Origin of the sequence: Undibacterium sp. TJN19, assembly GCF_049339485.1 — a bacterium.
GTDB lineage: Bacteria > Pseudomonadota > Gammaproteobacteria > Burkholderiales > Burkholderiaceae_D > Undibacterium.
In genome coordinates this window covers 1-115,343 of sequence record NZ_JBMPPL010000008.1, presented here as the reverse complement: position 1 = coordinate 115,343, position 115,343 = coordinate 1, and the positions used below count along the sequence as shown (strand labels likewise).

At 50.2% G+C, this 115,343-nt stretch carries 92 protein-coding genes, 1 tRNA gene and 2 riboswitches (1 of these 95 running past the window's edge); of the genes, 37 read left to right on the top strand and 56 right to left on the bottom strand.

What is annotated here, in order from left to right:
• On the top strand, positions 1–114 hold the 3' portion of the coding sequence (locus ACO0LH_RS20285; RefSeq protein WP_422942958.1) for a hypothetical protein. 87 nt of this gene lie to the left of the window's left edge; 114 of the gene's 201 nt are visible here — the last part of the coding sequence; the start codon falls outside the window, past its left edge; it ends in the stop codon at positions 112–114.
• A gap of 68 nt (positions 115–182) precedes the next feature.
• Here the strand turns inward: ACO0LH_RS20285 and ACO0LH_RS20280 are convergent, their stop codons facing one another.
• From ACO0LH_RS20280 to ACO0LH_RS20255, 6 genes are all read right to left on the bottom strand, one after another.
• Positions 183–935 carry a hypothetical protein gene (locus tag ACO0LH_RS20280; RefSeq protein ID WP_422942957.1) on the bottom strand — a complete coding sequence of 251 codons (753 nt, stop codon included), beginning with the start codon at positions 933–935 and terminating at the stop codon, positions 183–185.
• A 17-nt stretch (positions 936–952) separates the two neighbouring features.
• Positions 953–1,780 (bottom strand): MipA/OmpV family protein, encoded by an 828-nt coding sequence (locus ACO0LH_RS20275; RefSeq protein ID WP_422942956.1) that lies wholly within the window; start codon positions 1,778–1,780, stop codon positions 953–955.
• 140 nt (positions 1,781–1,920) lie between these two features.
• Complete coding sequence (locus ACO0LH_RS20270; RefSeq protein WP_422942955.1) at positions 1,921–3,048, bottom strand: glycosyltransferase family 4 protein; 1,128 nt, start codon at positions 3,046–3,048, stop codon at positions 1,921–1,923.
• An 81-nt stretch (positions 3,049–3,129) separates the two neighbouring features.
• Complete coding sequence (gene gmd / locus ACO0LH_RS20265) at positions 3,130–4,167, bottom strand: GDP-mannose 4,6-dehydratase (RefSeq protein WP_422942954.1); 1,038 nt, start codon at positions 4,165–4,167, stop codon at positions 3,130–3,132.
• A 139-nt stretch (positions 4,168–4,306) separates the two neighbouring features.
• Entirely contained in the window at positions 4,307–5,638 is a 1,332-nt protein-coding gene (locus tag ACO0LH_RS20260) for an ATP-binding protein (RefSeq protein ID WP_422942953.1), read from the bottom strand.
• Positions 5,639–5,641: 3 nt separating this feature from the next.
• Positions 5,642–6,331 carry a response regulator gene (locus tag ACO0LH_RS20255; protein ID WP_422942952.1) on the bottom strand — a complete coding sequence of 230 codons (690 nt, stop codon included), beginning with the start codon at positions 6,329–6,331 and terminating at the stop codon, positions 5,642–5,644.
• Positions 6,332–6,539: 208 nt separating this feature from the next.
• Between ACO0LH_RS20255 and ACO0LH_RS20250 the strand changes: the two genes are divergently transcribed.
• Both ACO0LH_RS20250 and ACO0LH_RS20245 read left to right on the top strand, forming a co-directional pair.
• Positions 6,540–7,262, top strand: coding sequence for a hypothetical protein (locus ACO0LH_RS20250; protein WP_422942951.1), 723 nt, complete (start codon positions 6,540–6,542; stop codon positions 7,260–7,262).
• A gap of 163 nt (positions 7,263–7,425) precedes the next feature.
• Positions 7,426–8,220 (top strand): GNAT family N-acetyltransferase, encoded by a 795-nt coding sequence (locus ACO0LH_RS20245; protein ID WP_422942950.1) that lies wholly within the window; start codon positions 7,426–7,428, stop codon positions 8,218–8,220.
• 30 nt (positions 8,221–8,250) lie between these two features.
• Here the strand turns inward: ACO0LH_RS20245 and ACO0LH_RS20240 are convergent, their stop codons facing one another.
• From ACO0LH_RS20240 to ACO0LH_RS20195, 10 genes are all read right to left on the bottom strand, one after another.
• A complete protein-coding gene (locus ACO0LH_RS20240) occupies positions 8,251–9,192 on the bottom strand; it encodes an exopolyphosphatase (protein ID WP_422942949.1) in 942 nt (313 codons plus the stop codon).
• 266 nt (positions 9,193–9,458) lie between these two features.
• Complete coding sequence (locus ACO0LH_RS20235; protein ID WP_422942948.1) at positions 9,459–9,878, bottom strand: type IV pilin protein; 420 nt, start codon at positions 9,876–9,878, stop codon at positions 9,459–9,461.
• Positions 9,879–9,889: 11 nt separating this feature from the next.
• Complete coding sequence (locus ACO0LH_RS20230) at positions 9,890–10,228, bottom strand: DUF5666 domain-containing protein (protein ID WP_422942947.1); 339 nt, start codon at positions 10,226–10,228, stop codon at positions 9,890–9,892.
• A gap of 13 nt (positions 10,229–10,241) precedes the next feature.
• Positions 10,242–13,607 carry a pilus assembly protein gene (locus ACO0LH_RS20225; protein WP_422942946.1) on the bottom strand — a complete coding sequence of 1,122 codons (3,366 nt, stop codon included), beginning with the start codon at positions 13,605–13,607 and terminating at the stop codon, positions 10,242–10,244.
• A 10-nt stretch (positions 13,608–13,617) separates the two neighbouring features.
• Positions 13,618–14,190, bottom strand: coding sequence for a pilus assembly PilX family protein (locus tag ACO0LH_RS20220; RefSeq protein ID WP_422942945.1), 573 nt, complete (start codon positions 14,188–14,190; stop codon positions 13,618–13,620).
• Positions 14,190–15,263 (bottom strand): PilW family protein, encoded by a 1,074-nt coding sequence (locus ACO0LH_RS20215; RefSeq protein ID WP_422942944.1) that lies wholly within the window; start codon positions 15,261–15,263, stop codon positions 14,190–14,192. Before ACO0LH_RS20215 ends, ACO0LH_RS20220 begins: the two co-directional genes overlap by 1 nt.
• The gene (gene pilV, locus ACO0LH_RS20210) at positions 15,260–15,775 is read right to left on the bottom strand and encodes a type IV pilus modification protein PilV (protein WP_422942943.1); all 516 of its coding nucleotides are present in this window, start codon (positions 15,773–15,775) and stop codon (positions 15,260–15,262) included. Before pilV ends, ACO0LH_RS20215 begins: the two co-directional genes overlap by 4 nt.
• 9 nt (positions 15,776–15,784) lie before the next feature.
• Positions 15,785–16,342 (bottom strand): GspH/FimT family pseudopilin, encoded by a 558-nt coding sequence (locus ACO0LH_RS20205; protein WP_422942942.1) that lies wholly within the window; start codon positions 16,340–16,342, stop codon positions 15,785–15,787.
• Positions 16,343–16,599: 257 nt separating this feature from the next.
• Positions 16,600–17,280, bottom strand: coding sequence for a Fe2+-dependent dioxygenase (locus tag ACO0LH_RS20200; RefSeq protein ID WP_422942941.1), 681 nt, complete (start codon positions 17,278–17,280; stop codon positions 16,600–16,602).
• 80 nt (positions 17,281–17,360) lie between these two features.
• Complete coding sequence (locus ACO0LH_RS20195) at positions 17,361–19,631, bottom strand: catecholate siderophore receptor Fiu (protein WP_422942940.1); 2,271 nt, start codon at positions 19,629–19,631, stop codon at positions 17,361–17,363.
• A gap of 505 nt (positions 19,632–20,136) precedes the next feature.
• Between ACO0LH_RS20195 and gnd the strand changes: the two genes are divergently transcribed.
• The 5 genes from gnd to pgm are packed head-to-tail and all read left to right on the top strand — an operon-like array spanning position 20,137 to position 27,015.
• Complete coding sequence (gnd, locus tag ACO0LH_RS20190) at positions 20,137–21,189, top strand: phosphogluconate dehydrogenase (NAD(+)-dependent, decarboxylating) (RefSeq protein ID WP_422942939.1); 1,053 nt, start codon at positions 20,137–20,139, stop codon at positions 21,187–21,189.
• Entirely contained in the window at positions 21,186–21,959 is a 774-nt protein-coding gene (locus ACO0LH_RS20185) for an HAD family hydrolase (RefSeq protein WP_422942938.1), read from the top strand. The genes gnd and ACO0LH_RS20185 overlap by 4 nt, the downstream gene beginning before the upstream one ends.
• Positions 21,960–21,992: 33 nt before the next feature.
• A complete protein-coding gene (gene tal, locus ACO0LH_RS20180; protein WP_422942937.1) occupies positions 21,993–23,135 on the top strand; it encodes a transaldolase in 1,143 nt (380 codons plus the stop codon).
• Entirely contained in the window at positions 23,132–25,339 is a 2,208-nt protein-coding gene (locus tag ACO0LH_RS20175) for a transketolase family protein (RefSeq protein WP_422942936.1), read from the top strand. The genes tal and ACO0LH_RS20175 overlap by 4 nt, the downstream gene beginning before the upstream one ends.
• A gap of 5 nt (positions 25,340–25,344) precedes the next feature.
• Entirely contained in the window at positions 25,345–27,015 is a 1,671-nt protein-coding gene (gene pgm, locus ACO0LH_RS20170; protein ID WP_422942935.1) for a phosphoglucomutase (alpha-D-glucose-1,6-bisphosphate-dependent), read from the top strand.
• Positions 27,016–27,075: 60 nt separating this feature from the next.
• Here the strand turns inward: pgm and ACO0LH_RS20165 are convergent, their stop codons facing one another.
• The 7 genes from ACO0LH_RS20165 to ACO0LH_RS20135 form a co-directional block, all read right to left on the bottom strand.
• Entirely contained in the window at positions 27,076–28,812 is a 1,737-nt protein-coding gene (locus ACO0LH_RS20165; RefSeq protein ID WP_422942934.1) for a patatin-like phospholipase family protein, read from the bottom strand.
• Between the two features lie 236 nt (positions 28,813–29,048).
• A tRNA-Ser gene (locus ACO0LH_RS20160) sits at positions 29,049–29,140 on the bottom strand.
• A 91-nt stretch (positions 29,141–29,231) separates the two neighbouring features.
• Positions 29,232–30,482, bottom strand: coding sequence for an aspartate kinase (locus ACO0LH_RS20155; RefSeq protein WP_422942933.1), 1,251 nt, complete (start codon positions 30,480–30,482; stop codon positions 29,232–29,234).
• Between the two features lie 437 nt (positions 30,483–30,919).
• Positions 30,920–31,486: a DUF1415 domain-containing protein gene (locus ACO0LH_RS20150; protein ID WP_422942932.1), complete on the bottom strand. Its 567-nt coding sequence runs from the start codon at positions 31,484–31,486 to the stop codon at positions 30,920–30,922.
• 106 nt (positions 31,487–31,592) lie between these two features.
• On the bottom strand, positions 31,593–32,282 hold the full coding sequence (gene aqpZ / locus ACO0LH_RS20145; RefSeq protein WP_422942931.1) for an aquaporin Z: 690 nt from the start codon (positions 32,280–32,282) through the stop codon (positions 31,593–31,595).
• Between the two features lie 323 nt (positions 32,283–32,605).
• Complete coding sequence (gene aceB, locus ACO0LH_RS20140) at positions 32,606–34,192, bottom strand: malate synthase A (RefSeq protein ID WP_422942930.1); 1,587 nt, start codon at positions 34,190–34,192, stop codon at positions 32,606–32,608.
• Between the two features lie 33 nt (positions 34,193–34,225).
• Complete coding sequence (locus tag ACO0LH_RS20135) at positions 34,226–34,906, bottom strand: haloacid dehalogenase type II (protein ID WP_422942929.1); 681 nt, start codon at positions 34,904–34,906, stop codon at positions 34,226–34,228.
• Between the two features lie 166 nt (positions 34,907–35,072).
• Between ACO0LH_RS20135 and ACO0LH_RS20130 the strand changes: the two genes are divergently transcribed.
• Positions 35,073–35,978, top strand: coding sequence for a LysR family transcriptional regulator (locus tag ACO0LH_RS20130; protein WP_422942928.1), 906 nt, complete (start codon positions 35,073–35,075; stop codon positions 35,976–35,978).
• A gap of 35 nt (positions 35,979–36,013) precedes the next feature.
• On the opposite strand, the gene ACO0LH_RS20125 is transcribed toward ACO0LH_RS20130, so the two are convergent.
• Entirely contained in the window at positions 36,014–37,582 is a 1,569-nt protein-coding gene (locus ACO0LH_RS20125) for a hypothetical protein (protein ID WP_422942927.1), read from the bottom strand.
• 347 nt (positions 37,583–37,929) lie between these two features.
• Here ACO0LH_RS20125 and ACO0LH_RS20120 point away from each other — a divergent pair, with 347 nt between their 5' ends.
• The gene (locus ACO0LH_RS20120) at positions 37,930–40,335 is read left to right on the top strand and encodes a hypothetical protein (protein WP_422942926.1); all 2,406 of its coding nucleotides are present in this window, start codon (positions 37,930–37,932) and stop codon (positions 40,333–40,335) included.
• Positions 40,336–40,388: 53 nt separating this feature from the next.
• Here the strand turns inward: ACO0LH_RS20120 and ACO0LH_RS20115 are convergent, their stop codons facing one another.
• From ACO0LH_RS20115 to ACO0LH_RS20100, 4 genes are all read right to left on the bottom strand, one after another.
• Complete coding sequence (locus ACO0LH_RS20115; RefSeq protein ID WP_422942925.1) at positions 40,389–42,107, bottom strand: methyl-accepting chemotaxis protein; 1,719 nt, start codon at positions 42,105–42,107, stop codon at positions 40,389–40,391.
• Positions 42,108–42,364: 257 nt separating this feature from the next.
• Positions 42,365–42,568, bottom strand: coding sequence for a cold-shock protein (locus ACO0LH_RS20110; protein ID WP_007878889.1), 204 nt, complete (start codon positions 42,566–42,568; stop codon positions 42,365–42,367).
• Positions 42,569–42,793: 225 nt separating this feature from the next.
• Positions 42,794–43,579 (bottom strand): enoyl-CoA hydratase/isomerase family protein, encoded by a 786-nt coding sequence (locus tag ACO0LH_RS20105; protein ID WP_422942924.1) that lies wholly within the window; start codon positions 43,577–43,579, stop codon positions 42,794–42,796.
• Between the two features lie 91 nt (positions 43,580–43,670).
• On the bottom strand, positions 43,671–44,150 hold the full coding sequence (locus ACO0LH_RS20100; RefSeq protein WP_422942923.1) for a thioesterase family protein: 480 nt from the start codon (positions 44,148–44,150) through the stop codon (positions 43,671–43,673).
• A gap of 152 nt (positions 44,151–44,302) precedes the next feature.
• On the opposite strand from ACO0LH_RS20100, the gene ACO0LH_RS20095 reads away from it, so the two are divergent.
• The 4 genes from ACO0LH_RS20095 (at position 44,303) to ACO0LH_RS20080 (ending at position 49,161) form a co-directional block, all read left to right on the top strand.
• On the top strand, positions 44,303–45,505 hold the full coding sequence (locus ACO0LH_RS20095) for an acetyl-CoA C-acetyltransferase (RefSeq protein ID WP_422942922.1): 1,203 nt from the start codon (positions 44,303–44,305) through the stop codon (positions 45,503–45,505).
• Between the two features lie 20 nt (positions 45,506–45,525).
• Complete coding sequence (locus ACO0LH_RS20090) at positions 45,526–47,676, top strand: 3-hydroxyacyl-CoA dehydrogenase NAD-binding domain-containing protein (protein ID WP_422942921.1); 2,151 nt, start codon at positions 45,526–45,528, stop codon at positions 47,674–47,676.
• A 61-nt stretch (positions 47,677–47,737) separates the two neighbouring features.
• Positions 47,738–48,169 carry a hypothetical protein gene (locus tag ACO0LH_RS20085; RefSeq protein WP_422942920.1) on the top strand — a complete coding sequence of 144 codons (432 nt, stop codon included), beginning with the start codon at positions 47,738–47,740 and terminating at the stop codon, positions 48,167–48,169.
• On the top strand, positions 48,166–49,161 hold the full coding sequence (locus tag ACO0LH_RS20080) for a CapA family protein (RefSeq protein ID WP_422942919.1): 996 nt from the start codon (positions 48,166–48,168) through the stop codon (positions 49,159–49,161). Before ACO0LH_RS20085 ends, ACO0LH_RS20080 begins: the two co-directional genes overlap by 4 nt.
• Before the next feature lie 14 nt (positions 49,162–49,175).
• Here the strand turns inward: ACO0LH_RS20080 and ACO0LH_RS20075 are convergent, their stop codons facing one another.
• The gene (locus ACO0LH_RS20075; RefSeq protein ID WP_422942918.1) at positions 49,176–49,487 is read right to left on the bottom strand and encodes a 2Fe-2S iron-sulfur cluster-binding protein; all 312 of its coding nucleotides are present in this window, start codon (positions 49,485–49,487) and stop codon (positions 49,176–49,178) included.
• 107 nt (positions 49,488–49,594) lie between these two features.
• Here ACO0LH_RS20075 and ACO0LH_RS20070 point away from each other — a divergent pair, with 107 nt between their 5' ends.
• Positions 49,595–49,933, top strand: coding sequence for a hypothetical protein (locus ACO0LH_RS20070; protein WP_422942917.1), 339 nt, complete (start codon positions 49,595–49,597; stop codon positions 49,931–49,933).
• A gap of 92 nt (positions 49,934–50,025) precedes the next feature.
• Here ACO0LH_RS20070 and ACO0LH_RS20065 read toward each other — a convergent pair whose 3' ends face one another.
• The 4 genes from ACO0LH_RS20065 to ACO0LH_RS20050 form a co-directional block, all read right to left on the bottom strand.
• A complete protein-coding gene (locus ACO0LH_RS20065; RefSeq protein ID WP_422942916.1) occupies positions 50,026–50,322 on the bottom strand; it encodes an SCP2 sterol-binding domain-containing protein in 297 nt (98 codons plus the stop codon).
• Positions 50,323–50,402: 80 nt separating this feature from the next.
• Positions 50,403–51,056: a class I SAM-dependent methyltransferase gene (locus ACO0LH_RS20060; RefSeq protein ID WP_422942915.1), complete on the bottom strand. Its 654-nt coding sequence runs from the start codon at positions 51,054–51,056 to the stop codon at positions 50,403–50,405.
• Complete coding sequence (locus tag ACO0LH_RS20055) at positions 51,049–51,852, bottom strand: HAD family hydrolase (protein WP_422942914.1); 804 nt, start codon at positions 51,850–51,852, stop codon at positions 51,049–51,051. The genes ACO0LH_RS20060 and ACO0LH_RS20055 overlap by 8 nt, the downstream gene beginning before the upstream one ends.
• On the bottom strand, positions 51,849–52,790 hold the full coding sequence (locus ACO0LH_RS20050) for a CysB family HTH-type transcriptional regulator (protein ID WP_422942913.1): 942 nt from the start codon (positions 52,788–52,790) through the stop codon (positions 51,849–51,851). The genes ACO0LH_RS20055 and ACO0LH_RS20050 overlap by 4 nt, the downstream gene beginning before the upstream one ends.
• A 123-nt stretch (positions 52,791–52,913) precedes the next feature.
• Between ACO0LH_RS20050 and ACO0LH_RS20045 the strand changes: the two genes are divergently transcribed.
• Positions 52,914–55,175 (top strand): patatin-like phospholipase family protein, encoded by a 2,262-nt coding sequence (locus ACO0LH_RS20045; protein ID WP_422942912.1) that lies wholly within the window; start codon positions 52,914–52,916, stop codon positions 55,173–55,175.
• A 47-nt stretch (positions 55,176–55,222) separates the two neighbouring features.
• Here ACO0LH_RS20045 and ACO0LH_RS20040 read toward each other — a convergent pair whose 3' ends face one another.
• Positions 55,223–56,392, bottom strand: a complete 1,170-nt coding sequence (locus tag ACO0LH_RS20040; protein WP_422942911.1) for an ABC transporter substrate-binding protein — start codon at positions 56,390–56,392, stop codon at positions 55,223–55,225.
• Between the two features lie 50 nt (positions 56,393–56,442).
• Positions 56,443–57,429, bottom strand: coding sequence for a fumarylacetoacetate hydrolase family protein (locus ACO0LH_RS20035; protein ID WP_422942910.1), 987 nt, complete (start codon positions 57,427–57,429; stop codon positions 56,443–56,445).
• Between the two features lie 178 nt (positions 57,430–57,607).
• Between ACO0LH_RS20035 and ACO0LH_RS20030 the strand changes: the two genes are divergently transcribed.
• Positions 57,608–59,368, top strand: a complete 1,761-nt coding sequence (locus tag ACO0LH_RS20030; RefSeq protein ID WP_422942909.1) for a methyl-accepting chemotaxis protein — start codon at positions 57,608–57,610, stop codon at positions 59,366–59,368.
• Between the two features lie 73 nt (positions 59,369–59,441).
• On the opposite strand, the gene ACO0LH_RS20025 is transcribed toward ACO0LH_RS20030, so the two are convergent.
• On the bottom strand, positions 59,442–60,500 hold the full coding sequence (locus ACO0LH_RS20025) for a hypothetical protein (RefSeq protein WP_422942908.1): 1,059 nt from the start codon (positions 60,498–60,500) through the stop codon (positions 59,442–59,444).
• Positions 60,501–60,869: 369 nt separating this feature from the next.
• Here ACO0LH_RS20025 and ACO0LH_RS20020 point away from each other — a divergent pair, with 369 nt between their 5' ends.
• Complete coding sequence (locus ACO0LH_RS20020; protein WP_422942907.1) at positions 60,870–62,714, top strand: DUF885 domain-containing protein; 1,845 nt, start codon at positions 60,870–60,872, stop codon at positions 62,712–62,714.
• 200 nt (positions 62,715–62,914) lie between these two features.
• On the top strand, positions 62,915–63,799 hold the full coding sequence (locus tag ACO0LH_RS20015) for an HDOD domain-containing protein (protein ID WP_422942906.1): 885 nt from the start codon (positions 62,915–62,917) through the stop codon (positions 63,797–63,799).
• 76 nt (positions 63,800–63,875) lie between these two features.
• Here the strand turns inward: ACO0LH_RS20015 and ACO0LH_RS20010 are convergent, their stop codons facing one another.
• The 7 genes from ACO0LH_RS20010 to prpB form a co-directional block, all read right to left on the bottom strand.
• Complete coding sequence (locus ACO0LH_RS20010; protein WP_422942905.1) at positions 63,876–65,765, bottom strand: propionate--CoA ligase; 1,890 nt, start codon at positions 65,763–65,765, stop codon at positions 63,876–63,878.
• A gap of 52 nt (positions 65,766–65,817) precedes the next feature.
• Positions 65,818–66,543: a hypothetical protein gene (locus ACO0LH_RS20005; protein ID WP_422942904.1), complete on the bottom strand. Its 726-nt coding sequence runs from the start codon at positions 66,541–66,543 to the stop codon at positions 65,818–65,820.
• Positions 66,544–66,816: 273 nt separating this feature from the next.
• A complete protein-coding gene (gene prpF / locus ACO0LH_RS20000) occupies positions 66,817–68,007 on the bottom strand; it encodes a 2-methylaconitate cis-trans isomerase PrpF (RefSeq protein WP_422942903.1) in 1,191 nt (396 codons plus the stop codon).
• An 80-nt stretch (positions 68,008–68,087) separates the two neighbouring features.
• Positions 68,088–70,682 (bottom strand): Fe/S-dependent 2-methylisocitrate dehydratase AcnD, encoded by a 2,595-nt coding sequence (acnD, locus tag ACO0LH_RS19995; protein ID WP_422942902.1) that lies wholly within the window; start codon positions 70,680–70,682, stop codon positions 68,088–68,090.
• Positions 70,683–70,734: 52 nt separating this feature from the next.
• Positions 70,735–71,208 carry a GNAT family N-acetyltransferase gene (locus tag ACO0LH_RS19990; protein WP_422942901.1) on the bottom strand — a complete coding sequence of 158 codons (474 nt, stop codon included), beginning with the start codon at positions 71,206–71,208 and terminating at the stop codon, positions 70,735–70,737.
• Between the two features lie 34 nt (positions 71,209–71,242).
• Positions 71,243–72,391 carry a bifunctional 2-methylcitrate synthase/citrate synthase gene (gene prpC / locus ACO0LH_RS19985; protein ID WP_422942900.1) on the bottom strand — a complete coding sequence of 383 codons (1,149 nt, stop codon included), beginning with the start codon at positions 72,389–72,391 and terminating at the stop codon, positions 71,243–71,245.
• A gap of 84 nt (positions 72,392–72,475) precedes the next feature.
• Positions 72,476–73,366 carry a methylisocitrate lyase gene (prpB, locus tag ACO0LH_RS19980; RefSeq protein ID WP_422942899.1) on the bottom strand — a complete coding sequence of 297 codons (891 nt, stop codon included), beginning with the start codon at positions 73,364–73,366 and terminating at the stop codon, positions 72,476–72,478.
• Between the two features lie 205 nt (positions 73,367–73,571).
• Here prpB and prpR point away from each other — a divergent pair, with 205 nt between their 5' ends.
• The 9 genes from prpR (at position 73,572) to ACO0LH_RS19935 (ending at position 81,524) form a co-directional block, all read left to right on the top strand.
• Complete coding sequence (gene prpR, locus ACO0LH_RS19975; protein WP_422942898.1) at positions 73,572–75,164, top strand: propionate catabolism operon regulatory protein PrpR; 1,593 nt, start codon at positions 73,572–73,574, stop codon at positions 75,162–75,164.
• Between the two features lie 109 nt (positions 75,165–75,273).
• Positions 75,274–75,639, top strand: coding sequence for a response regulator transcription factor (locus tag ACO0LH_RS19970; protein ID WP_422942897.1), 366 nt, complete (start codon positions 75,274–75,276; stop codon positions 75,637–75,639).
• The gene (locus tag ACO0LH_RS19965; RefSeq protein ID WP_422942896.1) at positions 75,636–76,247 is read left to right on the top strand and encodes a chemotaxis protein CheC; all 612 of its coding nucleotides are present in this window, start codon (positions 75,636–75,638) and stop codon (positions 76,245–76,247) included. The genes ACO0LH_RS19970 and ACO0LH_RS19965 overlap by 4 nt, the downstream gene beginning before the upstream one ends.
• Positions 76,247–77,251, top strand: coding sequence for a GGDEF domain-containing protein (locus ACO0LH_RS19960; RefSeq protein ID WP_422942895.1), 1,005 nt, complete (start codon positions 76,247–76,249; stop codon positions 77,249–77,251). Before ACO0LH_RS19965 ends, ACO0LH_RS19960 begins: the two co-directional genes overlap by 1 nt.
• A gap of 71 nt (positions 77,252–77,322) precedes the next feature.
• Positions 77,323–78,204 carry a putative selenate ABC transporter substrate-binding protein gene (locus ACO0LH_RS19955; RefSeq protein WP_422942894.1) on the top strand — a complete coding sequence of 294 codons (882 nt, stop codon included), beginning with the start codon at positions 77,323–77,325 and terminating at the stop codon, positions 78,202–78,204.
• Positions 78,204–79,097 (top strand): phosphonate ABC transporter ATP-binding protein, encoded by an 894-nt coding sequence (locus ACO0LH_RS19950; protein WP_422942893.1) that lies wholly within the window; start codon positions 78,204–78,206, stop codon positions 79,095–79,097. Before ACO0LH_RS19955 ends, ACO0LH_RS19950 begins: the two co-directional genes overlap by 1 nt.
• 5 nt (positions 79,098–79,102) lie before the next feature.
• The gene (locus ACO0LH_RS19945) at positions 79,103–79,942 is read left to right on the top strand and encodes a PhnE/PtxC family ABC transporter permease (protein WP_422942891.1); all 840 of its coding nucleotides are present in this window, start codon (positions 79,103–79,105) and stop codon (positions 79,940–79,942) included.
• Positions 79,939–80,742, top strand: coding sequence for a phosphonate ABC transporter, permease protein PhnE (gene phnE, locus ACO0LH_RS19940; RefSeq protein ID WP_422942890.1), 804 nt, complete (start codon positions 79,939–79,941; stop codon positions 80,740–80,742). The genes ACO0LH_RS19945 and phnE overlap by 4 nt, the downstream gene beginning before the upstream one ends.
• A 47-nt stretch (positions 80,743–80,789) precedes the next feature.
• Positions 80,790–81,524, top strand: a complete 735-nt coding sequence (locus tag ACO0LH_RS19935) for an AAA family ATPase (protein ID WP_422942889.1) — start codon at positions 80,790–80,792, stop codon at positions 81,522–81,524.
• Positions 81,525–81,531: 7 nt separating this feature from the next.
• Here the strand turns inward: ACO0LH_RS19935 and ACO0LH_RS19930 are convergent, their stop codons facing one another.
• Both ACO0LH_RS19930 and ACO0LH_RS19925 read right to left on the bottom strand, forming a co-directional pair.
• Positions 81,532–82,923: a YfcC family protein gene (locus tag ACO0LH_RS19930; protein WP_422942888.1), complete on the bottom strand. Its 1,392-nt coding sequence runs from the start codon at positions 82,921–82,923 to the stop codon at positions 81,532–81,534.
• A 10-nt stretch (positions 82,924–82,933) separates the two neighbouring features.
• Complete coding sequence (locus ACO0LH_RS19925) at positions 82,934–84,052, bottom strand: succinylglutamate desuccinylase/aspartoacylase family protein (protein WP_422942887.1); 1,119 nt, start codon at positions 84,050–84,052, stop codon at positions 82,934–82,936.
• A 330-nt stretch (positions 84,053–84,382) separates the two neighbouring features.
• Between ACO0LH_RS19925 and ACO0LH_RS19920 the strand changes: the two genes are divergently transcribed.
• The 4 genes from ACO0LH_RS19920 to ACO0LH_RS19905 all read left to right on the top strand — a co-directional run bounded on the left by ACO0LH_RS19920 (position 84,383) and on the right by ACO0LH_RS19905 (position 91,477).
• Positions 84,383–85,336, top strand: a complete 954-nt coding sequence (locus tag ACO0LH_RS19920; RefSeq protein ID WP_422942886.1) for a MurR/RpiR family transcriptional regulator — start codon at positions 84,383–84,385, stop codon at positions 85,334–85,336.
• Between the two features lie 93 nt (positions 85,337–85,429).
• Positions 85,430–88,156, top strand: a complete 2,727-nt coding sequence (locus ACO0LH_RS19915; protein ID WP_422942885.1) for a TonB-dependent receptor — start codon at positions 85,430–85,432, stop codon at positions 88,154–88,156.
• 254 nt (positions 88,157–88,410) lie between these two features.
• A complete protein-coding gene (locus ACO0LH_RS19910; RefSeq protein ID WP_422942884.1) occupies positions 88,411–89,574 on the top strand; it encodes a cyanophycinase in 1,164 nt (387 codons plus the stop codon).
• Positions 89,575–89,908: 334 nt separating this feature from the next.
• Positions 89,909–91,477: a methyl-accepting chemotaxis protein gene (locus ACO0LH_RS19905; RefSeq protein WP_422942883.1), complete on the top strand. Its 1,569-nt coding sequence runs from the start codon at positions 89,909–89,911 to the stop codon at positions 91,475–91,477.
• A 57-nt stretch (positions 91,478–91,534) separates the two neighbouring features.
• Here the strand turns inward: ACO0LH_RS19905 and ACO0LH_RS19900 are convergent, their stop codons facing one another.
• Positions 91,535–93,133, bottom strand: a complete 1,599-nt coding sequence (locus ACO0LH_RS19900) for a hypothetical protein (RefSeq protein WP_422942882.1) — start codon at positions 93,131–93,133, stop codon at positions 91,535–91,537.
• A gap of 189 nt (positions 93,134–93,322) precedes the next feature.
• Entirely contained in the window at positions 93,323–93,658 is a 336-nt protein-coding gene (locus tag ACO0LH_RS19895) for an energy transducer TonB (protein WP_422942881.1), read from the bottom strand.
• Between the two features lie 345 nt (positions 93,659–94,003).
• Here ACO0LH_RS19895 and ACO0LH_RS19890 point away from each other — a divergent pair, with 345 nt between their 5' ends.
• Positions 94,004–94,456, top strand: a complete 453-nt coding sequence (locus tag ACO0LH_RS19890; protein WP_422942880.1) for a cache domain-containing protein — start codon at positions 94,004–94,006, stop codon at positions 94,454–94,456.
• A gap of 346 nt (positions 94,457–94,802) precedes the next feature.
• Positions 94,803–96,902 carry a putative bifunctional diguanylate cyclase/phosphodiesterase gene (locus tag ACO0LH_RS19885; protein WP_422942879.1) on the top strand — a complete coding sequence of 700 codons (2,100 nt, stop codon included), beginning with the start codon at positions 94,803–94,805 and terminating at the stop codon, positions 96,900–96,902.
• Positions 96,903–96,961: 59 nt separating this feature from the next.
• Here ACO0LH_RS19885 and gcvP read toward each other — a convergent pair whose 3' ends face one another.
• From gcvP to ACO0LH_RS19860, 5 genes are all read right to left on the bottom strand, one after another.
• Complete coding sequence (gcvP, locus tag ACO0LH_RS19880) at positions 96,962–99,850, bottom strand: aminomethyl-transferring glycine dehydrogenase (protein WP_422942878.1); 2,889 nt, start codon at positions 99,848–99,850, stop codon at positions 96,962–96,964.
• 116 nt (positions 99,851–99,966) lie between these two features.
• Positions 99,967–100,344, bottom strand: a complete 378-nt coding sequence (gene gcvH, locus ACO0LH_RS19875; protein WP_422942877.1) for a glycine cleavage system protein GcvH — start codon at positions 100,342–100,344, stop codon at positions 99,967–99,969.
• Between the two features lie 100 nt (positions 100,345–100,444).
• Positions 100,445–101,575 (bottom strand): glycine cleavage system aminomethyltransferase GcvT, encoded by a 1,131-nt coding sequence (gene gcvT, locus ACO0LH_RS19870; protein WP_422943108.1) that lies wholly within the window; start codon positions 101,573–101,575, stop codon positions 100,445–100,447.
• A gap of 80 nt (positions 101,576–101,655) precedes the next feature.
• Positions 101,656–101,794: riboswitch (glycine riboswitch) on the bottom strand.
• A gap of 11 nt (positions 101,795–101,805) precedes the next feature.
• Positions 101,806–101,894, bottom strand: a riboswitch (glycine riboswitch).
• A gap of 148 nt (positions 101,895–102,042) precedes the next feature.
• A complete protein-coding gene (locus tag ACO0LH_RS19865; RefSeq protein WP_422942876.1) occupies positions 102,043–104,439 on the bottom strand; it encodes a penicillin acylase family protein in 2,397 nt (798 codons plus the stop codon).
• Positions 104,440–104,545: 106 nt separating this feature from the next.
• Entirely contained in the window at positions 104,546–105,964 is a 1,419-nt protein-coding gene (locus ACO0LH_RS19860; RefSeq protein ID WP_422942875.1) for a DUF2799 domain-containing protein, read from the bottom strand.
• Positions 105,965–106,169: 205 nt separating this feature from the next.
• Here ACO0LH_RS19860 and ACO0LH_RS19855 point away from each other — a divergent pair, with 205 nt between their 5' ends.
• Complete coding sequence (locus ACO0LH_RS19855; RefSeq protein WP_422942874.1) at positions 106,170–107,981, top strand: ABC transporter transmembrane domain-containing protein; 1,812 nt, start codon at positions 106,170–106,172, stop codon at positions 107,979–107,981.
• A gap of 119 nt (positions 107,982–108,100) precedes the next feature.
• Here the strand turns inward: ACO0LH_RS19855 and ACO0LH_RS19850 are convergent, their stop codons facing one another.
• Positions 108,101–108,667: a TetR/AcrR family transcriptional regulator gene (locus ACO0LH_RS19850; protein ID WP_422942873.1), complete on the bottom strand. Its 567-nt coding sequence runs from the start codon at positions 108,665–108,667 to the stop codon at positions 108,101–108,103.
• A gap of 110 nt (positions 108,668–108,777) precedes the next feature.
• Between ACO0LH_RS19850 and ACO0LH_RS19845 the strand changes: the two genes are divergently transcribed.
• Positions 108,778–109,998 (top strand): MFS transporter, encoded by a 1,221-nt coding sequence (locus tag ACO0LH_RS19845; RefSeq protein WP_422942872.1) that lies wholly within the window; start codon positions 108,778–108,780, stop codon positions 109,996–109,998.
• A 61-nt stretch (positions 109,999–110,059) separates the two neighbouring features.
• Here ACO0LH_RS19845 and ACO0LH_RS19840 read toward each other — a convergent pair whose 3' ends face one another.
• Entirely contained in the window at positions 110,060–111,736 is a 1,677-nt protein-coding gene (locus ACO0LH_RS19840; protein ID WP_422942871.1) for an amidohydrolase, read from the bottom strand.
• A 358-nt stretch (positions 111,737–112,094) separates the two neighbouring features.
• Here ACO0LH_RS19840 and ACO0LH_RS19835 point away from each other — a divergent pair, with 358 nt between their 5' ends.
• Entirely contained in the window at positions 112,095–113,642 is a 1,548-nt protein-coding gene (locus ACO0LH_RS19835; protein WP_422942870.1) for a transglycosylase SLT domain-containing protein, read from the top strand.
• Positions 113,643–113,795: 153 nt separating this feature from the next.
• Here ACO0LH_RS19835 and ACO0LH_RS19830 read toward each other — a convergent pair whose 3' ends face one another.
• Positions 113,796–115,043 (bottom strand): hypothetical protein, encoded by a 1,248-nt coding sequence (locus ACO0LH_RS19830; RefSeq protein WP_422942869.1) that lies wholly within the window; start codon positions 115,041–115,043, stop codon positions 113,796–113,798.
• 171 nt (positions 115,044–115,214) lie between these two features.
• Positions 115,215–115,343, bottom strand: a 129-nt coding sequence (locus ACO0LH_RS19825; protein ID WP_422940545.1) for an ExbD/TolR family protein, incomplete at its 5' end; no start/stop codon positions are given.

Sequence of the window (115,343 nt, the reverse complement as noted above, 5' to 3'; positions counted from 1 at the left end):
GGCTATGGCTATGGCTACGGTTATGGCTCTTCAGTGGTGGTAAGCCCTCCTCCTGTCGTCATTGGTGGCGGAGCTTACTGGGGCGGTGGTGGCGGACACTGGCGTCGTTGGTAATACAGATACTTTATAAATACCGTTTTGATTATTATTTGCCTGCGTGTTTTATCAGATCCGTAAAACACTTATTCAAATAGGGGAGCGATAGCAATTGGCGGGTTTTGCGTCAGTACCTGGCCTTTTTCTGTCGCTTCATCAAAGCGGATAGTCATTGTTTTATAGGCTTTCCCAGTTTCACTGGAAAAAGCACTACCCTCTTGTGCTGTCAATGCACTTAAGTGCATACCGGCATTTCTGAATTTGATTCCTGTATCAAGGATATTTCTGGGATAAGAAAACTTCACTCCCACACACTTCTTGTTCGTCACCGTGGCATCACTGATTGTCTTCAAATAAGCCAAGGCTTGCTCGCATGCGCTACGTAAATCTGCCGTTTCATAGACACCATCAGCCCGGGGAATGATCGATAACCTTGCCTGAAAACTCAGTTGTTCTGCGAAACGATTAACAGTCAATTCTGCGTTTTCATCATAGGCAGACTTCAGCAAGGGAAAATGCGTTCTGCCCAAGGTATCCAATGGCAAATTCAGTCGCATACTTTTACTGACCAGTGTCAGTTGCAAATCGTCTGGCAGGGCTGCACCACTGCGGCTACTGACCTGAAAATGATTTTGAATCAGGTTCTTGGGCTTGCCATATTTTTCAAACTGTATCATCAGCTTGTAAGCGTTGCGATAACTGATCCATTCCGTATCCAATTTTTTACCTGACTCCTGCACAGGGAGTTTCTGGGTCGATTCTGCGCCTGTTACCTGCGCATACGCGACCCCCGATGCAAACAGCATCGTGGCAATCAATGAGGAATACTTAATGAGCATGCTTTTTTCTAAACGGATTAAAATCGATACGCGAAACCTGAATAGACAGTCACATAATTTCGCTTGCCCAGCCACAGGCTATTTTTGTCACTGTCAAACTGGTGCGCTGCTGTCACGTGTGACGTCAACATCCAGCTCGAACTGAATTCCCAATTCCAGTTCACGCCGACATAGGCATTTCTTACGTCTGCATTTGTTGCTGCCAGATTTTCCTTGATTCTGGGAGCATCAAAACCGGGCATCATTCCATTACTGCTACCACTGACTGCGCCAGATGTAATGAACATATCCGGGTCAAAGCGGGCACCTGACTGATCGTAATAACGCTTGCTCCAGACCAGGCCTGTCGAAAATGCCAGACCATGATGATTTGCCAGTTTATGGTAACTGCGCGCTTCCACATTCAGGTAACCGGTCTTTCTACCGGCTCCGGTACCGAGCAATAATTTGGAACTCAGGCGCAGGTTTTGAACAGGGAAATAATTTAAAAATCCCCCCACCTGAAAACTGGCATCCACATCACCATAGCCAGCCAGCTTGCGGGCGGCAGATGCATTGCAGCCACGCTGATATTCAAGCAAGGGACCAAACTCAATATCACTCCCCTTGTTCAGATGCCAGCCCAAACTGGTATTGCGCAAGAAGACCCCATTACTCCATTGAATTTGCACATTTGGCATCAGGCGTGTTTTTTGTTCACCCCCATATTCACAACTGGGTTCGGAAATAAGGCCGGCACCAACATACATATCAGTACTACCATCCGGCAGCATGCTGGCAGCAGGCGTCTGGGCAAACGCCATATTTGCGGTAGTAAAAAGAAGTGCGAGAGAAATGGATTTCATGCTGAATAAATATGATCGTTTGATTACCCAGCCTATTGTAAACACAGTAATGAAAATCTGGTCTTTATTGGCGTCAGGGATGCTGAAAAATCGCATCATAGACAGTTCACCTGATTTCCACAATGCCTGGATATGAAGATCTACGGTGTCTTCGCATTTCCCGAAATAACATCCACATACAGGCGTACATAATTGGTCGCCATCATTTCAGCCGTAAACAAGGTTTGATAACGTTGTTGTGCAAACTTGCCCATTCGCGCTGCCAGTTTTGGCTTATGCCACAATTCCATCATCGCCGCCCGCAAGGCAAATGCATTATCTGGCGGCACGACAAGACCGGTTTCATCTGCAATATTGATATACGTCGTACCAGTACCAATTTCACTTGAAATCATGGGTTTGGCAAACATCGCGCCTTCCAGCAGTGAAATACCGAAAGCCTCAGAACGCAAGTGCGAGGGAAATACCAGGCTATAACTAAGACTTAACAAGGCTATCTTGTCTTCTTCCGGCAAGGCTCCCAGGAAATGCACGTTGGTCAAATTCAAATCCCTGGCTTGCTGCTTCAGGGCGTCTTCTTCAGGGCCGTTACCAACGATGACGACAGGTATCTCTGTATCGGCAACCGCTTCCAGCAAAATATGCAAGCCCTTGTAATAACGCAGCATGCCAACAAACAGGAAGAAACGGCCAGCAAAGCGTTGCCGCCACTTTTCTACTATTGTGGGTGAAGCTTCCGGATAAATATCCTTGTCCAGACCATACGTGATAACTTCCGTTTTCTCGCGATAGCGATGCAGGATAGGACTGCTGGATAAATAATTGGGGGAAGTCGCCACGATCCTGTCGACATCATTCAAAAACCAGTGCCTTAAAGGCTGATACACTTTTTCCAGAAATTTCTGCCGCACTATATCTGAATGATAGGTCACGATACTGGGTTTCCTTATTCTGCCGATTAGATGCATCAGGTCCATGAAAGGCCAGGGGAAATGATAGTGAATGATGTCTGCACTATTCGCCAGTTCGGTAAAACGCGAGAGTGCCTGCCACGAAAATCCGGTTGAAGCGATTTCAAAATTTTGTCTTACCCTGTGAACCTGATGCCCTTCCATTTCCAGTTCCAGATTGTCACGACTGCGTGTCAGTGTCAGCACTTCATTATTGACACCCAAACGTGTCGTGCCTACGGCCAACTGTCGGATTACCTGTTCCACTCCGCCAAAGGTATCGGGATGATAAGTACGGTAAAAATGCAAGACCTTCATAGGACATCCCGGTTAATTTTTGACTTATCCATACAGCCTTGAACAAAGGCGATGATTGCCGTTGTAGCTGTGCCATTGCATTCAATAAGAGGTGCGTAAAGTATTCCTGCGCAAATCTGCTTCCACCATCATCTGACATAATTCTTCCAGACCGGTTTTTGCTTCCCAACCCAATACTGTTTTCGCTTTTGCTGGATCGCCTATCAATAATTCGACTTCGGCCGGGCGATAAAATTTAGAATTCACTTTCACCAGGGTTTTGCCGGTCTTTGCGCATATACCGATTTCATCTTCCCCCTGGCCACGCCAATGCAATTGCACGTCGACAGCCCAAAACGCCATTTGCACGAAATCACGCACGGTTTCCATACGATTGGTGGCCAGAATAAAACTGTCTGGCGTATCTGCCTGCAACATGCGCCACATGCCCTCGACATATTCTCTCGCATAGCCCCAGTCTCGCTTGGCATCCATATTGCCAAGTTCAAGATAGTCGAGTTGCCCGAGGCGTATTTTTGCGACGCCATCGGTAATCTTGCGGGTGACAAATTCACACCCACGCAAAGGGGATTCATGGTTAAACAAAATCCCGCTGCTGGCAAAGATGTCATACGATTCCCGATAATTGATCGTCATCCAATGCGCATATAATTTGGCGACGCCATAGGGGCTACGTGGATAAAACGGCGTGCTTTCCACTTGCGGAATGGCTTGCACCTTGCCAAACATTTCTGAAGTTGACGCCTGATAAAAGCGTATCTTCTTGTTCACGATGCGTATGGCTTCCAGCAGATTCAAGGCGCCCACACCAGTAATTGCTGTTGTCGTGGCAGGCTGCTCAAACGAAACGCCAACAAAACTTTGCGCGGCCAGGTTATAGACTTCTGTCACACCCGTGTTTTGCAAGATACGAATACTGGCGCTCAGGTCAGTTAAATCATATTCAAGCAAATGCAAATTGGGATGGCTGGCTATACCCAGTTCTTCTATGCGCCAGCAATTGACTGAACTGGTACGGCGATAAGTGCCAAACACGGTATAGCCCTTTTTCAATAACAACTCGGCCAGATAAGCGCCGTCTTGCCCGGTAATGCCTGTAATTAAAGCTCTGCTACTCATCCATCTCTCTCTTATTTCACTTGTACGGTCCCAAAAAAGCGAACTGCGATGGATAAGGATGATAGGCAAGGCATGTCGACAAGTCTTCCTCGACTTGTCTGGCAAATGTCATGAATTTGTAAGGGATGGGAGAAAGTACTCAGGCAGAGGCCAGGGCGATACCGGCAGGCAAGCGAATGATGAATCTGGCACCACCTGACGGCGCCTCTTGCACGCTGATCTGGCCCCCGTGCACCTGTACCGCCTTTTGAGCAATCGCCAGACCCAGGCCAAAACCGCCCGTTGCACGGTCACGACTGCGGTCAAGCCTGTAGAAGGCTGCAAAAATATGCTCACGCTCTTCTACAGGGATACCCGGGCCATCATCATCAACCAGGATTTCCACATCTCCGTTTGTGCTCTTTCTGGCCGACAAGTCAATTTGCTGGCTGGTATATTTGGCTGCGTTTCTTAATAAATTACTGATCGCCCGCGTCAGCAGGCGCGGGTCACCACGCATACGACCAAGCTCATCAGAAAAATCCTGGCTCACCTGAAATCCGGACAACATATGCACAAGTCCATCCAGGCTGCTCTGAACACAGCTGGCAATAGAAAATTCCGTGAAATGAGATGATTGTTGCTGATCCAGTTTGCTGAGGCTCAACAATTCGTTGACCAGGGAATTGAGTTCTGCCAGATCCGCTTCCATAGATGTCAGCCTGGCTTCCAGTTGCGGATTTTGAGCAGCACCACGCAATAGTTCCAGCCCAAATTCCAGCCTGGCTATGGGTGTACGCAATTCATGCGAGACTGAATGCAGCAGATTTTTCTGCGCTTCCAGCAAGCTCTCTATGCGAGTGGCCATCTGGTTCATGCGTTGCGCTAATGGGTAAATACTCTCGCTTTTGCGGGTTTGCGCCCTAACCTGCAAATGCCCTTCCCCAAATTCATCAGCAACTTTCTCCAGCGCCTGCAAACCACGCCAATGCGAACTCGACCAGATGGCAATCGGTATCAACAGGCAGATGGCAACGATGATGTAGCGTAGCACTTCTGTCTTTAAAACAGGTGCTACATCAATAGGCAGGTCGAGAGCATGAATCACTTCATCTGCGCTACCGATATAGCGTTCGCCTTTCAAATCGACCCGGCGATAAAAAGATCTGCTATCGACATCAATGACAACCTCGCCACGCATGAGTCTGGCTTTTTTATCTGCGGCCAGTGTAGTCAGTGCTGTGCTTAAGGGGATCAATTCCAGCCTGGCATGAGTGATTTCCCTGATCTTGTTCAGCCGCGGCAGCCATTCATCAGTACCAGCCTGGTCGACATACTGGCTCAACAGAAAAATCTGACCTGATGCCTGCTGCTGCGCAACTTCTTCCAGCGGATTGCCAAAGAAAAAGGTAATGGCCGCATAAATGGCAACGGTGGCGACCGTCACAGCCAGCATCACCAGGGCAAAGAATCGTAAAAACAGGCGATTCATTTTTTAATCCCAGGCAGACGGGCTAAACAGATACCCTTCTCCCCAGACAGTTTTAATCTTGTCGGCATGCGGGTCATCAAATTTGCGCCGCAAGCGGGAAATTTTATTGTCTATGCTACGATCCAGCCCATCAAATTCTATGCCACGCATTTCTATCAAAATATCATTGCGCGACAATACCTTGCCGGCAGCCTGGGCCAGCACCAGCAATAATTTATATTCCGCACTGTTCAGAAGCACAGTCTCGTTGCGCCAGAATACCGTGCGGTCGCTGCGGCACAAGCGGAAAGCGCCAAAAACCAGGTCATCATTTTCATCAACAGCAGGCACTTCTTTTACACGTCTCACCAGGGCACGCAAGCGCGCAAGCAATACTCTGGGCTGCACCGGTTTATTGACATAATCGTCGGCCCCTTGCTCCAGGCCGGACACTTCATCATATGCGTCTTCACGGGCGGTCAAAATCAGAATTGGTACGGCATTGATGGCCCGTATCTGGCGGCATACCACCATGCCGTCAAGGCCTGGCAACATCAGATCAAGTACCACGATATCTGGCAAAGTTTGCTGGAAATGTGCCAACGCGATATCGCCACGACTGACAATATCAACGGTAAATTCATATTCGCCAAGATACTCGGCCACCAGACTGGCGAGCTTGGCATCATCTTCAACCAGCATTACACGAAACATATCCTCTCCTTTGACCGCATTGTAGTTGAGGCAGTCAAGAAATTGCGAAAAATGCCAGGCAAAACGAAGAGCACTTACAATTTTTAGACAATTTCAATGGCGTCACTAATACAAATTTAAGACAAATATCTGACACTTTGAGACTGACTTGCAGCGATGAGATCGTTATTCTCTCTCGCAGTTCATGTTTTCAATAAAAGGTTATGCAATGAAATTCAGTATTCGTGCGGTCTCCGCCCTTACTACCGCTATTCTGCTCAGTGCCTGTGGTGGTGGCAGCAGCAATTATGTGCCAGCGCCACTGCCTGTACAACTAAGTATAGATTTCAACACAGAACCTGTTGGCTGGATATCAGGTACATCGGATTTTTCCACCTCAACCAAACCCGTGGATATGCTGACTGAATATCGTGTCCTGCCCTTACCGTTTTCTGGCAAGGCTTTATATACGTTTGGGACCAACAAGAGCGACGACCTGTTCATCTATATCAAAAAGAAATACACCGGCTTTGCGCCCAATACACAGTACGCGCTGCGCTTCCAAACCACCATAGTAAGCAATGTCGCGAGTGGCTGTTTTGGTGTAGGTGGCTCGCCTGGTGACAGCGTCTGGGTATTTGCCGGTGCGTCTGCGACTGAACCTCTGACGGTGCAAAAGGGAGAAGAGTTCACCATGAACATCGATCGCGGCGGGCAATCTGGCTCTGGTAAATTTGCTCAGGTGCTGGGTACGATAGGTAATGCCAGCACAGATTGCGGGCAGGCGCCGTATATGGAAAAGAAATTGACCAACCAGGCAGATTTGAATGTGACGACGGATGCCAACGGTAGCTTGTGGCTCTTGTTTGGCATGGATTCTGGCTTCGAGGCGGCAAGCCATATATATTACAAAAATATAGTCGTCAATGCAGAACCGGTCGCCGGCAAATAAATAGCGCATACATGCCCTGATCCAGCAGGAACAGTCCAGGCTTATTACTGCCTGACTATGCCTTATCGCTAGATTCTTAAATGAAGCGTGTCATGTAACTGTACGTCGGCTCGCGAGCCAAGTAAAATCATTGTTTCCAAGGATTACTGAAAATGATTTACCGATGTCAGCACAATTGCCCCCTGTATCGAACACCACAGATCTACATTCTGAAACTGAGCTGAAACTGGCTGGCGAATTGAGCACCCAGCCGGAAACGCTGCGCCAGTTATCCAGATCGGCGTCAGGCAAGGTACGTGCTGCCGTGGCAATGCATGCTCATACGCCGGATGACATTTTACAAACCCTGATGAATGACCAGAACCCAGAAGTCATTTTCAATTTGAGAAAACGAGGCTGTAAATTAAAACCCGTTTATCTGAAACCGCAGGAAATTATTGGCAACAAACTGCGCCTGCGCAATGCGGGTATTAATGATGCACGATTTATTATCAGTCTGCGCACCGACGCAACGAAGGCGAGATTTCTTTCTGCAACTTCACCTGATGTGGAACAGCAAGTACGCTGGCTGGAAAAATATGCACTTGATACAAATCAAATTTATTTCATCATACAAAATGCAGAACGGGAAAATATAGGCACTGTGCGCTTGTATGACCAGCAAGCGAACTCATTTTGCTGGGGTTCGTGGATCATACAAGCAGGTGCAGCCAATAGCAGTTCTATAGAATCGGCATTGCTGGTCTATCACTTTGCGTTGGCACTGGGGTTTGAACAGGCACATTTTGATGTGCGCAAGGGTAATGAATCTGTCTGGAAATTTCATGAGCGCTTTGGTGCACAAAAAATCCGTGAGACAGCAGAAGATTTTCATTACACCCTCAATGCTGACGCCATCCGTAAATCGCTGGAAAAATACGCGAAATTCTTACCCGATGGCATACAGGTCCTGTTCTGAACAAACACCCGCAGGCCATCGTGGGCGCTGTCAGCCATCCTGATTAATTCTGGCGATCAGCGTCGCCAGCACTTGCTCGGCTCTGTCATTTTCTACCTGGCAGGTACCTGCATTTTCATGTCCACCACCACCGAATTCAAGCATCAATGGTCCAATGTTCGTATTCGAAGTGCGGTTCAAAATCGACTTACCGGTGGCAAATACCGTGTTTTGATTCTTTAAACCCCACAAGACATGGATGGAAATATTCGTTTCCGGAAACAAGGCATAAATCAAAAACCGATTTCCTGCGAAAATCGTCTCTTCATGTCGCAGATCCAATACCACCAGATTTTGGTGCACGCTTGCGCACCGCCGTATTTGCTCCTTACACTTTTCTTCATGCTCAAAATACAGATCAACACGTTCCTTGACGTCTGGGTTCTGCATGATTTCAGCAATGCTTTGTGTCTTGCACAAAGCGATCAATTCCATCATCAGATTGTAATTCGAGATTCTGAAATCCCGGAACCTCCCCAGGCCAGTACGGGCATCCATCAGAAAATTCAATAAATCCCAGCGTTCAGGATGCAAAACCTCCTGGCGATTGAACTGCGCTGAATCCCCTTTATCGACGGCGGCCATCATCTCATTCCAGGATGCGGGGAAAGCTTTCAAACCACCGTAGTAGTTATACACCACGCGCGCGGCAGAAGGTGCGTCAGGCTCGATAACATGCTTGCCAGCATCCACGTCCGTATTGCGCAAGGCTTCTGACAGATGATGATCAAACGCCATATGTATGCCTGCGACATAAGGCAAATTGGTGCTGATATCATTTTCACTCACCACAATCTTGCCGTCCTGCATGTCTTTAGGGTGAACGAAAAGGATGTCTTCGATCATATCCAGATGCTGAAGCAGCACTGCACATACCAGTCCGTCAAAGTCACTGCGTGTTATGAGGCGAAATTTTTTGGAATTTGCAGACATGAATACTCCCCCAGTAGTGGTTTATTCGAGATGTGGAGCCAGGACAGATGCCAAACCCTTGCTCATACGGTAAATGTAATCATTTTTACAAACGCCGTCTATGTCCAATTTGAAAAATGAAAACTGAATCATTGGCGTGAATCATATACCTCAACCGGGTTTTAGTTCAGCCACAAAAAAAATGCCGCAAAAAGCGGCATTTTTACAAACCATATCAGACAGTGAAATTCTGCCAACTTACAGCAAAAAATAAACAAGCCTCACGATTACTTCCATACATTTTCATCTGCTGAGAATGAACTGTCATTGTTCTTATCCCAGCGTTTTGCACCTGTAGAGTCAATTTCCAACATGCCATTTCCAACCTGGTTTCCTGTGGGCGTTGCACGCAACGTGAACGTCTGAGCAGTAGCAGCCTGTATGGCAATAGTATAGTAAGCAGTACCAGTTCTGGGCGAATTCGCAAATGGCAAAGTCGGATTGCTACCGCCTGGCGTATAGGTTAATGCAGGTGTATGAATGCCCTCCATAAACCTAGCCAGCTCCATCAGGTCAGCTTGTGCAGTAGAACGTCGGCTCGCTTTGACATTACTTTGATAACTGGTCAAAGCAACACCAGAAACTATGCCAATAACGACAACAGCAACCATTATCTCAACCAGAGTGAAACCTGCATTTTTTTTCATAAATAAGCCTCTTATTTTCCACTTGGCTGCTGCATTACCCAAATGCTCTTAGCAGTAAGTATTTGTCCCGGTTTTTTCTCTGCGTCAATTTTGACGCGCGTACCCTTTTGTATATTGGAGGCCGGAACAGTTTTATTACCGGATTGAATCACCGTTGTTGGCGTGATCGCATAAGTTGTCTGATCTACCGTAATTGTCTTCCTAGATGTATCAACACTCTGCACATAAGAAGAAGATACGTTGCCAGTATTTTGCTTTAGCAGATCAATGTCCGCTTGTGTCGTGCTTGCAAAGGCCGATGCAACGCAGATAGTAGCCAAACCACCTATTATTAAAGATTGTCGTTTCATACCAGCCTCCTGATTATTGCTGAATTTGACGCCACATGACGCGTTTTTGGGTGATTGCCGCTTTTTCAGTTTGATTACCAATACTGCCGTCAGACTGGCTAGTTAGTTTTTTCTCTTTCGCCGAAACAACGCCGCCGCCGCCGCCGCTGGTATTACCGCCGGTATTGCCGGTATTACCATATGATACACCCTGCTTGTTGATCACCCTTGGAGTCGACGGTATTGAAGCGGTTTGAACACCAGCGGTAGCCATATCAGAGGATGAAAACTCTGTTGTCGATGTTGTCGGGAATATAGGGTCAGAAATCATATTCCCGGTGACAGAATCCAATTCCATAATCCAGCCGCTCCCACCAGCCGCGCAAGGATCTGTACTTGGGATCAGGGTAGAAAATACGATATTACTATCATTCAACAACGGGTCGGTCACTTGACGTTCACCACTGGTTGGTAAGTCAGTATACCAACCCTTTTTGGCACCCGTCGTGTACATCGTCGCCGCAATCGCATTCGAAGTGCTGGTGCGGAAAGTACCAGAAACAGTGGTTGATGTACTAGTGCTAATAGTTTGACCTTGCAAGACGCTACGTCCACTGACCGTCGCACCATTGTCCCAGATACCATAAAAACTTTGCTGTGAAGTATCTGTCAAGTCGGGGACGCCCAGATATTGACCCGTACCGAAATACACCATATACCCAGATACTGGATTTCTACCTACAGTAATTTTCCCAGTTATCGGCTGCAATTTATTGGTCGAATCTTTTGCAATAAACAGCGGCAAAGGTGCAAGAACTGTACCAAACGACGGCCCCCAAGCTGCTGGCAAAGTGCTGGTCACATCAAATTTCCAGACGTTCCCTTGCAAATCGCCTGCGTAAATATAATCTACAACAGAATCACCATTAACGTCCACAGGTGTAACACTGCCTATGCCGTTTGGTGTCGAAGCTGAACCTGTATTGGTATACAGTTTTTTGATCAAGGCACCAGTCTGGATATCAACAATATAGATGGCAGCATTACCAGTTGCGCTGGCTTTGCCGTCAGCAATCGTATTATTATAGCCATTACCAAATATGGCTGCCCATTTGCCATTGGCCATCTTGACTATCATAGGTTGTGTATAGCTATAGCCGAGATCATATTCGATGCCGTCATCGGCATCATTAAACTCCCACAAGACAGTGCTTGCAGCATTGGCTTCGCTAAAATTAGAGGGGTCAGTGACATCGAGTGCAAAAATACCTTGACCACCACCGCGTAGGCTTCCAACCAACACAGAGTGCCATGCACCGCCGTAGAATACATCTCCGACATTCGGAGAACCATCTACAAAAAATCGGTGCGCATAGCTAGGATCAGTCAATTTTGATAGATTGGAATAGACCTGCGTTGGTACGTATGCAATCTTTTCAGAGCCATCTAGAGCACTGAAGCCATGAAGCATACCATCATTAGCGCCTACATAAACCATGGGCGTGCGTCCCGCCTTGTTTTGCGCAAATGTGACATATTTAGCTGATTCCAGACTATTGGGATAAGTAAAAGGTGGCTTCCCCACGTAGACAGAGTTCGAGTCAACAATATCACCCAATACGCTACGAGTACGGGCTCGGAATAATGGGCTGGCGCCCTCGTTTGTTCTGTCTCCGCGAATATACTGCAAGCGCAATTGTCCTTGCGCATCGGCTGTACCAGATGCGTTTTTATTTAACGCTGTAACCTGACTTAAATTGATCTCTGTCGAAGTTGGCGCAGCCGGGTTAGAAGGCCAGCGAAATGCAACACCACGCCCTGTAGCATTGGTGGTAGTCAAATTATTAGTAAGAATGATACGCCCGGAATTCCAGTTTTGTCCGTTTAAGACCTGTCCAGCATCCCAACTCAACGCTCCTATCCCACCTGTTGAAGTGACTGGATAAGACAACAATTGACCTGACCAGTCTATGCTACTGAATTTACCCTGGAAAAGTGCAGAGCCACTATTGATTTGCGTAGAATTCAAAGACACAGCAGATGCCGAGCCAACCTGCGCAGTGATATTGTTGGCAATCGCCTGGATCGCATTTGAGAATGCAGTAGGATCCGACGCCAAAAAAGCGCTGCCAGTACCGCCAGCCCCAGCCATAGAATTTAGTCCAGACACGGCAGTAGGATTTTGTACCGTATCACCCAAGCCAACCACATAAGTTTTTATGTCAGGATTAGCGATAGTTGGCGGTGGCGTTGTATTACGCAATGCCGCAATCGCTGCCACGGTATCATTCAAAGGTTTGTTTGCCGCCCGATCAGCAGCAGTATACTGTGCGCCAGTGTTAGTCGCTGTCGCCATCCCATCGGTCACCAGCATTACAAAGTTTTTCTGGCATGCATATTGTACCGGCGACGAGCCACCAGTAAAGTAAGTCTTTACAGACTGCAAAGTGCCTGGCAACGGTGTAAAGGTGGAATTATTCTTGATTTCAGAACTACCGGTGTTACTTGTTTCGGTAGCCAGATAAGACATCAGGTTATTGTAATGTGCGGTGCTATCAGCAATAACTGCTTCGTTTAATTTACCCTTGCCAGAGTTTGTACCACCATAACCCCAAGCGCGGGGAATATAAACCTGGCGAGTGATAGGAGGGTTTGAAGGCACATAGCCGGCATCAGTTTCACTAAATGTTTGCGCGCCTGCACCTAATGGGTTACCTGTAAAATCGCCAAGATTCCAGGAAGTCGTCACATTATGTTTGCCGCGAAAATAATAACTCTTACCCGCGCCATTATTAATTCCCCAGATCACCGAACAATAATTCAGCCCACCCACATTTACAACATTACATTCATTCGAACCAGCATTCGGTGATGAGGTATAGAGTACGTCATTGATTGAAGCATCGTCGCCGGACGAATCATAAGTGATGTAACTGGCTCCGGCAAACGGCTGGGGATTGGTGATACAGGGTTTTCCGCCCGAAGTTTTGAGTGGCGACCCAGAACAGCCATCGGTAAATGTCATACCTGCATCACTACCAAGAAAGTAGGCATAAGTCACATAAAAGTTACTGCTGGTGACGTCGAAAGACATCAAACCCCATTTAAAGGCAGTGCGATAATTGGTGATGGTATCGCGCATGACCGAACGCGCTATGTTCGACCTGGTCGTTGCGTCATCACCGGCAATCAGCTTACCTGCCATGGTGCCGTCCATCGACTCAGAATTATCCAGTACTACCAGCACATTGGGCAACACGGCATTCGTGACAAACAAAGGTGTCTGCGATAACACTATCGGCGACGCGCCCACTACAGGTGAATTCAGCAGTGCCATAACGCCGGCCAGAATTGCCGGTGAACGTAATTTTACTAATAGGTTGTTACTTGGCTTATTCATGATTGCTCCATCATTTCAGATAAACGGACTGCAAAAGAACTTGTGCAGATGGGGTGGATCCCCAGGCCTTTACCGTAATCCGATAAGTAGCTTGCTTGGGACCAGGTAGCCCCCCCACATCTAGGGCACCATTGTCTATATTTTGCGCAGTTAATTCGATAATGTATCTCGGTTGCTGGCTGACATCACCTGCGGTCTGAGAATAAGGCAGCGTCCGGCTTGCGTTGTTCCAGACGTCCATGGTCGCATCACTCCAAACCGGTGTCGAAGTTGCAGAAGGCAGACACAAGCCGCCCGTACAATCAGCTGCAAAATTCGATGTAGGTGTCAAGTAGGTATCGACATAAAGCTCGGCATCACGCAATGCAGATTCTGCCGTTTGAAACGCCACGTCTTGATCGCGGTAATTACCTGCGCCTTTTTCTTGTAAAATATTCATTTGCATAGCACTGATACCTATCATTGCTAGCAAGCCCACCAGCACGAGTACGACTGCCAGTGAAATACCTCTTTGATTTGCCAGGCTATTAGCACGCGCATAAGACACATTGTCTCTAGTTTTAAAAAGTTTAATTTGATGCATCACAAAACTCTATTTCGCAAGTTAATAGTTGTGGTAAAAGAGTTGCGCAACCTCTTGTCGGTTGCCGTCACCGACGCTGAATTGAAAATGTAAGTCTGGTTAATAGTACTGACATTGTCACTGGGTGAGCGCACAAGAACATTAATCCTGACGCTAACTACCTTGGTCATATCTATGCCGGTATCATTTGCGGCCAGATAATAATTGGGAGAATAATCGCGTTTGGTATTGTCCACTCCAACAGTAGGATCCATACCATATACAATTTTAAGTCTTTCCACATTCTGTACCAACTCTTCAGGTGCGTTCGTACCAACTATGCGCCATAACGACGGACCGGTATTGAACTGACTAGGAGCGACATAAAACGTCGTGGTAACTAATTTGTAGACATCCGCTCCACTTGGATAATTTTTAAACAGGGCAGTATCCACATTGCCCGGCGTACCACTAGTAGTATGTGCCAAAGTACCTGAGGCATCGGGGGTACCAGACACCTGGAAAATGGTTGTCGAGCTACAATCTGAAATCGCCAGCACATCACCAGCGGCAAAACCATTTTGAGTATTAACCGTAACAGCATCTGTTACTGTTGTCATAAATGGTGCTACCACTGTAGCAGGATCGCCCGTAGCACCACGCACAGTAATAATATCGCTGGTTTTATCTGCATTGCTTGGAATAGGCAGATCTGTAGGGATTGTAGGCGACCAATCTGAAGTTATTCCTGTGTAACCTACCAATTGCGCACTCAGCGGGTCAGTCCCAAAAGTGTACGCATAGGACGCTGCTGGATTAACCTTGTTCACGAAAGACTTAGATTTCACCACCGTCCAATCTGACCGGCAACCAAAATCGCTAGTCGTCCGCACGGTTCTACCCAGAATTCCAAGGGCTGTACGTCCCGCCTCCTGAATACTTGTCTGTTCTTGCTGAACAGAAAAACCCTTAGAACTAAAAGCAAAAATTGACGCTGCCACCATGGAAATAACCAACCCCAAAGTCAAAGCTATCATTAATTCAATGATAGTCAACCCTTGTTGGTAATGTTTGGAAAAAAAGTTATTTTTCATGGCTGAAAATTAATCACAAAGAATTGAGTTGCAGTGCCGTTACCATGGGTATCATCCCATTGAAGTTTTACGCTGTAGGATGAACCAGTGTTGGAACAAGCAGTGGCATAGGTCTTAGATTGTGGATTAGCGGTATTGTCTAGACAAACCATGCCAACACCACCGGGTAGCAATTGAGAATTGGCAGTATTCCATTCAAACATATCATGTTTTGCCATATCTTCTGCAGTGCAAGGTGTAGCGGCAGTAGTACAACCAGGATCAGAAGGAATGCCAGAGGTAGCAGCATATGTAGGAAGCGCGCCACGATTTGAACGCATGCGATCCACCATGTCAGAAACTTGTGCTATCGCAATGGATCTGAGTTTAGAGCTGGCATTGAGGCGCATACCCGCAATTTGCAAACCAGCATTTGCCAACGCAGCCATCGACAGTATCAAGATCGCGACTAGAACTTCCAGCATGGACACACCGGCCATTTGTTTAAGCGACGCCATTTTATTTTTTTTCATACCAAGACCTTAAGGGCACGCGGCAGTGCGGTTAGCATTGATAAGGCCACTCAAAAGTACGGAATAAGCCGTCCCCGAATTACCACCCAAGCTGCTATCACAAATCTTTACTACGCCTGCTATTCCAACCTCGCCAAGCGAATTAAATTGAATAATCCCGCCAGTCTTGAAATTTGTCACACTAATTACGGTCGTCCCTGTGACAGGTCCCCTAACTTGTAAGACCTGATCCTTGCCAGATGTCACTATACCGTCTCCATTATCATCGTAAAAAATAATGCGCCCCGAATTCCACGAACCACCAGTACAAGTGGCGCCATCTGAACTTGCGCATACACTGACTCTGCGGGTTTTATTTTCAGTACTACTTTTTTTGGCCATACCTTTTGCATAAGCCAAGTCAGAGGAAAATGAGGTAGCTTCTGAGGTAACCCTTGCGCGTTGCATGGAGCGCTGGAAGCTAGGATAAGCGATGGCAGTCAATATGGACATAATGACCAAAGTAACCATTAGCTCTACCAAAGAGAACCCGGCAAGCTTACTTACACGTTTTGCGCGATTATTCATGAAATTACTTATTTGCCAAATGTGAACGATATGGAGATTCTAGCCATTAATCTGACTATAAGACAGAAAATATAAATTGGCGAAGGGAAACTGTTGATCGGCCGTTTTTGCCCGATGAACGGCTTGTAAATAAGCTTATGTCACCACAATTGATACGGTTGGAAATTATCTTTTTATTATTGCAACATTTTAATATTATCTAAAATGCAATCAAATTATCCGGTCACCCATCAAAACCACCGGCAAGCATCTGCGCATCAAGTCTCTGCCCACATGCGTAAAAGGTTATGGTACTGCCCTGTCAGCCCAAGCACTTCCTGGCTGTCGCCTAACTGGCTGCGCAGGCTGGTAATGGTTTGATCCATTTCAAACAGCATGGTGCGGCGTGCATCGTCACGTATCATGCTTTGCGTCCAAAAAAAGGAACAGACACGCTCGCCGCGGGTGACTGGCAAGACCTGATGCAAGCTGCTGGACGGATACAAAATCAAGTCTCCGGCAGGCAATTTGACCTCATGCGTACCGTAGGTATCAACCACTTCCAACTCGCCACCGTCATATTCATCAGGCTCACAGAGAAAAAGCGTCGACGACACGTCAGTGCGCAGACTATAGGTGGCATCTGACACCGGCCGCACAGAGCCATCCACATGCAAGCCGTAGTGCTCGCCACCCGCATAAGAATTAAACAGTGGTGGCACGATACGCAAAGGCAGGACAGCGGCAAAGAACAAGGGGCTGCGCTTCAGGGCTGCCAGCACAATACTTCCCAATTCCTGCGACAGGGGCGAATGCTCAGGCAATTGCCGGTTGCGTTTAACTCTTGCGCCCTGCTCGCCTACGGTTTGTTTTCCATCTATCCAGTCACTAGCATCAAGTCTGCGACGCATTTCAATAACTTGTTCACGACTAAGTACGCCAGGTATATGTAACATCATGATTTGCTTACTCCAACAAAAAGCCCCTCTGAAACAGAGGGGCTGATTAAACCATTCGTCTGAATGACTAAAATATTACATCAGAACTTGATGTTCGCCGTCAGACTGGCCGCTCTTGGTGCGCCCGGTGTGTAACGATATCCACTCTTGTTGATGGCAGCAACATAGGTTTTATCGGCCAGGTTGCTGATATTCAATTGCAAATCAATATTTTTATTCACTGCATAACTGGCCATCGCATCGAATACCCAATAGGCTTCTGTCGAAGCGGGTGTGCCGATCGCGCTATCTGTACCACGCAACAGTGCATCGACAAAACGTGCACCACCACCCAGTTTCACGCCCATTGGCAATTGATAAGATGTCCAGGCAGTAAAGGTCTGTTTAGGCGCATAAGCCAGGTTATTCAAACCGTTGGCAGTCACCAGTGGACCGGCCTCTACGCTGGTATCCATTCTGGCATAACCGGCACTGACCAGCCAGTTACGGTTAATCGCACCTGTCAGACCTAGCTCTACGCCTTGGACACGCTTTTTACCAGTCTGGTAATACAACAGATCAGTCAGGTTTTGCACCACATCGTTGGAAACTTCAGTGCGATAAATCGCAGCTGTGAAAGACAGTTTTTGTTCCAGCAAATCCCACTTGGCACCAATTTCAGTATTTTTGGTTTCTTGCGGATCAAATTTCGGATTCGCCGCACTGTTTACTGCGGTGCTCAACGCAAAGTTGGAACCGCCCGGTGGTTGCTTGGATGTGGAATAAGAAGCATAAACACTGCTGTCTTTGGTAGGTTTATACAAAGCACCCAATTTGAAATTGACCAGATTGCCATTCAAATTCAGATTGGTTGGTACCAGCGTGCCGACCGGCAGCGTTGGATTGCTGGTCGCCGTTGACAGGCTCGCAGCAGAATAATCTGTCGTGTAACGGTCAACACGGACACCGGCATTGGCTTGCCATTCCGGGCTGAATTTGATGGTATCAAATACGTAGGCGCTGGCCGTCGTTGTTGAACCACGGGTAAAGACAGCATTCCGTACCGGGTTCAAGCCTGTGATGGTGTCACGTGGATTTGGATTGTAGAAATTCGCCGCGGGTAATATGCCCAGGCCATCATTACCCCAGGTGTTTTGTTTTTCAGATGTGAATTCCAGACCACCCAATAAGGTATGCTTCAAACCAGAAAAATCGAGATCCGCAATCAGATTGGTCTGATTGGTCAATATCTCATTTACCTGATCCTTCAGTGTACGCGTACCACGTGCCAACGTCCAGGTAGACAAATCAGTCGTCGATGGTGTCAGCAAATTAGCCGCAGAACCCATGAAGGAAGTCAGCAAATAATGCTCGCTGGTCTTGCCATAACGTGCCGTATTGACCAGTTTTACAGTATTGCTGAAATCATGCTCCAGTTTTGCCGTAAACATATCCGCAGTGACTTTATCAAAGTCAGTGGCAGAGCCGTAAAAATTCTTTGGATCGACCTTGGGTGCGGTTGCCAAAAATGGACGCTTCGGGTCAGGGCTGCTATAGCCTGGCAAGCCCAGGGTTGGCACACCACCATCAGGCACATTATCCTGACTGACATGCAGGAAATTCAGGTAAAAACGTGTCGGGCCCTTCAGGCCAAATGCAAAAGTTGGCGCGACACCCCAGCGCTTGTTGTTGACTTCATTACGGCTGATACTGCCACTATCCTGATCCATCACATTCAGACGGAAGGCAGAGCCCTGCTCTGCACTGATGACTTTATTGAAATCAGCAGTCACACGCTTTTGTTTGCCACTGCCAAAGGTCGCAGAACCAAAGGTCGCATCATCCATGCCTGGCTGTTTGCTGATCAGATTAACGGAACCTGTTGGTGCACCACGGCCGCCATCTGTACCTGCAGGGCCTTTCAAAACATCAATCTGCTCGATGTTGAACAGGTCTCGCGAGATAGAGCCCAGGTCGCGTACGCCATCCACATAAATGCTGCTGGATGCGTCAAAACCACGCATGTAAATAGCGTCGCCCGTATTGGTGCTGCCATTTTCACCCAAGAAAAATGCGCCCACGCCTGGCGTATTGCGCAAGGCATCACTCAAAGTCAGCGCACCTTGCTGATCAATCAGCTCGCGTTTGATGACAGTAATGGTTTGCGTTGTATCAACCAGAGGCTGAGTATATTTCGGTGAAGCAGCCTTGTCAGCCTTGAATTCATTTTCAGTCTTTGCAGTGACTTTGACTTCTGGCAAGCTGGGCTCTGCGGCCTGGGCAGCCATTGGCAGCAAGATTGCGGCAGCAGCGGCGGTTGCGGTCAGATTAAAGCAAGCATGCATATGCTTGCGACTCTTGATATGGGCCATGATATTTCCGGAGAAAAATAAAAGAAAAAATACCGCTGGCTCTTCAGGGGAGTGAATGGCTGGGATTTAAAGTAAAAATTTGATGGCGAATTGTAACAAACGTAAAGATATCTGTAAACAAGAATCATTCTTATTATCATTATTCCAAACGATGCTATCTCATTACAGAAAATAGACAGCATGCTTTTACCCAAGGATAAGCAAAGGTCAAGGCAGCACGTTCAGGAATGAAATGAATAAGATACGCCTGGACATGATCTATCCATTCAGCAAAGAATGGCGCATTTGACTCCCGCGTTTCCTTATATCAGCTTCGGTGTCGGCTGGTACACCATCGCTTCAGCACTATCTGCCTCTTCAAACTCCCCGGTGTTCTTAGCCTTTCAGAGGCATTTACAAGCACGACGCACACATCGCCGAGTCGCAGTTCGTGCGCCAACGAACAGATAGTATTTTATTATCAGCGCAATCTGCGCATCAACGAGTACTGAAAAAAGGAATCGCGATGCAAATCGGCATGATAGGTTTGGGCCGGATGGGATCCGGCCTGGTTCGTCGCCTGTTAAGAAACGGTCACGATTGTGTAATACACGACACGCAAGATCTGGCGATGGCAAATTTAAAGGCCGAAGGTGCCAATACCGCCAAGTCGCTGCAAGACATGGTGTTGCAAATGTCGCTACCGCGGGCAATCTGGCTGATGTTGCCAGCAGGCAGGGTTGACGAGGTTCTGGCGACCCTGGTTCCCCTGCTTACTATGGGTGACATTATTATTGATGGGGGCAATTCCTACTATCGTGACGATATACGGCGCAGCGCAGAGTTACATGCGAAGGGCCTGCATTATCTGGACGTAGGAACCAGTGGCGGAGTCGCCGGTCTGGAACGCGGTTATTGTCTGATGATAGGTGGCAAAGCCAATATTGTCGAACATATGCGTCCGATATTTTCTGCCCTTGCGCCCGGTGTCGCGACGGCTGCGCGCACGCCTGATCGCGTACTGCAGATGCTTGCCGTCAGTGACGCAGAACAGGGCTTCTTGCATTGCGGTGACCATGGCGCAGGTCATTTCGTCAAAATGATACATAACGGCATCGAATACGGAATGATGGCGGCATATTCAGAAGGCTTGAATATTTTACGTCACGCCAACATCGGCAAGCTTGAAGTTAAGCCTGAACACGATGCCGAAACCACGCCCTTGCGCAATCCAGAGTTCTATCAATACGACATGAATTTACCTGATATAGCTGAAGTCTGGCGGCGTGGCAGCGTGATTAATTCCTGGCTGCTTGACCTGACCGCGTCAGCTCTGCTGAAAGATCCTGATTTGAACGCTTATGGTGGACAAGTTTCGGATTCGGGCGAAGGTAGATGGACCTTGCTTGCTGGCATAGAAGAAGCCGTGCCGATGAACGTGTTAAGTGCCGCCCTGTTTGAACGCTTTGCTTCGCGTGGTCGCGGTGATTTTTCAAATCGCCTGTTGTCTGCGATGCGAAGTGAATTCGGTGGGCATCTTGAAAAACCGAGTGCGTCTGCACCAGAGTCGAAAAAATGACGCCTGCCGAAAACGAGCATGCACTTCCAGAAATGCCGGTAAGAAAAGACCTGGTATTTTTAATTGACGTTGACAATACCTTGCTCAACAACGATCAAATTTTAACCGATTTCGGTCAGCACCTAGCTAAGGAATTTGGTTCTGCCAGGGCCGCCCGGTATTGGGAAATCTTCGAACAATTACGCGTTGATCTGGGTTACGCCGACTACCTCGGCGCATTGCAACTCTATCGCAATGATCCTGCATTTTTAACCGACAGTCAGCCCGGCAATACGCATGGCGCGAGCAACCAGGCTTTACTCAAAATGTCGAGTTTTCTGGTTGATTATCTTTTCGCACAACGTTTATACCCCTCTGCACTGGAATTGATAGCGCAGCTTGATACGATAGGCAGCACGGTCATTGTCTCTGACGGAGATGTTGTCTTTCAACCTCGAAAAATCTTGCGTTCAGGCCTATGGGATGCCGTGGGCGGTAAGGTGCTGATCTATATCCATAAAGAGAAAATGCTGGATGCCATATTGCAGCAATACCCAGGACAGCACTATGTCATGATCGACGATAAATTGCGCGTGCTGACGGCAATGAAAAAGATCATGCAAAATCGACTGACAACAGTGTTCGTCCGCCAGGGGCACTTTGCATTGGATAAAGACACGCTGGCCATGTATCCGCCAGCAGACATCAGCGTTGATTGCCTGGCAGATCTGATGGATTACAAATACAACGCGTTCGTCAGTTTTGACAGCCCGACAACCGTCACTTCATGACCTTTCAGTGCTTAAGAAGCCAATTGGAAAAATATGAATTCTCATACCAGCACATTGCATGATCTGGGTCAGCGTCTGTGGCTCGATAATATCAATCGTCAACTACTCACCAGCGGTACCTTGCAACGCTACATCCAGGAATACGCCATCACTGGCCTGACTTCAAACCCGACCATTTTCGAGCATGCAATCAGCGCTGGCGGCATCTATGACGATGCTATCGGGCGACTGGCTGCGGCCGGTTTATCTGGGGAAGAACTGTTCTTTGCGCTGGCGCTTGAAGACCTGACACAGGCTGCTGATTTGTTCAGACCTGTCCATGATGCCAGCAATGGCGTTGATGGCTGGGTTTCACTTGAAGTGTCGCCACTGCTGGCACACGACGCCGTCAATACAGTCAGGGCAGCGACGCATTTGCATACACAGGCAAAATTGCCAAACCTGTTTATAAAAATCCCGGGGACCGCCGCAGGTATTGAAGCGATTGAAGAAGCAATATTCAATGGCATTCCAGTCAATGTGACCTTACTGTTTTCAGCGGCACAGTATCTGGCGGCAGCCAACGCGTATTTGCGCGGCATGGAGAGACGCCAACTGGCCGGCCTGCACTTGCACGTTCCTTCAGTCGCATCGGTCTTTGTCAGCCGCTGGGATGTGGCCGTGAAGGAGGAAATTTCACCGCAATACCAAAACCGTCTTGGCATAGCAATTGCCATGCAATGCTATCAGGCACATTGCGAACTTCTACAGTCACAGCGCTGGCATCAACTTGCCGTAGCAGGTGTACCACCGCAACGACTGCTGTGGGCCAGCACCGGCACCAAAGACGCTAGCGCCCCAGACACCATGTACATTGAAGCACTGACGGCCGCAAATACCATTAACACGATCCCAGAGAAAACCCTGTTAGCCTTTGCCGATCATGGCAAGGCCGGAACAGCCCTGCCCGCCGATGGCGGTTATGCCATCTCAGTGCTGGAGGAATTCCGGCGCGAAGGCGTCGATCTTGAAACCCTGGCAGCACGCTTGCAAACTGAAGGTGTGGTGGCTTTTTCAGATTCCTGGCATGCATTGATGTCGGTCATTCTTGAAAAGAGCAGGCAACTTGAGAAAAAAAATGATGTGGCACCCATTACGCCGGGATCGGCATCAAAAGCAGGGAAACATCCGTCATGAATACAGGCGCCACTCACCAGGCCACCAAGATCAGTGGCACAACGCATCCGGGCTTGCTGGATGAACTCTGCATCAACACCTTGCGTACGCTTTCCATCGACATGGTGGAAAAGGCGAATTCGGGTCACCCCGGAACGCCTATGGGTGCAGCACCAACCGCTTATTGCATCTGGCAGCGCTACCTGCGATTTGATGCAGATGACCCTGCATGGCCCAATCGCGACCGTTTTGTACTGTCCGCCGGCCATGCCTCAGCCCTGCTCTACAGCATGCTGTATTTATGTGGTGTAAAGTCAAATGCAAATAATATCAATGCAAATAATATCAATGAAAATAATACCAATGAAAATAATGCGCATGACAATCTTGCCGTCAGCATGGCAGATCTGCAAAGCTTTCGTCAGGCTGGCAGCCGCTGCACAGGGCATCCGGAACACGGCTGGACTGCGGGGGTAGAAGCTACCACAGGGCCACTTGGTCAAGGTTTGGCGAACAGTGTTGGCATGGCAATTGCGCAACGCTGGCTGGCCGCCACCTACAACAGACCTGGCTATGCCCTGTTTGACTACAATGCTTACGCCTTGTGTGGTGATGGCGACATGATGGAAGGTATCAGTGCTGAAGCGGCCTCCCTGGCAGGCCATTTGGAATTGGCCAATCTTTGCTGGATTTACGACAGCAATCACGTCAGCATTGAAGGTACGACTGCAATCACCTTTACAGAAGATGTCGTAGCAAGATTTCGCGCCTATGGCTGGCAAGTCATCAGCGTAGCTGATGCGAATAACCTGGATCAACAGACCAGTGCCTTACAGCGTTTTGTTGACACCCAGGACAGGCCAACGCTGATCGTCGTGCAAAGTCATATAGGCTATGGTGCACCCCACAAGCAAGACAGCCGGGAGGCACATGGCGAACCACTTGGCATTGACGAAGCAAGACTGGCCAAACAGTTTTATCACATGGACCCGGATGCGCAATTTGCCGTACCTGACGGCGTGCAGGCACATTTCAGTGCGCAATTTGGTCAACGTGGCAAAGACGCCCATACCTCGTGGAATAGCTTGTTTGCCGACTATTGCCAGCAGCATCCACAACTCGCAAAACAAATTGATTGCATGCAGGCCGGTGAATTGCCAGACGGCTGGGATCTTGCCTTACCTGACTTTGCACCAGACGAAAAAGGGCTCTCCACGCGAGAAGCCTCGGGCAAAGTCTTGAATGCCATCGCCGCACACATGCCGTGGTTACTTGGCGGCGCAGCCGATCTGGCACCATCCACCAAGACAAATTTGAATTTTGACGCGGCAGGTGATTTTGAAGCCGTTGTCGCCATTGACAATGCCTACTTCAGCGCTGAACTGGGGAATGAATCTGCCAGTTATGCAGGACGAAATTTTCATTTCGGCATACGTGAACATGCCATGTGTGCTATCGCCAACGGCATGGCACTATCCAAGTTACGGCCTTTTGCAGCCAGTTTCTTTGTATTTACCGACTATGCTCGTGCGGCGATCCGCTTGTCTGCAATGATGGGCATGCCGGTCATTTATCTTTGGACGCATGACTCGATTAGCATGGGCGAAGACGGTCCTACTCACCAGCCTGTAGAGCAGCTCGCGTCATTTCGTGCCATGCCCGGCATGGTTTTACTTCGCCCGGCGGACGCGAATGAAGTGCTGGAAGCCTGGCGGGTGATCATGAAAATCAGTGATCGACCTTCCAGCCTGGTCTTGTCGCGGCAGGCATTGCCTACGATAGACCGACAAAAATACGCCAGCGCCAGTGGAGTCGCAAAGGGTGCCTATATACTCGCCGATGCGGTCGATGAAGGACCAGAAGTATTACTGCTGGGAACGGGAAGCGAAGTAGCACTCTGTATTGCCGCTTACGAGCAACTGAGCGCAGAAGGCATTCGCGCCCGCGTCGTCAGTATGCCATCCTGGGATCTATTTGAAAGCCAGAGCGAAGCTTATCGTGATCACGTATTGCCACCAGGCGTGCTGGCCCGGGTATCGGTTGAAGCAGCATCGGCATTTGGCTGGGAACGTTATACCGGCCAGCACGGCACGATGATATCCATGCAGTCGTTTGGCCTTTCCGCCCCGGGCAAAGTAGTCGAAACACATTTTGGTTTCGATGTCTCCCATGTCGTCGCGGCAGCCAGGGCGCAGGCATTACGTCATCGTTCATCTATCGGGTAAAAACCATGACAACATCTATTCATCCACTGGCAGGCAAACTGGCACCATTGTCTTCACTGATCAACGTTTCAAAATTGGTCACAGCTTATTTCACTTTAAAACCGGATCCATCCGTTCTGGAACAAAGAGTCAAGTTTGGAACATCCGGGCATCGTGGATCAGCTTACGACAGTGCATTCAATGAAGCCCATGTGCTGGCAATCACACAGGCAATTTGTGATTTTCGCAGCTTAAATGACATTAATGGCCCACTTTTTCTGGGTATGGATACGCATGCCTTATCCGAACCGGCATGCGCCAGCGCCATGGAAGTACTGGCGGCCAATCGCGTTGAGGTCATGCTGGCGAGCAATGATGAATACACACCTACCCCGGCCATCTCCCTTGCGATATTGAGTTACAACAAACGGCGCAATCATCTCACAGGCCTGGCAGACGGCATCGTTCTTACTCCGTCCCACAATCCACCGCGTGACGGCGGGTTTAAATACAATCCAACTAATGGTGGTCCGGCCAATCAGCAAATTACCGAATGGATAGAAAACGCAGCAAATCAATATCTGGAGAATGATCTGGCAGGTGTACGCCGCATCACCAGCAGCAAAGCCATGCAGGCAAAGACCACGCATCGTTACAACTTCATGGATTTTTATGTCGATGAAATTGGCAGTGTCGTCAATATGAATGCCATTCGTGACGGACAGATACGCATCGGCGTGGACCCGCTTGGCGGTGCTGGCGTCCATTATTGGTCAGCCATCGCAGATCGCTATCAGTTAGACCTGACAGTGGTCAATAACGTGATTGACCCCAGCTTTGCTTTTATGCCGCTAGACTGGGATGGTCAGATCCGCATGGACCCGTCTTCAAAATATGCCATGCAGGGCCTGATCAGCATGCAAGACAAATTCGATATTGCCTTCGCCTGCGACACCGACCATGACAGGCACGGCATTGTCAGCAGGTCGGCGGGCTTGCTGCCACCCAATCATTACCTCTCAGTTGCCATTGATTATCTATTTACACACAGGCCACAGTGGGCTGGTTCTGCTGGAATTGGCAAAACCGTCGTCAGCACACAATTGATAGACAGGCTGGCAAAAAAACTGGAACGAGGCCTGTACGAAGTGCCAGTAGGTTTTAAATGGTTCGTTGATGGCTTGCAGAGTGGTGCCCTTGGTTTTTGTGGAGAAGAAAGCGCAGGGGCGAGTTTTCTGCGCATAGATGGTTCGGTGTGGACGACAGAAAAAGATGGTATTTCCACCGCCCTGCTGGCAGCAGAAATGACAGCAAAAACAGGCTACGACCCTGGTGTTTTGTACCGCAAACTCGCAAACGAATTAGGCGAACCCTTTTTTGAACGCGTAGATGCCCCTGCAACAAGGCAGCAAAAACGAAAACTCGCGGCTTTATCTGAAAAACAGATCAGCGTAGGCGATCTTGGTGGTGACAAGATAGAACAAATGCTGAGTTACGCGCCTGGCAATGACGCTGCTATTGGCGGGATCAAGGTCGTGACTGCCAATGCCTGGTTTGCTGCCCGCCCATCCGGTACGGAAGACACTTACAAAATATATGCAGAGAGTTTTATTGGCGAAGCCCATCTTCAACAGGTGCTTCATGAAGCGCAGGTCATTGTCGATACAGCGATTTCCTCCGCTGAGGGAGAAAACTAAATCGTGGAAGCTTTGGCCCTTATTGCATGAATATCCCTCTCGGGTCAAAGCGATGCTTTCCTATTTACTACAATTTATCCATGATGCCAGAGGGTATGACGAATTTGGTTCATGCACAAAATAAAGGGGAACCTGAGCGATACCGGCATCCGCCGTTCCAGTGCCAGAATCCAGCAGACCGGCAAGATTCTGCGACAAGCGCTCACGGTGATGCTCTTTCAACCAGGTCGCCAGCCTGGCTGTCGAATCAAAATCTGTCGTCGTCAGCATGCGGGCCGCCTCGAAAAGAGAATTTTGTATAGGCACCTCATCGCAACGTCCCGGACCATTTAAAGCAAGTTTGTAATTTGTTTGTATCGAATTGACGAATCTGTCGAGCTTGATAAGCTGGTTGTCACGATGCGTATCATCACGATATTCATCGCTGCCGGCTTTCTGAAAAACTGCCTTGCGCTTGCGCGAACTACCCTTCTTCGTCAAATCAAGCAGGCGATCCAATCCAATATGCCACACCGCGCAGTTTGCGTTATTGATAGCCTTGCCAGTTGAGGATGTTGCTTCACCACCGGCCAGACCAGGGTTGTCACCAGCAGAATCTCCGACCCCGGAAATGGCGTAATTCTTTAAGGGGATATTGACATTGGGATTAAACCTGTCAGGCCGGTCTGACGCCAGCGACACACCAAAAAGATCGAGCTGCGCTTCCCTGCGCTGTTCGAGAAGTGAGTCGAATGCCTGATATAAAGAAGGACTGATGACATAGTCAATCATGCTGCTTCTGGTATCAGCCAATGACCCGCCCTGATCTCCTCTGTCGTTGACATGCGCATCGACCAAAATCAGTAAACAGGACGAATTCTGGGTGCCCGCCAGGGTTTCTGAATAAGCACGCACCAGGGCATCTACGCCGAGATTATCAGATGAACCTGCATCATACAAATGCAGAAATTTCGGATTTGGAAGGCTATAGCTGTCCGTGTCTGCATTGAAGTTTTTTAGTGCCAGCGGCACAAACAAACCAGGATAAGCAGCAGACGCAGCCACTGCATCTGCAACGCGAAGTTGATTCAAGTCGGAGCCAATTTCCCTGAATGCGGCATCGGTAAAAGTAAAACCCTGCAAACTCGCCTCAGATGAATTGAGCCCTTTTGTTGTCAGTGTAGCGGCGCCCAGAAAACGGTGCGCATGCGAACTGTTAATATACAAAGAAGGTCTTCCTGGCCTGCCCGGCCCCAGATCGCCAAACACGGCGCCCTTGAAAATACCCGCATCAAAAACATCTGCCAGAGTCCTTGTCGCATTTTTACCAGATGTCAGGGTTGGTACAAAATTCAGGGGATTGGCTGAGCGATACACCCACGACGTTAAATAGTCTTTGCGTAGTTGGGTAGAAAGCAGATTGAAATCGGCGTCACTTTCCAGCGGCTTCAAACTGATCGCAGCAGCTGCCAGAGAGCCACCTGACACGGAAGAAAGTGCAGTGACTTCATCAAACAGGCCGAGCTTGCGCAACTGCGCAATCACACCCAAACCAAAATTGGCAGCACGTGAGCCGCCGCCAGAAATGGCGACACCGACAAACATGGGATGGGCACACGCATCGTTTTCAAGCGCGGCATTACAACCTAAGCTGGAAGGATAACTGGCACGCGGAACATCGGCAATCGCCGCAGTCGCCTTGGTATTTATATGCGGATTTCTTTCATCCAGTTGCAAAGAAGCACATCCCGACAACAATACCGTCACCCAGATCGAAGAAGCAATGATGGCGGTTTTAATTGGGGAAATATTCAACAATACAGACTCCATGTTTCACAAGAAATGCCAGCGCCCCGCGCGGCACCAGACTGATTGATAGCAAAAAACTCATCAACGATCTTAATAGACTACTAATCTTTGAAGAGGTTCACTCGTCTGTGCTCTTCACAAGAATCAGGCAAAGATGTTATGGAAGAGAAAGGGGCATTGTAAGCGTAGATGTCGGACAGGAAAAGAAAAAGCCCTTGGAAAACCAAGGGCTTTTTCAGTATTGCTGGCGGAGATGGTGAGATTCGAACTCACGATTCAGGTTACCCCAAATGCTTCCTTAGCAGGGAAGTGCCTTCGGCCACTCGGCCACATCTCCACACTCACAACCGCTAAAAACTCAGCTGTAATTGAGACCGTGATAATAGCTGCTTGTGTGACTTTGGTCAACAGGCAAGTCAGAAAAAATTTTATGCGTTTTCCAGACCAAAGGCTTTATGCAGGGCGCGCACTGCCAGTTCCATGTATTTTTCATCGATCAAGACCGAGATTTTGATTTCGGAAGTAGAAATCATCTGGATATTGATGCTTTCTTCTGACAGGGTACGGAACATCTGGGAAGCGATACCAACATGGCTACGCATGCCCACACCCACGACAGACACTTTGGACACCTTGGAGTCACCAACGATGCTGCCCGCACCGATATGCGCCTTGACGCTGCCTTCCAGCACTTCCATGGCTTTGGTATATTCGCCACGTGGTACGGTGAAAGTAAAATCGGTCTTGCCTTCGACGGACTGGTTCTGGATGATCATATCGACTTCGATATTGGCATCGGCAACCGGGCCCAGGATCTGATAGGCGATGCCTGGTCTGTCTGGCACACCTAAAACGGTGATCTTTGCTTCATCACGGTTAAACGCGATGCCGGTGATGGTAGCTTGTTCCATGTGTGTATCTTCCTCAAACGAAATCAGGGTGCCGGAATTCGCTTCTTCTTCCAGCGGTATTAATGGGTCAGTCAGTGATGACAAGACGCGGGTCGGCATGCGGTAGTTACCAGCAAATTCGACAGAGCGGATTTGCAGCACTTTGGAACCCAGCGAAGCCATTTCCAGCATTTCTTCAAAGGTGACGGTATTGAGACGGCGCGCATCAGACACGACACGTGGGTCGGTCGTGTAAACGCCATCAACGTCCGTATAAATCAGGCATTCCTGTGCCTTCAACGCTGCCGCAACAGCCACTGCAGAGGTATCAGAACCACCACGACCCAGGGTCGTGATATTACCCAGTTCATCAACACCCTGAAAGCCTGTAATGATGACGATCTTGCCTGCATCGAGGTCAGCCTTGACCTTGGTTTCATCAATCGAAGCGATCCTGGCCTTGGTGTGGGCAGAATCAGTCTTGATGGCAACTTGCCAGCCTGCGTAAGACACAGCCTGCTTGCCTATCGCCTGCAAGGCAATGGCCAGCAAACCGACCGAGACCTGTTCGCCGGTAGAGGCAATCATGTCAAGTTCGCGTGGGTCAGGCTGGGCTGAAATTTCTTTTGCCAGGCCGATGATACGATTGGTTTCGCCTGACATTGCAGAAGGCACCACGACTATCTGGTGACCGGCATCATGCCATTTGGCGACGCGCTTGGCGACGTTCTTGATACGTTCTGTCGAACCCATCGAAGTACCGCCGTATTTGTGGACGATTAAAGCCATAGATATAGAAAACTAAAGGGTGAAAAATTCGTGAAATCAACCTCTTACTGTACATGCTGCTCTGCAAAATAACAAGGCACTGCAATACAGAAATCCTGAACAAACGCTGGTTGCGCGCGCCATGAAAATAAATTTTCTTCAGAAATATGTGTATTAGAACAAGGGATTTGATATGAAATATGCGAATGACTAGCTGGCTGGTGCAGCCAGATTCGTATAAATCATTTTGAAATGCAGAATTTTACGGGGAGTATGACGTACGCTATTGAAAAACAAGCTATGAAATCACGAGCTTTAAAATCACATACTCCCCGCCAGTATTAAAAATCAGAAATCCTTCGTGCAGATAATTTACCAGCTAATCGACAAAGCAATTACAAATTACTTATTTGCATATCAATATAAGAATTCAATTGGTTTGCCAGATTCGTTTGCAATTATTTCTTAACGTAAGTGGAAAACAAACGCCGCCAGCCTTCGTGACCCAGTTCACGCATGGTTTCCATGTTTTTTTCGTAGATCTGCTCCGCTTCAGGAAAGGCCAGCACTGCCTTGTCTATGCCTTCTTCACGCAAAATATGCAGGGTCGGATAAGGCGAGCGATTGGTATAGTTTTCAATATCGTCCGCCTCTGTGCCGGCAAACTGATAGTCAGGGTGGAAACTGGCGATCTGCAATTGACCGTCCAGTTCCAGTTCTTCGAGCATGCCATCAGCGACATCGAGGAAATCATTGAAATCCAGAAAATCATTCAATGCCATGGGGTGTATCAGCAGCGTGGTCTCTATTTTTTCCGGATTGGCTTCTGCCAATAATTCCAGTTCACGTTCCAGGTCTTCGAGCAAAGCTTCTGGCGTACGCGCCTGGCTGACCACATAGCGAATTTGCTGCTTGACCTGGACTGCCTTGGCGAATGGGCAGAGGTTCAAACCAATAACGGTTTTTTCAAGCCATTGTTCAGTGGCGGCAATAAGGTCGGCAGAATTAATGAGATTGCTGGGCATGATGTTTGTCGTTAAACAGAAGGTCCAAGGATATCATGCCCACTTTCGCCTTGCCTGCCAGTGGGGAAATTATCCCGGCACCGGCAGGGTCTTCTGCGTGACAAACTTATTTTGCTTCGCCAGCAATGGCTTTATAGCTGACCGCGCCCAGAACCGCACCAACGATGGGGGCAACCCAGAATAACCATAACTGCTGTATAGCCCAGCCACCAACATACAGGGCCACGCCGGTACTACGGGCAGGATTGACCGAAGTATTGGTCACCGGGATACTGATCAGGTGAATCAGCGTCAAGCCCAGGCCGATGGCGATAGGTGCAAAACCCTGCGGTGCGCGGCTATCCGTTGCGCCCAGGATGATCACCAGGAACATCATGGTCATGACCACTTCAGTCACCAGTGCAGCCACCATCGAATAACCACCGGGCGAATGCTCGGCAAAACCATTCGAAGCAAAACCGGCAGACACGTCAAAACCCGCCTTGCCACTGGCGATCAGGTACAGGACACCGCCCGCAACGATACCCCCCAATACTTGCGCAACAATATAGGGCAGTAGCTTGTTAGCGGGAAAACGTCCCCCTGCCCATAGACCTATCGACACAGCTGGATTCAGATGGCAACCAGAGATATGGCCAATTGCATATGCCATCGTCAGTACCGTCAGGCCAAACGCCAGCGACACGCCATGCAAACCTATGCCTACACCAGGAAAAGCCGCTGCCAGCACAGCACTGCCGCACCCACCCAGCACCAGCCAGAATGTTCCTAAAAATTCAGCACCGTATTGTTTCATTTGTTCGCTCACTTTTCTATTGAAAGAGATTATTCATATTTGCCTGTCTATCTGTACCCCTACCAGTTTTACGGTATGCAGAACAAGGCACAGCAAGCGCCAATATAGCAAATTTATCTTGCCTTATTGTTAAAATTTGTGATGCAAACGCAGATAAAAACATGACTGGTCGAATAGTTAACCATGTTTTTCAAAGTTTTCACATTTGTGCCTGTCGATGAGTAGAAACAAAGCCCTTGAAGAAACACATCGGAAAACAAAAAACGACCTGCATGAGGTCGTTTTCTTGTCAGTGCCGCACAAACGGCATATCTGGCTTTACATCAAATTTCTTCGTACAAAGGCAAAGTCAGGAATTCAGCAAAATCTTCAGAAGTCGACATCTCTTCAAAGATTTGCGCTGCGCGGTCATAAGTGGCACCATTGCCTGCGATTTCTTTTACCTTCACCAGTTCTTCCGGGATCATCGCACGGACCATGTCGGCAGTGACCTTGCGGCCATCTTCCAGATTACCCTTGGCAGAGCGTATCCATTGCCAGACTTGTGAACGGCTGATTTCTGCTGTTGCCGCATCTTCCATGAGGTTATGGATAGGCACGCAGCCATTACCCGCCAGCCATGCGCCGAGGTAATGGATGCCGACGTTGATGTTGTAACGCAGGCCCGCTTCAGTGATCGGTGTCTCAGGCTGGAAGTTAAGCAAGTCTTTGGCGCTGACTTCGATATCTGGGCGTTGTTTGGAGATCTGGTTAGGTGCGTCGCCCAATACTTTCTTGAACTCTGTCATCGCCAGCTCGACCAGACCTGGATGCGCTACCCAGCCGCCATCGTAACCATCAGTTGCGTCGCGGGCTTTGTCAGTGCGCACACCACCCATGGCGATATCGTTTTTCTCTGGATCGTTCTTGATAGGGATCAGCGCTGCCATGCCGCCGATAGCTGGTGCATTGCGCTTGTGGCAGGTTTTCAGCAACAGCAGCGCATACGAACGCATGAACGGTGCTGTCATCGTGACCTTGGCACGGTCTGCCAGGCAGAAGTCTTTGTCGTTCTTGAATTTCTTGATACAAGAGAAAATGTAATCCCAGCGACCAGCGTTCAGGCCGGAGCTGTGTTCGCGCAGCTCATACAAAATCTCATCCATCTCGAAGGCAGCAACGATGGTTTCGATCAGCACTGTGGCCTTGATGGTGCCTTGTGCCAGGCCAATTTCATGTTGTGCCATGACGAAGATATCGTTCCACAGGCGCGCTTCCAGGTGCGATTCCATCTTAGGCAAATAGAAGTAAGGGCCAGCGCCACGTGCCAGTTGTTCTTTGGCGTTATGGAACAGAAACAGGGCAAAATCAAAAATGCCGCCAGAGATGCGCTTGCCATCGACCAGCACATGCTTTTCATCAAGGTGCCAGCCACGAGGGCGTACGACCAGAGTGGCGATCTTGTCGTTCAGTTTGTAGGATTTGCCATTTTGTTCCAGGCTGATGGTGCGGCGCACGGCGTCGCGCATATTGATCTGGCCAGTGATCTGGTTATCCCAGTTTGGTGTATTGGAATCTTCAAAGTCTGTCATGTAGCTGTCAGCGCCAGAGTTAAAGGCGTTAATGACCATCTTGCGCTCTACCGGGCCGGTGATTTCTACACGGCGGCATTCCAGTGCTTTGGGGATAGGCGCGATCTTCCAGTCGCCTTCGCGGATATGCAGGGTTTCTGGCAAGAAGTCTGGTGTTTCACCGGCATCCAGGCGTTTCGCACGTTCTACACGGGCAGCCAACAATTCCTGACGGCGCGGCTCAAACGCGCGACTCAGCTTGGCAACCAGAGTCAGGGCTTCTGGTGTCAAAATTTCGGCAAAGCCTGGCTTGATTTCGCCGCTGATTTGCATGCCTTCAGGTAAAGTCAGTTGTGTCATTGTGGTCTCCAGAAAAAATGAATTAAAACGAAATCAGTTGCGGTGTTTTGCTATAAAGGGAATCAGGTCTTGCAGCGTGCGCCCCTCGCCATGCGGCGTAACGCCCAGTTGTTCCAGCGGCGCATTTTGCCGGTTAACCCAGAAGGTGGTGTAACCAAACCAGGTCGCACAACAGGCATCCCAGCAATTGCTGGATACAAACAGAATATTTTTTGCAGGCACTCCAAATACATCGGGTGCCATTTGATAGGCTTCAGGTGCAGTCTTGAATTTTTTGACGACTTCGACAGACAGCAAATGGCTGAATATGCTCTGCATGCCTGCGGCATCGACAGCAGACTGTAGCATGTGCAGGTTACCGTTCGATAAAATCGACATCTTCATGTCTTGTGCCTGCAAGGCTTGCAGGACAGGCAGGTTTTCAGGAAAAGCTTTCAGCCGCGCATACTGGCCCATCAGGGTATTTTGCGCATCAAGATTCAACTCCAGCCCCAGTTTTTGGCAACTGAAGAGCAAGGCGTCCTGTGTCACTTCCCAGAATGGCTTGTACATGCTGCACATGGTACGCAGACGCGTGTATTCAATCTGCTTGTCGCGCCAGAGTTCAGACAGTGCCCCGCCCTTGCCCGGAAACAGCTTGTCCGCCTGTTCGCTGATGGAATACACATCGAACAAGGTACCGTAGGCGTCAAAGGCAATGGCGGAGATGGTCATGGTTTTCTTTAATGCCCAACAAAACGCAGGCGAGAGTGAATGTAGAAAATTGAATGCTAATCATCATGAAAGCAGTATATTCAATATAAAATACTATAATCGTCGAATTTCATCACTACATCTTTTCATTTTAGTTGCAAATGAAGAGACAAGAAGCCAAGCTCTTATGGATCAGTTCAAACAAATCTCTACTTTTGCAGAAGTGGCAACACGCGGCAGCCTGTCGGCAGCAGCCAGGGCTGAAGGTGTGGCTCCCGCCATGATAGGCCGCCGCCTGGATGCGCTGGAAGAACGACTGGGCGTCAAGCTCTTGCAACGCACCACCCGCAAACTGGCGCTGACCAATGAGGGTGAAGCTTTTCTGGAGGATTGTCAGCGCATACTAGCCGACCTGGACGCGGCAGAAGGCGCGGTATCAGAACGCAGCGCCCGTGCCAGCGGTACGCTGACGATTTCAGCCCCGGCGGGTTTTGGGCGCCAGCATGTGGCCCCATTGATGCCCTCTTTTTTAAGTGAACACCGCGATGTAAAACTGACGTTAAGCCTGAACGATCGTGTTGTCGATCTGATCGGTGAAGGCATAGACGTGGCTATACGCATCGCCGCGTTGACCGATTCCAATCTGATCGGCGTCAAACTGGCCGACAACAAGCGTGTCGTGGTGGCTTCACCTGCCTATATCAAACGCTTTGGCACACCGCAAACCCTGGATGAACTCAGCCGGCATAATTGTCTGGCATTCAGCGCCGACGGCAGCCAGCGTGGCTGGACTTTTCGCCAGAGCGGTAAAAATGTGACACTGAAGGTAGAAGGCAATATGGTCTGTAATGATGGCGAAGTCTTGCATGACTGGGCCTTGTCAGGCAAAGGCCTGGCCTGGCGCTCAATGTGGGAAGTGGGCGCTGAAATCGACACAGGCAAACTGGTCACCGTACTCGATGAATTCAATGCGCCGGGCAATGACATCTATGCGATTTTTGCGCAAAGGCGTCACCTGCCGCTCCGCATACGCGCCTTCATCGATTTTCTGAGGCATGCCTACAGCCAGCCCAATTACTGGAAAAAATCCTGACCCTGGGCTGATCTGCTCTGGTCCGCTCTGATCTGTTATTTGCCGACGGCAAACACCACGGCATTATTGATTGCATACACCTGGCCGTCTGGTCCGATCGCTGTTGGCGTATACGATTCCCCCAGACCGCTGGTGAGGCGTATTTTTTCACTCAGGGTATTGCTTGTCAGGTCCCAGCGGTATAAGTTGCCATCTTCGCTGTTGACCAATATCGATTTTGTGAACGGGTCGACGGCTGCCGTATTAATGCACCATTCATAGACCCCACCCGGATAGTTAGGGTCAGGCGTTGCACCAAGTACGGTCAATACTTCCGTCATCACCTGTTGGTCAGAAATACTGTCTTGCTGACTGGTATTGGGGTCAAGAACTGCCACCTTGTTTTTTGCGTCACCAGAACCGGAACGGGCATAGTTATTGTATTTGACCATGATCAGGTAAGACGAACTGCCCTTATAACTGCTGACCATGCTGGCGGGCACAATGGATGCCGTGTCATCCCAGCCAAATGAGCCTGGTATCTTGCTTTTCGACAGATCCGCATTGAAGTGCAGCATCCAGCCACGCTGGTTGTGCGCGCTGGCGGTCGCTTCCAGTACCCCGATATAGACATCGCCATCAGGGCCGACTGTTGGTGAAGCAGTACTGTCATCAGAAACAAATGCAGCGGTCTTTTCTTTTGGGTCGTTTAACAAGACCTTGCTCTGGATTGCCAGAGTTGTACTGTCCAGTGCCAGCAAATAACCAGGCTGGCGCACACTGGTGCCAGCATTGCCGTTCACGACGACGTATACAGTTTTCTGATCCGCAGAAATGGCAGGCGCACTATTGGTAGCTGCCTTGGTGATACTAACGTCACCAACCAGATTCTTCACGCTGACCCAGCTACCCTTGCCGTCCGCAGTAATGCGCGCAATACCGCTGGTGAGACCCGCCGGGTTGCCTGCGTCTGCGGTAAATCCAAAATAGATATTGTTTTGCGCATCGCTGGTAATCGGCGTATTGATAAACACCGAGGCATCCAGTGCCGCTTTTGATGCGGTGTAAACAGCGTCGCCATAAAACGCCGTAGTCTGTGTTGTCGCACTGGCAGAATCGGCATCGTCGCGGAAGTAAACTTTACCGCCAGCACCAGGTGCATATATGCGGTTGGCAGATGTCAGTGCCAGGTTATAACTGGGTGTCCAGCGATGCGCTGGCATGACATAGTCACTGCTTACCTGCCAGAGCTGGCTACCGGTGCTGCCCGAACGCCCTTCAAACCGGTAAGTGTCATTTGCCGCCGACTTGACTGGCAGGATCACGGTATTTTTTGCCGTTATCACAGGAGAGCCATAGTGGTAAAGCAGATAACCACCTGCCGAATATTGCGGCGCCACATCGACAGCGGTTCTCCAGACGATGCGGTTAAGGGCCTGGGTCGCAATACCTGACATGGCATCGTGTTGCGCATTGCGCCCAAAGCCCGACCAGGCCGGACCATTCACCTGCGTTTCTTTGGGCGGAATGACATCACCAGTTCCACTTGCAATGCCATTACTGCTCCCACCGCCACCGCAAGAAACCAGAATCACACCTGCCAATATTGCCATGAATGATTTCATGGCGATTGCCTGTCTGCTTGTCTGTCTGCTTATGTGCCTGGTTTGCTGCCTGTTTCTTTGCTTACTCATAGCTGCTTGCATTGTCAGTCCCGCTTCCAATTAACACGTAGTCAGGTTTCAAAACTTGCGGTATAAACCTGGGCTGGGGTACACCCCGTCTGCAATTTTGTCAGGGTAAAACAAAACTCATGATGTCCGAATTTGCCATGTGTCAGAATGACTGAATTTTGCAAAGATTTCAAGAGCGATCTCATGGTCAGGCTACAATCCCACTATCTGCCTCAGTCGACTACTCAAACACCTCAATGATGAAAGATATTGTCCGCTACTGTTTTCTTGCAATATGCATGGCCCTTACCGCCTGCGGACAAAAAAATAATCAGGCGCAGGAAAGCCCGGAAAATAAGACAGCCGCGACAATGGCAATTTTAGCCTTTGAAGCTGAAAAACCGGTTATCTCTGCGGGCGAAGTCAATCAGTTGAAATGGAAAGTACAAGGAATCGCCAAGCTGAGCCTGGGCGCGGTGCATGAGGCAAAAACCATCGATGTCAGCAACACGCAGGGTATGGTGGTTCAACCTGGCATAAGCACTGCCTATACACTGACGGCGACTGATCAGCAGGGCAAAATCAGCACGGCCACGTTGACCGTATATGTGCATCAGGCGCTTGCAGCAATGCACTCCTACCCTGTGCTGTTTGTCACTCAGGTTCCCCTGCACACAGATCAGGCTGCGCGCTTGTCGGCTTTTGCCAACCATATGACAGGTATTGCCCAAGTGCCGCGTGGTGGTGATCTGATGCTGCGCTACCCGGATGGCAGCCTGCGCAACCTGACCAAAGAAGCGGGATTAGGTGCAAGCGGTTTTCAGGGCGCCACTGCCATTGCCGTGCGCGAACCAGCCTCACACTGGAGCGGCAAGAAAGCGGTCTTCAGCATGTTGACCGGCGCACCTCAATCGCCTGGGCAAATGGCCAGGGCGTTCTGGCAAATCTATGAGGTCACAGGCTTAGCCAGAAATGAAAAAGTGCGCATTAGCAAAGTTTCTCATCAAGATAAAAATTACAACAATGTCTCTCCGGTTTATGGCAGCGACGAACACATCATTTTCACGTCTGACCGACCACACAATGGTCAGGCACATCTCTATCCGCAACTGGATGAATATGAAGCTACACCAACCATCAGCGGTTTATGGAGCCTGGACCCTGCCAGCGGACAACTGAAAATACTGAGCCATACACCCAGCGGCGCATTCACCCCCATCATCGACAGCTATGGCAGGGTGATCTTCACACGCTGGGATCATCTGCAACAAGACCAATTGGCTGACCGTGACCGCGATGCATTGAAAAATGGCCTGGCTCTGCCCTTCAATTCATACAATTATGAAAATGAGACAGCAACATCAGCCAAACTGGGCGGGCGCAAAGAACTGTTTCCAGAATCAAGAACGGGTGAAAAAAGTGTGTATGGGAACGTCAGCGCCTTTCGCAGTAATTTTTTTACGGCATGGCAAATCAATCAGGATGGTAGTGGCGAAGAAACCCTGAATCATGTTGGGCAGCATGAACTGGCATTCGGGTTTATGACGCCCAGCTTCAGTGACGATGTACATTTGAAAAATCATACTGTCGATACACTGCATGCAAATCAATTTGCCCTCAGACACGAAGCTGGTTTATTTCATATGCGCGAAGACCCGCGCAGCCGCGGCACTTACTATGCTACTGATGCGCGTGAATCCGGTTCCTTCACAAGCAACCATCTGGTGAAATTTTACGCACCGCCTGGCTTCAATCCCGAAAAAATCAGCTTGCAAGCTGTGACCGCTACGGCGGCCAACGACAGCTTGGCCGGTGGGCGCTATCGCAATCCCCTGCCTTTGTCTGATGGCAGGTTGATCGCCAGCCATACCTCGACATGGCTGCCACCGCCTGAAGGCGAGACACTGGAAAATTTACGTTTGCGATTTTTGAATAAGGATGCGCAAACAGGTATGTATGTCGCGGGTGAACATTTAAGCAAAGGCATCTATAAATCCCTCAGTTGGTGGGAGGGCCTGAAGCGCATCAATTATCACGGAGCGCTATGGGAGATGGACGCGGTTGAATTGCGGCCACAACAAAAACCAGGGGTGGCAACATCGTCATTGGAAACACCAGAGCGTGCAGTATTGGCGGAAGCAGGCATCAATGAAACAGACTTGCGCACATGGCTGCAGAAAAATAATCTGGCATTGATTGTGACGCGCGATCAAACCAGCCGTGACAGAGCCGATATGCAGCAACCCTATAATTTGCAAGTGCCTGGGGGCGTCAAAACCATTTCAACTATTCACCCCGACGCCAGAGTCTACCCAGTCTCGTTTTTCCAGATTTTTGAAGCCGATTTGCTGCGCGCCTATCCTGGCCGGCCCGGCCGACGGGTGCTGGCAATGCCGGGGGATCTGGATAAGTCACATAATTCCATTCAGAAAAACGCGCCTGCTGGCAGCGTTACCATTGCCAGCGATGGCTCAACCGCGGCATTTGTACCGGCTGGCCGTGCACTGACCTGGCAGACCACGGATCAGGCCGGCAATGCGGTTGTGCGTGAACGCAACTGGATTACCTTTCAGCGTGGTGAAATGCGGGTATGCGCATCCTGCCATGGCGTCAATACCGTGAATCAGGCAGGTTTTTCAGCGCCGCAAAACAAACCACAGGCACTGCGGGAATTGCTGGAAAAATGGAAGTCTTTAACCAAATAAGAAGTCGCAGATAAATTTATCTGCGTTCAAAGATTGCTTAATCAATTGGCAAATTAAAATTCTTCCCAATCATCTTGCGCAGCAGGAGCGGTTTGCTTTTTCGTGCCGGCCATATCGGTCGAAGACTTCGCAGACAAGGATTTCATGGGAGCGCGTTGTGCCGCGGGTCTTTGTTTCGCTACGACTTTGACAGGTGAAGTGAGCGCTGTCTTTGCTGGTGCATGGTCATTCGCATCGAGTTTAAAAATACTGACCGCCTGATTCAAATTACCGGCCTGGTCACGCATGCTGGCTGCTGCGGCGGCGGCCTGTTCCACCAGAGCCGCATTTTGCTGTGTGGCTTCATCCATCTTGCTGATTGCCTGGCTGACCTGATTGATACCATCCCTTTGTTCTGCGCTGGCTGAGGTAATTTCTGCCATGATGTCGGCAACACTCTTGATGGAAACGACAATTTCATCCATGGTTTTGCCGGCGTCATCAACCAGGCGCGAACCAATTTCCACCTTATCCACCGAACTGCTGATCAATTCCTTGATCTCTTTGGCGGCATTGGCAGAACGCTGTGCCAGGTTACGCACTTCAGTCGCCACGACGGCAAACCCACGTCCCTGTTCACCTGCACGTGCTGCTTCCACTGCCGCATTCAGTGCCAGGATATTGGTCTGAAACGCAATACCATCAATCACGCCGATGATATCGACAATTTTCTTCGAGCTTTCTTTAATGGAAGACATTGTATGCACCACATCACCAACCACCTGCCCGCCTTTGCTGGCCACGTCAGAGGCATTGGATGCCAGGGTATTTGCCTGACGCGCATTATCGGCATTTTGCTGTACGGTGGAAGTCAGTTCTTCCATGGACGAAGCGGTTTCTTCAAGACTGGCCGCTTGCTGTTCTGTACGACCAGACAAATCCATATTGCCATTGGCAATTTCTTCCGAAGAAATGGCAATCGATGAGCTTGATTGCCGCACCATGGTGACGGTTTGCATCAGGCTCTGACGCATGTTTTCCAGTCCGCTGACCAGTTGCCCCATTTCATCATTGGATGCGGGTTTGAGCTGATTGGTCAAATCGCCATTGCCGATGGCTTCAAATTGTGAGATCGCCTGTTTCAGGGGATGAGAAATGGCAGTCAGCAAATAATAGGCAGAAATGAACACGGCGATCAATCCGCCAAGCACTCCCAGCGCATCCACCCAGATAAAGGTTTTGAATTCATTTTCACTGACGCGCAGTTCATCGGCAGCACCAGTGAATTGATATTCACTTAATATAGCCATTTTGTCTGAATAAGCGCTAAAGGCAGGCGGAACCAGTTTCATGTTCACATTGTCTGCCTCATCTTTATTGCCAGCCTTGATGGCATTCAACATAGGCATATGCGCTTCTTTGATGTATTTGTCGCGCAAGGCAGCAACTTCATCTGAAATTTTCTTTTCTGCTTCGTCTTGCGGCAAGACAAGATATTTTTTCCAATAGTCGTCTGATTTGGCGAGAAATTCTTCAGCCCGTTTGATGGTGTCGGCATTATCAGCGGCATCTGGGTGGGCAATTGCCCTGTCAATTGCTGTTCGGGAGCGCAGGATGAATACCCTTGACTGCCCCAAGGCTTCAACCGAAGGTAATTGATTGGAAAAAATATCCTTGATCACGGCATTACTGTTTCTGACGCCGTAGACTCCCATAGCACCACCAATCACCAGCATCACGGCCATGAAAGCCATTGTACCTATCAGTCTTAACCGGATTGTCAGATTGAACATCGTTTCTTCCCCTTTTGCGTTTCGTACCGTCCGAAACAAGATACAAAAATTTCGATTGAGAGTATTGATGCAGGACAACTTTATTGCCGAAGAGCGTAGATTAGTATAAGTACATTTACAAGTTTTTAGCTAGCATTTTATATCCTGCTTGTAACTAGCTTGTGTCTGGCTTGTATTGAATTTGTAAACGGGCAAAAAAAATCCCCGATAACTCGGGGATTTTTTACAGCAGAACCAAACTGACAATCAAAGCAATATTAGATTGCTTGAATGTTGGAAGCTTGCTTGCCTTTAGGGCCTGTAGTTACTTCAAAAGAAACGCGTTGGTTTTCTTTCAAAGATTTGAAGCCGTTAGATTGGATAGCGGAGAAATGAGCAAACAGATCTTCACCGCCTTCATCTGGAGTGATGAAGCCGAAACCTTTTGAATCATTGAACCATTTAACAATACCTGTTGCCATTACAATTTCCTATTTCAGTTAATGTGGGCATATGCCCGATAAATCGTTTCAACCAAGTAAGAAATGACAGACTGATACTGCACTACCACTTTGAATCTCAACGACTGAACGATTATACGCAGAATTTCGCAAAAAAGTAAAATAAAACACTTTTACCAGAACTTATCTGTGTTTTTCTTGGCGGCAATAGGACAAATCTGCTGAATTTCCCTGAAATGCCTGCCTTCAGTTCAGCTTGCAACCAAAATGGGCTGCCCGCTTGCCCAGGAAGGCGGATACCCCTTCAGCAAAATCAGGCGTCATCGTCACTGACGCAAATGCATTAATTTCATCATTGACCTGTTGTTCAAGTGATGTTGCTTCTGACTGGTAAATCAGGCGCTTCATCCTCGCATAGGTTTCACGCGGGCCACGCAAGAGGCGCATGGCCAGTTTTTCAGTCACATCGAATAACTGCTCAGGCGGAACAACCAGATTGATCAGTCCAAAGGCCAGCGCCTGGTCTGCATCGAAATTCTCTGAAAACAATAACCATTCCAGGGCTTTTCGGTTACCAACCAGGCGCGGCAGAAACCAGGTGTTACCGACATCGGGGCTGGCGCCGATTTTTGCATAGGCCATGTTAAAGCGCGTACCTTTTGCTGCCACTACAAGATCAGCTGCATTCATGGTGCCCATGCTGCCTCCAGCCACAGCACCGTGAACTGACGCGACCACGATTGCCGGCAGATTGTGCAGGCGCAAGATCGCCTGATTCAGCTCGGCACCGATTTCACGTATGGCTTCAGGGGATGTCGGATCACCAGGGCGAAAGCTGGCAATATCCCCACCGGCACCAAACACCTTGCCTTGAGCACGTATGACGACAACACGTACCGAGGCATCGTCAGCAATCTGCGCAGTCAGGCGGTTCAGGGTACGTATTTCTTCAACACCCATCACATTCATATTGTCAGGATTGTCAAATACGATAGTTGCCAGTCCGTTGGCATTATCCAGACGTATGCTCATATCAGGCTCCTTTTTGGCAAAACGTTAAATAACGTCGCAGGGCGTCACATATGTCATCCTAGTAGAAATCCAAAGAAAGGCAAAAAAAGCTTCAAGCTCTTCCATGCAGCATGAATGCCGCTGCACCTGTGGCTATACGGTCGCCCTTTTCATTGCGTAAATCCATCAGTACATTGGCGACACGCTTGCCCAGACGAGTCACTTCAGCAGTGGCGACAAAACGCTTGCCACGACCTGGTTGCAAATAGTCAATACGCAAATCGATGGTGCTCATCTTGCCAAATTCCCTGATCTGGGCAGCGACATCATCTTGCGGACTTTGCTCGGCCATCTTCAGCAAAATGGCAACCCCAGCCACGCTGTCTAGCAGTGAGGCAATCACGCCGCCATGCAGCATGCCCTGAGCAAAATTGCCGAGCAAAGAATCACGCATATCTATAGACAGTTGCGGGGCATCCGCATCAAAACACGTCACCTTCATACCCAACAGATTACAAAACGGGATTTTTTCCTCAATGACAATTTTGAGTACATGCTGAAATTCGGGATTACCAATCATTTGTTTTGTCATCGTCGACCTGTGTTTTTTAGGATCTTTATTTACTGTGAATTTGCTGCGCTTTAAATTTTTTAAATATCAAATAATTTAATCAAGCAATTGCTTTAATAATTGTAACATCTTACACTTGGGCATCAATAAAGCCATCGCCCAGGAGAAGAAAAATGAACGAAGCCTATCTTTTTGATGCCCCGCGCACGCCGCGTGGCAAAGGAAAAAAAGAGGGATCTCTGCACAGTGTCAAACCGATTTCATTATTGTCAGGACTGATGCAAGACATGCAGCAGCGCCTGTCACTGGACACATCCCTGATCGATGATGTCGTGCTGGGCTGTGTGACACCAGTCGGGGATCAGGGTGCCGATATCGCCAAGACTGCGGCACTGGCAGCAGGCTGGGACTGGAAAGTGGCAGGCGTGCAGTTGAACCGCTTTTGCGCATCAGGCCTGGAAGCGGTCAACCTGGCAGCACAAAAAGTACGTTCCGGCTGGGAAGACCTGGTCGTGGCTGGCGGCGTCGAATCCATGTCGCGTGTACCGATGGGGTCGGACGGTGGTGCCTGGGCAGCAGACCCGCAAACCAGTATGCAGACCGATTTTTTACCGCAAGGCATAGGGGCTGACCTGATTGCTACGCTCGAAGGTTTCAGCCGCAACGATGTCGATGCCTTCGCCCTGCGCTCGCAACAAAAAGCTGCTGCTGCGCGGGTGGCGGGACGCTACAAGTCATTACGCCCGGTACGTGACCAGAATGGCCTGATCATCCTGGCAGAAGATGAATTCATCAAACCGCAGTCAAGCATGGAAACTCTGGGGACATTGAAGGCATCATTTGAGACACCTGGCAAGATGGGTTTTGATCGTGTCGCCATCCGCAAATACCCACAGCTAGAACGGATACAGCATGTACACACTGCCGGTAATTCTTCTGGCATTGTCGACGGTGCAGCACTGGCACTGATAGGCAGTGCAGACATGGGCAAACGCCTGGGTTTGACGCCACGCGCCCGTATAGTCGCCTCAGCAGTCACGGGCACTGACCCCACCATCATGCTGACCGGCCCAGGACCGGCGAGCCTGAAGGCTCTCGCGAAAGCGGGATTAAGCATTGATGACATCGACCTGTTCGAAGTCAATGAAGCCTTTGCTGCTGTCGTCATGAAATTCATGAAAGACCTGCACGTACCGGAAGAAAAGGTCAACGTGAATGGCGGCTCAATTGCACTTGGTCACCCGCTGGGAGCCACTGGCTGCATGCTGCTTGGCAGTCTTATCGATGAGCTGGAAGTACGCCAGTTAAAGCGCGGCCTGATCACCCTGTGCGTGGGTGGCGGCATGGGCATTGCCACCATCATAGAACGTGTATGAAATCCGGAGAAACAGGCAACATGATCAGTTATCACAAAGACTCAGACAATATCGTTACCCTGTGCATGGATATGCCGGGCTTGACCGTCAATACCATGAACGCCGGCTTTCGCGCTGCCCTGGTACAGGCAGTCGAACAACTGGAACAGGAAAAATCACAGGTCAGCGGCGTGATCATCAGCTCGGCCAAAGACAGTTTTTTTGCGGGTGGCGATTTGTGCGAACTGATCAATATAGGGCCAGAAGACGCGCAAGCCTGCTTTGAGATGGTGGAACAAAACAAGGCTGTGCTGCGCAGGCTGGAAACATTTGGTAAGCCCGTCGTGGCGGCCATCAATGGCAGCGCACTGGGTGGCGGCCTGGAACTGGCACTGGCCTGCCATTACCGCATCGCCACAGACCAGGGTAAATCGAGGCTGGGATTTCCTGAAGTCGGCCTGGGTTTGTTACCCGGTGCTGGCGGCGTCGTGCGCACCGTACGCCTGCTGGGCTTGCAGGCAGCCATGCCCTACCTGCTGGAAGGCAAGCAAATATCCCCTTCTGCTGCATTGAAGGCGGGCCTGATACATGCGCTGGCAAATGATACTGACGATATGCTGGCGCAGGCAAGAAAATGGATATTAGCCCATCCCGAGGCAAAACAGCCCTGGGACAGCGATGGCTATAAATTGCCCGGCGGTGCAGCCCACTCGCCAGCGCTGATGCAGATGATCATGCTGGCCCCCGCCATGCTGCGCGATAAAACCCGTGGCAACTACCCTGCCCCTGAGGCGATACTGGCGGCCATGGTAGAGGGAGCACAAGTCGACTTCGACAATGCCCTGAAAATCGAGGGCCGCTATTTCACACAACTGGCAAGCAGTCAGATCGCCAAAAACATGATAGGTAGCTTGTTCTTCCAGATGCAGGAAATCAATGCTGGAAAAAGTCGCCCACCCGGCATAGAAAAATCGACTGTCAGTAAACTGGGCGTCATCGGTGCAGGCATGATGGGTGCAGGTATTGCCGCAGTCAGCGCAACCCGTGGCATACATACGGTTTTAAAAGACGTGACCGCAGACAAGGCCATGCAAGGTAAGAATGCGGTTGCAAGCCGCTGGCAAGAGAAAGTCCGCCAGGGGCGCATGACGGCAGAAAAAGCCACCGCGCAATTAAACCTGATTGAGCCTGCGGCACAAGCCAGTGACCTGGCAGGCTGCGAGCTGATTATCGAAGCAGTCTATGAAAGTCGTGAGCTGAAAGCCAGTGTCAGCAAAGAAGCAGAAGCTTTTCTGGGTGAAACCGGCATCATGGCATCGAATACCTCTACCCTACCCATTTCAGGCCTCGCCAATGCGGTGACGCATCCCACGCGCTTCATCGGCCTGCATTTCTTTTCACCAGTAGAAAAAATGCAGCTGGTTGAAATTATCAAAGGCAAGCTGACGAGTGCAGACACCCTGGCACGCGCTTATGACTTTGTATTGCAAATCGGCAAATTGCCCATCGTCGTCAATGATGCACGCGGCTTTTTCACCAGCCGGGTATTTGCCAGCTTTGTCAATGAAGGTCTGGCCATGCTGGCCGAGGGTCTGCCTGCTGCGCTCATAGAGAATGCTGCCCTTTCTGTCGGCATGCCGGTTGGCCCGCTAGCGGTACAGGATGAAGTGTCCCTGACACTGACACGCCATGTAACACAACAGACCAGGGCCGATCTCGAAGCCGCAGGCATACCGTGGGAAGCGCCTTTGTCTGCGCCTGTCATCGATGCCATGCTGGACCAGCACCAGCGCGCAGGTAAAGCGGCTGGTGCCGGGTTTTATGAATATCCACAAGCTACATCTATCAACGCGGGCAAAAAATATCTGTGGCCGGAACTGGACAAACTGTTTGGCAAACCTGGAGTTAAGGCACCGTATGAAGACTTGCGTGACCGCTTCCTGTACATACAATCGATAGAAACCCTGCGCTGTCTTGATGAAGGTGTGCTGGAATCTGCGCGTGATGCCAACATCGGTTCCATCTTTGGCATAGGCTTTCCCGCATGGACCGGTGGTGCGGTGCAGTTTGTCAACCATGTAGGCAGCCGCCTGTTTGTATTGCGGGCGCGTGAATTGCAGGAACGTTATGGCGAACGTTTCTCTGTGCCCTCCAATTTTCTGCAATTTGCGGAGGCCAGTCGAAAATATTAACCACACAACAACTAAAAATGCTGCAATAATCGGCGTCCGATCAAACGATTGCAGCATTTTTATGCAAACAGCTAACAAGACGCAAATTTTGCACATTTTTCGTTGTCTGCTATGCGGCCTGGCGCTTGCCTGTACCAGCTTTTCATCTGTTGCCTCCCCGTTGCTGCGTTGTCACGTCACTTATGCCGGTAGTACGCAAATCATCGACACCTATGTAACACAAGACCCTTACAGTATCGTCGCGGTCAATATTGGCGAACGTTTCAGGTTCAAGGCGGTGATGACAGGAACAGCCCAAGCCATTGAAACCATCAAGCTGTATACATACTTTCAAACCCGGCGTAGTGATATTCCCATTCATCAGGCGACTTACCTGCCACCGTTCAGGCTCAGCGAAACAGAGAGCCTGCTAACCCCAAAAAACTCTTTGTATGCCGGCGATGTGGAACGGGAATTGCAGTATTACTGTAGCTTGCAAGAGGTCAGCCCATGAAAAATAAAAACAAACTCTTCGTGCTGCTGGCTGTGCTTGGCATTTGCAGTCTGATGCATGCCAGAGTGCAGGCAGATGACAGTGTCAGTATGCTGTTTGCGGGCGATGTGGTTTTGGATGGCAAGCCAGGAAAGATGATCGCCGATGGCAAGGATCCATTTTTTGCCGTTGCCCACCTGTTCAAAAATGCCGACATTCGCGTGGTCAATCTCGAATGCGTGGTTGCCACCATTGGCGAGCCGGCCGACAAGAATTTTACTTTCCGCGCCCATCCGCGCACCTTGACAGCCCTGAAGCAGCATGTGGATGCGGTGTCGATTGCCAATAATCATTCGGGCGATTTTGGCCGCGCTGCCTTCGAACAAATGCTGGGCTTGCTTGATCAGCAGCAGATACAGCATTTTGGCGGTGGGCGCAATTTGCGGGAAGCGCATACACCTTTGATCATCGAGAAAAAGGGTTTGCGCATTGCCTTGCTAGGCTATGATGAATTTATGCCGCGCAGTTTTGAAGCAGAAGCGCAGGCCGCCGGGGTCGCCTGGAGCGAAGATACCCAGGTCGTATCCGACATCAAACAGGCGCGCCAGCTGTATCATGCTGATCTGGTCATCCCCTTCATGCACTGGGGCTGGGAAAATGACAAAGTCGCCGTCCCGCGCCAGCGTCAACTTGCGCGTCTGATGATAGATGCCGGTGCCGATGCTGTCATTGGCAGCCACCCGCATGTGATACAGGATGTTGAACATTATCAGGGCAAGCCCATCATTTACAGCCTGGGCAATTTCGTCATGGATGAACTTGATAATGAGCCGCAGACCCGTGGCTGGATACTACGCCTGCAGCTGGATAAAAAAGGGGTTATCACCTGGCAAACCAGGCTGGTTAACATTGATGATGAAGGTGTGCCACATCCGGTACCGACAGCCAATACAGCATGCTGGAATCGCCAGGACAGCAAGCTGGGGCTATGCAGCAACGCCGCAGATAAGTGAGTGTCAGCAACAGATCAGGATGCATCAAACAGGTTGACAGCCGCAGGCACGTCCAGCACGACATCAGTATGTGCCTGCGCCACACAGGGCAAAATCCAGCCTTCCTGCTTTTCTTCCAGGCTAAGACCCGGCCACTCTACGCGATATACGATCTCACCTGACACCAGCTTGCACATGCAGGTACGACAAGTACCATTGCGGCATGAATTTGGCAAACGTATGCCAGCAAGCAGGGCTGCTTCCAGCAAACTGTCGGTCTCACGTAGTTCGCATGGCCAATTGTGCGGCTGTATGGTCAAAATCCGTTTATTTTCCGGCGAAGACATATTGTCTTATTTCCCTTGTTTTCAGTTCTGAATTTTACTAGATTGAAAGCCTGCCCTAAGCAGTTTTCACTTTGCAAACAGGGGGCAGAAGTTTTTCAGGAGCAAACATGATGGCAGTGAGCAGCAATCAAATTTCCCTAAAGCAAGATAATTATTCAGAAAGGCGTAATGCCAGAGCACCAGATTTTAACCTGATTCAACTTGATCCCAGGGAGGTGATAGAAGGTGTGATGATTGATGAAGGTTATCAATCTGAAGATGCGCCGTCAGCCGGCAGCATGCGCGAGCACTGCCCTTATTGCAGCGGCGTACAGTTACAACTGATACTGCGCTATAAATTCGTCAAACGCTCTCATCTGTTTTGCAACAGTTGCACGCGTTGTTATGATGCGCTTTATCCCGATGGCACCTCAGCGCTGGCGCTGGGTGCAATGTCTTTGGCATAAAAATTGGTACACATGAAAAACGGCATTGAAAATGCCGTTTTTTACTACCACGATGCTTCAAGCATTGCGCCTGAACGAAATCAGGTACAGTCTTATACGACTGTTTGCAGGCGCATCGCAACGCTCATATCGCCAGATACCTTGAGTTTGCCCATCATGAATCCATTCATGGGGTTCAATTGGCCATTGAGCAAAGCCGCCAGATCTTCGAGTGCGATCGTGATTGTGCAGGATGCTTCCTGATTTTCATTACTGACAGAATTGGGCACAGTCACCGCATCAACAAAAACCACGCCATTGTCGCCACAATCAAACTTCAGTGTCGCATTCAAACCGCTGTCGTCACCAACTTTAGCGCGTATCGCTTCAGTGCAAGCTTGTAGATCCATGAATTACTCCAGAAAATTTTAAACGACTTGCAATGTAGCACGGCAGGCTTCCGAGGAACAATACTAGAACTGTAGATTGTCTACTTCAGCGTACAGGTCAGCATCCAGTAATAGGTATTTCTGAAAATGCGTATGTCACGAACGACAGAGCCAAATTTTTTGCGCAGCGCACTATCGGTAGGAAAATTCTTGATGATTTCCACCCGGCTGCCATCTTCCTGCATGCGCAACTGATAGGTATTACCTTCCAGATCAGTGCGGGCTATCGTCGTACTGCTGCCCTCGACATAATTATTATCAATCAAGACCAGCATATTGCCTTTTCCAGCTATCTTGCTCAGATGCTGCAACAAGCCGGTTTGCTCGTCACGTTTCACATGCGACCAGAAGAAACCAGCGAAACAGGCAGAATATTGGCCGGCTGCGGCTTCTGTCATGGCGTAAATATCCGCCACCGCAAATTCCACCTTGCCAGATGGATAGTTCTTGGTCTGTGCAACATCCAGCATCGCTTGGTTATAGTCCGTTGCCAGGACCGATGTTGCCACAGGTGCATATCGCTCAGTCCAGTAACCGGTGCCACAGGCAAGTTCCAGCACTCGCTGGTCTTTCAGCACATCGGTCACCCTGGCCTGAATTTCTTTCAAGTCATGCTGGCGCTCCGGCTTTTGATACACTTTTTCCAAAGTATTTGCTCGTTGCGCGTAATAGTCGCGCATTTTATTTTCACTCATTTTTATCTTTCAACATAAAATCGACCAGCTCCACAAAGCCTGCACCATATTCTGCTTGCGTGACATAACGCGGATGGCTGTCAAACCGGTCAAGAAATTTTCGTACATTGGCCACCCCCACCGACATGGGATAATGCGCAAACATGCTGGCATCATTGGCCGAATCACCTATGAATACATAAGAACGGCAAGCGGCTTCATCAGTAACGCCAAATACCTGTTCCAATACCTGCTGACTCATGCTTTGCTTGGAAAACGGCACCACCGAGGCATGCGCATGGATGCTGCTGGTGGTGGCATGAAAACCATGCTCATGCATCAGAGCAACCACCTCGTCAAGCTCAGTCATGGATATCGCCGGAATATTTTCAGCGATATCAAATGCCAGATCGCCGATACGCTGCGGCGCATCAGCGGCCGGCAGTATATGCGGAAAATGTCTTTGCATGACAACGGCAAAGGCATCCAGTTGTTGCCTGTGCTCGCGACGTGTTTCAGCATCTGCATAAAACTGGGCTTGTTGCTGCCCTTGCTTGTCCAGCCAGAAAGCACTGGCACCATTTTCAGCAATGACAGCATCAAAATCGCATAATCTTAATAAAGGCAGTGTCCAGTAGCTTGGTCTGCCGGTAACAGCAATACGCTTCAAACCTGCCAGTCTGGCACGATCCAGCGCATCCAGGCTGGACACACTGATTTTGCCGTGTGTCGTGAAGGTATCATCGATATCCGTCAAAATGCCCTGCACCTGCTGTCTTTGTGCTGAGGGCCATTCACTCAACGCCTGCATGTTCATAAATCGTAAGTGTCCTTATTCCCCTGCATGACGCTGTCTATCATTTTACGATTCAGTGTCGGGTTCAGCAATTCGATAAAGGTGTAGATATAGCTGCGCAAATAGGCACCCTGCTTGATGGCCACGCGCGACACATTTATACCAAACAAATGACCCACAGGCACGGCGCGCAAATTCTTGTCGCGCTCTGCATCAAAAGCCATGCCGGCAATAATGCCTATGCCCATGCCCAGTTCCACATAGGTCTTGATGACGTCGGCATCAATCGCTTCAAGCAAAATATCCGGCTTCAGATTACGTATCTGGAATGCATGATCTATCTTGGTACGCCCCGCAAAGGCTGCGTCATAGGTGATCAAGGAATAATTGGCAATTTCTTCCAGGCTGACATTTTTCAATTTCAGCAAGGGATGTTCATGTGGCAGCACCAGTACATGCTCCCATTGGTAACATGGCAGCGAAATCAGGCCATCAAATCCGGCGATGGCCTCTGTGGCAATGGCCAGGTCAGCCTGGTCACGCATGACCATTTCAGCAATTTGCTTGGGATTGCCCTGTAACAGTGACAATCTTACCTTCGGGTATTTTTGCATGAAGGCCTGCACCACTTTTGGCAGGGAATAACGCGCCTGCGTATGGGTAGTGGCGATGGTAAAGCTGCCACTGTCCTGCGCTGCATATTCTTTGCCTATGCGTTTCAGGCCATCAATTTCCTGCATGATGAGCTCAACTGACTTCAAGACTGCCCTGCCCGGCTCGGTCAAGCCACGGATACGCTTGCCATGACGGGTAAAGATATCAACGCCTAATTCCTCTTCCAACTCGATAATTGCCTTTGAAACACCTGGTTGTGAAGTAAATAAGGCCTTGGCGGCCTCAGTCAGATTAAAATTCTGTCTCACAGCTTCGCGAACAAAACGCAATTGATGTAGGTTCATAGGTCGTTTTCTAAGGGCAAGGATAATCTCTTATGCAATTAAACCTAAGTTAACCTCGTTTAATATGCTTCCGCTAGTATATAGACCCTGAGCCAAGAATTCCATGTTTCCTCACTTCCTGCCATGCCCAAATCACTATTTTTGATTATTTTCAGCATCTCCACTTGCCTCTTGGCAACAGATATCACGCATGCAGAAAGCCTGACCGTACAACATGCGCAGGTAAAAAATCCCAGGATATGCCTGGCCTTGTCAGGTGGTGGTGCCCGTGGTTTTGCCCATGTGGGGGTATTAAAGGTGCTGGAAGAATTACATATTCCCATCGACTGTATTGCCGGAACCAGTATGGGTGCTGTAGTTGGTGGTCTGTATGCGGCCGGTTTTTCTGCCACAGAAATTGAAAAGCGCCTGGATGCGCTGAAACTCAATGACATCGCGCTGGATCGCGTTGAGCGGCGGCTGCTGCCCCAAAGCGTGCGTGAAGAAGATGAACAATATCCGTTGGGTGCAACACTGGGCCTGAGTGCCAACGGTGTGCGCCTGCCCACGGGTGTCGTACAGGCGACACAGTTCATGGAATTATTGCAAAACTGGACTGCTCACCTGCAGCCGGATATCGATTTTGATCGCCTGCCGATTCCTTTCCGTACTGTTGCTACTGACCTGGAAACAGGAAAAATGGTGGTATTCAGCAAGGGCCCGCTGCACAAGGCCATACGTGCCAGCATGGCGGCACCCGGCGTATTTGCACCTGTAGAAATCGATGGGCGCTTATTATCTGATGGTGGCCTGGTGAGGAATTTACCTGTTGATATCGCGCGTCAGATGGGGGCCGATATCGTGATTGCCGTCAACATAGGCACGCCCCTGATGCCACGCGATCAGTTGCAAACCCTGTTCAACATCAGCCAGCAGATGGTCAATATACTGACCGAGCAAAATGTGGAAGCACAAAAAGCCTTGCTGGGGCCTGACGATATTTTGATAGAACCGCAACTGGGCAATATCAGCTTCATGGATTTTGCACGTTCCAGGGAAGCCGTGACGATCGGTGAAAGCGATACACAAAAATTATTGCAACGCTTGCAGGCTTACAGCGTGACGCCACAACTATACGCAATAAAACACCAGATGCGTCTGAACCCCGTTCTACCGAAGATCAACATTCAGTTTGTCGATGTCGCCACCAATGGTGCGGTACCGGAAAGTGATATCCGCCGTCAATTGAATATCGCCGCAGGCAGCGAATACAAGGCTGAAGAAATCAACCGCAAATTAGCCATCCTGAATAACGCACGTGAATTTGACAGCATCAATCATGAACTGGTAGAGCGCGACGGAGAATATGGCGTACGCGTGAACGCCTATGGCCGCAACTGGGGGCCACACTTCCTGCGCTTTGGCCTGGCTTTATCCAGCGGTTTCGAAGGCACGGGTGGTTTCAAATTGCAGGTAGGTCATCGCCGCCCCTGGCTGACAGACAGCGGCCTGGAATGGCGTAATGATGCTGAATTTGGGAACAGCCTTAAATTCCACACAGAATTGCGGCAACCGCTATTTGAACGTGAAGGCATGTACCTGTCCCCTTTTGCGGAAATTGGACAAAGCACCAGAAATTTATATAACGGCGATACCCGCATTGCAGAATACAATTTCCGTGGCGACAAACTGGGCCTGGACCTGGCCCTGCGCCTGGGTGAACAAAGCATACTGGGCGAAGCCAGGCTGGGTTTGAATTTCAATCATTACCGGGTCCGGCCAAAACTCGGTGGCTATCTCTATCGCGATGAAAATGGCAATGTGCTGTCAGAAGCCCTGCCCAGCGCAGACTTGCAACAGTTCGGCCTGAAAGCAGCCATCGTCATTGATCAGTTGAGCGATGCCAGTTTCCCACGCTATGGCTATAAATTCGATGGCAATGTATTTTTGGGCACCAACCGCTCACACCAGAATTACCAGGAACTGGCCATCAATACCACCTGGGCGACCAGTATCGAGAACCACAGTATCAACCTGAAACTCAATGGCGCGGGGCTGTTTCAAAATGATACCGAGATACGTGGCATAGGCTCGACACTCGGTGGTTTCCAGCAATTGTCGGCCTATCAGCCGGATCAGTTTACCGGAAACTATATGCTGTACGGCAGCCTGACTTATTTGCTGCGTGCGGTGAAATTTGACCTGGCAGGCCAAAGCCTGTTCCTCGGTACTTCGCTTGAAGCTGGCAATGTATGGGATAAACGCAGCGATATATCCTTGAGTTCCTTACGTAAAAGCGCAAGCCTATTTGCCGGTTTCAACAGTTTCATCGGTCCTATTTATTTAGGTTTTGCGCTGGGGCAGAATGGTGCGAGGAATGTGTTTTTCCAGATGGGCAGGCAATAAAGCAGCTCTAAGGAAACGGTGATCAAGTGTATGGCTGAAGCTGATTTTTATCCGCCATATGCATAGACAAACTTGCCGCCCTCAATTTTACCCATGACGCGTGAACGCTGGTCCAGCCCCACATGGTCGGTCGCACTCATATTGATGATGCCCTGGGGCACAACCAGTTCCCTGGTGTTTTCGATTGCTGCACGCAAGGCCAGGCGAAAGGCTTTGCTACCTGGCTGTGCTGACTTCAACGCCACCGGCACTGCATTGGCAATCAGCATATACGCACCCCAGGCATCGCCAGCAAACTGAGTAATGGTATTGGCGCCGTAAGCAGCTTCATATTTCTGAACAAAATCAGCAGAGACTTTTTTCACTGCATTCTTTTCCGGCAATTGCCTGGCGACCACGGCTGGTCCGGTGGGGAATAAGGTATTTTCTACATCCTTGCCACCCAGCTTCAAGAATTCAAGACTGGCAATGCCGTGGGTCTGGTAAATCTGTGATTTGTAGCCACGCTCTATCAAGGTTTTTTGCGGTAACACCGCCGGGCTGCCAGAACCGGCAATCAACACCGCATCGGGTTTGGCTGCCATCATTTTCAAGACCTGGCCGGTCACGCTGGTATCTGTACGCGCATAACGTTCATTGGCGACGATCCTGATATGCCGCAGCTCAGCCAGCTTGGAAAATTCACGCCACCAGCCTTCGCCATAGGCATCGGCAAACCCAATAAAGGCAACCGTCTTCACGCCATGATCAGCCATGTGCTGCGTCAATATGGTGGTCATGTGCGTATCATTTTGCGGCATCTTGAATACCCATGCGCGCTTTGCATCCATAGGTTCAACGATGCTGGCAGAAGCGGCCAGGGCCACCATCGGCGTTTCTGTCTCAGCCACAGTCTCCAGCAAGGCCAGCGCATTGGGCGTGGTATTGGGGCCAACAATAATATCGACCTTTTCTTCCGTGGTCAGCTTGCGTACATTTTTGACTGCATTGCCGGGGTCGGTCGCGTCATCCAGGATGATGTACTCAACTTTTTTGCCCGCGATTTCTTTGGGCCACAGCAAAATGGCATTTTTTGAAGAAGAGCCTATCGCGGCAGCCGGCCCAGTCGTAGACAAATTAACGCCTATCCTGATTTGCGCCTGCGCCGTCGTGGCACATGCTACCGCCATGGCAGCCAGTATGGCTGCGCGCAAAGAACAAGAATACACACGCGTCATACAATTCCCTTCATTTTTAAACATGCCCGACCTGGCCTGATGAAGCAGATCTAGCTGTGATGCTCGACCACGCTTTGCTCTATCGCTCCAAAAATCGACTTGCCATTCTTGTCCAGCATTTCTATCTTGATGCTGTCACCAAATTTCATATACGGCGTCACGGGCTCACCGACAGCAATCATCTCCAGGGCGCGTTTTTCTGCGATGCAGCTGTAACCCTTGCTGGCGTCCTTGTTTGATACTGTGCCTGATCCTATAATGGTGCCAGCACGGGCGTTTCGTGTTTTACACAAGTGCGTCAGCAATTGCGCGAAAGAAAACACCATGTCCACGCCTGCATTGGGTTGCCCTACCAGCATATTGTTGACGCTGGAACGCAAAGGCAAATGCACTTTACCGTCTTTCCAGGCATCGCCCAGTTCATCTGGCGTGACTGCCACAGGGGAAAAACTGGATGCCGGTTTTGACTGGAAAAAGCCAAAACCCTTGGACAGCTCTGCCGGTATCAGGTTACGCAAGGACACATCATTGACCAGCATCAGCAGGCGTAGATGGTCACCCGCATGCTGTACCTTGACACCCATAGGCACATCACCGGTGATCACGGCTATTTCACTCTCGAAATCGATACCCCATTCTTCTGACTGCATGACAATATCGTCTTGTGGGCCGATAAAGTCATCACTCCCCCCTTGATACATCAGGGGATCATGCCAGAAGCTCTCAGGCATTTCGGCATTTCTTGCCTTGCGCACCAATTCCACATGATTGACGTAAGATGAGCCGTCAGCCCATTGAAATGCCCGTGGCAAGGGGGCCATGCAATTTTTCGCTTCAAAGTCAAAACTGTTGGCGGCACGCCCGGCGTTCAGGCGGTGATACAAGTCATCCAGTTGGGGATGGATGAAATTCCAGTCATCGAGCGCACGTTGTAAAGTTGGCGCGATGGCATCAGCAATACAGGCTGTTTTCAGGTCGCGTGAAACAACCAGCAATTGGCCGTCCCTGGAACCATCTTTTAATGTTGCAAGCTTCATAAATACTCTATATTTTTAAGTTATTGGTGATTTTACATGAAGGCAAACTGGAAATTGTCGGGAAACCGACAACGGGTCTGGATAAATGTAAATTTCCATACCGAATAGCCGGAAATTTAGGTATCCTCAAAAGTAACAGTCTCCACCTATCGAACTGATTTATACAGGGATCATTACCATGAACTTCAGTAATTTGAAAATCAGAGTGCGCCTGAGCTTTGGCTTTGGCCTTACTTTATTGACGATGTTGGTGATGGTTTCCATCAGTGTCATACGACTCAATGAAATCGCTGACCGCAACAGGCAAATCCTGGAAAACGATGCAGTGGGTGTAGCCAGTGCCCTGGAGATTTCAGCTCTGATACAGGAAAATGGCAGCCGCACAGTAGAATTATTCATAACACCGGATCAGAACGCAAGATCAAAGCAATACGCCTCCATTGACACCAATAAAAAGAAAATAACGGCTTTACTGGATACACTCAAGAAATTGGCACAATCCCCGAAAGAAAAGGATGCTGTCGAAAAACTGGTTGCGTCCAATGCAGCCTTTGTTGTCGCCTTCAGCAAAACCGGGGATTTGATCGAACTTGATCAAAAAGACGAAGCCATCGCCATGATGGGCAAAGCGACGTTCCCCGCGCTGAAGCAATCGCTGACCGATATCACCTTCCTCAGTGACATGCAAAAATCTGACATGGCGGCCAACGGCGAGGAAATCAAGAATATCATCATGTTTTCCCGTAACCTGATGGTGGTACTGGGTTTGATCGCATTGGCTCTCAGTACCGCAGTGGCAACCTGGATCGCGCGCTCTATCACTGTACCGCTTGATGCCGCTGTTAAAGTCGCTACCCGTGTCGCCAATGGTGACCTGACTGGCAAGATAGAAGTCCGCTCACGCGATGAAACCGGGCAGTTACTGAGTGCGCTGGCCGATATGAACAATAGCCTGGTCATGACCATCAGCCAGGTGCACAACAGCACCGGCATGATTTCAACCGCCTCCAGCGAAATTGCCGCTGGCAATGCTGACTTGTCAAGCCGCACTGAATCCCAGGCCAGTTCGCTGGAAGAAACAGCCTCTTCGATGGAAGAACTGACATCCACAGTGAAGCAAAATGCAGACAATGCCAGGCAAGCCAATCAGTTGGCAATTTCAGCTTCTGAAGTCGCCACCAAGGGTGGGCATATTGTTGGGCAGGTCGTCACCACCATGGGTTCGATCAAGGACAGTTCAGGCAAGATCGTCGATATTATCGGCGTCATAGATGGAATTGCCTTCCAGACCAATATCCTTGCGCTGAATGCCGCAGTGGAAGCCGCACGTGCAGGCGAACAGGGACGTGGCTTTGCGGTAGTGGCCGCTGAGGTCAGGAACCTTGCCCAGCGCAGCGCGAGCGCAGCGAAAGAAATCAAGTCCCTGATCGATGATTCGGTAGAAAAAGTCAATCTGGGTAATAAGCTCGTTGATGAAGCCGGCATGACCATGGACGAGATAGTGACTTCCATCAAGCATGTTGCAGATATCATGAGTGAAATTACTGCCGCCAGCCAGGAGCAAAGCGCTGGTATAGAACAGGTTAATCTCGCCATTTCACATATGGATGAAATGACGCAGCAAAATTCTGCCCTGGTCGAAGAGGCAGCTGCGGCGGCAGAGAGCATGCAGGAACAGGCAGGTGCACTGGCGCAGGCAGTCAGTGTATTTAAACTCGACATTACAGCAAAAACACCAGCGCCCGCCCCTGTCAGCAAAGCAAGGCCAGCACAGCCCAAACCTGCAGGCAACACCTTAAAAATCAGCAAGGCACCTGCCAGACCAACTACTAGCAATGCCAGTAGTAATAGCAAAAATAGCAGCAACGGCAGCAACTTGAAAAAATCTTCTGTAGAAAAGCCCACAGAAGGCGCGGGATCGGACTGGGAAGAGTTTTAAGTTTGCTGCATAGCTATGGCTATGCAGCAGTATAAGCTTGCCACCCAACTTATCCCGGTGGATGGCAGCTTGATTACACCGACAAATCTATCTGCTGCAAACTCTGTGCCTTGCCATCTTCAGTCAGCCAGAGACCTGATGAACGAATTTGACCATTACTGACGTTTTGCGCATTTTTCAAGGCGAAGGGGGTATCGGCATTCCCTAAAAACAGCGCACCTACATTGGCCTGTTTCAGTGTCTGCAACTGATCTTTTCCCGTCGCGTCCTTGGTCCATACTTTCAACTTCTGATAGATCGCATCATTTTCATCTATCCAGTTATTGCCATCGGTGTCATAGGCCGCCAGTTCAGCAAAACCGTTACCCGTCCCCGGCCCGAACAACTCGCTGCCATTGTTGATTTTGCCGTCATTGTTCTTATCCAGCGCAAGAAAACCTGCACCCTGTACAAATGAAATATTTTCCTTGGTACCGTCAGCATTGAGATCAAAAGAAAATTTCTGTGAACTCAGCTGGGTAGGGTTGCCGGAAAAATTCAGCACCAGTGGATCGACTTTCTTGCCATCGCCCAGACGAATATTGCTAGTGCTTTCTTCGTGATAGCTGCGGTTCAGTTCAAACGACAGATTAAAATTGATTTCCTGATTATCGGCAGTGACGATGCGCCCAATGGACTGAAATGAAGTTTGCTCGGTTTCGGTATAAGAATGCTGGCTATCGATTTCCACTCCCCAACCTGCCTTTTGCGCAGGAGCAGCCTGCGCAGGTGCACTGGCAGCCGGGGTATTGTCTGCGCCGGATTCTGCATCAGTATGCAGATCGGAACTGCTTAAGAGATGTATCTTTTTACCGGTCATCAACTCAATAATGTATTTGATGAGCTGAACGCGCGGATCATTGTCGGATACATCATCCACACTTTTCGCAGATGATGTCGCATCAACAGAGCTGGCCTGAACCGCTCGCGCGGCATCAGAAATCTGTACATTGCTGGAGACACTGCCCAGGTTGCGACCTTCAAAATCCGGACGCTGATCACCTTTCCAGGCACGCAGGCTTTCCTGCGTCTCTGACTTGCTCGTGGCGATATGGCTAGATGAAAGGGATATATCCGAAGAGGCGATTTTCATGACATGCTCCAGCCTGTGGGCTAGCAAATTAAAACACAATCCAACATTATCGAGACTGCTGGAAAGCGAGTGCCCGGCAATTGATGTCGTCCGCAAAAATCATGAGCACAATGAAGCAGCAGGCGGCACCAGGGAAGCGCCACCCCATCAGGATTTTCCAGAACTAACTTGGTAACGGCTGAACTTTCAAAAGCTTTACCTGCTTATATCTGGCGACGCACAAATTCTTGACTCTCAATCAGCACCCAGGGAACCTGCTTGCAGTCAGATTGTCTATTCATGCTGACTTCATAGTATGAGCACACCATCAGCGAAATGGTATGCTTGCAAATTGTCTTTTCAATTCAAACATTTTTCCGGGACGTTCACATGAGCAAATTGCGCTCTCTACCACTTTTACTGATTTCAATTGGTCTGCTGAGTACTGCGGCCGTCATGGCATCGCCAGCCAGCACTGCGACACACCAAGCGCAGAAAGTGAACAATGCGCAATTGACCAGGGCAGATGCGCAGGCAGGCGCACGCCTGAATAAACTGGCGGATGCCTATTATGAAAAACAGACGGCGTTCGATCCCATAGGTGCCAGTTATAACGGCGATACCCGTTATGACGATAAACTGCCGATGACTCTTGCACCAGCAGTTAAAGCCAGGCAAGTCGCCATGTGGAAAGAAACTGCCTTGAAACTGGCAAGTATCAAGCGCGCGCAATTATCTGCTACAGATACAATAACTTATGACTGCCTGGACTATGAGTTGCAGGCCAGCCTGGAAATGGCAAAGTTTGACGACCACCTGCTTCCCATCAATCAGATGGATGGCTTGCCTGTTACCCTTGCCCATTTTGCCTCGGGCCAAAGCGCCCAACCCCTGAAAACCGTCAAGCAATACGAAATTTTCTTGCGCCGTCTGACGCAATTGCCCGCTTGGCTGACCCAAGCCATAGTGAATATGCGGGAAGGTATGAAGCGCGGCATCGTATTGCCAAAGGCGCTGGTCACCTCCGCCCTGCCTCAATATGCCCAGCTGGTCACGGAAACAGCAGAAGACCAGGCTTATTACGCGCCCGTCAAAAATTTTCCTGACAGCTTTTCTGCCGCAGACAAACAGCGTTTAAGCCGCGATTATCAACGTATCATTACTGTCAAACTCTTGCCAGCGTTACGCCAATTCAATCAATTCCTGACGCATGACTATCTGGAAGCCAGTCGCGGCAGCAGTGGATGGAGTGCCCTGCCGAATGGCGACACCTGGTATCGGGCCTGGGTACGCAACCAGACGACCACCAGTCTCACGCCTGAGCAGATACATGCCATCGGCTTGAAAGAAGTCGCCCGCATACAAAGTGAATTCATCGCACTGGGCCCCAAACTCGGGTACCAGGGTGAGCCTGCAGGTTTGCCAGCCTGGATAGATACGCAAAGCCAGTACCGTCCATACAAGACTGAAGCTGAGGTACTGGATGGCTATCGCCAGATAGAAAAGCTGGTCACCGCGAAATTGCCTGAATTATTCAGCAAGACACCCAAAGCTGCTTTGGAGATTCGTGCCGAGCCCGAAATCAGCCGGCAAACCGCATCTGATCATTACACCCAACCGGCTTTCGATGGTTCACGGCCTGGCGTGTTCTGGGCAGTCATCAACAATCCGGCAGACTACAGCACTACCGGTATGAAAACCCTGTACCTGCATGAAGGACAACCGGGGCACCATTTCCATTTAGCAACATCGCAAGAACTCAATATCCCTAAGTTCCGCAAATTCGGCGGCAATAATGCTTATACCGAGGGATGGGCTTTATATGCAGAAACCCTGGGAAGGGAAATGGGCCTGTTTGAAAACGACCCGAATGCCTATCTCGGTCACCTGACCGATGAACTCTTGCGCGCCACCCGACTGGTCGTAGACACCGGTTTGCACAGCAAAGGGTGGACACGTGAACAGGCAATACAGTATCAACAGGCAACTTTGGGCTATAACGAGGCAGGTGCCAGACAGGCAACCGAGCGTTATATGGCCTGGCCTGGTCAGGCGCTGGGTTACAAGATAGGTTCATTGAAAATCATGGAGTTGCGTCAGAGAGCATCAGCAGCTTTAGGGCAACGCTTTGATTTGCGCCAGTTCCATGACGTGATACTGCGCGATGGCACCTTGCCCCTGGCATTATTGGAGACAAAAGTAGACCATTGGATTGCCAGCCAAAAGACGAATTAGCAAAGATTGCATTTATTTTTCATTGCTTGATTGACCTGCATCACTAACTGAAGCAGAATGAAATCATATAGGCGGTTTCTATCAATTTTAGCAATGAATGAATATCAAGTTGGTGTCTGATTCAGCCCATCCTGACAGGATGGGCTGAATCAATAACACCTAATTCAATGTTTGTTTAACTTGTGCAAAAGACATCTGCGATGAATAAAATCGATGCACTCAACAGCATAGCTGAACAAGCCAAACGGGGTGAGCTGGTTTTCCCCACCAATGTTGCGGCTTCCCTCAAAATTCAACAGACACTGGATGACCCGGATTGCAGTATCGATACGGCGACCAAACTGGTCCTGAATGAGCCATTTCTGGCTGCCCGCATGGTTGCCATCGCCAATTCTGCCGCTTATAACCGTGGTAATGATGTCACCAATGTCAAGGCGGCCATTAGCCGCCTCGGTTTTCGTACCTTGCGTGCCATCGTTGCCTCTCTGGTCGTACGCCAGTTGGCTGGCACCAGCAAGAACAAGCAATTGCAGGTCATGACCAACAAGCTATGGGAACATACGGCCCAGGTTGCTGCCCTGTCGCGGGTGATTGCGCGCCGCATCACCAAGCTCGACCCTGATACGGCAATGTTTGCCGGCATCGTGCATGAAGTCGGTAATTTTTATTTGCTGTCACGTGTGGATGAATTTCCATCGCTGATAGAGCGCGACCTGCCAGCCCCTGATTCAGATGTGGATGATTTGCCATCGTTTTCAGACACCATTATCGATCGTGAATCATCAGAGGCACAAATCGGCAGCGCCGTCATCAAGAGTCTGAAATTACCGCAGGCGGTGGTAGAGGCTGTTGAAGCGCTGTGGTTTGGCCTGCGCGCCATGCCGCCAGAAACCCTGGGCGACACACTGCTGCTGGCGAATGAACTGGCGACCACGCATTCACCTATGGATATCCACTCTTATGCGGAAGAGTCAGAGCAATATTCTTCAGAGATTGATTTTGTCGTTGGTGACGGCACACTCAACAGCATACTGGAAGAGTCGGAAGAAGAAGTACAGACACTTGCTGCGGCCTTGCTGGGCTAGTTTTCAACACCAGCCATGCATAAGGGAGCTGAATCAAATTCAGCTCCCTTTTTATTTTTCTGCTGAGATAATGAATTTACAAACTTAAAGCCGCACGAATCTGCTGCAAGGATGCCGGATCTTCTATGGTCGTCAGATCACCCGCATCACGACCTTCGCAAATCGCCTGTATAGACCTGCGCAATAACTTGCCAGAGCGGGTCTTTGGCAGTAAGGTCACGAAATGCACACGTGCGGGCCGGGCAACGCCACCTAACTGCCGGTCAACCACTGCCATCACTTCGCCTTCCAGGGCCAGTTTTTGTGCGGCTGTCGTGGCAAGTTCAGGATGTTTAAGGATCGCGAAGGCAACGGCGACCTGCCCCTTCAGTTTGTCTTCCACGCCGACCACAGCGACTTCAGAAACCTGAGGGTGGCTGGAAATACTTTCCTCGATTTCGCGCGTACCCAGTCTGTGTCCGGCGACATTGATGACATCGTCGGTACGGCCCAGGATGAAGTAATAGCCATCTGCATCCCTGATGCCCCAGTCAAAGGTGGAATACAACTGCTCGTGGGAGAAATTGGACCAGTAAGTATTGACGAAGCGCTGGTCATCGCCATACACGGTTTGCATGCAACCGGGTGGCAATGGTCCCTTGATGGCAACCACGCCTTTTTCATTTGCCGCGCACTCAGCGCCGGTGTTTTCATTGATGATGCGCACGTCGTAGCCATACATGGCAATGCCCGGGCTACCGAGACGGGTAGCGGTCTGCGCCACGCCACGGGCCACGGTCAGGATGGGCCAGCCAGTTTCTGTCTGCCAGTAATTATCGATAATGGACACACCTAGTTCATTGGCTATCCAGCTGGACGTAGTTTCATCGAGCGGCTCGCCTGCCAGGTACAGGGCTTTGAGTGAAGACAGATCATATTTGCGCATCAGCTCCGACGGATGCTTTTTCAAGACACGCACCGCTGTCGGTGCCGAGAACATGCGCGTGACCTTGTATTTCTCAACAATGCTCCACCAGATGCCTGCATCGGGGCGTATCGGTGTGCCCTCATACATGATGGTCGCCATGCCGGCAATCAGCGGGCCATAAACGATGTAAGAATGGCCGACCACCCAGCCTATGTCTGAAGTCGCAAAATAGGTTTCACCCGGCTTACCGCAAAATATGTGCTTCATTGATGAAGCCAGAGCCACTGCATAGCCACCAACATCACGCTGCACGCCCTTGGGTTTGCCTGTCGTACCCGAGGTATACAAGACATAGGACATGGCATTCGATTCCAGCCAGGTTACAGGCACCTGAGCATCCATCTGCTGCGCTCTTGCAGCCGCATAGTCTACGTCACGCCCGGCCACCAGTTGCATGCTATCGAGACCGCGATCTACCAGCAAGACATGTGCAGGCTTGTGCTCAGCCAGGGTGATGGCTTCATCCAATAAAGGTTTATAAGGCACAGCCTTGCCACCACGCATGCCTGCATCAGCCGATACCACCAGCACCGGTTTGGCATCATCAATACGTGTACCCAGGCTCTTGGAAGCAAAGCCTCCAAATACCACAGAATGTACTGCACCTATGCGCGCGCAGGCCAGCATGGCAAATGCCGCTTCAGCGATCATGGGCATATAGATCAAGACCCTGTCGCCCTGCTTGACACCCAGCCCAAGCATGATCGCCGCCATGCGCTGCACTTCTGCATGCAGCTCGGCAAAGCTATACGTTTTTTCGGTATTGGTTTCGGTAGAAATGGCGATCAGCGCAGGCTGGTCTGCCTGGCTCGCGAGCCAGCGGTCGACAGCGTTATGGCAGAGATTGGTTTCACCACCTACATACCATTTGGCGAATGGCGGCTTGCCGTGATCAAGCACCTGCTCATAGGGTTTGTGCCAGTCTATGAGTTTGGCTTCCTGGTCCCAAAAAGCCTCTGGCTCTTGTATGGATTTTTGATAAAAAGCAGCATAAGACATAGAATCTCCTTCATTTTATTATCACTAAAACCGTATTCTTCGCAATCAGCACTTACGCTATACGACTCCTGCGCTGGAATGCCAAAGGGCTGAGCTCAACCCATTTAAACAGATACATGATGGCCAGCTTGGTGATGGCACTGACCGTCGCCAAAAACAATAAAGGCCAACCAGTTTGCAAACCCATGGCAAAGGCAAAAAAGATCGTCGTCACATCCATGGCTAAAATGAATTGACTCATTTTCAAAGAGATCGCACCGGTCTTACCAGATTTCCAGATCAGGCTGATCTGATGCGCATATCCTTGAGCTAAAAATAGAGTGACCAGCACGATCAGACTTTGAGAAGCCCTGCGACCTTCATCTATAAAAGTTCCGCCAAAAATCCAGCTTATCATCAGCCCGGACAAGGCCAGCAACATGATCACTGCCGCCATCATGGAAGAAGCAAAAGCAAGCCTGGTCTGTCGGTCTCTATAAATTTCCCACAACAAAGCCAGTATCAACATCGCTGCTATCATCCTCGGCCAGACGATGAAATGATTGAATGGCTGTATGGAATAACCATAGACAAAGAATGCACAATACGCCAGGAAGCTGACCGTGAACTGGTTTAAGGACAGCAAGTCAGTCGGCTTGTCGCTCTCATTACCATTCACCTCATGGGCTGTCCGCGCCGCAGCCTTTCTATCCCAGACCATCTTCACTTGTGACCAGATGCCGTACAGGCTGATCAATATGAAGATGGAGTTCAAACTACCAGCGAGGGCGTACCACATGGCTATCCTTTAATTCACAGTCTTGCAAAAAAATCGGGCGCAAGCCTGCCCTGCTCTCAGGCGTTTCCACCTGAGAATCGCATATGTTTATCTTGAATGACTTTGCTTGCTACAGCCTTACCAGGCTCGCTAAAAAATAAGAGGCTGTTACAAAATTAAGATGGCTAGGCGCCCCCGGCTAAGTATCCCCGACTAGGCGTCGCCGACGCAGACAGTACTTTAGTACGGCAAGGCGGCGCAACAACGCCAGGTTAATTTTGCAACAGCCTCTAATCAGAAGCTGCCGCCGGGTATGCGTACCCAGCCTTCCATAAGTACACGTGCGCTACGGCTCATGATGGCCTTGGTGACACTCCATTCGCCGTTGGCTTGCGTAGCCTCAGCCCCTACCCGCAAAGTTCCGGACGGATGACCAAAACGCACTGCAGTGCGCTTTCCACCGCCAGCAGCCAGATTCACCAGCGTGCCTGGTACGGCTGCCGCAGTACCGATGGCCACGGCTGCCGTGCCCATCATCGCGTGGTGCAGCTTACCCATGGATAGGGCGCGTACCAGCAAATCGATATCAGTTGCCTGGACTTGTTTGCCGCTGGATGAAGTGTAGTCAACCGCCTTGGCAACAAAGGCTACCTTGGGAGTATGCTGGCGCTGTGTAGCTTCAGAGATATCCTTGATCAGGCCCATGCGCAACGCGCCATGGGCACGTATGGTTTCAAACATGGCGAGAGCTTTGGCATCACTATTGATGGCATCCTGCAATTCAGTACCGGTATAGCCTATTGCATCTGCATTGATGAAGATGGTCGGAATCCCGGCGTTGATCATGGTCGCTTTGAGCGTACCCACACCTGGCACGTCGAGATCATCGACCAGATTACCGGTCGGGAACATGGAACCACCTGCGCCCTCTTCATCAGCGGCAGGATCCATAAATTCCAGTTGCACTTCCGCTGCCGGAAAGGTCACGCCATCGAGTTCAAAATCACCCGTCTCTTGCACTGCGCCGTCAGTCATAGGTACATGGGCAATGATGGTCTTGCTGATATTTGCCTGCCAAACGCGGATAGTGGCTATACCGTTTTGCGGGAGACGCTCAGCATCCACCAGACCAGCACTAATGGCAAAAGTACCGACAGCCGCAGACAGGTTGCCGCAATTGCCGCTCCAATCGACAAAGGCCTTGTCTATAGCCACCTGACCAAACAGGTAATCAACATCATGATCAGGCTTGCTGCTTTTTGAGAGAATGACAGTCTTGCTGGTGCTGGAAGTCGCACCGCCCATGCCATCGATCTGTTTGCCATAAGGGTCGGGGCTGCCGATCACACGCAACAGCAAGGCATCGCGTGCTGCGCCCGGCTGCTGGGCAACCGCAGGTAAATCCTGAAGGCGGAAAAACACGCCCTTGCTGGTGCCACCGCGCATATACGTCGCCGGGATCTTGATCTGTGGAAGATGGGCCATAGTCTTTAACTCTTTAAAATTTGATTCAGAGGCAGCGCGCCTCAATCAAGAGGAGCGCTTGCAAGCAGTGCCAGTAAAGCTTATGCAGCTTTGGCAGACTCCAGAAAGTCTTGCGCAAAACGCTGCAAGACGCCACCGGCTTCATAAATTGAGACTTCTTCTGCCGTATCCAGACGGCACATCACGGGCACTGCCACTGATTCACCATTTTTGCGGTTGATGATCAGCGTCAGGGTTGCGCGTGGCATACGATCACCGATGACGTCAAACGTTTCTGTGCCATCGATATTCAGCGTCAGGCGGTTCACACCCGGCAAAAATTCCAGAGGCAAGACGCCCATGCCAACCAGGTTGGTGCGATGTATACGCTCAAAACCTTCCGCGACTATCACTTCTACACCCGCCAGGCGCACGCCCTTGGCTGCCCAGTCACGTGATGAACCCTGACCATAATCGGCACCGGCAATCACGATCAGCGGCTGCTTGCGTTCCATATAGGTTTCTATGGCTTCCCACATGCGGGTAATAGTTCCTTCTGGTTCTATGCGGGCCAATGAACCTGCCTTGACCTTGCCATCAACGATGACCATTTCATTCTTCAAGGTCGGGTTGGCAAAGGTGGCACGTTGCGCTGTCAAATGATCGCCACGATGAGTTGCATAAGAATTGAAATCTTCTTCTGGCAAACCCATCTTAGCCAGGTATTCGCCAGCAGCACTGTCGAGCATGATGGCATTCGATGGTGACAGATGGTCAGTCGTGATGTTGTCACCCAAGACTGCCAGCGCGCGCATACCCTTCATGTTGCGCGCACCTGCCAGTGCACCTTCCCAATACGGTGGGCGGCGGATATAGGTAGTCTGTGGACGCCAGTCATACAGGGGACTGACTTTTTCACCATCATTTGCCTGTTTGGCAAACATGGGAATATACACTTTACGGAATTGTTCAGGCTTGACGCTGGCAGCAACCACGGTATCGATCTCTGCATCCGTTGGCCAGATGTCTTTCAAGGTCACTGGTTTGCCAGATGCATCCAGACCCAGCACATCTTTCTCAATATCAAAACGGATAGTACCCGCGATGGCATAAGCAACTACCAAAGGTGGCGAAGCCAGGAAAGCCTGTTGCGCATACGGATGGATACGGCCATCAAAATTGCGGTTACCCGACAACACCGCCGTCGCATACAAATCACGGTCTATGATTTCTTTCTGGATGACAGGATCAAGCGCACCGGACATGCCATTGCAGGATGTGCAGGCGTAAGCAACCACGCCAAAGCCCAGTTGCTCCAGTTCTAGCATGAGATTGGCTTCTTCCAGATACAAAGTCACGGCCTTGGAACCTGGGGCCAGTGAACTCTTGACCCAGGGTTTGCGAGTCAGACCCAGCTTGTTGGCATTGCGCGCCAGCAAACCGGCGGCCACCATATTGCGTGGGTTATTGGTATTGGTGCAGCTGGTAATCGCAGCGATGATGACGGCGCCATCAGGCATCAGGCCAGGTTCATTTTCAACCGTGCCACTGATACCGCGTGCTGCCAGTTCCGATGTCGGTACACGCTTGTGCGGATTGGACGGACCAGCGATATTACGCACGACGGAAGACAGATCAAACTTCAGTACGCGTTCATATTCTGCATTCTTCAGCGTATCTGCCCACAGGCCAGTTTCTTTGGCATAGGTTTCTACCAGTTTGACGAGTTCATCATCACGGCCTGTGAGTTTCAGGTATTTGATGGTTTGCTCATCGATGTAGAACATCGCCGCAGTGGAACCAAATTCTGGTGCCATGTTGGAAATGGTGGCGCGGTCACCCAGGGTCAGGTGTGATGCACCTTCGCCATAAAATTCCAGGTAAGACGACACGACTTTTTGATTGCGCAAGAATTCTGTCAATGCCAATACCGTGTCTGTAGCAGTGATGCCTTCTTGCGGTTTGCCGGTCAGTTCAACCCCAATGATGTCAGGCAAACGCATCCACGATGCACGGCCGAGCATGACACTTTCTGCTTCCAGCCCACCGACACCAATTGCGATCACACCCAGTGCATCCACCATCGGTGTATGGCTGTCGGTACCGACCAGAGTATCTGGATAAGCTACCCCATCTGTCACTTGCACGACCGGTGACATGCGTTCCAGATTGATCTGGTGCAGGATGCCATTACCGGGTGGGATCACATCGACATTCTTGAATGCCTTTTTGGTCCAGTTGATGAAGTCAAAGCGATCTTCATTACGCCTGTCTTCAATCGCACGGTTTTTGTCGAAAGCATCGGGATCGAAACCACCACACTCAACCGCCAGTGAATGATCGACCACCAGTTGGGTAGGTACGACGGGGTTAACCAGTGCCGGGTCACCGCCTTGCAGGGCAATCGCATCGCGCAAACCCGCCAGGTCTACCAGCGCAGTCTGGCCCAGAATATCATGGCAAACCACACGGGCTGGAAACCACGGAAAATCCAGGTCGCGCTTGCGTTCTATGAACTGGCGCAGGGAATCAGTCAGCATAGCCGGGTCGCAACGGCGCACCAGATTTTCTGCCAATACACGTGAAGTGTAGGGCAGCTTGTCATAGGCACCTTTTACGATGGCATCTACTGCTTCACGTGTATCGAAGTAATCCAGAGTAGTGCCGGGTAGTGGCTTGCGGAATTGAGTATTCATGGCTCGCTATTTTCAATATTAGTATTCGGTATTCAGGGCAATGCAGAACAACTCAGAGTTGCAATTTGAAACCTTCATGTGATGCGATAAAACCCAGGCTGCCATAAAAGCGATGTGCCTGCAGTCGTTTCTTGTCGCTGGTCAACTGTACCAGTTGACAACCGCGTTCACGAGCCAGCTGTATGGCCTGCTCAATAAACCAGTGACCTATGCCCTGCCCGCGCAAGTAGCCATCGACCCGCACGCTTTCTATCATGGCGCGGGTAGAACCTTTCCGGCTCAGGCCAGGGATTAAAGTTACCTGCTGCATGGCAATGACGCGGCCATCCATCTCGGCCACCATCAGAAACTGATTGTCGTCAGCTGTTATGCGGTCAAAGGCCTCGACATAACATGCGTCGTCAGAACCCACACCTTCACGGTTCTTGCCCAGGTCATCATCAGCGATGAGTTCCAGCAGGCGCGGCAGATCCTGCTTCACAGCGCGCCTGATGCTGAGTTTTGAGAAATCTGCCTGCACTGTCATCTTGCAACCTCTGGTTTGCTAATTATGGTTTAACTTATTTACGTTTATTCAGGGGAACAAACTTCAGATCTTCAGGACCTACATAATTGGCACTAGGACGAATGATCTTGTTATCGATACGTTGTTCTATGATGTGTGCTGCCCAGCCCGATGTACGCGCGATCACGAACAAGGGTGTGAACATGGCGGTCGGCACACCCATCATGTGGTAGGACACGGCAGAGAACCAATCCAGGTTAGGGAACATCTTCTTGATATCCCACATCACGGTTTCCAGACGTTCGGCGATATCAAACATCTTCATTGCCCCAGCTTCTTTAGACAGGTTGCGCGCCACTTCTTTGATGACCTTGTTACGTGGATCAGAGATGGTGTAGACAGGGTGACCGAAGCCGATGACAACTTCCTTGTTTTCTACGCGTTTCTTGATATCCGCTTCTGCTTCATCAGGATTGTCGTAACGCTTCTGGATTTCAAACGCGACTTCATTCGCACCACCATGTTTAGGGCCGCGCAAGGCACCGATCGCGCCAGTGATGGCAGAATGCATGTCTGACCCCGTACCAGCAATCACACGGCCAGTAAAAGTGGATGCATTGAATTCATGCTCTGCATACAGTATCAATGAAGTATGCATGGCTTTTTCCCACGAAGCGCTTGGCTTTTCACCGTGCAGCAGATGCAGGAAATGACCGCCTATGGATTCATCATCCGTTTCGGTTTCTATGCGCTTGCCATTATGGCTGTAGTGATACCAGTACAGCAGCATCGAGCCCAGCGATGCCATCAGACGGTCAGCGATATCGCGTGCTCCAGGAGTGTTGTGATCGTCTTTTTCTGGCAAGACACAACCCAGTACAGAAACGCCAGTACGCATGACATCCATAGGATGTGATGAAGCAGGTAGCCATTCCAGTGCCGCTTTCAGGTTTGCTGGCAAGCCACGCAAGGCTTTCAATTTAGTCTTGTAAGCACGCAACTCTGCAACAGTGGGCAATTTGCCATGTACCAGCAAGTGGGCAATTTCTTCAAATTCGCAAGCATCCGCCACGTCCAGGATATCGTAGCCGCGATAATGCAGATCATTACCTGTCTTGCCTACGGTACACAGGGCAGTATTACCCGCAGTAACCCCAGACAGAGCGACGGATTTCTTGGGTTTGAAAGGAACTGCTTCAGTCATGATTTTTTCTCCATTGATACATTAGATGTGCTATTCCCGTCTGCTGGCTTGATGCAGCACAAGGTCGGGAAAGTCTATTTAGTCTTATTTGGCTTTTTGCTGCGCAAACAGCGCATCTAGCTTTTGCTCAAAGTCGTGGTAATTGATGCGTTCATACAATTCCATACGGGTTTGCATGGTATCGACGACATTCTTTTGCGTACCATCACGGCGTATCGCGCCATAGACGTTTTCTGCCGCCTTGTTCATGGCACGGAAAGCTGATAGTGGGTACAGCACCAGACCCACATCCACCGCGGCCAGTTCTTCAACAGAGAACAAAGGAGTGGCACCAAACTCGGTAATATTTGCCAGAATAGGTACTTTGACTGCATTGGCGAATTGCTTGTACATCGCCAGTTCAGTAATCGCTTCCGGGAAGATCATGTCAGCACCTGCCTCTACGCAAGCCAGTGCACGCTCTATCGCCGCTTCCAGGCCCTCAACTGCCAATGCATCGGTGCGTGCCATAATGACGAAGTTGTCGTCGGTACGCGCATCTACCGCTGCCTTGACGCGGTCTACCATTTCCTGCTTGCTGACGATCTCTTTACCTGGGCGATGGCCGCAACGCTTGGCTCCTACCTGGTCTTCGATATGAATGGCAGCAGCGCCAAACTTGATCATGGATTTGACAGTGCGCGCTACGTTAAAGGCGGATGAACCAAAGCCGGTATCCACATCGACCAGCAAAGGCAGATCGCAAACATCAGTAATGCGGCGCACATCGGTCAGAACATCGTCAAGGTTGGAAATGCCCAAATCAGGCAAGCCCAGTGAACCGGCAGCGACACCGCCACCAGAAAGATAGATCGCCTTGAAACCGGCACGTTTTGCCAGCAAAGCGTGGTTAGCGTTAATCGCACCTACCACTTGCAAAGGGGATTCTTCTTGCATGGCCTTACGAAAGGCTGCGCCTGCGGAGTAATTACTCATGTGAATTCTTTCAGGTTAATGAACAGAGTTGACTACCCGCATTGCAATCAGCGTGCCAACCCGGGCTGCTAGCCATGAAAATTGTTGATTCATATACAAATCAAGCACTTATCTTGGATGAAGTCATGAGTGTCGCTAGTCATTATCGGCAAAATGTTTCATAATTATGTTTCAAAATAAAATTTGAAACATAATTGAAACTAATATGAAACACCCTGCCTTGCCAAGAGATAGTAGTGACAAACCCGTCATCTGGACAGTTTCAATTTCGCGATTGTTCGATATGTTCCGCGACATCATGGTTGAATATGATGGGATTGCAGACATAGAACCTATTCATATGGGCTTCGAAGAGGCCGCGCAATACCTGCGCGAGCGCTTGCAGACTGAAAAATGCGATGCTGTCATTGCAGCAGGTTCAAATGGTGCGTACCTGAAAAACCGTTTGCCCGTGCCTGTCGTCATCGCCAAAGCCAGCGGCTTTGATGTCATGCAGGCCTTGGCGAGGGCGCGTAAAGTGTCACCTGCCATAGGCCTGATCAATTATCAGGAAACCATGCCTGAGCTGGCCGATTTCAAGAACACCTTCGGCTTTCCGCTGGAACAGCGCACCTATGTCACCGAAGAAGATGCCCGTGCCCAGATCAGCGAACTGAAAGCAACAGGCATCAAGGCTATCGTCGGTGCCGGCCTGATCACTGACCTGGCAGAAGAAGCCGGGTTGACAGGCATCTTCATGTATTCTGCCGCTTCAATACGCCAGGCTTTTGATGATGCACTCGAAATTGCCCGACTGACAAGACTGGAATCTTCTCGGGGCCGCCATCACCCGGCTGCCGAATCACTGCGTGCCAAGCATACCCTCAGTGATTTACGCGGTGATTCAGCGCTGATGCAAAACACCCGGCAATCCATTGCTCTGTTTGCCCGTTCTCCTGCCACTGTCCTGTTGCAAGGTGAAACCGGCACTGGCAAAGAACTGGCAGCCCAGGCCATGCACAGGGAAAGTCCAAGAGCGCGCCAGCCTTTTGTGGCGGTCAATTGCGGTGCCATCGCTGAAAGCCTGCTGGAATCGGAATTATTCGGCTACGAAGAAGGGGCTTTCACCGGTTCCAAACGTGGCGGTCATGCGGGTTTGTTTGAAACTGCTCACCGCGGCACGGTCTTTCTCGATGAAATTGGTGAAATGCCCCTGCCCCTGCAAACCCGTTTGCTGCGCGTGCTGGAAGAGCGTGAAGTCGTCCGTGTGGGCGGCATGCGGCCAATACCGGTGGACGTGCGCATCATCAGCGCCACCCATTGCGATCTTGAAGCCCGGATAAAAGAAGGAAGGTTTCGTGCCGATTTGTATTTCCGGCTTGCCGTATTGCGTCTGCATCTACCCTCTTTACGGGCCAGGCAAGAAGATTTGCTGCCACTGGCAGAATGGTGCCTGAAACACGCCCTGGCAGCCATGGGTGTACGCCAGCATACCAATCTGCATGCAGAAATCGCTAGCTGCGCTCCGCTTCTCCAGCAATACACCTGGCCGGGTAATGTCAGGGAATTACGCAATCTGATGGAAAGACTGGCCCTGTTCCTGGCAGCCGAACCCTTACAGGCACTGACGCCCGGCTTTGTCAGCAGAACTTTGCCAGAACTGGCTATCAGTACCGATTTAACAACAAGCCCTGCACCGTTGCTGATACCGGAATCACTGGAGCAGGTCATGGAAAAATTCGGTCAAAACCGTGAGGCAGCAGCCGATTATTTGGGGATCAGCAGAACCACCCTATGGCGACGTCTGAAGAAACATTAATTGATCATCTTGACTACTAAATTTTCTGCGCTCTAAGGTAAAATGAATTTAAGCTACTACCAGCACGATTTGCAGCTGCCAGGTAGATTCGTCCCATATAAAAAATATTATGAAAAAACTACTAATTGTTGATGATAGCAAGGTTTCACGCATGGTGATCCGTGCACACATCAAGGCCGCTCATCCAGAGTGGGAAATTATTGAAGCAGGCAATGGCGACGAAGCCATTAAATCGGTAGAAGAACATCAGCCTGACTTTTGCACAATGGACATCAATATGCCTGGCATGCTCGGCACGGATGCGGCTGAAATGATATTGCAGAAAAATCCCAGGATTCGTATTGCGATTTTTTCTGCGAACGTGCAGGACACAATGCAAACAAGGGCCAACTCCATAGGCACGATTTTTGTAGCAAAACCGGTTACAGAAAAATCCATCACCATCGTACTTAAATATTTCGCGAGCGGACAATGAATTCCTTGACCGAACTTCATCTCGATGCATTAAGCGAGGTCTTCAATGTCGGAGCAGGGCGGGCCGCGGCCAGCCTCAGCGATATTGTCGGTGACGAAGTCCGGTTGTCCGTGCCATCAGTAGAGATTCGCAAGTCATCTGAAATAGATTTTGCCGCCATCGGCTTGCAAAGCGAAAAATTTGGGGCAGTACATCAGACATTTAGCGGTTCATTTGAAGCAGAAGCAATTTTGCTGTTTACCGAAGCGCATGCGCTGGAAATCGTGCGCGATATGATGGGCTCGCAAATCAGCATAGAAGATCTGGCTGAATTTGAGCAAGAAGCCATGTGTGAATTGGGCAATATCATCCTGAACGCCTGCCTGTCTGCCATGGCAGACATGCTCAATATCCCCCTGAATTGTTCTCTGCCTGATTATTCTGTGGCCACGACCGAAGAGATATTCCGCCGCATCAGTGATGATCTGGATCAACCCTATATCCTGTTGCTGCATATTGATCTGGCGATAGAAAGACGGCATTCTGAAGGACATTTGATTTTCTTGTTAAGTTCAACTTCCCTGAAGGATTTGGTCTTCCAGCTGGACAGGTTTCTGGGAGCTGTCTGATGACACAAGTGTTACTTCCCTCGCCGTTCGCTTTGGAACAGATATTAAATTCCATCAGCCTGGGTTTGATTGTCGTTGACTGCAATCAGATCGTCAGACTATGGAATGGCTGGGTGGAAAAACATAGTGGTGTTCAGTCTACGCAGGCCGTAGGCAAACATATATCCGAAGCTTTTGAAGAACTTCCCAGCCGTGCGATCTTAAGTGCCATCAGCAATACGCTGAATTACGGCCTGCCGGTAGTCTTGTCGAATGCGCTGCATCGTTCGCCCCTGCCCCTGTTTCAGCGCGGCGAACAGGAAACGGAAAAAAAACGCATACACCAGTCCATTACCCTGACCCCGATCGCATCAGAATTTGGCGGACGTGATTGCCTGATACAGATCAGTGATTCAACGACATCGATCAAGCGCGAAAAAATCCTGCTCTCCCATTCCGAGACCTTGAAACGGGAAGCAACGACCGACAGCCTGACGGGTATTTATAACCGCCGTTTCTTTGACGAACATTATAAAATGGCACTAGGCCATGCGGTACGTCATAACGTGCCCTTGTCAGTATTCATGGTCGACATCGATTATTTCAAGGAATACAACGACAGCTATGGCCACGTTGCAGGTGACAAGGCACTGATACAGGTTGCCTCTGCCCTGCGCAAACAATTGTTAAGGGCGACTGACGTGCTGGCCCGTTTTGGGGGCGAAGAATTCATTTTGATGTTGCCAAATATGGCACCTGATTCTGCCATGCAGTTCGCAGAAAAATTGCGCGTTTCAGTTTTGGATCTGAATATTCCCCACATCAAATCCCGGGTCAGTGAACACATCAGTATCAGTGTGGGTTTCAGTAATTTTTACAAACACCCGGATATTGATCAGCATGCCTTGCTGAAATGTGCTGATGCCGCCCTCTATGAAGCAAAGAAGTATGGCCGCAACCAATGCCATTACCTGCCTTTGCAACATTTTGATGCGCACTCGATACAGCAGATAAACCCGTCTTAGACCAACGAGAAGTTCATCACGCGGCTGAATCTTCAGCCGTATTTTTTGATATCCGGCCAAAAGGAAATGCCATGTCCAAACCTGCTCCACATTTTTCTCTTTTCCGTCGCGCCTTACACCTTGCACTTGCAACTGGCTTGTTGACATTTTCTGGTCTAAGTCTGGCGCAACAGGTTTTTCGCGTATCAGCCATACCGGACGAAGCGCCCACAGAATTACAGCGAAAATTCAAACCTCTGGGTGCACTGCTGGAGAAAAAACTGGGCATGAAAGTGGAGTTCATTCCCGTCACGGACTATGCAGCTTCGGTAGAAGGCCTGATCAATAAAAAACTCGACATGGTCTGGTTTGGTGGCTTCACTTTCGTCCAGGCCAAGGTCCGCAGCAAAGACCAGGTCATACCGCTGGTACAACGTGAAGAAGACGAAAAATTCAAATCAGTCTTCATTACCACCGATAAAAACATCACTAAACTCGAAGACCTGAAAGGCAAGACCTTCACCTTCGGTTCTGAATCTTCCACTTCCGGCCATCTGATGCCGCGCTCTTATTTGCTGGCAGCCAAGATCAACCCTGATACGGATATGAAGCGTATTGCATTTTCTGGCGCGCATGATGCAACTGTCGCTGCCGTATCTGGTGGCAAAGTCGATGCAGGCGCCCTGAATATTTCAGTCTGGGAAAAACTGCTGGCGCAGGGCAAGGTTGATACCAAGCTGGTACACGTGTTTTACACCACGCCAGGCTATTTTGATTATAACTGGTCAGTCCGTGCGGACATGCCTGCCGACTTGCGCAAGAAGATCACCGATGCCTTCCTGAATCTTGATCCCGCCAATCCGCAAGACAAGGAAATCCTAGATCTGCAACGTGCAACACGCTTCATCACGACCAAGGCTGACAACTACAAAGCCATCGAAGCAGCGGCACATAATGCCGGCTTGCTGAAGTAATGTCGGCAGCAATGACGGTAACACAGCTGCGTTTGCAGCAATTGAACGTGGCTTTTCCCGGTGCCGTACACACTGCGCCGGTGGCAGGGCAAGCGCAACAGCAATACATACTTGAAAACCTGAACCTGACGGTAAGCCAGGGTGAGCAGATTGCCATCATAGGCCCGTCTGGTGCGGGCAAAACCACTCTGCTGCATACCCTGGCTGCGGCGCATCGGCCAACCAGTGGGCAATATCACTTCATGGATAAAAATGTCTGGGCACTGTCGCATAAGGCGCGTCATGCTTTGCGTCATCATTTGTTCCTGGCACCGCAAACCCCGCCTTTGCCTGCACGCCAGCGCGTCGTTACTGCTGTTCTGGCAGGTCGCCTGCCACAATGGACGCTAGCGCAGGCGCTACGCAATCTGATCAAGCCTGCAGACCCGCTGGCTGCCTGGCAAGCCTTGCAGCATTTTGATCTGCAACACAAGCTCTATGCCAGGGTAGATAAATTGTCTGGTGGCGAGCGCCAGCGCTGTGGTTTGGCACGCCTACTGTTGTCCGATGCCAGCCTGCTGCTGGTGGATGAGCCGCTTTCTGCGCTTGACCCTACATTGGCCCTGCAAACCCTCAATACCCTGCAGCAGGAAGCAAAGCAACGTCAAGCGACACTGATTTGCAGTCTGCATCAGGTGGAACTGGCACGCCAGCACTTCCCGCGCATCATAGGATTACGTGCTGGTCAAGTCTTGTTCGACAGCGACAAGGTGGATGATCAGATGATCGCTGATCTTTACCGGAATACCGGCAATGCGGGCAATCTCAGCGCACAAAAAATTGAAATGCCAGCCCCAGACCAGTCTGACTTGGCTGACCTGTCTGACCTGCCTGACACTCTCCGCTGTTTTTAAGCAAGATGATCTACCAGGCAAGTCATCCAGATACCCCGCATGACCCTGCATGGCGCATGCGGGTAACAGTCACGCTGTGCATGCTGGTGCTGCTCTGGCCCATGTTGCTGATCACTGAATTCAAGCCCTGGCAACTGATAGACGCACAGAGCTTGGGCGCGACCTGGCGTTTCCTGTCCGGTTTTTTCCCACCTGCGCATTCCCCAGAATTTTTACTCATTGTGCTGGAAGCGACCTGGCAAACCATTGCCATGGCCACCGCTGGTCTGACGCTGGCCTTGCTGGGTGCAATACCCATGACCCTGATCGTCAATGCGCATTTATCGATTTCACGCATAGGCGGCGGCCGCATGCATGGCATGGCGACACTGCTGCGCCAGATCGTACGCTGGAAGCTAGTCTTGCTACGCAGCGTGCCCGAACTGGTGTGGGCCCTGCTGTTTGTGCGTCTGGTAGGGCTGGGGCCGACTGCTGGTGTATTTGCCATTGCCCTCACCTATGCCGGCATGCTGGGCAAAGTCTATGCAGAAATCCTCGAAGCCAATGATGCTCACGCCACCGACAGCCTGCTCAGAAACGGCAGCAGCCGCCTGACAGCATTTCTGTACGGTGCCTTGCCTAATGCTGCACCGGAACTGATTTCCTACACCATCTACCGCTGGGAATGCGCGATACGCGGCTCGGTCGTCATGGGCTTTGTCGGCGCTGGCGGCCTGGGGCAGCGTATGGATGAATCCATGAAAATGTTGTCTGGCGCAGAAGTGTCGACCATGTTGATCGTTTTTGTGGTGCTGGTTGGCATCGCCGACTTGGCCAGTAAATTATTCCGCAAGGCACTGGCATGAGTACGCATGACAACCATATGCCCGCTGCACCTTCATACTATAGCCCACTCAAGCTGGTATTAAGTGCAAGCATTCTCTTCCTGGTGATAGCCAGCTTTGTCAGCCTGAATATGGAATGGCGTGCCCTGTTCAGCGACGATGCCGCCAGTAAAACCTGGGAATTCATGCAAGGTTTTGCACCGCCAGACATCAGCCCTGCCCTGCTCAGCAAAACCACCCTGGCCTCATTTGAAACCCTGGCCATGTCCGCACTGGGTACCTTGATTGCCGCCATACTGGGCCTGTTTCTTGCCCTGCCAGCCAGTGGCCGCTTTGGCAAGGCGGCAAAAAGCAGCACGCGATTATTTTTGAATGTAGCGCGTGCCATACCCGAACTGGTGTGGGCATCTGTCATGCTGATTGCCGCTGGCCTGGGGCCGTTTGCTGGCACGATTGCGCTGGCCGCTCATACTACCGGTGTACTTGGTCGCCTGTTTGCCGAAGTACTGGAAAACGCCGCACCACAAGCAGAATCAACTTTGCGCCTGAATGGTGCTTCTGCCATCGACGCCTTCCTGTATGCCACGCTGCCACAAAGCCTGCCGCAAATGCTTTCTTACACCTTGTACCGCTGGGAAAACAATATCCGCGCGGCCGCTATACTCGGCGTAGTGGGTGCCGGTGGCCTCGGGCAGATGCTGAAGTATCATCTTTCACTGTTCCAGATGCAGACTGCAGCCACCGTCATCATTGCCATGCTGGTGCTGGTAGCCATGGTGGATGCACTGAGTTTTGCAATGCGGCGCTGGTTAATGAACTAAATACTGCATCTGTACGCCCCAGTAACGCACGACATTAAAATGACGCCATGAGCCTTTCCGCCAAACCTTATCTGCAACGCGTCAGCATGCGCGATGATACTGTCATTGATTTTGACAGCTACCCTTATCACATTCCGGCTGTCAGGGAACTTGATATGCTGGAGTTTCATGCAGACGTCACCTTTTTCGTCGGTGAAAATGGTGCAGGTAAATCAACCGTACTGGAAGCCATCGCCATGGCACTGGGTTATGGGCAGGAGGGCGGCACGAAGAACGTCGCTTTTCGCACTACCGAATCAGTGTCTTCGTTGCATCAGAATTTAAGATTATCCAAAAGCTTCAAGAAACCACGCGATGGTTATTTCTTGCGGGCAGAGAGCTTCTTCAACGTCGCCACTTATATGGATGAAGTCGGCTATGTCGAAGGCTACGGCGGCTCGCTGCATGCGCGCTCGCATGGCGAGTCTTTCATGGCGCTGTTGCTCAACAAACTGCAAGGCAATGGACTCTACCTGATGGATGAACCCGAAGCTGCCCTGTCACCAAACCGCCAACTGGCAGCCCTGAGCGTCATCCATCAACTGGTGCAGAATGGTTCGCAATTCATTATCGCCACCCATTCACCGATATTGCTGTCGTATCCGCATGCAAAAATTTACCAGTTTGACGGCAGCGGCATTACGGAAACCAGCTATGAAGACACGGAACACTTTGCGGTGACCCGTGACTTTCTGAACAATTATCCCAAACGTCTGGAACAACTGCTCGCAGATGAAGAGTAAGCAGAACTTACCAGCTGATCACACAAGACAAAGCCAGCAAACTCAGCGCCAGCACGAAATAAAGTAATTGCAGCGGTATCATCCATTTTGCCCAGCTTGCCCAGGGTATGCGTGCCAGTGCCAGCACGCCAACGGTAATGCCTGATGTCGGTATCATCGGTGTCGTAAATTCGCCGAACTGGAAAGCCAGTATGGCTGTCTGCCTTGTCACCCCCACCAGATCAGCCAGGGGAGCCATGATGGGCATGGTCAACGCTGCCTGCCCGCTGCCGGAATGAATAAAGAAATTGATGACAGACTGAATCACAAACATCTTGTGGGCAGCAAAAATGGGATTGGCCGACTGCACAAACGGCATCAGTGAATACAGCATGGTATCGATGATATTGGCGTCACGCGCCAGTATCATCGTGCCACGCGCCAATGCAATCACTAGTGCCGTCGTCACCAGGTCCCTGGCACCCTGCATGAAAGCCTCGACAAAGCTATCGGCGGGCAATTTTCCGACAATGCCGACCAGTATTGCCATCACCAGGAACAATGCAGCGATTTCTTCTATATACCAGCTGTATCTGACGACGCCCACGACCATGGTCATCAATGTCAACAAGAATAAAGACAATACCGCTTTGTGTGTTGCAGTCATGCCTGTGAAGCTGGTGAATTCTTCTATTTTCAGATTGCCACGTTTTTCCTGATCAATAACAAAGGTCGGGCTGAGTGAGGGATTTTTCTTGATACGCGCCGCATACCAACTCAGAAAGGCAATCGTCACCGCCGTCGCCAGCACCCAGGCCAGCAAGCGAAAACCTATGCCAGAAAACAAGGGCACACCAGCGATGCCCTGCGCAATGCCGACATTGAAGGGATTCAGAAAAGCAGCCGCAAAACCGACTTGTGAGCCGATGAAAGGAATCGATACCCCCACCACCGAGTCATAACCCAATGCCAGTGCCAGCGGAATAAAAATCATCACGAAGGGTATCGCCTCTTCTGCCATGCCAAAGGTGGCACCGCCCAGCGAGAACAGAGTGACAAACAAGGGAATAATCGCTGCGCGCACCAGTCGCGAATGGGTATGTGCCTTGGCGACCGATTTGATCATTGCGTCAATCGCCTCGGTTTTTTGCAATACCGAGAAAGCACCACCGACAATCAGCACGAAACCAATGATCAGTGCGGCTTCGACAAAACCTTTGATCGGCGCCATCATCAACGCCACTGCACCTTGCGGATTGCTGCTGACATAATGGAACGTAGCGGGATCAATAAGTGTCTTGCCATTGACGACATGACTATCATATTTACCGCCAGGTACCAGCCAGGTGGCGATGGCAATCAATGCCAGCAATGAAAACAGCAAGACAAAGGTATTTGGCAACCTGAGTTTTTTCAACATGATTTACTCCCTACAAAGACAGCAAATTGCCGGTTCGATAAGCCACTGGCCCGGCTATTTTTGCTATGCGCATGCCATGCGTTGCATAGCGTCTGGCAACCCGCGCAAACAAGATACCGGGGACAGTCGCCAGCACGGGTGTCACTATGCCGCTGAACGGGTCGACAATATCGGCAATTTTTTCACCTGCCAAAATATGTTCGCCTGTGTTTTTTCTAAATACCAACACACCCGCATGCGGTGCGCACAATGGCTCTACCCCTTCCAGGGGCGTGGCTTTGCAAAGTGCTCGCGGAACAGCGGGCGCGTCACCAGCAATATGCCCAGCATGCTGCAAGAACTGAATGATGGCCTGCGCATCAGCCTTAGCCAGTTCATGGCTGACTTCGGTTTCGCCCCGCAATTCAACTGTCACGGCAAGGCAGGCATTGCCAAGTGGTGTGCTGGTACCCAATTGCTCTGCCAGCTCCCACCAGTGTCTTGAGCATGATTCATCAAAAGGGTCATCGCCCGACAACACCGAGACCAGCAATGCCTGTGCGCCCAGGTAAGCTGCCAGTGGCATGGCGGCGTTCACCAGTGGCGTCGCTGTATATAAGTGCATGACGGCCTGGTTATCACAATGCAGATCCAACACAATATCAGCGTCAATCGCCAAGGTTTGCAGAATTTTTTTCTGGCTCTCGGTGGCAGATTCTGTATGCCATTCGCGCAGCAAACTGCGCGCAGCTTGCCTTACCAGGGTGGTGTTTGTATTGCTGTCTGCGCCCAGCTTTCCTTCCAGCCGCTGTAATAATTGTGATGTCAGATGACGGTAGCCACGATTAAAATTTATACCGGTCGCCAGATCAAAACGCCCAAAAGCTGTGCCCTGCACATCTTGTGACAGCCCGATTGGGTTGGCGACGGGGACGACGACAATCTCACCCGCAATATCTGCCCGTGCTTCATGTTTAACCAGCATTTCACGCAGATAGTGCGCAACCAGCATGCCAGGTATTTCATCGGCATGCAGCGAAGACTGAATGTATACCTTACGGCCATTACTGGCATTGCCATAGTGAAAACTCTGTATTTCACGAACTGTTCCGCTACTGGCAGGTGGTAAGGCATGACGCTGTATCTGCATAGAACACTCTTTTCTTCGATGTTAAAGGATGAATCAGGATCGTCATGTAATCCGCAGGAAGTACAAAAATGAGGCTTAAACCACACATCTTCTTGAATTCGCCTGAAATGCAAAATCAGAGATTGGCTGACATGCATGATTCAAGTTGCTCTGAAATGAAAGTAAGCCGAAAAAACAACAGCGCCTTATCTGTCTGTCCCCGTAAATTTTATGAACGATTTTTTACATATTCTACATTTATGAAAAAAAACAGACAATATCTATTGAAAATATTTTTAAACCGGTCTACAGTTCATTCATCGACAAAAGAATGCTTACCAAATTATTCGCATGAAAAAACTAAATACCCCAGTTGAATCCACCTCACCAGAATTGGTGTTTGCCAGATCAACGCTGGGTGAATCACTGATGCTGGTGCTGCAAGAAGGTTCGGCTTCGTATAAACGCATCGCCAATTTTCTTTTACGCAACCAGGTGAAAGTGACTGCCTTGGGTATAGAAGATATGGCAGAGCAATGCGAGGTCTCTACCGCAACTATCAGTCGTTTTGCGCGCGACATGGGTTTTTCCAATTATGCAGGTCTGCGTAACCAGATTGCAGAAGTGGTACAGGCGGTTTTTCAACCGGTGGAAAAACTGCGCAACACCATAGAATCCGGGAAAAATGCGCCTTCGCCGGCACACAACAGCATGCAATTTGCCACAGCCAATATTGATGCAGCAAACCAGGGCATGTCAGAGCAAGTGTTGGGGCAAATCGTCACACGCTTAAGCAAAGCTGCCACCGTCTACGTCATGGGTTTTGGCCTCAGTGCACACCTGGCCGGCATACTGGCTTTGCACCTGCAACCCTTTTGCCCGCATGTGATTGAAGTCGTTGGCTATGGCGGCACTGAGGTCGCGGCCGGCCATCTGGCCAATATTTCTGACAAGGATGTATTAATCGTTATCTCTTTCCCGCGCTATGCACTTGATGTCATCAAGCTCACCCAGTTTGTGCGGGATCATTCAGCCTGCATCGTGACAATTACGGATTCACCGGCTTCACCTATCGCGCAACTGGGCGACTTTTTATTGCTGGCACCGAGCACACATGGTGTTTTGCCCAGCAGTTCGAGCGCGGCAATTGCCGTGATAGAAGCGCTGGTCAGCAGCATCATGGTATCGAACAAAAAGAATGTAGAAAAGGCCATGCGCCTGACGGAAGCCATTTCAGCCTATTTGCACAGTGCTGACAATAACGTGAAATATACACAGCCGGATAGCAACAAAACCAAGAAGTAAATTCCAAAAAATAAGCAAATCACAGTCACCCTCCGGGGTGCCTGAGGGGGATGCTTTTTTTAAATTTCTGTAAAACCTGAGGAGAGCAAGGCAATGGCAACGAGAAAACAAATGTTTCAGCCCATACCCAAGAAAGTAGCAGCTGCAACCTGGTCTGCACTGACTGTGATGGCGATGCTGGGCATGGCGGAACAAAGTGCGTGGGCGCAAACTGAAACCAATGCATCAAATGAGGCAAATAAACCGCAACGCGTGGAAATCACGGGTTCATCTATCAAGCGTATAGATGCCGAAACCGCCTTGCCGGTTCAGATCATCAACCGTGAAGCGATAGAAAAAGCGGGTGTCACGACCGCTGCTGAATTGCTGAGCAAGGTATCTGCCAGTTCCGCTGCCTTGACCGACGGTGCCAGCTTCAGTGACAACGGCGGTACGCAACGTGGTTTCAACGGAGCCAATCTGCGCGGCATAGGCGTGTCTTCCACCTTGATCTTGCTCAATGGCCGCCGCCTGGCCAATTTCGCATCGCCTGGTACGGCTTCTGGCGTAGACTTGAATTCCATTCCTGCTGCCGCTATCCAGCGCGTCGAAGTATTAAAAGATGGTGCATCAGCGATCTATGGTGCCGATGCCATTGGTGGCGTCATCAACTTCATTACCCGCCCCGATTACCAGGGCGCAGAAATATCAGCCTACTATGGTGATACTCAGCATGGTGGCGCTGACAAGAAAATAGTTAGCCTGTCTGGCGGTATCGGTGACTTGAACAAAGACCGGTACAACCTGATGGGCGTAGCCAATTTCCAGAATACAGGCAGTCTGCGCGCTACCCAACGCAGCTGGATAGGTTCAGTCTATCAACCTGACATCAATCTGGATGTGGGCAGTTCGAATACCTTTCCGGCCAATGTGCGCCGTACCACCGCCAGCGGTGGTACGACAGGTTCGCGCCTGAACCCCAGCGCACCCAATTGCAACCCACCTGCAACGATTTTCGCCGCCGATAGCTTTGTAGGCAGCAAGGCCTGTCTGTATGATTATATGCACGACACGGAAATTTTTCCGGAATCACAACGTGCATCACTTTTAGGTCGTGCCCAGTTTGCAATTAATGGCGACAACACCTTATTTGCCGAAGCCCTGCATAGCGATACCAAAACCACCTACCGCATCAGCCCCCTGACAGTCTCCAATCTCAATTACCCTGTCAATGGCCCCTATTATCCCAATGACCTGATCACGACCAATAAAACGCCGTTGCGCGTAGGTTTGCGCTTGAGCGCTGCCGGCCCGCGCACCAATGAAGTCAACGCGATCGCACAGCGTCTTGTGATTGGCGCAAAGGGAACAATAGCTGGATGGGATTATGATACCGCCATCAATCACAGTGTCAGCAAGGTGGATGACAAATACATCAATGGCTATGTGAAAACCTCGGCTTTTGACAGCGCCTTCCTGACTGGCAAGATCAACCCGTTTGGTCCTTCAAGCACAGACGGCACGACACTTTTGAATGCTGCAAAAATCAGTGATGCAGCACGCCAGTCCAGGGCCACGACGGATTCTTTTGATTTCAAGGCTTCACGTGAATTGTTTGCCATGGCAGGCGGCAATGCCGGTCTGGCCGTAGGGGCAGAATACAGGCGTGAAAAACTGGAATTCACGCCTTCAGCCTTGCTGGCAGCAGGTGAAATCCGTGGTGACGGCGCAGCATCTGCCTATGGTGGCAGCCGCACTGTCAAAGCCCTGTTCGCAGAATTGAACCTGCCCTTGCTGACCAATCTGGAAGCCCAGTTGGCTTTACGCCACGACAGCTATAACGATGTCGGCAGCACCACTAATCCCAAGCTGGGTTTGCGCTGGAATCCTGCCAAGGAAGTTGTGTTCCGGGGCTCATACAGCGCTGGTTTCCGCGCCCCGAGCCTGGCTGATATCAATGAACCGGCCCGTACCGGTCAAACCAGCGGCATCTACAACGACCCGCTGGGATGTATCAAAGTCGGCAATATCGACAACACCAAGAACCCCGATTATTGCGGCATTCAGCCTGACCTGATCAAGGGCGGTACAGCCAACCTGAAACCGGAAACCTCGAAACAATACTCTGCCGGTATCGTGTTGGAACCGATGCGCAGCCTGACGGCATCACTCGATTACTGGCGCATAGAGAAATCCGACACCCTGCTGGCCAATGAGGGCGCATATTTCAGCGATCCAAAATCCAACCCCGGCTATGCCATACGCGGTGCAGCAGATCCTGCCCTGCCAGGCATACCTGGCCCTATCCTGTCAGTCGACGGCCGTGTCAAAAATATCGGCTCACTGAAAACCTCGGGCGTTGATGTCAACGTCAACTGGAAGTTGCCAGAAAACAGCCTGGGCAAATTCAGCGTGGGTTTGAACGGTACGTATGTATTCGATTATAAAACCAGGAACACCGCTGTCAGCCCTGAAGTAAATGGTGTTGGTGTCTATACCGATACCCAGGTAGTACAACGCTGGCGGCATACCCTGACATTCGATTTTGACCGCGGCCCATGGGGTGCCAGCCTGCAACAGACTTACTACCAGGGTTATCACGATCAAAACCCACTGGCTGACGGCTCTGTTCGCGATGTGGAAGCCTATGTCTTGTGGGATGTCAGCAGCAGCTATAAATTCAGCAAAGCTCTGACTTTCAGGGCCGGTATCAAAAACCTGCTCGATACCAACCCGCCAAGGTCTAACCAGATTTATAGTTTCCTGGCCGGGTATGACCCCAGCTATACCGACCCACGCGGACGATTTTTCTATATGTCAGCCAATTATGCCTTCAAATGATAGCCGAGCTTATGCTGCATTTACTTAACTAAAAACATCTCTGAAAGCGCGTTTGGGAGCAACATTGAATGATGTTTGCTCCCTTTTTTAATCCTGAGGTAAGCTGATACCGTACCAGCATCAGAGAAAGCTTCCTCAGCATCACTTCATGTGGTAAAACCGGAATCGAAGCAATGAACATTTTCCTGACATATACAAGACGTAAATTTAAACTTTTCATGGCATGCTGCCTTGCCATTGTTTTCCAGTTCCCTATGACTGCTGACGCAAAAGACATCCCTCCCCCTTCAGGCTCGCTGGTCATTATCGGTGGCGCATTACGCGTTGACAATGCCGCAGTGTGGCAACGCATAGTCCAGCAAGCCGGTGGCAAGGGGGCAAAGATAGCGGTCATCCCTGCCGCCGCTGCCAACCCTGAGCGCTCAGGTGAGCTGACAGTAGAATCATTAAACCAGCACGGTGCACAAGCCTTTGTAATTCCCCTGTCGGTCAAGCACCCTAAATTCAGGCCGCAAGATATCGCCAGCGATGCCGCATGGCTGAAACAGTTAAAAGGCGCAACTGGCGTGTACTTTACTGGTGGCGACCAGGGTCGCATCATCCAGGCACTGGTCAATGCAGATGGCAGTAAAACAGCGATGCTGGAAGCGATCTGGGAAATATATCGTCGTGGCGGTGTCATCGCTGGCAGCAGCGCCGGTGCTGCCATTATGAGTACCACCATGTTCTATGACGCCAAACCAGTCTTACCGACGCTGAAGCTGGGGGTCAGCGATGGCAAGGAAATCGCAAACGGTCTTGGCTTTATTGGACCGGATGTCTTTATTGATCAGCACCTGATTATCCGCGGTCGCTTTGCCCGCATGCTGCCTGTCATGTTGAAGAAAAATTATAAGCTGGGCCTGGGCGTGGATGAAAATACGGCGATGGTGATTACCCATCAAAATGAAGTGGAAGTCATAGGCTACAAAGGTGCTATCCTGCTTGATCTGAGTGAAGCGACTACTGATGTCACTCAAAGCAATTTCAACGTCAGCAATGCCCGCATCAGCTACCTCGATCGTGGTGATCGCTTCAATCTGCAAAGCAAAGTACTGACCCCGTCGGCTGATAAACTGAAAGGCAAGCTGAACCCGGCCCAGCCTTATAATACCGATCAACGCTTCTATCCAGATATTCTGGCCAATACGGTCGTCACCGACCTGATGTTTCATTTAATCGACAGCAAGCAGGAAAGCGCAATTGGCCTGACTTTTGGCATGGACCAACAACCCGAACTGGGTTTCGAATTCAGTTTTAGAAAAGTCGCCGACAGCCAGGGCTATTATTCCAACGCATCCGGTTCTGAAAGCTATTCCATACAAAACCTGCGCCTGGATATCAAACCTGTCACCATGCAGTTGCCGTTGTATAAATAAGCAAACAAGTCCATCACAAAGAGCCTTCGGCCAAGATGACAGCATACAGGTGCTGTCATCTCCAGCAGCTATGCGCAACGATAATTCCAACAAAGCGCCGCGCCTGTCGTTTATACGCAAATTCACTGACTCAAGCCTGCCATCCTCACTTACAATGATTTCACAGGCTCTGGCCTGACAAGACTGCCATGCCACACGCGAACTCATATACACAGCAGTATATTTTGCGGTATATCGGCAAGACCGGGAATTAATATATAGGCAACGTAATTGATTCTGTGGTTTTGATGCAAAAAATACCTTGCTGGCAGCACATATAAAGTGAGACCAAGCCATGAAACTCAGCACCCGCATCATCCTGTTGTGCGCCATCACCTTGCTTGGCATCACAGTCATCTCAGGCATCTCCTTATATTCTCTGCGTCAGACCATGATGAAGGAACGTACTGAACAAATATCTGACCTGGTTACCCTGGCGCATGCTGCAATAGAAAAAGCCTATGCCCAGGAGCAGGCTGGCAAACTGACGCGGGAAGAAGCACAAAAGCAGGCAAAACTGGCGATTTCCAGCTTCCACAAGGAAGACCTGTATTTTTTTGTGCGCGGTTATACCGATGACCTGTTACTGGTACACCCCAGTGCTGCACGCATAGGGGTTCCGCAAAAAGACATGAAAATCTCGGGTGAGCGCTATCGTGCCTCACTAGTGAATAGCACCATAGGTATCGTACAGGCGCCGGGTACCCGCCCTGGTGTTGAAGGACCCGTCAACAAAATCTATGCCGTCATGAAATTTGGCCCATGGGACTGGCTTGTCGGTTTTGGCACTTATATCGACGACATCAATGAGGCATTCTGGCAGCAGGCAGGCATCTTGCTGGGGCTTGGCACCATCATGATGTCCATGGTTGGCGTGCTGGCCTGGCACATGACCAGAGCCATACTGGGGCAACTGGGCGGTGAACCAGCATATGCCGCAGAAGTGGTTGGCCATATCGCTGAAGGTGACCTGACCACAGATATCTATGTAAAAGACAAAGATCAATCAAGCCTGCTGTTTGCGATCAAAACCATGCGTGACAAACTGGCATCTGTCGTCAGCCAGGTGCGTACCGGTTCAGAATCCATTGCCACGGCCTCAGGCGAAATTGCATCAGGCAACCTCGATCTGTCAAACCGTACCGAGCAACAAGCTGGCGCACTGGAAGAAACTTCTTCTACCATGGAAGAACTGACTTCCACAGTCAAACAAAATGCCGACAATGCCCGACAGGCCAATCAACTCGCCATTTCAGCATCTGAAGTGGCGACGCAGGGCGGCAGCGTGGTAGGCAAGGTGGTGGCCACCATGGGTTCCATCAATGAGTCATCGAAAAAAATCGTCGACATTATCAGCGTGATAGATGGCATCGCCTTCCAGACCAATATCTTGGCCTTGAATGCTACGGTAGAGGCTGCGCGTGCTGGTGAACAGGGGCGAGGCTTTGCGGTCGTTGCCAGTGAAGTACGCAATCTGGCACAGCGATCTGCCTCTGCTGCCAAAGAAATCAAGACCCTCATAGACAGCTCGGCAGAGAAAGTGGAAGAAGGTGGCAAGCTGGTTGCTATCGCAGGTTCCACCATGGACGAAGTTGTCGCCAGCGTCAGGCGTGTGACTGACATTGTTGCAGAAATTGCCTCAGCCAGTCAGGAGCAAAGCTCAGGCATAGAACAGGTCAACCATGCGATCGTTGATATGGACAATATGACGCAGCAAAATGCCGCCCTGGTAGAACAGGCATCTGCCGCTGCCCAGGCGCTGAATGATCAGGCCGCAGAACTGGCCCAGGTGGTGAATATCTTCAAAGTACAGCAGATCAGCCGGGCGACACCAAGGGCGCTTCAAACACGCCGTTTGTCATAAAATACTTGGCGCAACAGGTCACTTTAAAAGAAGCGCAGGATTTGTGGTTGACCGATCTCAACCGTCAAAATCCGCAAATATCTTCCCGCTAAGTTGCGCAATAATGCGTGTGCGTTGCAATGCTTCGGTATTCGTATTATCACCACGATCAGCAGTTACCCTGAAGTCGTCAACTTGGTGCTGAGAATTGGGGTAATTCTGTTTTGCTCTCAGTACCCCCAGTTCATAGGTAGAAACTGAGGTTAACTGTTTCGCCGTTTTTTCAAGATGTGCGCTCGCCAACTGACCTTTTTCAAAACCCAGTACAAGCTTGCTCGTTACATGGTCATCAATTGTCGTATATCGATAATTTTGTGAGCTGGCGCTTTCCGTCAATAGTGGTTTTTTCCCGGTTTTCAATTCTTCATGAAAAGCTGCACTCAGCCTGGAATCCAGTACCTGACTGACTTTGCCACTTAAGCCGCCACCTGTCGTCTGTGTTTTTTGTGAAGTCTGGTAGTTGAAAAAATCTGTTTCCTGTAAGCGCGCTGGATTTGATGCGTCTTCCACCCCGGTTATTTTTGCATCAAAATCGGCCAACCCGGTCAGCAAGGGTTGTATGGACTGGTCCCAGAAAACAGGCCTGTCTACGGGTGCGGTATTAAGGTTGATGGCATTATCATCAGCATTTTGTGTATTGATTTTGTGCATGCCGGTAAAGGCTTCTTTATACAGGGAAATCAGCTTGTCATCTGCATGGCCGCGTGAGCTTGCACTGTCAATTTGCGCGAGATAATGTTGTATCGCCTGATTTCTCTGGCTTGTGCTGCCAGGTAAAACCGTATTGTCACGCGCAACGGTAATGTCAATCGCGCCGGCTGTCGTATTGATTTTTAACTGATGCTGCGTCTGGTCAATTTGAAACTTTAACTGACTGTCAGCGCTCTGAATATCCAGTGCGACAGACGAAACAACATTGGTATCAAATTTCGATATGGCATCAAGATTGACGTGGCCACCATTGAAGAAGGCTGCGACTGCGCTTTCCAGTCCTCCGGCTATCGTATCGAGTGCTTTCTTTTCCAGTTCACCCAGTTCGGCACTGCCGCTTGCCTCAACACTGATACCATTTGCATTACTCTTGATACTGAAGTTGATGGTACTGCCAGAATGGAGTTTGACACTTAAATTGACGCTTTGATCCGGGTGATATTCAAGCTTGTCAAAACTGGCCTTTGCCAGCTCTTCCGGTTTGGCGACAGCAGATGAGGCAGAGACAGCCCCCACATAACTGCTTACTGCCTGCTGGTAGGGTTCAGGTGTTGCCTGATAGCGCGCGATCAAGGCCGCACCCAGTCCCTTGAAGCGACTTGCCGCGCCATCCAGGCTATTGCGCTGCCCCAGCAACTGGCTCAATTCATCATTTTCATTGTTTGACCAGACCTGAACGGGATTAAAGGGTTGCAGGCCTGACTTGTCATAAGTAAGTGGTACCTGATTGACATTTGATGCCTGCAAATTCAATGAATAGGCCGATGAAGCAGCTGCGGTGACCGTAGTAGCCGTGGCCGCCACATTCTGCGTTGATGAATTCCTTGATGTTTGCAAACCCGGGCCAGACAAACTAAAAGCAGCAGAATTCAGGCTTGCAATCGTCGTTGCGGTGGTCAATTGCATTTCCTTGAAGTAAGTGATTGCTTAAAAACTTGTTAACTTATCGACAGTAAAATGAAGATCTTTAGCCTAATTGGGCCTGGGCATGTCAGCTGAAATACTGTTTATTTTTTCCAGCCGTTCATAAAAAAAGGATGCCTGACGACATCCTTTGTTGTTTCCTGTACCAGCTTCAGGTGCAGGCATACATACTCAGGTCAGGCTCCAGACATATTCAAGTTTGGTCCAGGCTTGTTGCGGTTTGCCGTCTTTGGCACCTGGTTTGAATGTGCAGGAAGAGTAAATTTTTTGTGTAGCCTTATCAAGCGCCTTGGAGCCACTGGATTTTTCTACCTTGGAGTCCACCACAGTACCGTCGGCACCGACGAGGATAGACAAAACCACGGTACCGGTTTCTTCATTCATCAGGGCAGCTTTTGGATAAACGGCTTTTTCGCAAGATTGCTTATCAACAGCAGGAGCGATTTCATTGGCAGAAGCAGTAAAAACAGAGGCCAGCAACAAAGAGGCTAAAAGGATTTTTTTCATGATCGGATACTTGGACAAATGGGCGAATGGATGGTTAAAGGTTTGATAGGCTTGATACTTTGACAGGCATAAATTGCCATGTGGAAATATGCGCATATTTTAAGCAGTTTTTTGCTGCAAAGCAATATATCGCCTCATCTATCCTGTAAAGAAAAGTTAAATCAAGACCCTGCATTACGCGTGAAAATAGGCCGGATGCACTATGGAGACAGTTTTCCTTGAAAGCTTTGCGTTTTCAAATCATTTCCACTAGTCTGGAACAAGCACCCTGACATATGCGTATATTCGTAAGTTGATATTGAAGTGCTTCCAATAAGAAAATTTCACCCTTCAGGGGACGACAAAATGAAAAACTATAAACTTTTGGCAGCATTGCTGTTTATGAGTCAACTCAATATCGTCCTGGCCCAGGACAATCCCGCTGACGCAGTTGCCATGGTGGATAAGGGAATGGTGTATCTGCAAAAAAATGGCAAGGACGCGCTGGTACAGGAAATCAATAATAAAAACCCGGAATTCATCAATGGTTCGATTTATCTGTACTTGCGCGGGATGGACGGCATCGTCATCGCCCATCCCATCAATCCCAAACTGGTCGGGAAGAACATGCTGGACTTGCCTGATGCTGACGGCAAATACTATCGCAAGGAAATCATTGCCCTGGCCAAAAGCAAAGGAAAAGGCTGGGTTGATTATCGCTACAACAATCCAGTTTCAAAACAAATTGAAAACAAGACGACCTATATTTTCCGCAGTAATGACGTGATTCTTGAAGCTGGAATTTATAAGGGTAAATAAGCCTTGCCTTCTGCATGAATCAGCAAAGACCTCAGTTCTGAGGTCTTTTTTATTTTGTGGATTCGGGCCGGCGCAATTCAGGTATCAACCTGTATAGCGCTTCGTTGATACAAATTCGTTCTCTTTCACTTCACTATCTGTGGGATATCGCACAGACAAGCGGAGGTGGCATGCGTAGTTTAGCTTGCGAAATGAGCAGAAATGTGGGACACAAATTCGGTTAATACGAGCAATCCTTTCATGCTGCGTACTTTACAACGCCATTGCCAAGCCTGAAGAACCACATTCCCGGATGACCAAATCGCCGGAGTCGGCACGTTAACAGCATCAAAAGGGACGAATACTCATGGCCTATCAAATTCTGATTCTTACACCCGAGATGGCTGACGTTAAGGTTTTACAAGATGTCCTTTGCAAAACGAAAGATGGTCCCTATCAGGTAACATCTGAGACCCATCTGTCAACGGCATTGCGGCATCTTAAAAAAGGGAACACTGACGCGATTCTGGTTGATCTGTCTTTGCCCGACAGCACCGGTTTGGCGACTTTCAATGCATTGATTGCGGCCGTGCCCAAAATGCCTATTCTGACCTTGTGCGGCACTGACGAGACGCTCGCCATGGAAGCAGTCCAGTTAGGTTCACAAGGGTATTTAAGCAAAGGCCACTTTGCCAGTTATCTGGTACCGCAATCCTTAAGAAACATCATACAGCGCAAAGCTGTTGAAGAATCTGTTTACATTGACAAGGCACGTGCAGAAATTACGCTCAACTCTATCAGTGATGCCGTAATCGGTACTGATATGGGAGGCAATGTCGATTATCTGAATGTCGCAGCAGAACACATGACCTTATGGACCAGGGAAGAAGCACGTGGCAAACCCATCACTGCCGTCATGCCCCTCTTCAACAGCAATACGCGCCTTCCTAAAACGAATCCAGTTGCCATGGTCTTACAACAAGACATGGCGACGATCTTGACACCGGGAACGATATTGATCAGAAGGGATGGCAGCGAAGTGGCGATAGAAGATTCAACTGCCCCTATCCATGATTCCAGCGGCAAACTCGCTGGCGCTGTCATGGTATTTCACGACATTACCGCTTCACAGGCAATGGCTTTGAAAATGGCACACCTGGCGCAACATGATTTTCTGACCAATTTACCGAACCGTGCGCTGCTCAACGACAGAATTTCACAGGCGATAGGTCTGGCGAAACGTCGCGATACCCATCTCGCAGTATTATTTCTGGATCTGGATAATTTCAAGCACATCAATGATTCATTAGGCCATGCGACCGGTGACAAACTCCTGCAATCTGTTACTGAGCGCTTATGCGCATGTGTGCGCAGTTCCGACACAGTCAGTCGTCAGGGCGGAGATGAATTCGTGATTCTGGTAACCGATGACAAGTCGGCAGAAAACGCTGCCTTTACCGCTGAAAAATTATTGAAGTCGCTGGCAGAGTCACACAAAATCGCCAAGAATGAACTGTATGTGACGACCAGTATCGGTATCAGCGTTTACCCGGCGGATGGGCAGGATGCAGAAACCCTGATAAAGAACGCTGATACGGCCATGTATCAAGCCAAAGACCGGGGTCGAAATAACTATCAATTTTTCAAACAGGATATGAATGTTCGTGCGGTTGAGCGCCAGGTGATAGAAGCCAACTTGCGGCTGGCCCTGGTGCGAAATGAATTTTCATTGCATTACCAACCAAAAATCAATCTGGAAAGCGGTGCCATTACAGGCGCTGAAGCATTACTGCGCTGGACGCACCCGCAATGGGGCATGGTTCCGCCCATTCGTTTCATCGGCATTGCAGAAGAATGTGGCGTTATCGTTCCTATCGGCCGCTGGGTATTACGGGAAGCATGTGCACAGACCAAGCAATGGCAGGATGCAGGATTAAGAATTGCATCCATATCAGTCAATATTTCAGCCGTAGAATTTCGTCGCCAGGATTTTATCGAGGGTGTACGCAATATTTTGATGGAAACAGGTCTGGAACCCGCTTGCCTGCAACTGGAAATTACAGAAAGCGTGCTGATGCATAATGCAGAAGGTAGCATTTCCATACTTCAGCAATTGAAGGAAATGGGCATACAACTAGCCGTAGACGATTTTGGCACAGGCTATTCCAGTTTAAGTTACCTTAACCAGTTCCCGATTGATGTGCTGAAAATCGACCAGTCATTTGTACAGGAAATAAAGTCCAGCAAAACAGATAACGACGGCATTATTGTCAGTGCCGTCATTGCCATGGGCAATAGCCTGAAGCAAAAAGTGATCGCCGAAGGTGTGGAAGAATTAAGCCAGTTGGCTTTTTTAAAAGAACGCCATTGTGAAGAAGGTCAGGGTTACATATTTAGCCGGCCACTGGCCGCCAGACAATTCGCCAAACTGCTAAGTTTAGGAATCTCCTCTCCCATACTGAATTGAAAATATAAAAAAAGGACATGCAAAGCATGTCCTTTCAATTCCGATGACGACATCAGCACTTATTCATAATCGCTGACAGGAATACAGGAACAGAACAAGTTACGGTCACCATAAACATTATCGGCACGGCCAACCGGCGCAAAGTATTTATTTTTGCGTAGGGAAGCAACCGGGTAAGCTGCCACCTCACGGCTGTAAGTATGTGGCCATTCGTTGGCGATCAGCACTTCTGCCGTGTGTGGCGCATGTTTCAGCGGATTGTCCTTGGCATCGAATTCACCACTGGCAACCTTGGCGATTTCTTCACGGATGCTGATCATGGCATCGATGAAGCGGTCGAGTTCAGCCTGGGATTCGCTTTCTGTCGGTTCTATCATCAAGGTGCCAGGCACAGGGAAGCTCATGGTCGGTGCGTGAAAACCAAAGTCGATGAGGCGTTTGGCCACGTCTTCATTGCTGATGCCAGTAGCATCAGTCAATGGACGCAGATCCAGGATGCACTCATGCGCAACCAGACCATCATGACCACTGTACAGTACAGGGTAATGCGGGGCCAGGCGTTTGGCGATGTAGTTCGCAGCCAGTATCGCTGTTTCTGTCGCTGCCTTCAAGCCTTCAGAACCCATCATGGCGATGTACATCCATGAGATAGGCAAGATGCTGGCAGAGCCAAATGGTGCGGCGCTAACGGCAGAGATACCATCTTCACCACGGACATAGCCAGTGGATTTCTGGTTAGGCAGGAACTTCGCCAGATGCGCACCAACAGCAACCGGGCCTACGCCTGGGCCACCACCACCGTGAGGGATACAGAAAGTCTTGTGCAGATTCAGATGGCTGACGTCGCCCCCAAATTTGCCCGGTGCGGCTACGCCGACCAGCGCATTCATGTTCGCGCCATCGACATACACCTGGCCACCATGGCTATGCACGATTTCGCACAGTTGTTGTATGCCTTCTTCAAACACACCATGTGTAGATGGATAAGTCACCATCGCTGCTGCCAGGTTTGCACTATGTTTTTCTGCCTTGGCTTGCAGGTCAGCCAGATCGACGTTGCCCTTGTCATCGCAAGCAACCACAACCACGTCCATGCCTACCATGCTGGCAGATGCTGGATTGGTACCGTGTGCAGAAGATGGGATCAGGCAGATATTGCGGTGTGCCTCACCACGGGAAGCGTGGTAAGCCTGGATCACCAGCAAGCCCGCGTATTCACCTTGGGAACCGGCATTTGGCTGCAGGGATACGGCGTCGTAACCGGTTGCTGCGCACAACATGGCTTCGAGCTGATCGATCATTTCGCGGTAACCGATGGTCTGGTCATTTGGCGCGAATGGATGGATGCTGGAAAATTCTGGCCAGGTCACAGGAATCATTTCGCTGGTGGCGTTCAGTTTCATCGTGCATGAACCCAGCGGTATCATGGTGCGGTCCAGCGCCAGGTCTTTGTCAGCCAGGCTGCGCAGATAGCGCAGCATTTCATGTTCTGCGTGATAGCGGTTGAACGTTGGATGTGTCAGATAAGTTGTGCCACGTGTCAGTGCTGCCGGGTAAGCATCATTGACGCCAGCTTCTATCGCCGTAAAATCTGGCGTTGTTGTGATGCCACTTGCTTTGGCAAAAATTGCCCACAAAGCTTCAACATCAGCACGTGTGACTGTCTCATCAAGAGAGACGCCAACCTGTGTTGCGCTAATCTGACGCAGATTGTAGCCCGCAGCCTGGGCAGCTTGATGGTAGGCAGCAGCATTGGCGACATTGACTGTGAGGGTGTCGAAGTAAGTAGTGTTGGCGATAGCCAGACCCTGTTGTTTCAGACCGCCAGCCAAAATACCAGTCAGGCAGTGTATGCGCAAAGCAATCTGACGCAAGCCTGCAGGGCCGTGATAGACGGCATACATGGAAGCGATCACTGCCAGCAACACCTGGGCAGTACAGATATTCGATGTGGCTTTTTCGCGGCGGATATGTTGTTCGCGTGTTTGCAGGGCCAGGCGATAAGCCTTGTTGCCTTGCGCATCAATCGTCACACCAACCAAGCGGCCAGGCATGCTGCGCTTGAACGCATCGCGTGTACCCATATAGCCTGCATGCGGGCCACCAAAACCCAGTGGTACGCCAAAGCGTTGGCTGTTACCAACAACAACGTCAGCACCCCACTCGCCTGGGGACGCGATCAGTGTCAGTGCCAGCAAATCGGCAGCAGCGATGACCATCGCGCCCTTGGCATGCAAGGCTGCTGCGTATTCACGGTAATCCATGATGGAACCATCAACGCCGGGGTATTGCAACAAGACGCCGAAGCAATCATTGTCCAGCGCTTCATTGCCAGCGCAGGTACGTACTTCTATACCCAGTGGCTTGGCGCGGGTTTCTATGATTTCACGGGTTTGTGGCAAGACATCGGCTGCCACATAAAACACATTGGATTTGGATTTGCCTACGCGCTGTATCAACGTCATGGCTTCAGCCGCAGCCGTGCCTTCATCGAGCATCGAGGCATTGGCGATGTCCATGCCAGTCAGGTCCGTGATGACTTGCTGGAAGTTCAAAATGGCTTCCAGGCGGCCTTGGGAAATCTCTGGCTGGTACGGTGTGTAAGCTGTGTACCAGGCAGGGTTTTCAAAGATATTGCGCAGGATAACGCCAGGCGTATGCGTGTTGTAATAACCCTGACCAATCAAAGACTTCAGTACACGGTTTTTCGACGCCAGTGCCTTCAATGTGGCCAGTGCTTCCTGTTCGGACTTGGCTTCTGTGAATTGCGCCAGTGGCAGCACATCGTGACGGCGGATATTGGCCGGGACGATGGCATCAATCAGGGCTGTGCGGTCAGCATAGCCCAGGGTTTTCAGCATGGCGGCTTGTTCTGCTTCAGAAGGGCCGATATGTCGAGCGATGAAAGCGTCATGCGCTTCCAGTTGGGTCAGTGAAGGACGGGTCATGGTATATGGGGTACAGAAGAGTAACGTGGGATATCAGGCGGAACTATGCAGGGCAAACCGCACTCAGGCAAATCCAAAGCAATAAGGTGACCATCAGGCCACCTTATATGCATTAATTAAGCAATATTTTTTGCGTAAGCTTCAGCATTCATCAAGGCATCAACATCAGCAATATTGGCTGGCTTCAGTTTGAACAGCCATGCAGCAAACGCATCGGCATTGATGGATTCTGGTGCATCGGCCAGTGCTTCGTTGATACCGACAACTTCACCAGTCACCGGTGCATAAATATCGCCCGCTGCTTTGACGGATTCAACCACGGCGCAATCCTTGCCAGCGTCGAGTACTGTACCAACTTTAGGCAGGTCAACGAAAACGATATCGCCCAAAGCATCCTGAGCAAATTCAGTAATGCCGACAGTGATCGTGCCGTCTGCTTCTGTGCGTACCCATTCGTGGGATGTCGTGTATTTCAGGTCTGCTGGTACGTTCATGATGGGCTCCAGATAAATAAATTGTTTTGAATTAATGAGTGGCTAATCAAATGAAGCTGTACAAGAGTGAACAAATACACAGTACAGCTTGCAGATCAAATTATACGGCCAGGATTTTGCCATTACGGACAAAAGGCAGTTTGACGACAGATGCGGCCAATTGCTTGTCACGGATAACAACATGCACAGTATCGCCTACAGACACGCCCATAGGCAAACGCGCCAGTGCAATTGCCTGTTCCATGGTCGGGCTGAACGTGCCGCTGGTGATTTCGCCTTCGCCTTGTGCGCACACTACTTTTTGATGGGCGCGCAGGATGCCGCCTTTTTCACGCAGGATCAAACCCAGGAACTGGGCATTCTGGCCTTGTGTTTGCAATGCTTGCTTGCCAACGAAATCGCGTTCACTGACCAAGTCTATGGTCCATGCCAAGCCAGCATCGAGGGGGTTGACTGTTTCGTCCATATCCTGGCCATACAGATTCATGCCAGCTTCCAGACGCAGGGTGTCACGCGCACCGAGGCCAGCAGGTTTGACACCGGCTGCAACCAGGGCATTCCAGAAATCTGTTACGCGGTCAGCAGATACGGCAATTTCAAAACCGTCTTCACCAGTATAACCAGTGCGTGCCACCATGACTTCACCAAAGGACGTGTCGGCGACGATGACTGCGTTGAAAGGTTTGATTTCTGCGCTAGCTGCCTTGGTTTCTGGCAAGACTTCCCATGCCTTGGCGCGGGCATTTGGGCCCTGCACTGCTACGAGAGCGAAAGCGTCTGCACCATCGCGGCGCTGGGTTATGGTCAGACCGCTATTGGTTTCTGCATTGCGGGCATTCATCCAGGCAATGTCTTTTTCTGCCGTGCCGGCATTGACGACGAGACGGAACCAGTTTTCGCTGAAGAAATAAATGATTAGGTCGTCGATGACCGTGCCTTCAGGCTTCAGCATGCAGGAATACAGGGCCTTGCCCGCCACCTGCAATTTATCAACATTATTGGCCACCAGGCCACGCAGGAAGCTGCGCACATTTTCGCCCTGCAAATCAACGACGCACATATGGGATACATCAAACATGCCGCAATCAGTGCGCACTGCATGATGTTCTTCGATTTGGGAACCATAGTTGACAGGCATGTCCCAGCCGCCAAAATCAACCATTTTTGCGCCAGCCGCACGATGGGCTGCATTGAGGGGAGTTGCCTTGAGTGATGTCGCTGCTTGCGTCATGAGTGCCTCATTACCAGGTTGCCAGATTGAAGGGACGAACACGCGCATGCCGACGAATAAACGCCGCATGCGCTGAAATCGCATACCCCTCTGTCCTGGTACCTGAGAGATTACGGGAGCAATGTATGTTTGCTGCCCGTGCGCACCTTCGGTGGGTAGTACGGCGAATATTTATAAAAATAAACGTGTCTGCCGCTACCGCTCTCCAGAGTTGGGGCAACTTTTAACTACCCCGTTGATCGGTCCTTTGTGCCTGAGAGTTTTTTGGGTATTAGCCCCTTCGGCGGTAACTTTCGTCACGCTCTCCCGATCAAGTAGCGCGATTATATAAGGCTTGCAAGGGCTTGGATAGTTTCGGGTTTAAATATTTACAAAAAGCCTGCACAAATTGCCGTTTATGTATCAAAAAGCAATTTATTCAAACTTATGCTGACGGTCATCCTCGCTGGTCATCCTCGCTAGTCATCTTATTTACTGCGCAATACCAATGTACTGCTGACATGCGCCGCCACATCTTTTGCGCTCAAATACTGCGGCACATAATTGCCTGCTGCATAGCTGGCCGCTTGATCATTGTAATGCGCATCAAACAACACCCCGCTTTGCCCTACCGGGTTGATACCCAGCGCCTTGCTGGCATCGGCGAAATCGATAAGACGACGGGTAGATGGCCCATACACGACAGCCCAGGGTGCCGGGCCAATAGGGCCAGATAAATTATTTGGCACTTCACGCCCACCAGGCACATGGAAAGGCCCCACATTAAATATTTTGTCCAGCGGTTTTTGCTGGGCCAGCGGGTGATTATGTGTCAGTGTATGTGCCCTGCCCCAGGTCCATTGTTTGCTGTCTGAACCGAAGGTATTTTGCAGATGCGTGATGCTGTCACGCCATGCAAGACCGACAATATCGTCCCTGGTCTCGATAGCCCTGGTCTTGCGGTTATCCCACCAAGGGGAATGCTCATCAGCCAGCAGGCGTGGTAATGCGGCGTCCAGTACACGTGTGCGTAACAGGTTCTTGAATTGCACCTCCCCCACTTTATCGGCCATCGCTGCATAAGTCAGTTGATACAGGAACTGGCTGAATATCGTTGGTGATACACGGTCGGCCTGATAACTGCCATCCCATTTTTCCAGTTGCGCCAGCAAGCGCTGGCCATCGGCGTCGATAACCTGTTTTTTCAGGATAGGCAACACCAGTTGCAAGACCTGACGGGCATAATCGGTCCTGTTATCAAGCTGTAGTGCCTGGCTGTTCTTTTGATCCCATTTCACGCCAGCTTGCGCCAGCAAGCTGTCAAGGCGGCGTGCACGCTCTGGCAGGTTGTAGTAACCAGCTATAGGCAGGGCTGCGTTTTGTGCCGGTTCACGATTGGCAGAAATGATATATCCACGTGCAGGATTTTCTTCTTGCGGGTTATCTGAAAATGGCGAGTAACCAAGCTTGTCAGCCTGCTCGGTACTGCCATCGAGTATCAGTGCGGGGTTGACGGCAGCTGGTCGTTTGACGAGTTTGGCAGCAGCCCACCAGCCTATATCACCACTGGCATTGGCCCACACCACGTTCAGGCCGGGTGCATGTATCTTGCTTGCGGCGGCTCTGGCTTTTTGCAGGGTTTCGGCGCGATTCAATTCATAGAAGGCATCCAGCACCGGGTTTTCAGTTTCCAGGAAAGCCCACCACATTGCCACTGGTGTGCTACCGAAATTGTCTTTGAAGGCATCGGTAATAATAGGCCCATGCGGCGAGCTTCTCAGTTTCAGGGTCACTGTCGGCGCGCCTTTGACGGCGATGGTTTCTTCGCGTGTCTGCATATTGACCCACTGACCGTGATACCAGACCTGCTCCGGGTTTTGCGGGTTGACTTTTTCCGCGATCAAATCCAGGTCATCATTTTGAAACATGGTCAGACTCCAGCCAAATTGCTGGTTATGTCCCAACAAGGCCATGGGGTTCAGGGCCTGATGATGACCATACAATTCAAAGCCCGGTGCCGACAAATGCGCTTCATACCAGACCGATGGTGCAGAGAAAGCGATATGGGGATCACCGGCCAGCAAAGGTTTGCCGCTGGCAGTGTGGCTACCCGCCACCACCCAGGCGTTGCTGCCTTCAAATTGTGGCAAACCGGTTTGTTCTATTGCCTGCTGGCTGAGCTGGGCCAGCCGATCCAGTTTTTGCCAGTCGCCGGCATCAAGCTGGCGCGATGCCTGCAACGCGCCCTGGGGATGATTATCGAGATCGAAGATACGCAGGTACTCTGGGCCAAGCTTGTCACGGATATGCGTCAGGACGGGTTCAGTACGAAACGCAGCAGCAAAGCTATAGGCCATATAACCAGATACAGCGATCGTGTCTGCTGGCGTAAAGGGACGTTTGGGAATATGCAGCAAATCAAATTCCAGCGGGGCCGGGTGGGTGGCCTGGAACTGGTTGATACCATCAAGATACGCATCCAGTGCTTTGCTAGAGGCTGCGGTTTTATCGAGCTTTGCAGCATAAGCGGTCGCATGCGCGCGCAAGCCCAGAGTGCGGAACAGGCGATCCAGATCCAGCAGTTTGGGGCCCAGTATTTCTGCCAGCTCACCATTGGCCAGGCGGCGTACCATTTCCATCTGGAACAGCCGGTCCTGGGCATGTACATAACCAAGGGCACGATACATATCGGCTTCGTTTTTTGCCTGGATATGCGGGACGCCGCGTTCATCATACTGAACGATGACTTCTGCACTGAGGTTTTGCAGATTGACGCTGCCAGAGCGCTCAACACGCTTGCCGTGCAAATACCAGCCCAGTGCCGCCCCCAGCGTCAGGACCAGCAGCAACAATATCAGGGCTATCCATTTCAATACACGTTTCATCACTTGGCTTTCAGCGCGAGAATATCTACTGCATATCAATTCCTCTAATTCTACACGCCGATCACACAGTCGTTGCAAGCCCGATTTGTGAACAAGTTATAAGACTTCAATTCAGGTAGAGATCACGCTTGATTTGCTGCATCTGCTGCTCATAACGAAATTCCCATGTTTTCAGCTCATCAATCTTGCGGCGCACATTATTCATGATGTCGTGCAGATCATGATGTTCGCGCTCACGCCTTTTATCGATATTGGCAGTGTCTTCATTTTTTGGGCGATTTTTGTCGTCCTGATCGCGTTTGATTTCCTGCTCAAGACGGCGCAATTTACGTTCGGCATCTTCATAACGGTCATTATTGACGAGCAAGTCATTGTGTGCATCACGCTGCCTGCGCGCCAGGTTTTCGTAATCCTGACCGCCCAGCAAGGCGCGTCTTAACTGGTTTTGCATGCCGGCATTGCAGACCTCCACCGCCATCGCCTGATTTTGCCGTCCCCAGTTAAATGCATTCTCAACGGTGCAGTAACGCGCATTTTGATTTGCCCATGCCTGTTGATACAGAGCGCGGGTCTGCGCAATCACAAATACATTGTCGCGACGGGCGTTCGCCATGCGTTGCTCTAACTGGTCAGGATATCCATAGCCATCTTTATTGCCCATGTCTTGCCAGTATTGTTGCAGTCGCTGTTCCCATTTTTTCTGGTATTCAGTCTCAAAGATCTTTAATCCGCGCTTTTGCGCATCGTCACGCCGGGTATGAATATCACGGCCAGAAACAGCATCATTCCAGCCCAGGTTTTTCCAGTATTCGACGATCTCACGGCTCCAGCCAGTGTGATAGGCATCTTCACGTACCAGCAACCCGGCTGACGCAGCCTTTTTAGCCCTGCCTTGTAACTCAAGGTCGGGAATCCCGTCATGTGCATCCTGATATCCAGTTTGCTCCCAATAGGCATAATTGCCATCGCGCCAGCCATGCTGATACGCGGCCAACTGAAAACCGATTGCCGCGCCGGCCTTTGCCCTTGATTCTTCTTCACCAGCATTGCGTGCGGCTTTGCCGTCCTGCATGCCAGTCTGATACCAGTAATCTGCATTACCCTGCTGCCAGCCTTGTTCATAGGCGTGGTGATTCAAGGGCGTGTGATTACGCTGAGTAGTCTGTGATTTTGACTGGCTCTCGAAATAGCTGATGGCACGGGCAGCACGCCCGTCTTCACGGCCTAGGCTTGACCAGTATTGATAATTTCCCAGCAACCAGCCCTGATCATAGTTGGCGGATGATTCAGCCTTGATCTTGTCGCCATCAACCAGTGAACAAAAACGGCGGCGATCATCAAAACGCTTGTCCAGGCCCTCTGCGCCATCTTTCGTACCGATACTGACCCAGTCACCCACTTTGCAATCATTGACGCGTGTCATGGTGCTTTGACAGCCACTGAGTAAAATGCTGCTTGCCGCAATTGCCGAAGTAATTGTTATCAAGCTAATGATGGTCCTGACTTGCTGGATGCGGATACGCATATCTGCCTTTCTGTTAAGAATGCTGCATCAACGTTTGACAAGATACATTTGTTGACAAAATCTGCTGACGTAACCGCCACAATTGGCAACTATCAATTGATTCACATAAAAAGACTGACAATTGCTATTGATATTGACAACTGCAACATCATCTACCTTCTTTGCTATTGTTTAGCTGACGTTTGCATCTTCAACAGGACTGCGCATGACACAACCCCCTTCCAAGACTGAAGTCTCCCAGCGCAGCAGCCTGGAAACCCTGAAAGGTTTGCTGCCATTCTTAAGCCCCTATAAAAGTCAGTTCCTACTCGCTGGTATCGCTTTACTGGTTGCTGCTTCGGCAACCCTGGCAATCCCTTATGCTTTCCGGCAGATGATAGACCTGGGTTTTGGCGGCGGGGATAAAAGCATCAAGCATGTGGATCTGACCTTTATCGCCCTGTTTGCTGTCGCCTGCGTGCTTGGTGTAGCAACGGCGGCCCGCTTTTATCTGGTGTCATGGCTGGGTGAGCGTGTTACTGCAGATATACGCAATGCTGTCTATTCACACGTAGTAACACAAAGCCCTGAATTTTTCGAAACCACGCAAACCGGTGAAGTCTTGTCGCGTCTGACGACTGACACAACCCTGATACAGACTGTGGTTGGCACCAGCATATCAATGGCCCTGCGCAACTTCCTGCTCTTTTTGGGTGGGCTGGTCATGCTGTTTGTGACCAGCCCCAAATTGTCATCGATCATTATTGTCATGCTGGCGATGGTGGTATTGCCTATCGTCTTTTTTGGCCGCCGTGTACGCAAGCTGTCACGCGATTCACAAGACCGCATTGCAGATGCATCGGCCATCGCCGGTGAAATTTTGAATGCCATGCCCACCGTACAGGCTTTTACGCATGAGCATATAGAGGCCGGGCGGTTTTCAAGCTCGGTAGAAGGCGCATTCAAAACTGCCATGCGCCGCATACGCGCACGGTCTTTGCTGACGATGATGGCGATACTGCTGGTGTTTGGCGCGATCGTGTTTGTACTATGGCTGGGTGCGCATGCTGTCATGCAGGGCCGCATGAGTGGTGGTGAACTGGGACAGTTTATTTTATATGCTTCCATCGTTGCAGGTGCCATCGGTGCGCTTTCTGAAGTAATGGGCGATGCCCAGCGCGCTGCTGGTGCCACAGAACGTCTGCTGGAATTGATAGAAGTCAAATCACCGATACAAAACCCGGCTCAGGCATTGTCATTGCCAATACGCCTGGCCCATGAATCAAAGGGGGCATCATTATCGTTGCAAGGACTGGAATTCCACTATCCATCGCGCCCCAACACTGCTGCCCTGTCGAATGTGAATCTGGATATACGTCCTGGTGAAACGGTTGCCGTCGTGGGTTCTTCCGGTGCGGGAAAAACTACGCTGTTCCAGTTATTGCTGCGTTTTTATGATCCGCAAGGTGGTGAAATCCGGCTTGATGGCGTCAATATCCGTCAACTTGATCTGCACACCTTGCGTGAGGCAATCGGCGTCGTGCCGCAGGACACCATCATTTTCTCGGCCAATGCGCTGGAAAACATACGCTATGGCCGTGCTGACGCCAGCGATGCCGATGTCATTGCCGCTGCAAAAATGGCGGCTGCCCATGAATTCATTGAAAGGCTGCCTGAAGGCTATCAATCCTTCCTCGGCGAACGTGGTGTACGCCTGTCTGGCGGCCAGCGGCAAAGGATAGCCATCGCGCGCGCCCTGTTGAAAAATCCACCACTATTATTGCTGGATGAAGCGACCAGCGCACTCGATGCAGAATCCGAGCGCCTGGTGCAAGGTGCGCTGGAAGTCGCCATGCAAGGCCGCACCACGCTGATCATTGCACACAGACTGGCCACCGTGCAGCGTGCTGACCGTATCATTGTCATGGAACATGGCCGCATCGTTGAAACCGGCACCCACGCGTCCCTGGTAGAGCATGGCGGCGTGTATGCCAAACTGGCGGCATTGCAATTTGACCTGCACAGAAACGAAGATTAAATGCAGGAAGATGTAGGGCTTGCTGGTGACACAATCAAAGTCCTGCCATATACAAAAAAATCCGCAGACAACAATGACAGGTTACGTCACATAGAACGCATTTCTGACACACATTGGTACTACTTCACCAATGTGTCGGCAACTGCCTGCAGGATGTTTTGCGAAAATTCTTTATCATCCACCGCACGTGCCAATACGACGGCACCGACCATGCTGGCAAACGCCACCATGGCGTTGTCTTCTCTCGCCTGTTCCGACTCACCAGGCAGCAACTTTGCCAGCACATCAACCAGCCCACGCGTACCTTCCGTAGCCGCACTGCGAACGAGCGGGCTTTGCCGCGACATATCAGAGCCCAGCGCGGCCAGCGCGCAACCCTGTCCAGGATGATCCCGGTGAGCCGGCGATAAATAGCTTTCTGCGATACGCGACAGAGCCGTTTCTGGCGCAGCGGCTTTTAGCTTGTTCCATCTCTCTACCGAACGCGTCATGGTGCGTGTGCAAGTCTGCGCAATCAAATCTTCTTTGGAAGAGAAATTGCCATAAAAACCACCATGCGTCAAACCAGCGCCTTTCATCAGATCCACCACACTGATGCCGTCAAAGCCATGTTCGCGAAATAATTGTGCAGCGACATCCAGAATGCGCTCGCGATTTTCATTCGCCTGTTCTCTGCTGACTTTCATGATTACACCTCGCGTTCAATAAATTGTCTTGACATTATAAATTATGATCGTAATATATTCAATCATGACAAATATCATTTAAATTTAAAGTCGGATGACACGGGAGCACCATGAATACCAAACCCAGTTTAAGTAATCACTACCCCGCCATCTGGCTTGTATTGCTGAGCACAGCCGGAACTTTTTCACTGACCATGGGGGCGCGACAAACCATGGGACTTTTCTTAAGCCCCATGAATACCAGCACAGGGCTGGGTATCGGCAACATCAGCCTGGCTTTCGCATTTGGTCAACTATGGTGGGGTCTGACGCAGCCGTTTGCTGGCGCGATTGCCGACAAGCTGGGTGTAGGACGCGTCTTGTTCCTTGGCATCGCTTTGGTTGCATTGGGCACTTTCATAACGCCCTTGATGACCACAACTGCCGGCCTGATTTTCAGCATAGGTATGCTTGCCGCTGGCGGTGCTGGCATGGCGGGTCCGGCAGTGCTGATGGCAACGGCCACCCGCATGATACCGGCAGAAAATCGTGGCATCGCCACCGGCATCGTGAATGCAGGCGGTTCATTTGGTCAATTTATCATGGCACCATTGGCGATCACGTTGATGGTGAACTATGGCTGGAATAATGCGATGCAGATACTGGGGCTGATCGTCTTGCTGGCCTTGCCTGCGGCTTTTCTGCTAAGCGGCAAACCAATGCAAAATGCGACAAACGGTCAAAAACCGGTCAGCACCAAAGCAGCCATTTACGGCGCACTGAAAAATCCAGGCTATCTGATGCTGGCTGCCGGCTTTTTTGTCTGCGGCTTCCATGTTGCCTTCCTGTCCACGCATTTACCAGGCGTCATCGCCAGTTGTGGATTACCGGCAGAATTTGGTGCCTGGTCGCTGGCTATCCTGGGTTTGTTCAATATCGTCGGCAGTATTTCCATGGGCTGGGCCGTTGGGCACTGGCGCATGAAATCTTTATTGTCTTTGCTGTATGCAACACGCGCCATTGCCATCACCCTGTTTTTACTGGCTCCAAAAACAGGCCCGGTGGTACTGGTCTTTGCCGCCGTGATGGGGCTGACTTTCTTGTCGACTGTGCCGCCCACAGCTGGTCTGGTAGCAAAATTTTTTGGTCCGGCGAATATGGCCAGTCTGTTTGGCATCGTCATGCTTACCCACCAGTTGGGTGGTTTTCTGGGTGCATGGCTGGGCGGGAAGGTATTTGAGGCAGCGGGTAATTACAATCTGTTGTGGTATATCGATATCACTCTGGCTGTGGGCGCAGCGCTGATACATCTGCCTATCAAAGAGCCGCAATTACAGTTAAAAACAGCTTAGCACGTCACCATGTGCCAGAAGCCCATTTAAAAGACGGGCTGCTGGCGCTTCAATCAGACAATCACTTTGTTGCCTGATACACCTGTTTACCACCGACCCAGGTTTGCAAAACCTTGATCTGGTAGATATTTTGAACCGGTATCTGGAACATATCCTGATCGATCAGAATAAAATCGGCCCACTTTCCCTTCTCCAGGCTTCCCAGAATATTTTCCTGATGCGCAGCATAGGCAGCATCAATCGTGAAGCAACGAAAAGCTTCCAGCAGTGTCATGGCCTGATCGGCATGCCAGCCCTGGGCTGGTTTGCCGGACATATCCTGGCGCGTCACGGCGGCATGGATGCCCCAGAAGGGATTGGGCGACTCTATCGGAAAATCAGAGCCACAAGCGATACGTGAACCCTGTTGCAGGAAACTGCGCCACGCATAAGCACCTTTAATGCGCTCAGCGCCAACCCTGTCTTCCGCCATGTTCATGTCAGATGTCGCGTGGGTAGGCTGCATCGATGGCAATATGCCCAATTGCTTGAAACGGGGAATATCTGTGAGGGCAACAACTTGTGCATGTTCAATGCGGTGACGCAAATCTGCGGACATGGAGGCAGGCAAGGCGGCAAAACCTTCCAGTATCTGATGATTACCTGCATCGCCAATGGCATGCACATTGACTTGATAACCTTTACTGGCAGCCTTCTTGATCATGGCTGACATTTCATCCTGTGATTTGAACAACAGCCCCTGGGTATGCGGCGCATCTGAATAGGGTGCCATCAGGGCCGCACCACGGCTGCCCAGTGCGCCGTCGGCAAATAACTTGACGGCTCGCAAAGCGTAATGATCATCCGCATAGGATGTTAATGGACCTGAAGCAGAAACCTTATCAAAGAAAGTATCTGTGCCACGTATCATGCCGTAGACACGGGTATTGAGCTTGCCTTGTGCTGCATATTCACGAAATAATTTATCTGCTGGCTCAGACACACCCGCATCATGCACGCTGGTCAGGCCTACTTGAGCAAGTTGCAGCAATGCGGCATCCAGCGCCACTCTTTGCTCGGCCTCAGAAGCTGCTGGCAATACCTGGTCTACCAGGCGCATGGCACTGTCAATCAGAATGCCGGTAGGCTGTCCTTGCGCATCTTTTTCAATTTTTCCACCAGCCGGGTCCGGCGTGTTTTTGTTTATGCCGGCCAATTGCAGTGCCCTGGTGTTCGCCCAGCCTGCATGTCCGTCGACCCTGGCCAGCCAGACTGGCCGGTCTTTCACAACGATATCAATTTCTTGCGCGGTTGGAAAACGGCCCAATTTCCAGTTGGCCTGATTCCATTCCCCGCCAATGATCCACTGATGCTGCGGGAAGCGGCGGGCATAGTCGGCAATTGCCTGCTGTGCCTGCTCCAGGTTGCTGGTTACGCGCAAGCCCAGCTGGGTCTGGCTGCTTCCCAAGGCAAACACGTGGCCATGTGCGTCGATCAGGCCTGGTAACAGGGTTTTGCCAGCTGCATCAATATGCCTTGCTGAAGGCAACCTGGCGGCCAGGTCCTTCCCTTGGCCGATAGCGATGACCTTGCCAGCATCATCAAATGCCAGCGCCTGAAATTGTATTAATTGCTGATTCTGATTCAGGGTGTATCCACGGGCGTTATCGATGATGGTGTCGGCATAGGCCATGACACTACCGGCTGTGCTGACACTGGTCATTAGCGCCAGCAAGACTGGTTTAAATCTGTTTTGCATGGAGAAACCCACTATTTTGCATGAAAAACTGTATTGTATTGCAGCACTGCAAATTGGTGCAATTTAGTTAAGTTAATGGAATAGGCAATTTAACCTGAAACATCAAAACTCAAATTGCGCTTAAATACGGCCACTGTCCGCCTTTGCTCACGTTCCGGGCTTAAGTCCCAAACTTGCAAGCGACATAAAGTCCAAGCTGAAAGATCCAAGCTATTTGAATGCTATTCAGACATCTATTTAAACTTGTAAAACTTGTCATTAAACTGACATTTTTCTTGACGCTGCAAACCTCACTTGCGTACACTCTCACGATCCTGCAATCCACGTCGACTATGGTCGATTAGTCAATTATTTGCCTATGAAACGATTCCGACTAAACCCTACCCCCCTATTTGCCGCTGTTCTTCTCGCTTGTACAGTGCCACAAATATGTCAGGCTGATGCCTTGCCGTCCTCACGCGATCTGGCATCTGCACCAGAGACTGTCGCGCCAGCTCCGGTTGCCGGCCAGGAAATTCCAGTGCAGTTTCCAAGCACTATTTCCACGCTTGAATTCACCGATAAAACGACCGATTTATGGGAAAGAATTCGCACTGGTTACGCTATCCCCGACCTGGAAAACCAGCTCGTCACCAATCAGCTGATCTGGTATAGCACACGCACAGACTACATACTGCGCACGGTGCAACGTGGCTCGCGCTATTTGTTCCACGTTGTTGAGGAACTGGAAAAACGTGGCATGCCAACGGAACTGGCTTTGTTGCCGTTTATTGAGTCAGCTTTTAATCCACAAGCCATCTCAACGGCCAAAGCCAGTGGCATGTGGCAATTCATGGCAGCGACAGGTCGCGATTTCAATCTGAAGCAAACCATGTTCAAGGATGACAGGCGCGGCGTGCTAGATTCGACCGATGCCGCCCTGACCTATTTAGAAAAACTGTATGGCATGTTTGGTGACTGGCAACTGGCACTGGCGGCCTACAACTGGGGCGAAGGATCGGTGCAGCGTGCCATCAAGAAGCAGCAGGCGCTGGGCTTGCCAATAGACTTTCAAAGTCTGTCGGTCCATATGCCAAATGAGACAAAAAATTATTTGCCCAAGTTACAGGCTGTAAAAAATATCATCGGTCACCCTGAGCAATTTAGCCTGGCCTTGCCGAAACTGGACAACGAGCCGTATTTTGTGACAATAGAAAAAACCCGGGATATTGATGTCAGGGTTGCAGCACAATTAGCCGAATTGCCGCTGGACGAATTCAACGCGCTGAATCCACAATTCAGCCGCCCTGTGATTACGGGTGATAGCAATACCAAAATCTTATTGCCTACCAATAATGCCGCCTTGTTCAAGGAAAATCTGAATAAGTGGCAAGGCCCGCTTTCAAGCTGGTCGGCACATACAGTGCAAAAAACCGAGCGCATAGAATCGCTGGCCAGCAAATTGGGCTTGAAACCTGAACTGGTACGTGAAGTGAATCTGATCCCGGCCAAGATGATGGTGAAGGCTGGCTCTACCTTGTTGGTGCCAAAATCTGCCAAAATGCCGGATAACGACATTTCCATGGAAATTGCCGAAAAAGCGCAATTGATCATGGAGAGAACATCTACCCGACAGGTTAGCTACAAGGTTGGCAAACATGATAATCTCGCAGCAATCGCCAAGCGTTATCGTGTCAGTATCGCGGATCTGAAAACCTGGAATAAACTCAAGCATGATAATGTTGCACATGGTCAGACCCTGCATGTACAGGTTCCCATGGTTACCCAGGTCAGCCAGCATGCCAGTGCTCAAATCAGCCGCAGTGCACAAGCACCTAAAATGATACACCGCTCAGTTGCACCGGTACGCAACAATAATAAATCCTTGATTGCACACTTCAAGAACAACAGAAAGAAACACGGCTGAAACTGCAGCATCCCGACTGGCATGGTATTTAAAGCCATTTAAGTTCATTTAAAGCCAGCCCCGGGCTTCTTGATAACTTGATTGTGTTTGTTCACATCTAAAAAACAAAGGGCGCCATGAGCGCCCTTTGTTTTACTGCATCACCAGCAAAAATTACTTCTGATTTGCGTAAATAATCCAGTAACGTGCCAGATCGGCGCTACCATCACTACCACGTACAGTTTTCAAAACCTTGATAGCGTTGGCCTTCTTGCCTGCCCAGATATAAGCTACGCCCAGGTGCAATTTAGCGTCTTCTTCGTTCTTGAGACCACCTTTGGCAATACCCTCTTCCATCATGGATATACCTTTATCATAGTTGCCTGAAGTCGCATAGCCAAAGCCGATGTTGACCAGACCATTGCCATCTTTTGCTGCCTTGGCTTCTGTTTCATTCGCAGCCAGAGACTTGTTTGCTTCATCTTGAGTCTTGTTAGCCATGTCACGCAGACGCTTGTGGCGATCAGCATCTTTACCCTCGCCCAGCAAGCCTGCTTTATAACCAGCGTCTATCACCTTGGTTGCCTCAGCTGGATAACCAGCCTGGATAGCGAACAAAGACATATCCATATAGTCAGCAGTTTTGGTGATCTGACCCAAAGCCAGTTTCAGGCGCATTAAGTCCAGCTTCAGACGCTCGGAATAGCCTGGTTTTCTTTCAATGTTATTGAGCAGATTGACCCAGTATTCTTTTTTGCCATGGAAGCCAACCATTTTTTCCAGTGCGCTGGAATAAGTTGCCATATCCTTGCGCTTCAACGCGTCATTGGCCAGGTATTCAAGATTGGTCAGGCTTGGTGTACGGCCCGCCTTTTCGTCTGCTGCCAGTTCTGCATTGATTTCTTTCATGGCACGGGCGCTATCACCGCCTTGCGACATCGCCTGAATCAAATACGGGCGCAGTGAAGGGTCTGTGCCGCCGTCAGAATAATAACGGTTGTACCATTGGGCTGCCTTGGAGTAATTGCCTGCTTTAAAATAGGCATTCCCCAGCACCTGTATCATTTGCAACTGGTCTTTACCAGGCAATTTATTTGCCGAAATAATGGTTTCAGCAGCACGAATAACAGCATCATTGTCGCCAGCCGCAGAAGCAATCGACAGACGCATACGCTCTATCGTGAAGTTTTCGTTGACTGTCTTGCCACCGACGCCGTCAGCCTCATGAATCTTGGACAGCGCATCCCTGTATTTTTTCGCTTTGTACAATTCACCAGCCGCTTGCACGATACGACCGATTTCCGGACGCATGGATTCCTGGGCGAAAGCTTGATTTGCTGCGATGTTTGTTAATTCCGGTGCGGCTGCAAAGCCAATCGCTGCAATCAATACAGCAATACGAGACAAGCGAAGTTGCTTCATATGTTGATCTCTCAATCAATAAATTTATTAAACTTTGGGGCTACCCGTTTCAGAATAAGCTCGGCTCACCCCGTGAATACGAAAAATGGCAGGGTTAACCCCTGCCAATTTTCTATCATACCTTAAGAACTCAGCATTGATGTGCCGAAATCACAATGAAATGCTTATTCATCATTTCAAGAACTGCTCATTCCCGACCATCCCGATCTTGGTGACGCCCAAACGCTGTGCCGCAGCCATGACAGCGGCGACCGATTTGTAAGGCACCACCGCCACAGGGCGCAGATGCACCTCAGGCTG

Excerpts from the sequence above, each read along its gene's own strand:
- ACO0LH_RS20040 (WP_422942911.1), bottom strand. The coding sequence starts at position 56,392 with ATGACGCGTGTGTATTCTTGTTCTTTGCGCGCAGCCATACTGGCTGCC.
- ACO0LH_RS20185 (WP_422942938.1), top strand. The coding sequence starts at position 21,186 with ATGACGCCTGCCGAAAACGAGCATGCACTTCCAGAAATGCCGGTAAGA.
- ACO0LH_RS20115 (WP_422942925.1), bottom strand. The coding sequence starts at position 42,107 with ATGTTCAATCTGACAATCCGGTTAAGACTGATAGGTACAATGGCTTTC.
- ACO0LH_RS19885 (WP_422942879.1), top strand. The coding sequence starts at position 94,803 with ATGGCCTATCAAATTCTGATTCTTACACCCGAGATGGCTGACGTTAAG.
- prpR (WP_422942898.1), top strand. The coding sequence starts at position 73,572 with ATGAAACACCCTGCCTTGCCAAGAGATAGTAGTGACAAACCCGTCATC.
- ACO0LH_RS19830 (WP_422942869.1), bottom strand. The coding sequence starts at position 115,043 with ATGAAGCAACTTCGCTTGTCTCGTATTGCTGTATTGATTGCAGCGATT.
- ACO0LH_RS20230 (WP_422942947.1), bottom strand. The coding sequence starts at position 10,228 with ATGAAACGACAATCTTTAATAATAGGTGGTTTGGCTACTATCTGCGTT.
- ACO0LH_RS20155 (WP_422942933.1), bottom strand. The coding sequence starts at position 30,482 with ATGGCTTTAATCGTCCACAAATACGGCGGTACTTCGATGGGTTCGACA.
- ACO0LH_RS20065 (WP_422942916.1), bottom strand. The coding sequence starts at position 50,322 with ATGGATCTACAAGCTTGCACTGAAGCGATACGCGCTAAAGTTGGTGAC.
- ACO0LH_RS20195 (WP_422942940.1), bottom strand. The coding sequence starts at position 19,631 with ATGGCCCATATCAAGAGTCGCAAGCATATGCATGCTTGCTTTAATCTG.
- ACO0LH_RS19890 (WP_422942880.1), top strand. The coding sequence starts at position 94,004 with ATGAAAAACTATAAACTTTTGGCAGCATTGCTGTTTATGAGTCAACTC.
- ACO0LH_RS19955 (WP_422942894.1), top strand. The coding sequence starts at position 77,323 with ATGTCCAAACCTGCTCCACATTTTTCTCTTTTCCGTCGCGCCTTACAC.
- ACO0LH_RS20045 (WP_422942912.1), top strand. The coding sequence starts at position 52,914 with ATGCCCAAATCACTATTTTTGATTATTTTCAGCATCTCCACTTGCCTC.
- ACO0LH_RS20100 (WP_422942923.1), bottom strand. The coding sequence starts at position 44,150 with ATGACAAAACAAATGATTGGTAATCCCGAATTTCAGCATGTACTCAAA.
- ACO0LH_RS20150 (WP_422942932.1), bottom strand. The coding sequence starts at position 31,486 with ATGCCCAGCAATCTCATTAATTCTGCCGACCTTATTGCCGCCACTGAA.
- ACO0LH_RS19910 (WP_422942884.1), top strand. The coding sequence starts at position 88,411 with ATGACTGCTGACGCAAAAGACATCCCTCCCCCTTCAGGCTCGCTGGTC.
- ACO0LH_RS20235 (WP_422942948.1), bottom strand. The coding sequence starts at position 9,878 with ATGAAAAAAAATGCAGGTTTCACTCTGGTTGAGATAATGGTTGCTGTT.
- ACO0LH_RS20060 (WP_422942915.1), bottom strand. The coding sequence starts at position 51,056 with ATGAGTGAAAATAAAATGCGCGACTATTACGCGCAACGAGCAAATACT.
- ACO0LH_RS19965 (WP_422942896.1), top strand. The coding sequence starts at position 75,636 with ATGAATTCCTTGACCGAACTTCATCTCGATGCATTAAGCGAGGTCTTC.
- ACO0LH_RS19850 (WP_422942873.1), bottom strand. The coding sequence starts at position 108,667 with ATGAAAGTCAGCAGAGAACAGGCGAATGAAAATCGCGAGCGCATTCTG.
- ACO0LH_RS20215 (WP_422942944.1), bottom strand. The coding sequence starts at position 15,263 with ATGAAAAATAACTTTTTTTCCAAACATTACCAACAAGGGTTGACTATC.
- ACO0LH_RS20270 (WP_422942955.1), bottom strand. The coding sequence starts at position 3,048 with ATGAAGGTCTTGCATTTTTACCGTACTTATCATCCCGATACCTTTGGC.
- prpF (WP_422942903.1), bottom strand. The coding sequence starts at position 68,007 with ATGGCCCATCTTCCACAGATCAAGATCCCGGCGACGTATATGCGCGGT.
- ACO0LH_RS20220 (WP_422942945.1), bottom strand. The coding sequence starts at position 14,190 with ATGCATCAAATTAAACTTTTTAAAACTAGAGACAATGTGTCTTATGCG.
- ACO0LH_RS20050 (WP_422942913.1), bottom strand. The coding sequence starts at position 52,790 with ATGAACCTACATCAATTGCGTTTTGTTCGCGAAGCTGTGAGACAGAAT.
- ACO0LH_RS19945 (WP_422942891.1), top strand. The coding sequence starts at position 79,103 with ATGATCTACCAGGCAAGTCATCCAGATACCCCGCATGACCCTGCATGG.
- ACO0LH_RS19900 (WP_422942882.1), bottom strand. The coding sequence starts at position 93,133 with ATGCAATTGACCACCGCAACGACGATTGCAAGCCTGAATTCTGCTGCT.
- ACO0LH_RS20030 (WP_422942909.1), top strand. The coding sequence starts at position 57,608 with ATGAACTTCAGTAATTTGAAAATCAGAGTGCGCCTGAGCTTTGGCTTT.
- ACO0LH_RS19835 (WP_422942870.1), top strand. The coding sequence starts at position 112,095 with ATGAAACGATTCCGACTAAACCCTACCCCCCTATTTGCCGCTGTTCTT.
- ACO0LH_RS20055 (WP_422942914.1), bottom strand. The coding sequence starts at position 51,852 with ATGAACATGCAGGCGTTGAGTGAATGGCCCTCAGCACAAAGACAGCAG.
- ACO0LH_RS19920 (WP_422942886.1), top strand. The coding sequence starts at position 84,383 with ATGAAAAAACTAAATACCCCAGTTGAATCCACCTCACCAGAATTGGTG.
- ACO0LH_RS19915 (WP_422942885.1), top strand. The coding sequence starts at position 85,430 with ATGGCAACGAGAAAACAAATGTTTCAGCCCATACCCAAGAAAGTAGCA.
- ACO0LH_RS20005 (WP_422942904.1), bottom strand. The coding sequence starts at position 66,543 with ATGTGGTACGCCCTCGCTGGTAGTTTGAACTCCATCTTCATATTGATC.
- ACO0LH_RS20105 (WP_422942924.1), bottom strand. The coding sequence starts at position 43,579 with ATGAGCATACGTCTGGATAATGCCAACGGACTGGCAACTATCGTATTT.
- ACO0LH_RS20205 (WP_422942942.1), bottom strand. The coding sequence starts at position 16,342 with ATGAATAATCGCGCAAAACGTGTAAGTAAGCTTGCCGGGTTCTCTTTG.
- ACO0LH_RS20275 (WP_422942956.1), bottom strand. The coding sequence starts at position 1,780 with ATGAAATCCATTTCTCTCGCACTTCTTTTTACTACCGCAAATATGGCG.
- ACO0LH_RS20245 (WP_422942950.1), top strand. The coding sequence starts at position 7,426 with ATGTCAGCACAATTGCCCCCTGTATCGAACACCACAGATCTACATTCT.
- ACO0LH_RS19925 (WP_422942887.1), bottom strand. The coding sequence starts at position 84,052 with ATGCAGATACAGCGTCATGCCTTACCACCTGCCAGTAGCGGAACAGTT.
- ACO0LH_RS19905 (WP_422942883.1), top strand. The coding sequence starts at position 89,909 with ATGAAACTCAGCACCCGCATCATCCTGTTGTGCGCCATCACCTTGCTT.
- ACO0LH_RS20280 (WP_422942957.1), bottom strand. The coding sequence starts at position 935 with ATGCTCATTAAGTATTCCTCATTGATTGCCACGATGCTGTTTGCATCG.
- ACO0LH_RS19960 (WP_422942895.1), top strand. The coding sequence starts at position 76,247 with ATGACACAAGTGTTACTTCCCTCGCCGTTCGCTTTGGAACAGATATTA.
- ACO0LH_RS20070 (WP_422942917.1), top strand. The coding sequence starts at position 49,595 with ATGATGGCAGTGAGCAGCAATCAAATTTCCCTAAAGCAAGATAATTAT.
- ACO0LH_RS20095 (WP_422942922.1), top strand. The coding sequence starts at position 44,303 with ATGAACGAAGCCTATCTTTTTGATGCCCCGCGCACGCCGCGTGGCAAA.
- ACO0LH_RS19930 (WP_422942888.1), bottom strand. The coding sequence starts at position 82,923 with ATGTTGAAAAAACTCAGGTTGCCAAATACCTTTGTCTTGCTGTTTTCA.
- ACO0LH_RS20075 (WP_422942918.1), bottom strand. The coding sequence starts at position 49,487 with ATGTCTTCGCCGGAAAATAAACGGATTTTGACCATACAGCCGCACAAT.
- gcvH (WP_422942877.1), bottom strand. The coding sequence starts at position 100,344 with ATGAACGTACCAGCAGACCTGAAATACACGACATCCCACGAATGGGTA.
- ACO0LH_RS20090 (WP_422942921.1), top strand. The coding sequence starts at position 45,526 with ATGATCAGTTATCACAAAGACTCAGACAATATCGTTACCCTGTGCATG.
- ACO0LH_RS20250 (WP_422942951.1), top strand. The coding sequence starts at position 6,540 with ATGAAATTCAGTATTCGTGCGGTCTCCGCCCTTACTACCGCTATTCTG.
- gcvT (WP_422943108.1), bottom strand. The coding sequence starts at position 101,575 with ATGACGCAAGCAGCGACATCACTCAAGGCAACTCCCCTCAATGCAGCC.
- phnE (WP_422942890.1), top strand. The coding sequence starts at position 79,939 with ATGAGTACGCATGACAACCATATGCCCGCTGCACCTTCATACTATAGC.
- ACO0LH_RS20080 (WP_422942919.1), top strand. The coding sequence starts at position 48,166 with ATGAAAAATAAAAACAAACTCTTCGTGCTGCTGGCTGTGCTTGGCATT.
- ACO0LH_RS20135 (WP_422942929.1), bottom strand. The coding sequence starts at position 34,906 with ATGACCATCTCCGCCATTGCCTTTGACGCCTACGGTACCTTGTTCGAT.
- aqpZ (WP_422942931.1), bottom strand. The coding sequence starts at position 32,282 with ATGAAACAATACGGTGCTGAATTTTTAGGAACATTCTGGCTGGTGCTG.
- ACO0LH_RS19860 (WP_422942875.1), bottom strand. The coding sequence starts at position 105,964 with ATGCGTATCCGCATCCAGCAAGTCAGGACCATCATTAGCTTGATAACA.
- acnD (WP_422942902.1), bottom strand. The coding sequence starts at position 70,682 with ATGAATACTCAATTCCGCAAGCCACTACCCGGCACTACTCTGGATTAC.
- ACO0LH_RS19990 (WP_422942901.1), bottom strand. The coding sequence starts at position 71,208 with ATGACAGTGCAGGCAGATTTCTCAAAACTCAGCATCAGGCGCGCTGTG.
- ACO0LH_RS20010 (WP_422942905.1), bottom strand. The coding sequence starts at position 65,765 with ATGTCTTATGCTGCTTTTTATCAAAAATCCATACAAGAGCCAGAGGCT.
- ACO0LH_RS19895 (WP_422942881.1), bottom strand. The coding sequence starts at position 93,658 with ATGAAAAAAATCCTTTTAGCCTCTTTGTTGCTGGCCTCTGTTTTTACT.
- ACO0LH_RS20020 (WP_422942907.1), top strand. The coding sequence starts at position 60,870 with ATGAGCAAATTGCGCTCTCTACCACTTTTACTGATTTCAATTGGTCTG.
- tal (WP_422942937.1), top strand. The coding sequence starts at position 21,993 with ATGAATTCTCATACCAGCACATTGCATGATCTGGGTCAGCGTCTGTGG.
- ACO0LH_RS20130 (WP_422942928.1), top strand. The coding sequence starts at position 35,073 with ATGGATCAGTTCAAACAAATCTCTACTTTTGCAGAAGTGGCAACACGC.
- ACO0LH_RS20125 (WP_422942927.1), bottom strand. The coding sequence starts at position 37,582 with ATGAAATCATTCATGGCAATATTGGCAGGTGTGATTCTGGTTTCTTGC.
- ACO0LH_RS20200 (WP_422942941.1), bottom strand. The coding sequence starts at position 17,280 with ATGATGTTACATATACCTGGCGTACTTAGTCGTGAACAAGTTATTGAA.
- ACO0LH_RS20035 (WP_422942910.1), bottom strand. The coding sequence starts at position 57,429 with ATGAAGCTTGCAACATTAAAAGATGGTTCCAGGGACGGCCAATTGCTG.
- ACO0LH_RS19950 (WP_422942893.1), top strand. The coding sequence starts at position 78,204 with ATGTCGGCAGCAATGACGGTAACACAGCTGCGTTTGCAGCAATTGAAC.
- pgm (WP_422942935.1), top strand. The coding sequence starts at position 25,345 with ATGACAACATCTATTCATCCACTGGCAGGCAAACTGGCACCATTGTCT.
- aceB (WP_422942930.1), bottom strand. The coding sequence starts at position 34,192 with ATGACACAACTGACTTTACCTGAAGGCATGCAAATCAGCGGCGAAATC.
- prpB (WP_422942899.1), bottom strand. The coding sequence starts at position 73,366 with ATGAGTAATTACTCCGCAGGCGCAGCCTTTCGTAAGGCCATGCAAGAA.
- ACO0LH_RS20120 (WP_422942926.1), top strand. The coding sequence starts at position 37,930 with ATGGCCCTTACCGCCTGCGGACAAAAAAATAATCAGGCGCAGGAAAGC.
- gmd (WP_422942954.1), bottom strand. The coding sequence starts at position 4,167 with ATGAGTAGCAGAGCTTTAATTACAGGCATTACCGGGCAAGACGGCGCT.
- ACO0LH_RS19845 (WP_422942872.1), top strand. The coding sequence starts at position 108,778 with ATGAATACCAAACCCAGTTTAAGTAATCACTACCCCGCCATCTGGCTT.
- ACO0LH_RS20240 (WP_422942949.1), bottom strand. The coding sequence starts at position 9,192 with ATGTCTGCAAATTCCAAAAAATTTCGCCTCATAACACGCAGTGACTTT.
- ACO0LH_RS19865 (WP_422942876.1), bottom strand. The coding sequence starts at position 104,439 with ATGAAACGTGTATTGAAATGGATAGCCCTGATATTGTTGCTGCTGGTC.
- ACO0LH_RS20015 (WP_422942906.1), top strand. The coding sequence starts at position 62,915 with ATGAATAAAATCGATGCACTCAACAGCATAGCTGAACAAGCCAAACGG.
- prpC (WP_422942900.1), bottom strand. The coding sequence starts at position 72,391 with ATGACTGAAGCAGTTCCTTTCAAACCCAAGAAATCCGTCGCTCTGTCT.
- ACO0LH_RS20025 (WP_422942908.1), bottom strand. The coding sequence starts at position 60,500 with ATGAAAATCGCCTCTTCGGATATATCCCTTTCATCTAGCCATATCGCC.
- ACO0LH_RS20110 (WP_007878889.1), bottom strand. The coding sequence starts at position 42,568 with ATGGCAACAGGTATTGTTAAATGGTTCAATGATTCAAAAGGTTTCGGC.
- ACO0LH_RS19840 (WP_422942871.1), bottom strand. The coding sequence starts at position 111,736 with ATGCAAAACAGATTTAAACCAGTCTTGCTGGCGCTAATGACCAGTGTC.
- ACO0LH_RS20225 (WP_422942946.1), bottom strand. The coding sequence starts at position 13,607 with ATGAATAAGCCAAGTAACAACCTATTAGTAAAATTACGTTCACCGGCA.
- ACO0LH_RS20175 (WP_422942936.1), top strand. The coding sequence starts at position 23,132 with ATGAATACAGGCGCCACTCACCAGGCCACCAAGATCAGTGGCACAACG.
- gcvP (WP_422942878.1), bottom strand. The coding sequence starts at position 99,850 with ATGACCCGTCCTTCACTGACCCAACTGGAAGCGCATGACGCTTTCATC.
- ACO0LH_RS19935 (WP_422942889.1), top strand. The coding sequence starts at position 80,790 with ATGAGCCTTTCCGCCAAACCTTATCTGCAACGCGTCAGCATGCGCGAT.
- ACO0LH_RS20255 (WP_422942952.1), bottom strand. The coding sequence starts at position 6,331 with ATGTTTCGTGTAATGCTGGTTGAAGATGATGCCAAGCTCGCCAGTCTG.
- ACO0LH_RS20260 (WP_422942953.1), bottom strand. The coding sequence starts at position 5,638 with ATGAATCGCCTGTTTTTACGATTCTTTGCCCTGGTGATGCTGGCTGTG.
- ACO0LH_RS19855 (WP_422942874.1), top strand. The coding sequence starts at position 106,170 with ATGACACAACCCCCTTCCAAGACTGAAGTCTCCCAGCGCAGCAGCCTG.
- ACO0LH_RS19970 (WP_422942897.1), top strand. The coding sequence starts at position 75,274 with ATGAAAAAACTACTAATTGTTGATGATAGCAAGGTTTCACGCATGGTG.
- gnd (WP_422942939.1), top strand. The coding sequence starts at position 20,137 with ATGCAAATCGGCATGATAGGTTTGGGCCGGATGGGATCCGGCCTGGTT.
- pilV (WP_422942943.1), bottom strand. The coding sequence starts at position 15,775 with ATGAAAAAAAATAAAATGGCGTCGCTTAAACAAATGGCCGGTGTGTCC.
- ACO0LH_RS20085 (WP_422942920.1), top strand. The coding sequence starts at position 47,738 with ATGCAAACAGCTAACAAGACGCAAATTTTGCACATTTTTCGTTGTCTG.